This is a genomic window from Acetobacter sacchari (assembly GCF_017377715.1).
GTDB lineage: Bacteria > Pseudomonadota > Alphaproteobacteria > Acetobacterales > Acetobacteraceae > Acetobacter > Acetobacter sacchari.
Genome location: NZ_JAFVMF010000004.1, coordinates 114,498 through 229,840 on the forward strand (window position 1 = coordinate 114,498; position 115,343 = coordinate 229,840).

A 115,343-nucleotide genomic window follows, 5' to 3' on the forward strand; every position below is an offset into this window, starting at 1 on the left:
TGAGTCGTCCACTTTTGTGGGCGGAAATACAAAAAAGTAAACAAATACTCAAATGTAACGTTGATTTACAAACTCCGTGTTCGTTATCGTCATCAGACAACTTTTAGAGACGATAATGAACGAGCATTACCCGATCATCGCGATTGCAGAGAAACGCTGGGAGGCCCACAAATCTGATTGTAGCGGATTTGTTCGCGCCGTAGCTAAAGACCTCGGCGTTCCCATGACTGGACTGGCCAATCAACTGGTCGACGCCTGGCGGCAGGACGGCATGTGGACCAAACTCAATCATGACCATGCCAGGGCGTCGCTTCTTTCTGCACAAGGATATCTGGTGGTCGCCGGGTTACAGGAAAGCGGCCATGGCCATGTCGTCATCGTGATTCCGGGGAAGAGCAACCACGGCGACGCCATGGGGTATTGGGGAAGGCTTGGCGGCACAGGTTACAAGAACAAGGGGCTGAACTTCGCGTGGAAACGGGCGGACTTAAAAAATGTGGAATACTTCGCGCGCTTCGTTCCCGCTCTGGCAATGAAACCATGAAAAAAATACTGACCTTTTTTCTGTTTTACGCCCCTGTCGTGGCCCACGCCAACGGCGCGGCAACCGTCACCACACTGAGTCCAGTCGATTCTCAAATTTCCGCTGGCTCCTATACGATCGCGCTCGGCGAAACCGACGACCCGAAAGCGCCGCGCACCTGGGAAGGGCCTATTGAGATAACGACCCGTGGCGGCAGCCATTGCGTCGTCAACGACGAGGTCAGCCTGATTGAAAAACCGATGGCTCTTGTCGGCGGTCATTATCTCTACGTCCCGACATATTCTGGCAGCGAAGGCGCGCTTTATGTCGTTGACGCCGACACATGCGCAGTGGCGTGGAAAAGTAAAAGCTATGTTGGAAAAATCTATTTTTCTGGAGACCGGGTTGTCATTCCCGGACAGCCATGGATGAAGATCGGACTACGGGGAGTTCCGACGCCGGCGATCGGCAAGTAGGCGTGGCGCCCGCGTCGGGCAGCGATCTACGACGTAGCACGCTTCGGCAGCGTGGGCAGCGGGAACGTGGCATTGCCCTCATTTTTTCGATTACACCAACAGATGCATCATATTTTCTGAAACGCGTGCATATCAGGGGAGGAAAACCCCCTCCCCACACTTTATCAAAAATCTACGCTGGCTGTGGCAAGCGCAGCAAACGGAGCCGCGATTCCATAAGTCGGAGCAGAGCCTTTAAGCGTCGATCCAAATACGCCCTTCACGGACGTGGCGTTCGCCTGTACGCCGCTTGCATAGCCCAGGTAGTGGTTATTGGCGATATTTTGCAGGTTCAGGCGAATTGTCGGCGACTTGAAACGTCCCATGTCAGGGAAGTGATATCCGACGTCAATATTCATCAGAACGTAGCTGGGAATATGCTGATCGTTGTTGAACGTCGAATACTGGCGAGCGACATATTTCAAGCTGTAGTCGCCGAACAAATGGCCATCGTCGTAGCTGAGGTTAAACCCGAACTGATAGGCTGGCGTCTGGGGTGCGTATTTGCCTTTGGAGCGCACATAATCCGTGATGCTTCCAGACGCTGCGATATTGCTGTCCGTGATTGCGTGTACGTATTCCGCAGAGAAATATGGCCGTATATGATAGAAAATCGGACGTGTGCCGATTTCGAAATCAAGCCCGTCTGCGTGCATCCCGCCACCGTTGAAGGAACGGCTGTAATAGTTTCCACCGGAAGTTTGTACCGTCTGACTATAGAGTCGGTTCGTGAAGTTGTAATGAAAATAGGTCAGGGAGCTCATGACCAGAGGCCCCTGATAGCGCCAGCCGAGTTCTTCTGAGATGGAAACCTCGGGACGCATGTTAGGGTTTGCGTGCGTCGAATATCCGCTCGCTTTGTCATACGCGCCGGAATCGTACAGAGACACGTTCATCGGAATTCGGAAGTTCGTTGTTACAGACGCGAAAATCTGATTTTCTGCGTTGATTTTATAACGGATCGAAGCGGCGGGCAGCGGCTCTTGCCACGACTGATTGATATACGGGCCGGTCGAGGTATCGGGCAGGAAATTATGCCCCTGACGACTCACAAAGGTATATTTCAGGCCCGCTTCGATGTTCAGGCGGTTATTAAGCAACGACAGACTGTCGGCGATGAAAAGCGTGTGAATGCGGGTCTGCGTGAGCGTGTCACGGTACTGGGCCGTGTCGCCGTTGGACAGGACAAGGTTTTGGCCGCCGCCCAGCATATCGAGAGGCTTTCCTGTCGCGTAGTTTATCAGGCTGTACGGACCAGTCTGGAATTGCTTCGAATATTCAAACCAGTACCCTAGCATCAGGCGATTGACGCCCGTCGTGACGGTGACCTTCGTAACGGCGCCGGGGCGATAGGTCTGGGTGTTCGACGGGTTGTAGAGAAGGATATTGCCTTTGTTCTTGCCCGTATTGCCGAGCGCCTGATCCACGTTGGAAGCATTATATGAACCGACGCTTCCCGTATAACTCTGTGTTCCCCACTGAAATTTCTGAAGATTTTCGGAATAGGCGCCGCCGCCATTGCCGTCGCCGTACCAGAAATACGGAGTCTCCGTCAGCTTGATGTGGTCAGAGAGCGTGAAGGTGGACGGAGCCGACGCATAGATATTGGTGAACGGATTTCTGTGCAATTCGTAGTAGTTGCTGCTGGGGTTTTTCGGATCCCACGTTCCAGAATAGGCGTTGTGTATGCCCTTTTCGTTCCAGTCGGACATATGCGTCGAAGGAAACAGCGTACTGGTGGCGTGATTGCCCACCAGGGTAAAGGAAATGACGTTGCCTTTACCCCACTCGTCCACCCACTTCGTCTCCCCATGCATCTTGTTCTGACCACCTGGGCCACGCCACGAATCTTCAGCGGCATACGAGAACGACACGAAACCCTTGACGTTGGAGTTTCCGACCCGTCCCGTATCGACGCGACCGAAAATGCGTCGTGAGTTATAGCTGCCATACGACGCGTCCACCGTCCCGCCGAATTTCTCCTTCGGGTTCAGCAGATACATGTCGACGGCGCCGCCGGTTGCGCTGATGTGCGGACTGTCGAGATCAGCCGACCCCTGCTCCACGTTGATGGTGCGCAGGTTTTCGGCGTCCGTGATTTCCTGCGGATAAATGGCGTAATTGCCGATATCGTTGAGCGGGAACCCCTCAAGCGTATACCCGATCTGATCCTGTGTAAGGCCGCGCATCGACATGTAGCCGCTGCTGAGACCCAACGGATCGAGCGAGGTGGTGTTCACGCCGGGCAACAGGGAGATCAGCTGCATCGGATTGCTGGCTGGATTTTGGTGCGCGATGAAGGCTTGCGTGACGGTCGAGCGGGATTTCGGCGCGTCTTCCTTGATCATCAGGCCTGCGGCGACCTGGCTGTGACGAGATCCCTGCACGGTCACACGCTCCTCCTGAGCCGTGTCCGTCGGCGCCGTGGCGCCCATCATGGATGGTCGGTCCTCCGTGCTGCGCCGCCCCGCGTCGTGCCGCACGGTCGTTCCGCCGACCGTGGCTGTCGACGCCCCATAGGCGAGCGAAACAGGCGCGGCGACGACCACAAGCATGCTGGTTGCGAGAAGGCGGGACAAAACTGAAGCCATATCGATCCTGAGGGCTGGAAGGAGAAGTTGCGTCGCGCCGGAACGTTTCAATATCATTGTGAAATGAAACCTCATCGTGACACGCTGGCAGCATTGGCGGACCAACGGACGCCGCTTGCTGAAGGCGCGGTCCTGATAAACAGCCCATCCTCGCTTGTGTGTGACGTTTCCGTTGCAGTTGCCGCGGAGACACACCGTTACATAAACTTTTTTCTACGAAAGATTTCCGCCTTTCATTTTCGCGCCTCAGCGGCTCTTCTCGATTGATTGTTCGGTCATCTTACGTTTCCGCAACGGTATCGCCGTGGGTTGGACATCGGCCGCACGCACACCCTATAATCAGTCCCTTAACCGCCGGGAGCGATTGCGTGTTTCAGGGAAGCCTCGCGACGACGAGGGGCCGCCGTCAGGCATGGACCGACAGCCTGTTTGTGGACCACGCCGTATTTCGACTGGTCTGGACCAATTTCCACGCGGTCATTCCCGGAAAGGTCTATCGCTGCAACCACCCGACGCCACGCCGTTTGGCCGCCGCGACGCGCCGTTTTGATCTAAAAACGCTCGTGAACCTGCGTGGTCACCGTCGCTGCGGCTCAGACGCGCTGTCACGCGACGCGGCGAAGCAAATCGGTCTGGCCCATGTGGACATGGCTTTCGAGAGCCGCGGCGCCCCGCACCGGGATCGCATCCTGCGCTTCGCTTCGCTGTATCGCAGCATAGAATTCCCCATGCTGATGCACTGCAAATCCGGCGCTGACCGGGCGGGACTCGCCTCCGGGCTGGTAATCCTGTTCGAAGGCGGAGCCGCTGATCAGGCGCTGAAGCAGCTTTCCTGGCGTTACGGACACTTCAATCGATCTCGCACGGGCATTCTCGACGCATTCTTCATGCGATATCGCGCCGAGGCCGAGGGGCGAATTCCGTTTCTTGACTGGGTGGAGCACCATTATGACGAAGTGGCGCTCAAAAAGGATTTCACGGCGGGAAAGCTTTCCTCCTTCCTGAACGATCAGGTGCTTCGCAGGGAGTAACCTCCGTTTCTGGGCGTTTTGTTTCGGTTGAAACCATTTCCTGGGCCTCAGCGCCCTCTTTTTTATTGTTACCCGACCAATGAATGGCTCACCCTGACAGGACGTCACCACGTCCGCCAACAGTGAGTTCAAAGCGCATGGTCCGACCAGCCCCTCCCGCCCCAATGTCCATGTCGCAGCGCACATTCCGTTCCGCTCCGTCTGGTGCACCGCGATCAGGCGCCACCGGAACCGGAAGCCCAAACCCTTTGGCCGCGGCCGCAGCGAAAACGGCAATGGCCAATTCGTCCCAAAGCGGCGCGCAAGGGATGCAGAGTGGCGCCTCAAACGCATCAACTCGCACCCCAGCCGGTAGCGCCGAAATTCGCCACGCCAGAGCCCTCGACGCCGCTGGAAAGGTCGGAGCCGGAAAATTCGATACTCAGGCGAAGCTTATCGCCGCATCGGACATAGCCTGGGCAATTGTCGGTGGCGGAGCGCCCGTGCAAACGGGCGCAGGAATCACTGGCAACGGACTGGACGCGCTCTCCAGCGCATACAGCGCGACGCAAACGGCCAGCCTACCCGCCAACCCCCTGCTGGACGACAACCGCGCACTGTCTAGCGGGAACCGCGTCACTTTAGAATATCTTAACAACCGCAAGCGAAAGAGTTTGGGAGGCGATCTGCTCGGGCTAGGCGGGGCCATCGGCTCGCTGGGAACGCACGGCGTCAACGTAGGCAGTGGGACCCGCCATCTGAATTCCAGCCTCACGACCTTTATCCACCTGGTCAAACTCCATCAGATAGCAAGGGGCCTCCCTGCGGATTGCGAGCAAATGTTGGTCGAGTGGTGCGATGTGGTCGTTCGCATGAAAGCCGGGAAACTGGGCGTACGCGCATTAAAACTCGGCGGTTCGGTAGTTCCGACCGGCCTGATCGCAGGCCATGTCGGCTCCTATGCCGCAATGGCGTCCACCGTTACGGGAGCGAGCACCGCAACAGGGGTCAAGCTTTGCTTTGGACACGCATGCTTCGCAGCGGCCGCAGGTCTCCATTGGCTTGCATTCGAGGAACAACATGGCGCTCTGCGCCGAGGAACCCTGCGTGGAGTTTCCACCCCGGCCTCAGACGTAGTCAGGGAGTTGTTCAAACGTCGCGGTTTGACGCGTATTTTCGGCAGCTACAATGTCCAAGCCCTGATTCGTGAGCAGGCAGGCTGGCTGGCCATCGGCGACAAGATACTGTCCACCTGAACTGACCAGCTAAAAGTCCTTTGATACCGCGGCGGATCTTGCAAGACGGCTACCGCCTCAACCGCCGCCCTGGTCCGCCGAGTATGTGGCCAATCGGCGTCAGGGCGTCCACATGGTCGCAGACGATCTTCAGCACCGCCAGCATCGGGACAGACAGGAACGCACCCGCGATGCCCCACATCCAGTCCCAGAACATCAGCGACGCCATCACAAGAACAGGATTCAGCGTAAACCGTTTGGCCAGCAGCAATGGCGTTATGGTCTCGCCTTCCAGCAGGTGGATGCCGAGATAGACCGCCGGGGCGACAAGCGCGTGCAGCGCTGTAGGAAACGCGAAAAGCCCGACGAACAGATAGATCACCATACCGGATAGTGGCCCGATAATCGGAATATAGTTCAGTGCAAAAGCCACGACACCCCACAAGAACGGGTTGGGCATCCCGACCAGCCAGCACTGCGCGAAATTGGCCAGCCCCACGAGCGCGTTCATCATCGTGATGGTCGCGAGATAAAGCGAGATGTTTCGTTCGACGTGCGACGCGATCTGAATCGCGCGCCGTTTATCGGCGAACGTCGGCATGATCTCGACAAAGCGCCGCATCAGGCTGTCGCCCTGCGCCAGCAGGAAGAAGAGCATGACGAAAAAGGTGAACATCTGCCCCATGAAGGCTCGCGTGCCGAGCAGCAGAGACGACCCGAACTGGCTCAATCCCGGCGAAGCGGGCGCCGCGGCCGACTGGACGTGTCCGCCTCCAAGCAGAGTCTGCATCCGGAGGGCCGCATTCTCCGCAAGGCGTATGGGCATGCGCAGCACCGCAAGCTTTTGCTCGGCGGCGACCAGCCCTTCGGGTGCGCGCGCCAGCCAACCGGCAGCCGGCACGGAGACCGCCGCGCAGACTGCGACAATCAGGCAAAATGTCAGCAGGATCATGAAAAACGCGACGATCATACGCGGCAGACGCGTCCAGCGGGTGATGACGCGCATTGGCGTACCGAGCATCAGATTTGTGACCATGGCCAGCACCATGGGCAGCACGATCGATGCAGCGAAACGCAGCGTGTAAAGGACGGCGAGAATCGTGAGAATCAGCAGGCAGACCTGTGTCAGGCCAAGCTGCACCCGACGCACAGCCGCGTGCACACGTTGCTGCTGGGCGACTTCCGCCGCTCGCTCCACTTTATCGTCTTCAGGATAGACAGGCGGCGGCGGGACCACCGATTGCCCCGCCATCTCGACCACGTCGTCTTCGCCAGCGACCACTCCCCCGGCTTCGGCTGTATCGTGTCGCATTCCGTCCATTCCTGACGATCGATGAGGAGCAGCCATAAAACCGCGTGGGCGTGATCGTGCCTCCCACCGCGCCGCCAGACCAGAGCAACCGCCCTCTCACAATGACGCGTAGAAGACGCTGTCAAGTCACGGAGGCGCGAATAGGCCCGCAGAACGAACTCGCCGAAGGAACTCTCCGGCCGGGTTCAGACCAATCCGCGCGACCGTATCAGCGCGAACGCGGCGATCGAGACCATGCAGGTGATGACGTTGTCGCGCAACATCTCCTCGAACTGCACAAGGCTGATTGTGTGACGCGTAATGTCCTGCTCGGTCGCCTCCAGTTCAGCAGGCCCCTGTGTAAGACCTGTCGCGAGATACACGTGCCCGCGCTGCGTGGAATAACCCGCCCCCTGATACAGCATGCCGACATGCGTCATTCGCTCGGCGACCAGTCCGGTCTCTTCCCGCAGTTCGCCTGCCGCGACCTCGTCCGGGTTCGCGTCGGGCCGGGTTTCCCACATGCCCATCGGCAATTCCCACATCCGCCGCCCGACCGGGTAACGAAACTGGTTGATCAACGTCACCGTGGGTTCGCCATCAACCATACCCAGAGGCAGGATGACCACGAACTCCCCACGTTCGACTACGCCGTAAAGACCATCCTGGCCGTTCGGGCGCCGGATGATGTCCTCTCGAACCTTTGTCCACGGATTTTCATAGGCGACGCGCGACGATAGCGTGAGATAGCCCCCGTCGTCGGCTATGTCCGCCTGACGCAGCGTCACCGGATCGAGCCGCTCCACGGAACGCATGACTTCTGCACCGCGTCCGTCTTCTCTCGCCGTCATATATTCCGCTCCTGTTCGCATATCGGGCCGCTTCATGGCGACTACACGCAACCCTGAGGGTGGCGCCTTTCACCAGAGGCCCTAAGCTGAACGAAAGCACGCTGGATCGGGAGTCTCTTTAATGTTGAACCTTTCCGCGCGCGTCGCGGAGTTCACCACCTCCGCCACGGCGCGCATACTTCCGGTCGTACTGTTCACCCTCGCCTGTTATACGGTCATCGGGCTGGAAATGGCGGTGGTGCCGCTTTTCGTACATCGCACTCTTGGCTACGGCACCGTCCTCGCCGGCTTCGCGATCTCGGCGCAATATCTTGCAACGCTGGCCACGCGCACATGGGCGGGCAACAGAATCGACACAACCGGCGCGCGCGGCGTCGTCGTCACCGGCCTGATCGTCGGTGGGTTTTCGTGTCTGCTGCTCGCCGGGGCCGGGCTCATCCCATCGTCTCCGGAACTGGCCCTGACGCTGACTCTCGCCGCGCGCCTGCTGCTCGGCTTCAGTGAAAGCTGGGTGGCCGTGGGCGTGATCATCTGGAACATCCACCGTGCGGGCCCCGAGCGCACTGCGCTTGTGATCTCCTGGAACGGCGTCTGTTCGTACGGCGGCATTGCATTGGGCGCCCCGATCGCCACGATGATCTTCTCCCACCACGGCGGGTTCGGTGGACTGACCGGGGTGGGACTGCTCGCCGCGATCCTGATGTTCGCCTGCGTCCCTCTGGCCCGGCGTCACGCAACGACGAAGCCCGCGCCCCACGCCGAAGCGCCGTCTTTCCTGCACGTCATCCGCAACGTTCTGCCCTACGGCATGGCTTTGGCCGCAGGATCCATCGGCTTCGGCGCCATTGCGTCCTGTCTCACGCTGTATTTCGACGCACGGTCGTGGAGCGGCGCGGCCAGCGCGCTGGCGTTGTTCGGCGCACTGTTCGTGCTGACCCGCTTCTTCTTCGCGAGCATGATCGGCCGCATCGGCGGAGCCAACGTCGCCCTGATTTCGATGGGGGTTGAGACGCTGGGGCTGCTGACCCTCGCTGTCGGACACACCCCGGCTTTGGCCAATCTGGGTGCGGCGCTTACGGGCGCGGGTTTTTCTCTCCTGTTTCCAGCTCTGGGCGTCGAAGCGGTCGGACGGCTCGGAGCGGCGAATCGCGGGGCCGCTCTCGGCGGGTATTCAATCTTTCTTGACCTCGCCATCGGCGTGTCAGGGCCGGGACTGGGTATGATCATTCCTATATGGGGCTACGAAGCGCTGTTTTTTGTCGCAGCCGCGTTTTCGCTGGCTGGCGTGGCCCTGAGCGCCGCCCTGAGACCTTCCCGCCGCGCCGCATAATCTGCGCCAAGGTCAATTCCGCCTGACGGCTGGCTGTCGCGCTTGGCTGGCCGCGCCATCTCTGTATCTTGGGCGACGCGCCATCGTGTCTTGCACATCGCCTGCTGACACGTCGCCGACCCGCCGTCGCAATCATGCGCGCACGCCTTATCGCAGGAGTTTTCCCCACCATGTCTGCGCCCATCTCCTCCGTCGCCGTGTTCTGCGGCTCCCGCTTCGGCAACTTGCCCGCCTATCGCGCCGCCGCCGAAGATATGGGGCGCGGCATTGCTCGCGAGGGATGGCGTCTGATCTACGGCGGTGGTTACGTCGGGCTGATGGGCGCTGTGGCGGACGCGGCCATCGCGGCTGGCGGTTCGGTGACAGGGGTCATTCCCGACTTTCTCGAATCGCGCGAGGTCATGCACGAAGGCGTGACCGAACTGGTGGTGACCGATTCGATGCACAGCCGCAAGCAGCTCATGTTCGCGCAGGCCGATGCGTTTGCGATTTTACCCGGCGGGTTTGGTACTTTTGACGAGATGATGGAGATCATCACGTGGAAGCAGCTTCAACTGCACCGCAAGCCCATCCTGATCGTCGATGTCGAGAACTGGGCGGCCAAAGTCATCGCCATGCTGGACGCGGCGGTCGAGCAGGGCTTCGCAACTCCCGGGGCGCGTGGGTTGGTCGAAACCGTGCCTGACGTGGAAGCGGCGCTGGCGCTTCTGCGGGCCGCGACCATCACCCCGGGTTCGTCTGACGTCGAGACCGAGCGCCTGTAACGACGCCCCCTGCAGCCCGGGTTGCGGCGAGGGAGCCAAGGAATTTTTTGCCCCCTCTTGCGACGCGCGTGGATGAGGGGTATTAGCCCCGCACCACATCGGAGTGTAGCTCAGCCTGGTAGAGCACTGTGTTCGGGACGCAGGGGCCGGAGGTTCGAATCCTCTCACTCCGACCAGGTAAACGCCGGAAAAACCGGCCATTCATGACATTCCCGAGGCCTTGTCCCCAAGGCGCTGTCATACCAGCCTTCCAAAAATCAAATGCCTGAAAGCGACGCAGCCACCATGAGGCCGCGTTTCTGTCATAAACCAGTGACGTTTCGCGATTAGTCTTCATATCGCCGCGTCGGCTCTCCATATGGAACACGACGCGGTCGGGATCGTTTCGATCAGACCGCCCCTGCGTCGCGCGCTTGCTCGTCGACGCGAGCGGCCTCCAGCGATCCGCTGCGATACGATGATTTCGGGAGAAACAAGATGAGTCCGCGGCGTTTCTTACCTCTGTCGACCGTGTTGGCCTCGATGCTGATCTTCACAGCCCCTGCCTTGGCGCAACGTGGCGGCGGTGGGGGCGGTGGTGGTGGTGGTGGCGGCTTCCACGGTGGTGGTGGAGGCGGCGGTTTCCATGGCGGCGGCGGTGGCGGCGGATGGGGAGGACGCGGTGGCGGCTTCCGCGGCGGCGGCGGCGGTTGGGGCGGCGGTGGCGGTGGCGGTTTTCGTGGAGGCGGCTGGGGTGGCGGCGGCTTCCGAGGCGGTGGCTGGGGCGGCGGCGGATGGGGCTGGCGCGGTGGCGGCTGGGGTAACGGCTGGGGCTGGGGCGGCGGATGGGGAGGCTATCCCGGGTATTACGGTTGGGGTGGTTACCCAGGCTATTACGGTTGGGGCGGTTATCCCTACATGGGTGGATGGGGCGGCTGGGGCTGGGGCTGGGGCTGGGGCGCTCCTTTCGCCTTCGGTTCCCTGCTAGGCCTTGCTGCCGGAGCCGCCGCGACGTCCACATACGCCGACGGCGGTTATGGATATTCTCAGGGGTACGGCTACCCGGCCGCAGGATACGCCCAGCAATCCTACCCGGCTCCGGCGGCCGCAGCCCCGGCGTATTCCCAGCCGGGATACGGGGCCGCGACCTATGGCGGCGCGACCGCCTATCCGGCTCAGGCCTATGGCGCCAGTGCGCAGCCGAGCAATGTCGTGACGTGTTCGGCGGGCCTGTATTTCAACCGCCTGACTCAAAGCTGCGACCGGCGGTAAGCCTTAGGGTGGGGCGTCTCGCCCCGTCAGAGCCGCAGATGTCCGGCGGGCGTGGCGCATCCCGAACCACGCTTCGCCGGAACGAAGATCGTCACGCCGGATCCACGCAGGCACGAAACCCATCCACGGCGATGTGAGCGACTTGCCTGCGGGACGACAGCGATATCCTTCCCGTAATGCGCCCCATCGGCTCGACGCGGTTCGCCCTGCCCTTCGTACACCCGAAAAACATCCAGCGCGTAGCGCCCGCCCTCGCGGGACGCCGCGTGATAACGCGCGACCGCCTCTCGCCAGTCCCCGGTCAACGCATGCAGGCGCCGCAGAAACAGCCCGGCGGCGATTCCGTTGATGACGGGATCGAACCCGGCACGCACGTTTGCAAAAGCGTCCGGATGCCAGGCGAGATCAATCTGGAAACACCCGATATCGACCTTCGGTCTGGCGCCCAGCGCCGACGGGGCGCTCATCACCCGCGCAGCCTCGCTCGCCATCGCCTCGTTCGGGAAACGCAATGCACGACCGTTCACGTTTACTGCAAGTGGATCTCCGTCACTTTCAACCGTGGCGATCGCCCTGAGCAGGCCCTGCGGGATGTCGAGACTTCGCTCGACAATGTCCGCAGCTTCCCCGCACCCGAGCGGCGATGCGTGCGCGCCGGACGTCAGACAGAGCAGCAGCAGCAGCAGCAGCGTCGCCGCCAATCTCCGCCTCTTAAGGAAAGGAACCGGCATCCATACACGATAGCCGTAGAACATTAGCGCTCGGTAAAAACCGTCTTCGCGTGTTCAACCGCGATACTCAGCGATGCTCTCTGAACAGTCCCGGGTATAGCAAGAAACCCCCGGGTTCACCCCGAAATGGACGCCCTTGCGGCAAGCATCAGGGCCTTCATTTCCCGCACCACCGACTCCAGCCCATCGAACACCGCCTGCCCGATCAGGAAATGGCCGATATTCAATTCGGCGATTTCTGGAATGGCGGCGACAGGGGCCACATTGCCGAAGCTCAGTCCATGCCCGGCATGGACCTCCAGCCCCAGCGAAGCCGCCTGCCGGGCGGCCTCCCGCAGGCGCGCAATTTCTCCATCGGCTCCTTCCGCGTAAGCGCCGGTGTGAAGCTCCACCACAGCCGCGCCGATCGCCGCCGCAGCCGCCACCTGCCTGGGGTCGGGGTCGATGAACAGCGACACCCTGCATCCACGCGCGCGCAGCGTTGCGACGGACGGCGCCAGCAAAGCCGCCTGTCCTGACACGTCGAGACCGCCCTCGGTCGTCACCTCCTCCCGGCGTTCCGGAACGATGCAACAGGCGTGCGGCCTCAGATCGGACGCGATAGCCACCATTTCCTCGGTCGCCGCCATCTCCATGTTCAACGGAGCCCGGATTTCAGCACGCAATCTGGCCAGATCGGCATCGCGAATGTGGCGCCGGTCCTCACGCAGATGCGCGGTAATGCCGTCCGCCCCGGCCGCCACGGCAAGAGCCGCCGCAGCCACGGGATCGGGGCCGGAGCCCCCGCGCGCGTTCCGCAACGTGGCCACATGGTCGATATTAACGCCAAGGCGAATAATTCTGCTGCCCGGTTCGGTCATTCCGGCCTCTCCTGTAGGGACGAAGCCCGGTTGTGCGCCAGAGTTCCAGCAAGGCGCAACGCCGCGATCAGGCTGCCTGGCTGCGCGACGCCCTTTCCTGCGATATCGAACGCCGTCCCGTGGTCCGGCGACGTCCGCACGATCGGCAGGCCGAGCGTGACGTTGACCCCGTTCTCCATATCAAGCGTCTTCAGCGGAATGAGCGCCTGATCGTGATACATGCACAGGGCTGCGTCGTAGCGCGCGCGCGCCGCAAGCGTGAACATGGTGTCGGGGGGCACAGGCCCAAACACATCGACGCCTTCGGCTTTCAGCCGCGCGATCGCGGGGGCGATCAATTCGATCTCTTCTCGTCCCATCAGGCCGCTTTCGCCCGCATGCGGGTTAAGGCCCGCGACGGCGAGGCGCGGATTCGACAAACCGAAGTCGCGCCGTAACGCCGCCACAGTGACGCGCGCCGCCGCCTCGATCGCCTCCCCCGTCAATGTGTCCAGCGCCTCCCGCAACGAGACGTGCACGGTGACCGGCACGACCCGCAGCATGGGACTGGCCAGCATCATCACCTCCTGTCCCGGAACGCCGCAGAGTTCGCCAAGAAACTCCGTGTGGCCCGGATGCGGAAAGCCCGCCTTGCGCAACACCGCCTTGCTGATCGGGTTGGTGACCACGGCGCCCACCGAACCTGCCCGCGCGAGGCCCACCGCGCGAGAGATGCTGTCGATGACCGCCGGGGCGTTGGCCTCGTCCGGAGAGCCCGGCAGGACGGGCGTGAAGAGTGGAGATTGCAGCACCGGGATCGCTCGAGCGAAACAGGCTGCGGCGCTCGCAACGTCGTCGACGATTTCGACCGGCACATCTCGGGGCAGGCAGGAAGCATCGCCCAGAAATGCGAACGCGGGCCCCGTTGCCCGCAATGCCCGCCATGCGCCTACGGTAATCTCCGGACCGATGCCGGCAGGATCTCCCATTGTCAGGGCGAGTGGCTGCGTCACGCCGACAACGCCTGCAGCACACGTACCCACGAGCGGATTCCCTTGTGAAAGGACGTCAGGCTGTATTTTTCGTTTGGCGAGTGAACGCGATCGTCATCCAACGCGAACCCGATCAGCAGTGAGTCAATGCCAAGCGCCTGCTTCAGTTCCGAGACGACCGGAATAGATCCGCCGCAGCCGATCACTGCAGCCTGCGTCCCCCACTCGTCGGTCAGGGCTCGCAGCGCTGGCTTCAAGGCGGGCAGATCTTCAGGAACGACGCTTGCCCGAGAGCCGCCGTGCGCGATGAACTCCGCCGAACAATCCACAGGAAGGCGTGTTTGCACATGCGCGCGGAAAGCCGAGCGGACGGCGTCCGGGTCCTGCTGCCCGACCAGACGAAACGATATCTTGGCCGACGCGCGCGCGGGCAACACAGTCTTGAACCCATCCTCCTCATACCCGCCTGAGATGCCGTTGATCTCGCAGCTGGGGCGGCACCAGGTCTGTTCGAGGGCGGTGTACCCTACCTCTCCCGCCGCCTGGCTCAACCCGACCGCGCCAAGGCTTTCCTCATCCGTCGGGCCGAGGGTGCGCCACTGCTCCCGCACCGCTTCCGGCATCTCAGGCACGCTGTCGTAGAAACCTGCCAGCGTGACGCGCCCCGTCGCCGGATCGCGCAGGTCGGAAATAATGTCGCAAAGAACCTGGATCGGGTTACGCGCCGCATTGCCGAACATGCCCGAATGAAGATCGCGGTCGGCCGCCGTGATGATGACTTCTTCGCCCACCATGCCGCGCAGCATCGTCGTGATGGCGGGTGTTCGCGCGTCGAGCATTCCCGTGTCGCAGATCAATGCGAGATCGGCTTTCAATTCCTCGCGGTTGGCCAGCAGGAAGGGCAGCAGGTTGGCGCCGCCCGATTCCTCCTCCCCCTCGATCACGATCGTCACGCTCACCGGCAATCCGCCTTCCGCCTCACGCAACGCGCGGCAGGCTTCGACGAACGTCATGACCTGTCCCTTGTCGTCAGACGCGCCGCGAGCGACGATTTCTTTCGCGCCTTCGGCATTCTCCGAAAGACGAGGCTCAAACGGCGGCGTCGCCCAGAGATTGAGCGGGTCGACGGGCTGCACGTCGTAATGACCGTAGAACAGCACATGCGGCGCGCCCTCCGGGCCCTTCGCATGACCGACGACGATCGGGTGGCCGGGTGTGTCGCGCACGGAGGCGTCGAAGCCGATCGTCGTCAGTTCCTCACGAAGCCACTCGGCCGCCGTGCGACAATCCCCGGAGCGCGCAGCTTTAGTTGAGACGCTCGGAATGCACAGGAGGGTGAAGAGGCGCTCAAGGGCGGCGTCCAGGTTCCCATCCACGCGGGCGAGAACTGCAGAATGATGACTCACTTAGATATTCCCATTACCCCATGTTCTCATGAAGGATTACGGCATTCCCACGCATCTCACCAATGTCGAATTTATGGAAAATATTCACGCGTCAGAAAATTACCAATGCAATTTCATTGCATAGACGAAATTTTATGACGTAGACACGCAATTACGTGACTCTCGAAAGCCACACCGCGATCACTCGTATAGTCGGAGATTGTATTCCAGCCATAATCTTGCGGATATGGTAAATGCTTATAATAAACATTGTCATTGTGAGGAAATGACATTTTTTCTCTAGTGGTATTAAGTAAAAATACGTTAACATCGTCACCAAATCGATGCCTCAAAGAATCAATCAAATAATAAGGGTTACCCTCTCCACAGAAATTGACAAAATATAGAATTTCAGACGCTTTAATAACTTCTCTGAATCGAGCAATTCTACGACGAAATCTTCCCAAAGTATCAGACAAGGATTGTTCGTAACTTTCGTATGGAAGCGGGTTGTGAGCGAAATGCACTCCGGTTGGAGAATGGAAAGGCACGCGAATGCCTCCACCAAATGGTCGGGCCGAAAAATTGGAATCATCATCAAATATAGAGAAATCCGCTCTCAGAGCCTCAGAAGACGAGTCCTTCGGGAATGCAGATTGGTCGTAAGGAAGAAAATCTAGCGGATCATCAGAAAGCCCCCAACGAGCAGAGACCGTTGCAGGCAGGCAGTTCTGTCCCACGGACACGATTTTAACTGGCTTTGCTAACTTCGCCATCCACGCTTTGTTAGCAAGCGCGTTTAACGGCGCAATCAAAGCATTGTTTATATTGACGCCGCAGACCACCGACTCTTCGGAAATTTTTTTCTGAAATTGATTCAAAAATTCACAAATTTTTTCGTGAAGACCGCAAGCGCCCAGAGTAAAAACTATCGCTGGTACAATAACCCAGACATTAGAATCTAAAAAAAATTTCCAATTAGTGTCGATAAAAGAAACGAGCTCATCCCACTTTTCCAAATCTCTCATGAGGATGAATTGCTCAGTCAAAAACAGAATACCGTCCCCCTGATTTGGAGGGTACAAGACGGCGCATTCACGGAACCTTTCTAGCGCTCCTTCCAGATCGCCAATGAGCCTAGGATACTTCGCCCACTCCAAATTAATTGCATGATGTTCTGGAAAATAACGCCGACTTTCATTCAAAACATAAGATAAATCACCATAATTTCTAGCGATTTTCAGGGTTGACACTGCATGCCACGCGATATCTACCTCACCAGGAAACCTCCTAAACGAGTCGGCCATAAAACCAGCAGCCTCCTCAACATCGCCTTCACTCTGCATTTTATTTGATTTATAAATTACTTCCTCTACAGATTTTCTATCAAACATGAGATATTTTCTCTATATCTTTCTTTATTGCGTTGATTATTTTACCTTCAAAAACAATACCTCTATCCGAACTAAAATCCGACAAACCATTCCACGAGTAATCGCGCGGCATCGGGATATGAGTGTAAGAAACATTCGATCTTACGGGGCAAACCAGACTCTCTCTAGTCAAATTCAACATTACAATTCTATGGTTTTTATCTCTTATTATCGGATAAATTTCTTCAACAAATTTTTCGATTTCACATGGACCAACTATACCGAACACCAGAATACAACGCTCGTTATTCAAAGCAAATCGAAACGCCTCTATTTTCATTTTCATTAACGAATGAAAATTTGATTTGTCATCCCCAATAATCGTCCGACCGCGCTCATGCCCAAAATGGACACCGCTAGGACGATGATGCATTTGCGGAGCACCAAACGGCGTCATAGCCTCATAGTAAGTATTCACATCCAGAAATTCAGAAAAATCGCTAGATACAGCGCTGGCAGCTGTATTGCGTCCAAACGCGCCAAGATCAAACGGAGTGATTTTTGCATGATCGCCAGGGAAAAGCGTTAACCCCCACCGATTGGAAACCGTAAAAGGTAAACAACTCTGCCCTAGCGAAAGCACACGGATATCTCTTCCATCCCCCGATATACCTTTCAACCAACGCCTGTTCCAGACCGCCGCTTGCGCGACGCTGCGTAAATTTGAGACGTTAATATCACCGGAGACCCCGGAAGGATCATCCAGCAAATCTACTATACCATCTAAATAAAGAGACTCACGCTCATAATCTCCCAAAGCATCTAGCGCATAATATACCGCTGCAACACAATCTATCCGATTCTTTAATAAATTCCAGTTATAATCAAGAAGAAGCGTAAGGTCATCATATCGCCCCATCTCGATTAGTGGTAAAAACTGCTCGGTTACCAACGGAATAAAACGCTCGTCGCTGGCTGGATCATATAGCTTAAGCATTTGACTACGCCGCGCAATCGCGACATCCCAAGTAGCTCTCGCGTCAAATGAGCGTGTCCACTCAAGTACGAAACCAGGGTCGTTGGGAAACAAAGTCAAACATTTTTCGTTATAAGCATCGGCTTCGTCAAAACATCTGATCCGTCGCAAGGTGCTTAAAAACTGCCACCAGATGCCGCCATCATCCGGGTAATCCTCGACTAAACTGCGGAATCCCTCGCAAGCCTCGTCGTAATCACCATTTGTGAGCGCCTCATAAGCAACCGTGAATCTCTCTTCCTTAGATCGCACTTCAACAGACATCGATTTTTCCCAAAATCAAAGAATCTTCAACATTTCATGCTTCACTTCAGAAACAACCTTGCTTTCGAAGGCGAACCCTCGCTCTGAAGCAAAACCCAGCGGCTCATTCCACGCATAGTCAACTGGATACGGCACATCGACATAACGAACGTGCTGAGAATTCAACTTAACCGAGAATTTTTCTCTCGTAAGATTAAGCATCAACATTCTACTACGCCCGTCCTTTAAATACGGCACCATCGCATCGATAATTTTATTAGGAGAGCACGGACCCGCTATGGCATATACAAATAAACACGGCCCCTCGTTTACTGCACTATAAAATGCATCAATTTTACTTTGCATACCTTCAAAAAAAAGATCGTAATTCGAGCCTAATAACGAGCGTCCACGTTCGTGACCAAAATATATACCTAAATATCGGTTCCACAACTGTGGAGCTCCATATTGGTCAGGGCGCTCATAATAATTATCGCGATTCAGATAAGCTCCAAATTTGGTGCAAATAGCGTCTGCAAGCAAATCTTGATTTGTGATCCCCAGATCAAACGGTGTCATAGCGTTATGCATACCAACACATCGGTTTAGTCCCCACCTGCCCAAAATATTGTAGGGCAAGCATAGCTGACCGAGAGATAGCACCCGCATATGAGACGCATACTTCTTTACCCAAGCATGATTTAATACAGCCTCGTCAGCGATCAATCGCATATTGGCGATATTACGTTGATCAAAAACTGGATCATTTGGATCGACCCAACGAGAAAAATTTTCGCAAAATTTTGCTCTCAAAGAATATAAACCTGCAACCTCATACCCATAAAATATTTGAGCAGGGTCAACTTTTGCGGAAAGAAGCACATCTTCGTATTTATTCACAAGACTCAATAGTTCGTCGAATCTACCACAGTACTTCAACGGCAGAAATTGCTCATGTATCAAGGGCAGCAATTCGCTTTTTTTTGATACGTCGAACAAACCCAACATGCGCTCTCGCCTCCTCACAGATTCTGCCCAATCTGCTACGGCGTCCGGTATCCTAGACCAACCAAGAATGTACCAAGAATCATCGGGAAATAAACTTAGACATTTTTCAAAAACTTCATCTACTTTTTTATAATGACGCAACCTATTTAAAACAGATATGTACTGAATCCACGCCCCAGAATCATCTGGATTACGTTTCGTGAGCTCATGGAATACCTCACAGGCCTCCTCGTAATCACCATCCTTCAACATTTCTTCAGCAGAAGAAAAAAGATCGTTGTAATCTCCTGTTAATATCATCAGATAATTCCCCACAATAGAATCTAAACCAGTTAAAAAAAGAGAACAAAATACAAAGAGATGCCAATTTTATAATATTCACTTACTTCATAACAACCTCCATACCAATTTGACTTTCTGTATTTATACCATCATCTGGCAGATCTTTTTTACCCTCTGGTCCACTCGCTGAAACACCATGAATCACACAATCCCCAACACGCAAAGCAATCGGACTTACTGGAGCAAAATAGAACGGTAAATTTGGATGAGAATTTCTTAATCCATGAAGTGTCACAGAATGAAGACGCTCCGTATTTTTTTCGCGTATAAATTTATCAAGAGTTTGATTGTCAGTATACATTCCGTCGGTCGGAAATTGTGGGCATCCCCCCCTTTGAATGTAAACGGAATGTATTACATGCCACGCTCCCGATGGGATCCGATTTGCAGCCCCTTCCCCAGCAATCGCCACGACGTTTCCATACAATTCAGTTAATTCCATATCACGAATTACGTGAAAAACCTTATAAGCTGTTTCCAATCTTTGCGGAGACATCAAAAACTCATCTGATAAGACGCCCACAATATCAGCTCTAATTCTCTCATCCGCATTAACTGTCGTTAAGCGCAATTGAGCTGACATTCTATACGGATTGCCAACAAAATCAGACCCGTCCATAACTATATACAAACATTTGGACAGTGGAATCGGCGGATTCCACTTCATATGAACCTGCACCACTTGATTACCAATAGATGCCTGCTTTACAATTTCAGCCATCAAAGTATAGCTTGGGAATTGTTTATTTATTTGTGGATAGTCTCCCAAATCCTGACCAGATTTCGGGCAGGATGGCGTATTACTTACATGCAGTGAGATCAACGCCTCGCTAAACATCTTCGAATTTGCGCCTGTTTCGACGTATCCATCCAATGCAACAGCAGCTTGCCCGGAGGGAATAAGCACGGGAAACATCGGCTTACTCGTCAACGTTTTTGTCGCAGTCGAAACGTCCGCACTTATAAGAAATTCGTTGCCCTCAGACCACGCCGGGTGACAGCTCCACCAAGAAAAAAAAACCAGGAGAGAAGAGCAAAGATAACGCGACATTGCGATTTAGCCCTCTACTCTCCAACCACCTTCACAATTAACTCAGCTGCTCGCCAATGCGACAAACGTTTCCACCGCAGCTGGAGATTGAGTCAAGTCGAGTTCCCACAAATTTTCGTCTACCAGCACAAAACCAAGCTGAGCGTAAAGTTCTGAAACAACTGCATTTTTTGCAGTTGCTTGGTAAGAGCCAACAATTTTAGTTATTCCTCTAGCAACGCTCGCAGCAATAACTTCGTTAATAATAAACTGCTCGAAAGTTCGAGAAAACACCCGACAACTCATAACCCATTCGACGATACGAAGTTCTTTACCTTTAGCTTCGCCTATAAGCACGGAGACAAGCCCATGGTCGCCAAATTTGTCTTTGAGCGAGCATGCAAAAACAATATTTTCTTCGTTCGCGAGATAAGCGCGAATCGTCTCCTCGTCGTATCGCCTTGTTAATAAGTTAAACTGATTTGTCTTCTGGCCGAGCTGAACAACACGCTCTATCTGATTTTCCTCTGGGCGCAGAACCATCCCCACCATCTCAAGTCCCTTGAGATAAGTAGGTAAATCTGTAGCAGAACTTTGTTCCACCAGAGCCGCTGCGCGGGCACTATAAGCGCCCGTACGGGAAAAATCCTCTCGACTATATTTTTGAAATTGAAACCAATACCCATCTTCGATTTTCGTTACAAAATCAGCAGGATCCCCATCAAGATGCACTGTGGCAACCATGGGCAACTCTTGTTGAACCAACCCACATTCCACAGGGTTATCATCCACAAACACGAGCGAATCCAAGCCGATATTGAGGTTCTTAGCGATTTTTCGGAGACCCGATGCTTTATCGCCCCAAGAGCACTCGAATGCCGCAAAGTCTTCATATTTCAAAATACTAGCAATATGCGCAAACCCGAGCTTAGCGATCTCCGGATCGTTTTTACTACATACAGCCAAAATAACGCCGCGGGCAGCCAGACTTTTTACATACGCTTGGAACGCGCTAAACGCTTCCGAACGAGCGTCGGAGGTACCCAACTTAATACCATCAACTCCGTCGTCGCCTATAACACCACCCCAAAGAGTATTGTCCAAATCCAGAACGAGAGCTTTCTTCACCGTATTTAACGCGCCACGTAATGCGGAGCGCAATAAAGGCACGTAACCAGGCAGGCCACTATTTTCTATTGGTAATTTTGCCCCATACCAAACACGTGGAGCGAATGTTGATTTGCTCCCATTCTCCAAGGCAAATTGTTCCAAATCAAGCATTTGAACGCCATAGGTTTCAGCGTTCCACAATTTTTCAAACAATGACCGAAGTTGATTACTGTATGAGACTGGCAAGAATTTTTCCGCCAATCCTGTAAGTCTATAAGGCGGCGGCGGCGGGAATTGATGAACGATCTTAACGCCCAATGTCTCAGTGAGGCGCTTCCATATTGAGAGAATCTCGCTAACCTTTGCGTCAACAATTAACGCAACTTCATCATTTGAAGCCGAGGGAGGGATATCAGCAACGAGGCTATGCCAGTCTGAGACAATAAGAACTATATCGGGTTTAATAGAATAGAGTTCAGAGGCCGGATTTAGAACATCCTGCATAAACGCCCCGTAGAGCGACTGACTTACCTTGGGACGCAGACCTTCCTGAGCGCAAGCGACAGCAACACAGCGCAACAGCATATCAGTTGTCGCTGTTCCCATTACGTGAACTTTTATCTCTCGAGCGTCGGCCACCTCAGGAAATGGCCAAGAGCCAGAAACTATTCGCCCACCCAGCGACAAGATATCAGCAAGAGATGGCGTGACTTTTGAGCGGAAATCATTGTAAATCATATTACTTGCCTCACGCCATCTAACATAATTAAGAATTCAGAAAATTAACCAACTTTTTCAATTACCAAAGCTTCCAACTTGTGAAAACTTTTTGTCTCACCAATCAAATCCAATCCAAGTTTGATGCCGAACTCTTCATCAGTTAAGGTAAATAGAGAAAGTGTGGCGAGGGAATCCCAACCGTCTGTATTTTCCATAGTGGCTTCAGGGATTTCTTCTCCTGACTTCGCAGGGAACATAATCATGAAAACGCGAGCCAGGCGCTTACGAATACGGTCGGGTGCAACGCTCATATCAATCTCCAAACTGGAGATTTGTTATATCACGCACCTTCAAAAAGGCTAGAAGGAGCTTGGTGAGCGAATAAAAATATAATTTCAAATATTTTTAAATAGAATCCGCGGTCGGTAGCGGGGATTTATTTTGAGATATATACGTAAAAAGAGGCCACTCATAATGAGTGACCTCTTGTGATGCCTACTGCTTACCTCTTTGACTGCAGCTTAAGCGCCCAAAGCTGGGCGATGTCGCGCGCGCCGTTATCCCCCTCGACGGAGTTAAATGTCGCAATCGCGTCCGCAGTCTTGCCCGCAGCAACCTGGGCCAGTCCAAGATGCAGCTTCGCCACGTTAACGTCGAAAGGCCCCTTTGCGATGCCCTTCTTGATCAGAGCAAGCCCTTTGTCAGCCTGACCAAACGTCACGTAGTTGTAGCCTACGGTAATCAGCGCATTGCCACTCGGTGCTTTTTCTGCCGCAGCCTCATCGGCAGCAATCGAAGCCTTCTTGTCGTCAATCGTCTTGACCACAAGCGCCTTCAGCTTCGCTTCACGCGCAGCGCCAGCATCCTTGCCCAAAGCTCCGAGCGCATAGCCTTGGTTCATGATGTCCAGCGCGACCTGAGGAAGGCCAGCCTGCATCGCGATTTCCGTGGCGTCCATGAAGTCGGCCGTGGCAGTCAGGTTTCCGGCAGCTATACGAATTCGATAAAGATCCAGCTGCAAAGCTGGCGGAAGCTTGGAGTTGGTCTCCAGACCGTGCAGCAACTGCGCCCAATATTCCGGCTTTGGGTAGTACTTCGCCAGAAGAACATAGGTGTGGGTCATCCCACCCGTGTCCTTCAACTGAGTCTGGCAAGTCGCCAGAAGCTGCAGCTGGCTCTCGGGCGGAACCTTGTTCGCCTTGATATCCGCGTCGATCATGTCCTGCTGAACACGCGCCGCGTTCTTGAAATCCTGCTGGAGGTAATAAGACTGAACCAGCAACGTCTGCATCTGCGCGTTGGGTCCGACCTGCTTCAGGTACCGCTCGGTGGCTTTAACTGCCTGCGGGTAGTCCTTCGCAGTGTACGCCATCGTCGCTTCGGCCATCATCATCTGGGCCTTGGCGTCCTTCGGCGTGCGCGATGAAGCGATCAGCGTATCATAGGCCGAAGTCGCGGCCGGAGCGTCGCCAGATTGCGCAGCAACCGCGGCGCGCATCTGCGCTACGGTATACGTCTCGTAGTCAGATTTTCCCTTGATCGCGTCGGCTTCGTTCACAGCCGCCATCGCCTTGGGGTAGTTGTGCGCAGCCAGAGCAGACTGGGCGGCCTGAAGGGGCTTGCCTACCTTGGCGCTGAGAGCGTCTTCGGCGCTCGCCATTGGTGCAGTAGCCAAAGAAACAGGCAAACAGAAGACAGCGCCCGCAAGAAGCGTCAGGCGCGAAAAACGAAACGACATCAGGTCATTGCCCTTCCATGAACTGATCTTGCCCTACAATGCCAAGCTTCGTCACGCCAAGCCGCTGCGCGTCGGCGAGAACATGGGCCACGGTCTTGTAGTCGGCCAGACGGTTCGGGTGGATATGCATTTCCGGCTGATCCGGCATAGCTACGGCGCCAAGAAAATGATTCTGGAGATCTGCTTCGCTGGTGATCGGCGTGCCGTTCCAGGAAATGCTGTTGTCAAAATCGATAGCAACCGTCACCACCTGCGGATCAGGCGCGGAAGACGGCGGAGGATTGCCTTGCGGCAGATCCATCGACACGGAGTGCGTCTGCAAAGGGATGGTGATGATGAGCATGATCAGAAGCACCAGCATCACGTCGATCAACGGCGTGGTGTTGATGTCGACAATGCCCTCGTCTTCGGTCGCGCTTTCCGACCCGACATTCATGCCCATGATGACTCTACTTTCTCAAATTGACCGGGTCCCGTCACACGATGGGACCACATGGCCTTTCGTCACATTACATCTCAGATCCCCGCCGGAGCGGGGGCCTCGCAGCCTCACTCGGAGTGAGGCTGCTCGGTGATGAAGTCGATGTGATAGATCCCTGCTTCCTGACAGGTCGCGACAATTTTGCCGACGGCCTCGTAGCGGGACTGCGCATCGCCGCGAATCTGGATCTGCGGTTGGGGCTTCAGGACCGCCACCTGCTCAAGACGCGCCAGCAAGTCGGCGTGGCTCTTGATCGGGTGTTCGTTCCAGTAAGCCTGGCCGTTTTCCGTCACCGCGAGAGTAATGTTCCCGGGTTTGATCTTGCTCGGCTGGTTGGCGTCCTTGGGGAGCTGCACCTTCACCGTATGAGTCGCCACCGGAATGGTGATCAGGAAGATGATGAGCAGCACCAGCATGACGTCGACGAGAGGCGTCGTGTTGATCGCCGATACAACCTCGTCTTCGTCGCCACCGCCTCCGACGGACATTCCCATGATCAGGCCACCCGGTTCGAGATCGTTGTGGAGGTCGGGGAGTTGTCAGGACGGACCACGATGGTGTCGTGGGAAGCGCCATGACGCATGCCGCCGATCAGGATGGACTGGAGGTCAGCAGCGAAGTTGCGGATCTTGTCCATGCCGCCCTTGTTGCGACGAACCAGCAGGTTGTAGCCGAGCACGGCCGGGACCGCGGTGCCGAGACCAATGGCCGTCATGATCAGCGATTCACCGACCGGACCGGCGACCTTGTCGATCGAAGCTTGTCCGGCGATGCCGATGGCCGTCAGAGCGTGATAGATACCCCAAACCGTTCCGAAGAGACCAACGAACGGAGAGGTGGAGCCGACGGTTCCAAGGAACGCCAGACCGCCCTGAAGGTTGGACTGCACGGAGTCGACCGAACGCTGGATCTGCGAGGACGTCCAGTCGGACAAGTCGATGGATTCCTGCATCGTGCCTTCGTGGTGCTCGGCAGCCACAATGCCCGTGTCAGCGATATAGCGGAACGGCGAGCTGGACTTCAGGGCGGCGGCGCCTTCTTGCAGGGAGGGCTTCGTCCAGAAGTTCTTCGCAGCTTCCTTCGCGGCGGAGAACAGACGCGCCTGCTCAAAGAACTTCGTGATCATGATGTACCATGTGCCGACCGACATGATGACCATGATGACGAGAACGCCGCGTGCAATGATGTCGCCGTTCGCCCAGAGCGCGCCCAGACCATACGGGTTACCCGCCGGAGCCGGCGGCGGAGCAGGTGGAGCCTCGGCGGCAGGAGCCGGGGCCGGAGCGTCAGCCGGGGCCGCGGCAGGAGCCGATGCGTCAGCGGCAGGGGCGTCGGCCGGAGCAGAAGCCGCAGGCGCAGCAGCGTCAGGCGCTGCGGCAGGAGCCGGAGCCGCGTCAGGAGCAGGCGCCGCGTCGGGTGCAGGCGCTGCTGCGGCAGGCTGCTGGGCGTCCTGAGCCAGCGCAACGACTGGAGAGGCGACGCTCAGCGCCATCGCCATCGCGGGAGCGGCCAGAGCGGGAACCGAAAGGCGGCGGTGCAGTCTCTTCATTTATTCCTTGTCCTCGTCTGAACCTCTCGCCGGTCTCGGCCGACGAGAGGATTGGGGGGTGCGATCAGGCTTTAGTCGTTGTTCAGGCTGAAGGTGATCGTATAGGCGTGGTGGAACTCCTTGATCGGCACGCCATTCTGCGTGGCAGGGGCGTAACGGGCGCGCCGGACGTAATCGAGCGCCGCCTGAGCGAAGACCTGACCACCCTGGACGCTGGTGACGCTACAGTTGCTGGTTTCACCCGAGGGCTCGACGTCACACACAACTGTCACCTTGCCTTCACGACCTTCTTCCTCGGCCTGCTCCGGATAGGTGAGCTGGACGTGGTTGATCGGGCGTGAACCAGCCAAATGATCAGGAACCGGCGGACCGACAGGTCCTGGCGTCGGCGGAGCAGCCACTGCGGGCGGCATCGGCTTCGGCGGCGGCGTGTGGGTGACGTGTTGAATCACCTGCTGCGGCGGCGGCTGCACCTGAATCTTCGGCGGCGGAATGTAAGGCGGCGGCGGCGTGGTAAGTTGCGGCGGCGGCGGCGGTGGCGGCGGCGGCGGCGGCGGCTTCACCTCTTTGATCACCTCGGTCTTGATCGGAGCGTGGTTCTCCGACTTCGGCGCCTTGTCGACCCAAGTCATGTAGATGACGCCAAAAATCAGGGACAAGAAGGCAACACCACCGATTCCGATGGCGCGCTTCATCGGATTTCGCTGTTGTTGCGCGTAGTCCATCATGCTGAAAACCTCCTCGACTTCGTCACGTGACTGCGCCCCGGACATTCTATGCCCCGAGGCGCTCAGCCGGATTCTTCGAACGGCTGGCCATGCAGCCCTGTGACGCTCTCCCGTCCACCTTGCCGTCTGGACAAGGGCGACAGATCGACGGATGGAGCCTCTGGCCGTTGCGATTGGGCAATCGACCGCAAGGGATGTCAAGAAAGATATTTACCGAAATGAAAACGTTCATTTTCGGTGCATTCGGCTCAAAAGTTAACCAGTATTCATCTTGCGGCAAGAATGGCGGCTCACGGCGGGCAGCAGGCCGAGCGCAGAAAACTTGCTCACGAAAATGCTAGCAAATCGAGCGGCGACGAAAAAACGTCGCTGGAGTGATTCGCCGACAACGCGCCGCGGCGGCGTCCGGTTCAACACGCTGACAGCGGTTTGAGTGCGCTTCAGCAGGCGTCGTTACGCCCCTTCTTCTTCGCGGCGTGCGCCTGCGCATCGGCGCCTGAGGAACAGTTGCGGCGGACTGAAACATCGTCCAAAGCGGATTTAATCTGGCCTGCGTTGACATACCTGATGGGTATCGCGCGACAGGATGGGCGCGCTAAACGCCCCCGAAAAAACAACGGATGAATAATAACAAATTCATTCCTAAAGCTTACTCGGGAAACGGAAACTGTCGCGTATCTGTGCAAGCAGGCCTCCACCCGCCGCCAATGCCCATGAGAAGCTCACCTCCAACGCATCATGCATAATGAAAAGGCGCCACTCGCTAAATGCGAAGGCGCCTTTTGTGTTTGTACGCCGCAATCTCGGCGAGTAATGAGAAGCCTTACTGAGCCGAAGCGCTGGCCTCTGACCGGGTTGCCCCGACACGGGCCGCAAGCGACGCCGCCATGAAATCGTCGAGCGCTCCGTCGAGTACCGCGTCGGGATTGCCCTTTTCGACGCCAGTCCGCAGATCCTTGACCATCTGATACGGCGCCAGAACGTAGGATCGGATCTGATGTCCCCACCCGATATCGGTTTTCGCCGCCTCGGTCTGCGCCGCCGCAGCCTCCCGACGCTGCAACTCGGCTTCGTACATACGCGCCTTCAGCATCCCCATCGCGGTCGCCCGGTTCCGGTGCTGCGACCGATCCGTCTGACAGGCGACGATGATTCCCGTCGGAATATGCGTGATGCGAATGGCGGATTCCGTCTTGTTGACGTGCTGTCCGCCTGCGCCGGACGCGCGGAACGTGTCGACTTTAAGATCCGCTTCGTTGATCTCGATCTCGATCGTGTCGTCGACTACCGGATACACCCAGACGGACGCGAAGGACGTCTGCCTACGCGCAGCGGCGTCAAACGGGGAAATGCGCACCAGACGATGCACCCCCGCCTCCGTCTTGAGCCAGCCATAAGCGTTCGGGCCGCTCACCTGCATGGTCACGGATTTCAGGCCGGCCTGCTCGCCTTCGGAGCTTTCCATGATGGTGATCTTGTAGCCATGAGCCTCTGACCAGCGCGAGTACATCCGCAGGATCATCTCGGCCCAGTCCTGAGCCTCCGTGCCGCCTGCGCCTGCGTTGATTTCGAGGTAGCAGTCATTAGCGTCAGCTTCGCCGGACAGAAGGCTCTCGGTCTCACGACGCTTCGCCTCTTCCGCAAGACGACGCAACGTCGCCATCGCTTCCGCCACCAGATCGGCGTCGCCTTCCTCTTCGGCCATCGCCACCAGCTCGACCGTGTCGGCGACTTCGCCTTCCAGCTTCTGCACGCCCTCAACCTGATTGGCGAGCAACGTGCGCTCGCGCATCAGCTTCTGCGCGGCCTCGGCGTCATTCCACAGGTCAGGATCTTCGGCGCGGTTATTCAGTTCGGCCAGACGGCCCTGTGCGACATCCCAGTCAAAGATGCCTCCTCAGCAGCGCGACCGACTGCTTGATCTGTTCGTTGAGAGCTTCCGTCTCGGCGGACATGACGACCGAACTCCGTCTCGGGATTACAGGACCGGCCTCAATACAGGCCGCCCATGCCAATGTCACCCCCGGCTGGCTGAGAAGGCGCAGCAGGACGGGCCGCAGCTCCAGCAGCCGGGGCCGCACCCAATTGAGGCCGCGCCTGACCACCGCTTGTCTCGACCATGTCGGATTCGGAATCAGGCAGGTTCTCAGCGCCCGTGTCCGCAGCCGTAAGGGCGCCCGCATCGGCCGCGCTGGCGAAGCTGGCGCTCTGGCCCGGAATCTGATCGCTCTTGAAGGCGTCGATGGCGACCCCGCGTCCGGTGTCGTAGCGCACCAGCGTCACCCCTTCCGGCACCCGGAAGTCGAGCTTCGGTCGATCTGCGAGCGAAGCCTTCATGATCCGATTCCAGATCGGTCCGGCGATGGCCCCACCCGTCTCGTTCTTGCCTATGGATTGCGGCGTGTCGAAACCGATCCAGACGACTGTGACCAGATCCGCCGAATATCCGGCGAACCATGCATCGTTGAAATCCTGACTCGTGCCGGTCTTGCCCGCGATCGGGTGATCGATCCCCGCCCCGGCGGCGACGCCGGTACCGCGGCGGATCACATCCTGCATCATCGTGGTGATCTGGAACGCGCTGTCGGCGCTGGCGATCCGCTTACGACCGTCCACGAGCGCCGGAAGAGCGTCGCGTCCGGGCGAAACGATCGGCGGCGGCGCCTGCGATGCGTCCGGTTTGGCTGGTTGTGCTGCATCAGGAGCCGTCGTCGCTGGGCCTTCTGCCCCAGCCTGATCCTGCCCGGCCGAGGGAAAGACTGCGTCCGGCTGCGCGTCGACCGGAGCCGCATCGGGCGTCGCGGTCGAAAGCGCAAGACCCTCCGGCCGCCAGATCACGTGCCCGTCGCGGTCCTGCACATCGTCGATGAGCGTCGGCGTCACTTTTCGCCCGCCATTGGCGATGGTCGCATACGCGCCAGCCTCCCGCAGCACCGTCGTCTCAACGGCGCCCAACGCCGCCGGAAGGACATGCGGCATGGACTGAACAAGGCCGATATTGGTCGCGAGATCGGCGACCGTTTTAATGCCTATATGCGCGGCAAGCCGGATCGTCACCAGATTGCGGGATTCGCGAAGCGCATCATGCAGCGTCGTCGGTCCCCAGAAATCTTTTTCGTAATTGCTCGGGTGCCAGGAGCCATAAGAGACTGCCGAATCATCGAAAGTCTGCGAGGGCGATATCCCCTGCTCCATCGCGTCCAGATAGACGAATGGCTTGAACGAGGAGCCCGGCTGACGCAGCGCCTGCGTCGCGCGATTGAACTGCGATGCGGCGAACGACCAGCCGCCGACGATCGCCAGCACGCGCCCCGTCCGCGCGTCCATGGTCACCGCAGCGCCTTCGATCTGCGGGACCTGCCGCAGCGCGACATGCGCCGCGTCGTCAGCCTGCGGTTCGATCATCAACACGTCGCCCGCACGCAGGGCGCGGTAATTTCTTATCCAGCCGACATCCTTGGCCAGCAAGGTCGCGCGACGGGGCTCGCCAAGGGCGCCGCCCTCAACCCATCCGACCGCCCCGGTCGTCGGGTCAAGCACCACCGCCAGCCGCCACTGCTCCAGCATGCCCGCGGGCGCGGCCATCGTTCCCAGACGCGCCGACCACGTAGCCTCGTCGGTCGAACCGCCACGTCCCCCGACGCCGTCGAGATGGCCGACGGCACCGCGCCAGCCGCCGTGAGACCGGTCATAAGCCATCAGCCCTTCGCGTAGCGCTTCGGTCGCCTGATTCTGGGTCGTCGGATCAAGACTGGTGTGAACGTCCAGTCCCCCGCGCATCGTCTGCTCGACGCCATAGCGTTCGATCAGTTCACGCCGAACTTCCTCCCCATACCATTCCGATCCCGGGATCGGTCCGGGGCGGTGGTAGTCACGCGGAATCAATGGTTCCTGGATCGCCGCCTGGGTCGCGTCCGGGCTCAGCCAGCCCAGTTCGCGCATACGTTCGAGCACCCAGTTCCTGCGTCCACGCGCGGCGTCGGGAAAACGATGCGGATTATAATTCGTGGGCGATTTCGGCAAAGCCGCCAGAAACGCCGCTTCAGCGTCGTCAAGCTGATCCAGCGGTTTGGCGAAATAAGCCTGCGCGGCGGCGCCTATGCCGTAGGCGCCTTCGCCGAGATAGATCTCGTTGAGATAGATTTCGAGAATCTTTTCCTTCGGCAGCACCTGCTCGATACGGATCGCGAGCAGCGCCTCTTTCGCCTTCCGCTCCATCGACACTGCGTTCGACCCGAGCAGCATGACGCGCGCCACCTGCTGCGTAATGGTCGAAGCGCCGAGCGGCCGACGGCCCTTACCCCGGGTCATGTCGGTCAGACCAGCGCGCAGGATCGCCAGAGGGTCTACGCCGCCGTGAGTCCAGAACTTCTGATCTTCGGCCGCCAGAAAGGCGTTCTTCACCCTGTCCGGAATCGCCTCGTACGGCACGAAGATACGCCGCTCTGAGGCGAGTTCCGCGATAAGGCGGTCATCGCCGGAATAAAGTCGGCTCATCACCGGAGGCTGGTAGGATTTCAGCCCCTCCACCGTTGGCAGATCTGCGACCAGCCCGGCGTATTTGCTCCACGCGACGATCCCTGCGGCGCCGACGCCCAGAAGAATAATCGCGCTCGCCATGCCCAGCGCCCTGCGCCACTGCCGAAAACGCGGACGACGCGGCGGCCCACCGCCAAGCCAGCGCCCCCCGCCCGAACCGCCCCCGGAGCCGCCGGAACCACTACCCGCCGCACGCCGGAAAGAGTCGCTCGACGCCCCTAATCGGCCGGTGTCACGACCTCCCGCATTCAGACCCCCAACATCCTGCCCACCTTCGGAACACATGATGTCGGACCAGGCATGCGCCGTGTGTCCCGCGAACGCGGGAACGCGCACGCCTGCAGCAAGCCAGCGGGCGGCTCTGGGGACCACCCCGCCGCCCGACCAACCGTCGGGACGGAGGAATGCAGCAGAAAGTTGGGCGGCGAAAAACAGGCGAGGCGTCATGGCGGCTGTCTAGCATCCTCACGGTCAGCCGTCGCCCCCCGCGCCACCGTCAGCCTCGTTGGCAGGCGGCGTCGTCAGATAACGTCATGGGGCGGGGCAGCGGCCGTAATTCGTATCAGTTGTTTTCTGAGCCGATGGTAAGGCGCATTTGTGGCGGCGTCGCCAGTTGTGAAGATACGTCTTCAATTTAGACAACGCTGAACCGCTCTTCCTGCCTCAGCATTCCAAAAGATGGGCCTCCGGCGACGGGGGTCGGCACTCAGGGCTTTCTCGTGATCTCCAGGAAAGCACTGATCACGGCCAACCGCCGCTCGCGCGACCAGCGCACCCAGACGAAGTCCCTTGAAAAGCCCGCGGGGCGCCGTTCGCTTCACCCCCGACTCAAATCGCCGACTTCAATGATCGAGCACGAGCCGCGACGCGGCTTCCCGCACGCGGCGTGAGTCGGGCGATGAGATGCTGGAGAACCAGTTCGTCAACCGCCCCTGACGATCGATCAAGTATTTGAAGAAATTCCACCGCGGACGCGACAGAAACCCACCCTGCTCCGCCAGCCAGCGGAACAGGGGCGTCGCTTCCCGACCGCGCACGTGAGCTTTCTCTGTCATGGGAAAGCTGACCCCGTAATTGCGGGAGCAGAACGTCGCGATTTCCTTCCCGCCGCCCGGCTCCTGATCGCCGAAATCGTTGCTGGGCACGCCGACCACGATCAGTTCGCGATCCATTTCGGACCAGAGAGCCTGCAGCCCTTCATACTGGGGCGTGAAGCCGCACTTGGAGGCCGTGTTCACGATCAATAACGGCTTTCCACGCCACGCGCCAAAATCGACGGTGCCGCCTTCAAGTCCGGGCATGCTGAAATCATAGGCGCACTGCATGGTCGTTCCCTCGCAACTTCCAGCCCCTTCACGTCGGGCGTTGAATTTCAACGCAGCCGGGGCGTGAAACGTCGCGACGACGCTTCCTGCGTCGAAGGACGGCCGCCACGCCCGTCATACGCGCGAGTCGCTTGCGAAACCGCCGGGGTATCGGTCCCGAATCCGCGCGATCGCGCCCTGCCTTAGCCCTGCCCCGCCCGCCGCGATTTGTCGAGAGCCTGCAGATGCGGCACTGGACAGCCCGGCGCGAGCAGACAAGACTCGTCGCGACATCGACACGAACCGGGATGCAGGCATGATTTTGCGCGGCTTGGCGGGAGTAGCGCTTCTGCTTGCGATTGGACTGGCCTTCTCAACGAATCGCCGCGCGATCCGGTTGCGCCCTGTCATCGCCGCTCTGGCGACGCAGATCGGAATTGGCGCGATCGTCCTGTTCGTGCCGCCGGGACGCATCGCGCTTCACGCAGTCTCGACGGTCGTAGGGCAGGTTCTCTCCTGCGGCGCGCAAGGCTCCGCATTTCTGTTCGGGGCGCTGGTCAGCCCGAAAATGGGGGACGTCTTCCCCGGCGAAGGCTTTATCTTCGCCTTTCAGGTGCTGCCGGAAATCATCTATGTCAGCGCGCTTATCGCGGTGCTCTATCATTTCGGAATCATGCAGCGTCTGGCGGAAGTGATCGGGTTTGCGGTCAGCAGGGTCATCGGCGTCTCGATTGCGCAATCCTTCTCCGCCGTCATCACCATCTTCATCGGCCAGAGCGAAATGCCGGTCGCAATCGCTCCATATCTGTCGCGTCTCACACGGGCGGAAATGTTCGCTGTGATGTGCAGCGGCACCGCTTCGGTGACGGGCTCCGTCCTCGCCGGTTACGCAGCGCTTGGCGTGCCCATGGATTATCTGCTCGCGGCGTCGTTCATGGCCATTCCCGGCGGCCTTCTGTTCGCGCAGATTCTGATGCCGGAGACCGAAACGCCGCTCATCGTCGACATGCGCGACACCTCACCCGCTTCAACCGCAACCGGGAACGCCCTGGAGGATGCTCCGGGGGGCGCGACCGCCAATGTGTTCGAGGCGATAGCGAACGGCACCGCCGCAGGCACACGGGTCGCGGTGGCAGTGGGCGCAACGGTGATCGCCTTCGTCGGGCTGATCGCGCTTCTGGATCGGGGGCTGGGGGCCGCCGGGCATGCGTTGCATATCGGCGGGACACTTTCCCTGTCCGGATTGCTGGGGGAGGTTTTCGCGCCTCTCGCGTGGCTGATCGGAACGTCGTGGCAAGACTCAGGCGTCGTGGGCACGCTGATCGGTCAGAAAACCGCCTTCAACGAATTCGTCGCCTACGGCTCCCTCGCACCGCATCTCCACACGGGAGATCTTGAACCCCGCAGCATCGCCATCGCATCCTTCGCTCTTTGCGGTTTCTCGAACGTTTCCTCCATCGGCATCCTGATCGGCGCTTTCAGCAGCGTCATCCCCGAGCGCAAGGCTTTCGTCTGTCGCATGGGCGCGCGCGCGGTTCTGGCAGGGTGCCTCTCCAATCTGACGAGCGCGGTTATCGCAGGACTGTTCATCAGCACGCCGTAAAGCGTAAAAAGGTGCTCAAGCGCGCGCCACGCGCTAGACATCGTTTCGGACGACCCAAACCCTCGGGGGGAAATGATCGTCCGGAGCGTTGCGCCCAATCAATGCGTTGCGAAACGCTCAGGGCTATCGAAGATCACGCATGCAGGCCGTTGCACCCGCGCCTGAAAATGGCTTCATTGCAACCAACGCACGGGATTGAGTCGTGTCCACGATCGATCGTTGAGCAGGAGTTACGTCATGTCCCGACACTCGAAAATTGCAGCCGTGGCGGCGCTGTGCGGCTTCGCCCTCGCCTCAGGCGAAGCAGCTGCGGCAAGTGTCGATACGGCGACGCAACCGGGCACGGACTCCGACCGGCTCGTCTTTCAGGTCCACAGCGCAAACCTGGGCCCCGGATACGCCTGGGGTCAGGGCATCCTTCATTACAAGGGCGCTGACTACAGAATCTCCGTCAGCGGCGGCGGTGCGCCTGCTCTGGGTTATTCGAAATCATGCGCGGAGGGCAGCGTCGCCAACCTCGGGTCGGTCAATGATTTCGACAGCACGTTCTGGGCGGTGGACGCTGAAGCGACCGCAGGCGGCGGCTCGGGAGCGATGGCGCTGGAAAACGCCAAGGGCGTTGAGCTGCGTCTCACGACTCACACGCATGGAGTACGTCTATCCGCCGAAGCCTCGCGGCTGCGGTTTCGTGTGCTTGGCAAATCGACAGAGGGCGTCAGCAGCGTCGGTTGCTCCTGACCATGTCACCTGAACATTTAGGCGACGCGAAAACCACGGTCGCTCAGCTTTAACCAAAACTACTGGCGTCAACACTATCGCGATGACGTCTTTCGCTTTCTCGGCCTGCGTCGATCCAGTTCCTGAAGACGGAGGCGTATGGAGCGAACGCCCTACGTCAGGGATTCTTCGTGGCGCAGAAAATGCAGGCCACGGAGCAGCCTGCACCGGTGGATGAAATGACGTTTCAAACAGCGCGAGTTAACCGAACGACCGCAACGCCCTGCGACCGCATCGCGACGTGAGCTCTTATCACACCTTGAACCCTGTGGCGCGACGCCTGCTGGGCGCTCCTTCTGCGCCCTGTGGGTGCAGACGTCAGAACGTAACGCCCGCACGCATCCCGATCATGTTTCCGCCCGTCTCCCCGATATAGGAGCCGGTTTTGTTCGACACATGCGCATGAGTGTAGTTCAGCATCAGGCGCGCATAGTTCACCAGATACCAGTTTACGCCCAACGTGACGGTCCAGGCGCGCGCGCCCGTCGGCACGTCGCTGGCGTCCAGCCAGTCAGCGCGCGCCGCAACCTCCCAAGCTCCCAGCCCTCCGTCTGGCACAGGATTCAGCACCCGAGGCGTAGCCCATTGGCCGGTATGGGCGAAGTAATTCGGCGTTTCCCCGGTCAGGAAAATACCGGTCTGCGCACTCGCCGCCTTCTCCGTGCCCCTGCCGCCGCCCGAAAGGTCGCGGAACTTCATGCTTCGGACGCCGCCTTCCGCCAGAGCCCAAGCATTTTTCCAGATGCCGAAAAGCTCGAGCCCACCCGCGAGTGAATTGGCCAGCGGGACGGTAGGGCCGAGGTAAGCGGAAAACGCGTCGTCGGTACGCGCCATCAACCGGACATTCTGAGAGAACGACGCGGCGGGCTTTACGTCCTCGTAAAAGCCCCAGGCGCCCAGATGGATGAGCGCATCCTTAGACCGCCAGGGTATCCAATGCGACCTCAATTCATAAGTGAGGTCGTCGCGCACATTGTTGGTCGTGTTCGACGAATTAACGTCGTCGCCGGTGATCTGCGCGGCGACATGCCAGCTTTTTCCAAAAATTTTGTAGGCGCCGCCAAGCCCGTACCAACCTTTGACCGGCAAAATCGCATTGGCGACCAGATCGCGGTCAAGGAACACTGTCTGGTCCGAACCCGTCGAGCCATCGAAACCGCGCTCGTTGAATTTGTTGCCAAGCGTGTATTCGACAAGATGCCCTGCCATCTTGTCGCTCCAGGTCGCGAAGGCGCTGACGATCTGGACCTGATTACCGGAGAAATCCGTCTCGAAGACCCAGGAAAGCTGCCGCGCCCGCCCTTCGATGCCTATACGGGCTGCGCGCAACCCGGTGCGCGAAACATTCTGCCCGCCGAACCGGGAACCGAATGCAGCCCCGTAATCAGCCAACACACGTCCACGCACGCGAAAGGCATAGTGCCCGTCAGGCGTCGTAAATTCCGGCAGCCCCTTGCCCCAGTTCAACACCAGACCGCCGACGGTCGTTGTACGCGCCGCTGACGGAATGGAAGATTCGACTCCATAGACAGGCGAGGAGTTCGACGGCATCGCCGAGATCGCGCCATATGTGCCCGGAGGCGCCGCTATCAACGGATACACATGACGCGTCGTGAACATATTCGACGAATCGTTTGCGATGCGGAACGTCGGCCTCGCCTCATTGACCACTGGCTGGTTCGCCGTCGCCACCACGCTGCTCGAGGCCTGGGGCGGCGCGACAACCGGATGAAGCACCGCTGGCGCGACCATCGTCGTCGCTGCGTAGGCCGTTTTTGGTTTCCCGGCTAACGCGGACGAGGATTTGGCCGTGGCGGGCGCGGAGCGCTTCTCCACGAGATCAAGGCGGGCCTGCAGATCATGAATCTGTCGGGCCTGCGCCTTCACCAAATCCGCCAGCGCCTGAACGTCGACGTTTCCGGAAGATGCACCCCGGGCTTCTCCCTCCCCGCAAAACGACGCCGCGACGGCAATCAGGGCCACCCCACAAGCGTATCGGCCCCGCCTTACATTCTCGCCCTTCGGCGAGCACACAATCGATGTCAATCGCGCACGCCCTCGTCCTGATACGGCTTCGCCCGTATTGCAGCAATCAGACCACACACGGCGGCGACGGACAGCCAGGCTCCAGGCATGGCGCGATCGCCTGTCTGGTGGATGAGCAGCGTGCAGATTGTCGGCGTAAAGCCGCCAATGCAGGTCGCGGCGCTGTAGGCCAGCGAGAAGCCGGTCGTGCGGATTCTTGGCGGCACGATTTCCGTCAGGAATGCGACCGCCGCCCCGTTATAGGCGCTGTAGATCAACGCCAGCCACAATTCCACCGTAAGGAGGCGGCCGAAGGACGGTCCGGCGGTCAGCCATGTCATGGCGGGCCACGCCGTGAGAATAGCGGTCACCGTCGCCACGATCAGCAGCCGGCGCCGACCGATCCGGTCCGAAAGTGCGCCAAAGGCGGGCAGCATCGCAAAATTGGCGAGGCCCACGCACAAGGTCACGACCAGACTGTCACGAGAGGACAGATGCAGGACGCTCGCTCCAAAGGAGGGCGTGTAAGCGGTGATCACGTAAAAGGACGTCGTGGTCATCAGCACCATTAACACACCGACACCCACAACCCGCCATTCGCGGGCGATGGTGGCAAGCACCTCGCGTATCGCGGGCGGCGAATGCGTTGCTGCGAATGCTTCAGTCTCACGCAGGTTACGGCGCAGGAAGAACAGGACCGGCACGATCATGCATCCAAGCAGCAAAGGCACACGCCAGCCCCATGCCCCCATGCTTTCCGGCGGGATAACAGTCGACAGGAAAACGCCCAGAGCAGCCGCTGCGGCGACCGCGACCTGCTGCGACGCCGACTGAAACGAGACCACGAAACCCTTGGTGGCGGGCGTGGCGATTTCAGCCAGATAGACGGAAGTGGACCCAAGCTCCACACCTGCCGAAAAACCCTGCATCAACCTGCCGCACAGCACGATCAACGGAGCCAACAAGCCGATTTGCGCGTATGTCGGGGTGAGCGCGAGGCACATCGTGCCGATCGACATCAGCGAAAGCGTCAGGATCAGGCCTTTGCGTCGACCGATGCGATCTACATAGGCGCCAAGCACGACCGCGCCGAGCGGGCGCATGAGAAATCCCGCCCCGAACGTCGCGAACGACATCATCAGTTCGGCGTAGGCATCGCCGGACGGGAAGAACGCACGACCGATGGCGGCGGCGTAGTAGCCGAACACCATGAAATCATACATCTCGAGCATATTGCCGCTGGCGACCTGCATGGCCGCGCGTACGCGCTCTTTAGTGGTCATCGGGGGCGCGATATCTGCAACGCTGGAACTCTGCGCACTACCGCCCGCAGTATACCCTTCGGCGCTGCGCGCGACGTCGAGAGACGCCGTTTTGTTCGTCATCCGGCTGCCTGTCCTTACTTATTGTTGGTCGCCTTTCCCCTACGTGCGCCACGAACGACGCGCCGTCGACCAAAAAACCCGGTTGACGCGGGGTCCTATCGATTTTGTGTAATCGCTGACCTGTTCTCTCAAGACACTTGAGAGAACAGGTCCTGCCACCCGGCAATAACGCCCCCGCTTGCGCCGTCTACGCCCCGGCATTATCGGGAACACATGAGCGCCAGCGACGCCCGGGCTGACGCCCCTCTGATCTGGATACTGGCCGGTGAGGCGAGTGGCGACGTTTTGGGCGCGCGCCTGATGGCCGCTCTGCGCTTGCGCCGCCCCGACCTGCGCTTTGCGGGCGTCGGTGGTCAACGCATGCAGGAACAGGGGCTGCGCAGCCTGTTCCCTATGCATGAGCTTGCGGTCATGGGGCTGGTCGAGATTCTCCCTCGCATCCGCAGCCTGTCCCGTCGACTGGACGACGCCGTCCGCGACATCGAACGCACCCGGCCCGCCCTCGTAGTGACCATCGACAGTCCCGGGTTTGCGCTTCGGCTGCTCCGACGCATCGCGCCCCTCGCGATCCCCCGCGCACATTATGTCGCACCGCAGGTCTGGGCATGGCGCGAACATCGCGTCCGCGAGTTTCCGGGGCTATGGGAGCGGCTTCTCGTGCTGCTTCCTTTCGAAGAAGCCTTCTTCCGTCGCCACGGGCTGGACGCCCGCTTCGTTGGCCACCCGGTGCTGCAGTCCGGCGCGAACACTGGCGACGCGGCTGCGTTCCGGAAACGCCACGACCTGTCCCATGATGCGCCGATCGTGATCCTCATGCCCGGCAGCCGTCGTTCCGAGGCGCCGCGTCTGCTGCCGGTGTTCGGGCGCATGTTGTCGCTGCTGCGTCAGCGCATCCCGAACGTCGTTCCGGTTATTCCTGTCTCGCCCGTGGTCGCGAAGACAGTGCTGAACGCCACCGCACGCTGGCCGACGCAGCCAATTATCGTCACCGAGGTGAACGACAAGCACGATGCTTTCGCCGCAGCGAGCGCAGCGTTGACCAAATCCGGCACATCGACTCTCGAACTCGCGCTGGCGGGCGTGCCAATGGCCGTGACCTATCGGGTGAATCCGCTCACCGCGGCGATCGCAAGGCGGCTGATACGCGTGCCTTATGTGGCGATGGTCAACCTGCTTGCTGAAAGTGGACTTGTACCGGAGTTGCTGCAGGGCGATTGCCGCCCCGACGTGCTGGCTGACGCCGTCGAGCGCCTTATCACCGACCGGCAGACTGCTGAGGCCCAGCGCGCAGGATTCCAGACGCTTTTGGAAGGATTGCGTGGACCGGGGGGCGCAATCCCCGCCGACGCAGCGGCGGAAGAAATCCTGTCCATGTTGGACCAACCCGGCGCATAGGCTGATCCAGCGAGCTCTCGCGTGAGCGAGAGAACTCGCCGGTCGGTGGCGGCTGATCGAGCGACCTTGCCAGACCCGAAGTCGGGCAACTTCCGATCAGTAGCTTATTATCGGGCTTTCACTGGAAAATTCACCGTCTTGTGGACGCCGCCTAGGAACGTGAACGTGACCGACACGGTAGAGCCGTCCGCTACAGTCACGCCCGGCGCTTCATCGCACATCAAATGGTATCCTCCCGGAGGAAACACGAGCGTCTGATTCTCCGGCAGAGCCAGATGGGAGAACAGGTTGCGCGTGGCGGACGAGATTTCCTGATCAGAGTGGTAGCCGTAAAGCTGTGCGCAGGACGGCGAACTCACGCCCTGCACCAGATACGTCGCGTCCGCCCGGTTCTCTATCGTGAAATACGCCGAGAGCCGATCCGGAACGCGTTTTCCGCGAACCATCCACTGCCCGGTGATAGCGACGTCATGAGCCGCACCTTCCTGCCCGGGCACGAGGACCGCTTCCGCGCCACTCATATCGTCAGAACTGGCCGTCCCTGCGCCTGGTGAGGCGGCGCCCTCGTCCGTCGCGTTGCCGGGCGTCGCCACCAGAAACGCCGCACACGCGAGGCCGACCCGCCACAGCGAGATCGTCGGGAGCGCACCCTGTCGAATCTCTAAAAAACGGCGGAACACCGGGAACATAAGTCGCGAACGTTTCACACCGAGCACCTTATTTATTTTCGCCACGCCGCTCGCCTCGATATTCGCCTGTCTACTACGTTGCGGACACGAGAACGGTTCCACACACCCTATCACTCCAGTCGCGCAGGGTCAGCCGTCGAAACAGATTCGCAAGCGTCGCCGCCATAGTCAGACTGCGAACTGCGGAGTCGAACGCCGGGCCACCGCGCCGCTGTCCCCAGTTTACGACTCGCCGACACTCCTGATCTGTCAACTCGCCCCCCACTCCGGATTTGCGGCAATCCGTTCAACACCTGCAGCACGGCTGCGTTCGCCACTTTCACACCCAATTCGCCACGCAAGCGACGACATTTTTGCTCGCCGTGGCGTCCGGGACGCACTTCGCTCTATAATGGGGCAGTCGATATGTTCGCCGCCGTGCGAGATCGCCCGAGGAAAGACAGTTCGATGCGATGCCCATTCTGCAATCACGACGACACGCAGGTGAAGGACAGCCGCCCCAGCGAGGAGGGCGCGTCCATTCGACGTCGGCGTTCGTGCTCCCAGTGTGGTCAGCGCTTCAGCACTGTGGAACGAGTGCAACTGCGGGAACTGATCGTCGTAAAGGCCGATGGTCGGCGGGCGCCGTTTGATCGGGAGAAGCTGCTGCGCTCGGTGCGTATCGCGCTGCGCAAGCGGCCTGTGAGCGAAGACAGGGTCGAGCAGATTGTCAGCGGCATCGCCCGGCGTCTGGAGGCGTCCGGCGAAGGCGAAATCCCGACGCACCTGATCGGTGAGCTTGCCATGGAGGCGCTGCACACGGTGGACGCTGTCGGCTATGTCCGCTTCGCCAGCGTCTATCGCGACTTCAGAGAGACCAAGGATTTCTCCGCGATCGTCACCTCGATGACCGACAGAAAGACAGGATCTGACTGACCCGGGACAAAAAGTCCGCACGAGTTTCCTCTGTCCGGAGCCGAGGGGGTGGACCTGAGACGGTAAAGGCGCGATGAAGCGCGCCCCGGAACGGCGAATCCGTGCGATAAGATGTCGCGACCGGCGGCGCGACGCGTGCATACGACCACAGACGTACGCCGAGCGCATGAACAGAGAACAGGCAGGAGAGCGGCGGATGGCCGAGACACAGGAACGGCTGAGCCCGGCGAGACGGCCCCGAACGGCGGCACGCGTCGCGGCTGTGCAGGCTCTCTTTCAAATCGAGCAGGGCGCAGATGCGCCGGAGAACGTCATACGGCAGTTCGTGACGCATCGTTTTGGCACGCCGCTGTCCGGCGAGACCTTCGAAGAAGGTCACATCCCTGAAGCCGACATCCACCTGTTCACCGAGATCACCCGCCGCGCCAGCGCAACGTCGTCGCGCCGCGCAGCCCTGTTGTCTGAAACCCTCCCGGCCAGCTGGCCGGTCAACAGGCTCGACCCCGTGCTGCGCGCCATTCTGGTCGCCGCCATCGCGGAACTGGATGCGCCTGACGCGCCGCCCGCTGGCGTTGTGATCAACGAGTATCTGGACGTCGCCCACGGATTTTTCTCGGGCGACGAGACGAAGCTGGTCAATGGCGTTCTCGACGGTGTGGCGAAACGCCTGCGCCGCGAGGGCGAGGGCGAGGGCGAGGGCGAGGGCGAGGGCGAGGGCGTCGTTGGGGCCGAAGACGCCACCGCTGCAACAGCTGACGCCGTCTCGACGGACGAAACCGGCGCCCCGGACGACGCCAATGGCGAACAGGCGTGAAACGCCTGTGACGTCAGACGCGGACTCGCCGCTGCCTGACGAGTTCGCCTTTATCCGGCGTCATTTCAAGCAACTGGCTGGCGTGGAAGCGCTGGACCTGACCGACGACGCGGCGCTGTTCACCCCGAAATCGGGCTTCGACATGGTGGTCGCGACCGATACGATGGTCGAAGGCGTACACTTCCTGCCGGATGATCCGCCGGAAACGCTCGGTCGCAAGCTGCTTCGGGTCAATCTCTCCGACATCGCGGCGATGGGCGCCCAGCCGTTCGGCTGGCTGCTCGCACTCGCCTGCCCCCGTGGCCTTGGTCATGTAACGCGCGACGACGCCTGGTACGCCGCGTTCGCCGCTGGCGTTGCCGAAGATCAGGAGCGGTTCGGGGTGACATTGCTTGGCGGCGATACGACATCCACACGCGGCCCGCTGGTGATGTCCCTCACCATTCTTGGAAACGTCGCGCCCGGCGCGGCGCTCCGGCGGAACGGCGCATGTCACGGCGACAGCCTCTGGGTGACCGGGACGATCGGCGACGGCGCGCTGGGCCTGCTGGCCCTTCGTGGCGAAATCCCGGACCCGGATGGCTGGCTGGCTGACCGCTACCGGCTGCCGCAGCCACGCCTTGGCCTGATGCTGAGCGGAGTCGCCAATGCCGCCATGGATGTCTCGGACGGGCTGGTACAGGACGCCGGGCATCTTGCGCGCGAAAGCGGCGTCGGCGTCGTGATCGACGCGGACTCGATTCCGCTGTCGGCCGCTGCGCGCGCCTCCGGGGCGGCCTCAGACCGTTTTTCCGGGGAAAATCTCGCCACTTTCTGCGCAACAGGTGGAGACGATTACGAGCTTCTACTTGCTGTTCCCGATGCGGCGCGCGAAAAATTGCTGGAAAGCTGTCGCCTGACCGGAACCCCGATCACTCGGATCGGGCGTTTCGACTCAGGTGTGTCGGGCACGCGACTTGCGCGCGCCGACGGCTCTGACATCCCGCTTGAACGACGCGGCTGGAGCCATATGTAGGCCCCGCCCTGTCTCATCTCGACTCGCTTGCATAGCTCCGCACGCAAGATTGACGCCCCAGATTGACACTTTCATCTGACGGGCCAGAAATGGCCTCCCTTAAACGCCCGACCGCAAGGTCGCGCCCATCATGGATGGCACAGGAGTCGCGCCATGGGTCAGATCATCTCCATCACCGCCGCCGACGGACATACATTCTCCGCTTACGTCGCTGGCAGCCCCGATGCCCCGCACGCTCTGGTCGTCGTGCAGGAAATTTTCGGCGTCAATCACAACATGCGAGCTGTAGCTGACGCCTGGGCCACCGACGGATTTTCCGTGATCGTCCCTGCGTTGTTCGACCGCGTCGAGCCCGACGCGAAGCTCGGCTACACGCCAGAAGATGTACAGAAGGGGCTGGCGCTTCGGGCCGATATCCCTCTCGAAAGCACGCTGGCGGATCTTGAAGCCTGCGCGCGTCATCTGCGGGAGCAGGCGCCGGAAAGGAAAGTCGGAATCATCGGTTTCTGCTGGGGTGGACGGCTTGCCTGGGACGGCGCGACACGCACGACCGCCTTCTCCGCAGCAGTCGGCTGGTATGGCGGCGGGATCGCGGCGCACAAGGATGCGACGCCGCATTGCGCAGTGCAGTTGCATTTTGGTGGGCAGGACGGATCGATTCCGCCATCCGACGTATCCGACATTCGCAACACGCATCCCGAGATCGAAATCTACGTCTATGATGAGGCTGGGCACGGTTTCGGCAATCGTGATCGTCCCAGCTTCAACGCTGACGCTGAGCGTCTCGCCCGGGAACGCAGTCTGACGTTTCTTGAAGCCGGCCTTCGCTCCGTCGGGGACATTCCCGAGCGAGGATAGTTTCCAGTCTTTACCGACTTATGTGGGGGGCATGCGATGCCGAGATTAACCCCGGATTTTCAGGCGCGACAGAAGCCTGCGGCAGTCCTTATCGTAGGAGTCAGTGTCGCGGCTGCGAGTCTTTTGGTGACGGCGGTTCGTAAACTCGCCGAAGCCGGTGGCGTCCGGCGGCGCGCCGCAGAAGCGGAGCGGGCAGTTCAGCCTCCTTCGGCGGGCACGCAGCAACAACCATTCGGCGGGTAAATCGCAGCGTCATTGCGAGCGTTTTACCAACACGCCCCAAATCGCGAGACACATTCTGAACACTGGAACACGGCCAGACCTATCCCGGTCTGCCGCGCGGCAGCCGCGACGCCCTACCCACGACTAGAAGGGGCAAGATTGCAGAGCAATTTGAGAACGCATGCCCTACAGATCGTAGAGTCTGTATGGTCAGATGCCCCATCGGCTCTGCAAGAACACTCGTGATCAGTTTTTATCGAGCATGCTGAGGCAGTAAAACTACGTCCGCTTGGACGGAGAGACTCTCGCTAGATCCGATACAAACTTGACGCAACGAGCAGACATTGGAGCAAATTGTTACCCAAGTTCTGGCAATGGCGCGTTCTTTGTCTCTGGCGCGACAGTCAGCAATGGCAACACTGCAAGAGCCAGCGCGGCGCCGATGACTGAAAAAACAAGCTGTGAGCCCCCCCAACTGGACAGCAATCCGACTCCGAACGCCCCACCGATGGCGCCCAGACGACTGACGCCGGAAGCGAGGCCCATGGCCGTGGCGCGTATCTCCGTTGGAAAAAGTTCAGGAGTATAGGCGTAAAGTCCCGCAACGGAGCCGTTCAGGCCTGCCGAAAGTCCCATCGCCGCGATGATGACGCCCATGGTTGCCGGAGCAGTTGCAAGGAACGCAGCAGCAAGAGCCGCCACACAAAAAGCGGCGATCATCACGCGTCGCCGCCCGATGACTCCATTCATCCAGGCGGCAACAAAATATCCGGGAATTTGCGCCGCAAAGATCAAAAACGACACGCCGAAGCTTTGCGACAGATTCATCCCTCGTTGCATGAGAAGGGAGGGAACCCATGCGAAAATTCCATAAAAGGCAAAAAACAGAAAAGTCCATATCCATATGCATAAAGCGATACAAAAAATCCAATGCCGATCGCGTAAAATCACCTTCGTATCGATCGGCCCCGCAATAGGTCCGCCCCCTTGCGCTCGGACATTCGCGCCAAAACGGGCGACGACTTCCCGTGCTTTGCCCACCTGCCCCCGAGCTTCCAGCCAACGCGGAGATTCCGGAAGCGCACGACGCCACCAGAGCAGAAGCAGAACGGGAGCGCCCGTCATAAAGGACGCCAGACGCCAGCCGTCGGGAAATCTGGAAACTACGCCAACGCCAATCAACGCGGCGGCGACGTAACCGAAAGAATAAAATCCAACCACGGCCCCGCAGAGCCCCCCACGCAGGCGCGCCGGAAGAAACTCCGCAATATAGGGAATAATGACGACCGCTTCGGCGCCGGTTCCAACGCCGCATAAAACTCGCAAAGCGCAATAAACGCGCCAGTCATAGGCCAACGCACTAAGGCACGACGCGACGCAGTAAAACGCCAACGCCGTCATCATCACGCGCTTGCGACCGATACGATCGGCCAGAAAACCTGAAGCGAACGAGCCGAAAAGATAACCAACCGAGGTGCTGGACGCGATCATGCTCGCCTGCCACGCAGACAGACCCCACTGCATCTTCAGGACTGGCAGGAAAAACGCCAGCGCCGAGCCGTCCAGACCGTCAAACATGTAACCAAGTCCGGCGATCAGCAGGAGGCGCATGTGCAGACGCGACAGTTGCAGGTCGTCGAGAGCCGCCGAAATCATGCAGTCACCGTCAGAAACCTATCATTCAGAAAACAATTGGCAGGCTGAGCAGGCTTGCCCGACTTCGTATCTATTGCGTCGCTTCGATCACCGGGAGAGAGATATAGGACGCCGCTTCAGGCGTCGCGTAAATCTTCTGCGTCGCGGGCTGGAAATCACCCTCCTTCGCCTGATAGATGCTCGGAACCCATGTCTGCGGATTCCGGTCGATCAAGGGAAACCACGTCGACTGAACCTGCACCATCACACGGTGTCCTTTCAAAAAGACGTGGTCGTGATCGCGCAGGGGAATGGACCAATCCTCGACCTTGCCGGGAACAAGCGGATGGGCGTGCTGGTAGTCGTGCAGGTAACGGCCCCGACGCACGTCCATCGCGATCGGCAGTTCGTAACCGTCCAGTGAGTCCGCCCAGGTGGCGGCGTCCGGATGAGCCACAAACGCCTTCTGGCCCTCTTCAGGGAACACGTCTATCAGTTTGACCACGAAATCGGCGTCCTTTCCGCTGGTGGAGGCGAACAGATGGGCTGCCAGTGGGCCGGCGACGCGCAGGTCGTGATCCAGCGGCGCGCTGACGAACGTCAGAACGTCGGGACGATGGTCGACGAAACGCTGGTCGTTTGTTTCCCATGTGCGCCATTCGGGCGTCGGATAGGTCGGCGATATCGGACGCGGACGATAGGGAACGGGGTTCGCCGGGTCCGAAACGTACTGACGAACCCCGCTATCTTTCTTTGTCGGGGCCTGAAATGACAACGTTCCGTCTGCATGAAAGAACAGTTGCGTGGTCTTTGCGTCCTGCGGCGGCCAGACTTTATACTCGCGCCATTCATTCGACCCTGTTTCAAACATTTTCGCTTTCCACGACGGCTTTTCTCCGGTTTCGTGGAGGTAATAGCGGAAGAACGGCGCCTCTATCCCTTCGCGGAATTCCACCGCCGTTTGATGCCCGCCAAGCGGCAGCGGGCCGATGTTCCCGCCATCCGTCCGCTGCCAGCCTCCATGATACCACGGGCCGGCGACGATGAAGTTCGTATTATCCGGATCGTGCTGGCTGGCTCCGCGAAAAATACGCCATGGCCCCCATGGGTCTTCCTGATCCCAGAATCCGGCGACGTTAAGATTCGGAACTGTTGACGTCTTAACCTTGTCGACCCAGGCTTCCTCTTTCCAGAATGAATCATAATCGGGATGAGAAACCACCTGATTCCAGTAGTCGAGCTTACCGTGCAGATAGTCCTTGTTGATATGCGACAAAGGACCAAGTGCGAGATACCAGCTATACACGTCGCGGACGCCGAAATCGAAATTCGTGTTGGCCTCTTTCTCCGCTTGCACCAGAACTGTGTATTCGAATGTATAGCTTTCCCGAAGCGCCCCGTAATGATGGTCGTCGTCGTTCATCCACTGATCGGCAGGGGACGCCTGTTCGCTGATCGCCTTCAGCGCCGGATGGGGATGCAGGAGGGTGAGGCCTGCGGTGAGACCGGCGTAAGAAACGCCATAGATTCCGACGCGGCCGTTATTATTCGGAATATTTTTGACCAACCAGTCGATCGTGTCCCACGCGTCGTTGACTTCGTTCGCCTGTCTCCGGTCATGCGCGTTATATCGAGACGTCTTCAGAAACTGCCCTTCCGATTTGAATCGTCCGCGCAAATTCTGATACACCATGATGTAGCCGTCTTTCTGGAACGCGCGCCAACTCGGAAGCAGGGTCGACTTCGGATCTCCGTCCTGACGGTCGACCATCGCCTGATCAGGAACCCCATAGGGCGTGCGTGTGATCAGGATCGGCAATGGCCCTGTCTGCCCGACCGGCGTGACGACCACCGTTTGCAGGCGAACGCCATCCCGCATGGGAACCATCACTTCTTTGGCGACATAGGCTCTTCCAACGTCGTGCGCCGGAACCTCCGCGGGAGCGGTATCTGCAACTGCCGCGCGTGTCACAGCCACGCCCGCCAAGACTATCGCGCAGGCCGTTCCGCACACCAGCGCCCGCCGAATGAATAGGTTACGCGCGCCTGTCACTGCCATGAATTTTCTCACTACCGACGGCGTTTCGCCGACACGTCATCCTGCCTAGAGGTTCGTCACACATGAACACCACCAACCGATACGAACCTGTCACAACCAACGCCGAGCGGCAATGCAATGGCGCAATCGTACCGATTTCGTTACGATTTCGCGTCCACGGTGCGCTGTGCTAGTTAATGAGGCGCGTCGATTTGGAAATTCGAGCAGGCGAGGCCCCATTGCCGGCGAACGGTGTGCTGGCCAACGCAGGGTCGGCGCAAGGCGCGCTGCGAGGTAGAGGTTGTACCTATCGTCGGAACCCTGCGCGGTGCGCATTTCCAGAGGCGCGTGACGTCCAAATGAGTGAAGGAATGGCATCCCATGGCGCACATCTACCAGATCGACGAAAGCCGCCCCGGACGCAATGACCTCCCCAATCCGGACGCTGTTCGAGCGGCGAGAGAAGACCTCGCTGCGTGTTTTCGGCTGGCGGCCCTGCATGGGCTGGAAGAAGGCGTGTGTAACCACTTCTCCGCCATGATCCCCGGTTCGGACGACACCTTCCTCGTCAACCCGCTCGGCTACGCATTTTCGGAGATCACGGCCTCCTCTCTCCTGCTTTGCGATGTGCACGGTCGAGTCCTCGAAGGTTCCGGCACGCCGGAAGCCACCGCGTTTCATATTCATGCGCAGCTTCATATGCGTTTGCCACGAGCGAAAGTCGTCTTTCACACGCACATGCCCTATGCGACCGCGTTGGCCATGGTCGAAGGACCGCCATTACTCTGGGCCGGGCAGACCGCGTTGCGCTTTCACGGGCGCGTGGCCGTCGACGAGGACTACAACGGGCTGGCGCTGGACGCGACCGAGGGCGAGCGCATCGCCCTGACCGCGGGAGACGCGGATATCGTATTTCTCAAAAATCACGGCGTGGTGGTGCTTGCCGACACGATCGCGGAAGCCTGGGACGACCTCTACTATCTTGAGCGCGCGTCTCAGGCGCAGGTGCTCGCGGCCAGCACCGGTCGTCCGCTGAAAATTGTCCCGGACGAAATCGCTTGCCTTGTCGCGTCGCAAGAGGCGGCCGGACGCGCGGACAGCGCCCGGCTCCATCTGGCGAGCGCACGGCGTCGGCTGGAGCGCTCCGACTCATCGTTCCTCGACTGAGTGGGTCGTCGCCCGTCGAAGCAAATGAACCAACGCCCCGCTCAATGCGACTCATTCAGAGTCTATATGGAGAGTCATATTGTGGGGGAGAGATTACCAGGCTTTCGGCCGTAATTCGGCCGCAGGTTGCCCGCCTCTTGCATGCATCTCGAATTAGCTGCGAGCCTTTCAAACGACTTTGAAAGGCTCGCATACCGAATAAATGGGATCGGCTTTACGGAATTTCCCAGATGAAGCGTCTCTAGTCACGACCCCTCAATTTCAGCACATACTGATAAATTTCTCTTCATAATATTGAATTTTTTTAATTCCATTCACCGAACTTCATTCGTTTCCGGCGCAACCGGAAACGCCCCCCGGATCTGTTCATAAGCCACCCCCAGCGCCAGAAGCCGCGCATCCGACCACGCAGCCCCCACCAGAGATAACCCTACCGGCAGACCTTTCGCCGTACCGGGCTGCGGCGCCAGCCCCATGGGCACGGTCAGATGCGGATATCCTGAGACGGCGGCGAGATGCGTCGCCGAGCCGGTTCCATCTCCGGGAGGATCGGCCTCCTCCAGATCAATCGGCCAGGCGACGCGGGTCGTGGGCGCGAGCAACGCCTCGACATGGGCGGCGGACAGCATGGCGTCAATGCCTTCGGCGCCCGCAAGGCGACGGGCGTCCAGCAGGGAGACGCGATAGGCGTCGTCTTCATTCGCCGTCAGCGATTTTTCGAAAGAATCCTGCCCGAAATAGGGCATTTCTTCGCCAACGTGCGCCTTGTTGAAGCTTATCAGATCCGCAAGGGAACGACTGGAGACGGATGCTGGCGCATGCGCCAGATACGTATCTATCGCAGCGTGAAACTCCGAATGGAGGACGACACTTTCCTTCTTCCGCAAATCCGTCAGGTCTATCGCCTTGATCTCGACCAGAACCGCGCCCGCCGCGCGCAGGCGTTCGAGCGCCTGCTCGAACAACGCAGCGACGCGCGGGTCGCTGCCCACGGCGAAATGCAGCACTCCGAGCCGCACACCCTGCAACATTCGCCGATCCGCCGCCGCATTGACGGCGTCGACGTACCTCCCCCCCCGTGACTCAGCATCGTGCGTCACGCTGTCCGCCGGGTCGGAACCGGCGATTACATCGAGCAGCAGCGCGGCGTCCGCCACCGTGTGCGCGATCGGCCCAGGCGTGTCCTGACTCGGCGCCAGAGGCACGACGCCCCTGCGCGAGACCAGCCCAAGAGTCGGTTTCAGCCCGACCAGACCATTCAACGCCGCCGGACAGGTGACGGAACCATCCGTTTCCGTGCCGATCGCAGCAGGGACGATGCCCTCAGCCACGGCGACGGCGCTGCCGGAGCTTGATCCGCAGGCCGAACGATTGCGATCGAATGCGTTGCGCGTAAGGCCGCCGGCCCCGCTCCAGCCACTGATTGAATCTCCGGAGCGGAAATTCGCCCATTCGGACAGATTGGTCTTACCAAGGAGCACCGCTCCGGCTGCGCGCAGTTTCGCAGCCACCGTCGAATCCCGTTGCGACACATTCGCTGCAAGCGCCAGAGATCCCGCTGTCGTGGGCAACGCCCCCTGCGTTTCAATATTGTCTTTGAGCAGAACAGGAACGCCGTCCAGCGCCCCTTTCAGATGCCCGTCTCGCCTTCGTCGGTCCGAAGCCGCCGCCTGCTCCTGCGCCGTGGGGTCAAGCGCCAGAACAGCATGCAGCCCGTATCGGTCGCGCCGTAGAGGATCGTCACGCATCGCCACGCGTGTCCAGGCGCAGGCTGTCAGGGACGCAGAGGTCGCTGTCCCCGCCTCAAGCGCATGCACACTGGCGCCCACCGTAAGCGGCAGGGCGCAATCGCCGCCCGAGGCCGCCCCGTCCAGAACCGAACGCGACGCAGGGGCGGCGCAAGACGCCAGAACAAACACGCAGGCTACGTGGACGGCTTTCGTGGCGCAACCAGCGGGGCGAACTTTCCAAACCTGCCGCATCCACCAAGCGCGGGTCAGTCGAATGTCCACGTCGCTGTTCATCCACGTCCCCCGCTGTCGTCGCCGTGCAAAACAGTCTATCACGGACAAGCAACGATCAAAGAATACCGATCGCGCGAGAAAATATCGCGACACCTGTCGCCTACTGCCTGAGGCCCCCGCCCGCTATGCCGCACCTTCCCCGCCCCTCACACACACGCCGTTCATGGCTCCACGCCGCTCTCTGCGCCACGACCTTCGCCCTATCCAGCGCACCGGCCCTTGCTGGCGACTACGCCATTCATGCGGGCGCGCTTCTGGACGGGCACGGCGGCCTCCCCCGCCATACGGTGACGATCATCGTGCATGACGACCGGATCAAGTCCGTAACACCCGGCTTCTCCGCGCCCAAAGGCCTGCGCGTCATCGACCTGTCGGACGAAACGGTGATGCCGGGCTTCATCGACTGCCATATCCATGTCAGCGAAAAACTGCCCGGTCGCGCCAACGCGACGGAAGACGAAGTGACCCATACGCCGCTCGATCGAGGCTTCGAGGGCGCGCACTACATGCAGGCGATGCTGCAACAGGGCTTCACCGGCGGACGCGACCTCGGCGGCGGCCCGGAGACCGTCGCCCTGCGCGACGCCATCAACGCCGGATGGGTCCCCGGTCCACGCCTTCTGGTGGCGCTGGAGCCGTTGAGTCCGACCGGCGGCCACGGCGACGAACGCAACAGCCTCGACCCGCAGATCAATGATCCGGCGTGGGCTCTGGGCATCGTGGATTCCCCGGACGAAGGCCGCTTCCGCGTTCGCGAGCACAAGCGGCGTGGAGCGGACGTCATCAAGATCATGCCGTCAGGCGGCATCGGATCGTCGGGGGACGATCCCAACCTGCAATTGATGACGAACGAGGAAATGACGTCGATTATCGAGACGGCCCACAGCCTCGGCCTGAAAGTCGCCGCGCATATCTATGCCGACAAGGCGATCCGCGCCGCCGTCGAAGCAGGGGTGGATTCCGTGGAACACGGGTCTTTCGCCGCGCCGGATACGCTGCAACTGATGAAGAACAAGGGCGTATGGCTGTCGCCGACCCTGAGCGTGTATGAAATTTTCTACAATGCAGCGCTTCATCATCCCGAACTGCTGCCTCCGGGAAGCGCGGAAAAGGAACTCGCCAACGACGCCAGGCCGAAGAAGAACTTCGCTATTGCCGCAAAAATCGGCGTCAAGGTCGCCTACAGCACCGACCTCGGCGAAGGCGATCACGCCATGGAGTTCGGGCTTCTGGTCGCCAACGGGTTGACGCCTTCACAGGCTATCGTCTCGGCGACTGGCGGCGCAGCAGAGTTGCTGGGCGTGTCCGACAAGATGGGCTCAGTAGCCGAGGGACGGTATGCCGACATCGTCGCCGTCAAGGGCGACCCGTTGCGGGAGCCTCAGCTTCTCGACCATGTGGATTTCGTGATGAAGGGCGGGGATGTTTACCGGAACGATGGCCGTCCGACGTTGCCGGAGGCTTACTGAGTGGCACTGAGTAAGAACAGCGACGACTGGGGCGAGCTAAATGCAGCTTGTTTTGATCTTCGCTCCTGCCCTCCCGCCTCAAGACTTAGGCCCCTCTAAAGCCAACGTGGATTGTGGCCTGATCACTCGTCCCTTGCTCACGATCTAATAATCAAGACAATGAGCTTTCTGACGGAGTCTACATATCGTGCTTTACTGCATTCTAGACGACGATTCAGCCGATGTTTACGATGCAAAGATCGAATTGGACGACACTAGTATTTTATTACACAGCCGAGGCGGCGCAACAGGGGGACGGCCTCCTCGCAATACAGACTACGAAAAGGCGCTAAAAATCATAATCAAACGTTTGCGCATGGACGAAGCCCCCAATCGACCGATCATTGCTCGCATTTTACTTGATAGTCAGCCTGCGCGAAAAAAAACTGCTAAAGAACGAATTCTCGCTGAGACCAACGAGCTGACAGGGCTTACTGACGACCAAATCGTAACGTTGGTTAGGTCTAGAGCCAAAAACTGGGGACGAGTGCCGGAAGCATCAGGCGGCAACTCGACGAAAGCACTACGAATCGAAACGCATGACAGATCGCATGCGAGTATCTATTCACTGCTCCAACTCACGAACTGGAGAATTAGGTCAAATATTAATAGATTGACTGTTCACCAACAAGCCAAAGTCACCACATTACATATTGACCGTGCAATCAAGAAATTATGTTCTGGAACAGATGCTCACAATTTCAGAGACTCACAGGACTATGACATTCTTCTAGGCGACGGAACTCGGCTTGCCCCAACGAAAGTTTTCGGCTTGGCTTTAGAAGAGGCGCTCGGGATTGAGGCATTTCCAGAGCATTTCACTGCTGGGTGGAGCCAACCCAGCTTTCAGGCAATCAAAGATGCCGGATACTCTATCGTTCCAAAAAATGAGCCCAACCTTACCCCTGAGGAAATTACTCAAGCAGAGACACTTTTATCTTCTACAGGCGACCTCTCTGGGTCGCGAGAGGGGACCGTGAAGCTTGTCATGCACATGCGCAAGGAACGAGACCCGAGCCTTTCTTATAGAAAAAAAACTGCTTTCATTGCGAAACATGGCTTCCTATTCTGTGAACGATGCTCGTTGAATCCCACCGATTGCTACGGAAAAGAGGTCGCCTCTGCCTGCATAGAAGTGCACCATGCTAAAGTTCAGGTGAAAGACATGCAAGAAGATCACATGACGCTACTTGAGGATTTGCAGTGTCTATGCGCGAATTGCCATCGTGTGACGCACCGCGAGTTGATCGTCGCACCAAGCGAGATCAAGAAAGGCAATCGTTCCTGATAATGTCGACCATATCTCAATATTATTCATATATTAATATAAATTATCAAATATTTTAAACTTCGGGGGCGGACCGTCACCAGCCCGCCCTCAGTTAATCAAGCCGAAATCGCCTCACGTTCCGGGATCGGGAAACCGATGACCCGGGCGTAATCCTTCGGCACAATCTGCCAGAATTTCGGCAGAGTATGCCGCCACTTATGCAGAAGCATCTCGGCGTAGCTCGAATGCGTCTCCCGCGCGTGGGTCTCGACCAGATCGCGCAGCGTCTTTTCCCACTTCGGATCGGACACGCGCTGCCAGAACACATTGTCCGGGTTGATTTTCTGCTCGAAGCTATCGTCTGCGTCGTAGACGAACGCCATGCCGCCGGTGAAGCCCGCGCCGAAATTGTCGCCGGTTTCACCAAGGATGACGACCGTTCCGCCCGTCATGTATTCGCAGGCGTTCGACCCGCAGCCTTCCACCACCGCAACGGCGCCGGAGTTACGAACGGCGAACCGCTCGCCCGCCAGACCTGCCGCATACAGCGCACCCGCGGTCGCGCCATACAGGACGGTATTGCCGATGATGGCGTTGGTGTTGGACGCCAGCGCGGACGACGCAGGCGGACGAACAACGATCGTGGCGCCGGACAGGCCCTTGCCGACATAGTCATTGGCGTCGCCAAGAACTTCCAGCTTCAGGCCCTGCACCGCGAACGCGCCCAGCGACTGTCCGGCCGAACCGCGCAGACGCACGGTCAGATGACCCGGCGCCAGCGTGCTCATGCCGTACTGCCGCACGATCAGCGAGGAGATGCGCGTGCCGATAGCGCGCAACGTGTTCTGCACGTTGTAGTGCAGTTGCATCTTCTCCCCGTGCTCGAACAGCGGTTTCGCGTCCGCGATCATCTGCGCATCGAGCGTGTCTGGCACCTCGTTGCGGCCTTCGAGCGTGCAATAGCGCGCCTCCGGCCCCGGATCGGCCTGAACCAGAAGCGGGTTCAGGTCGAGGTCGTCGAGATAATCCGCGCCGCGCGACACCTGATGCAGAAGGTCGGTGCGCCCGACGATCTCGTTCAGCGTGCGGAAACCCAGCGACGCCAGAATGTTCCTGACGTCTTCTGCAATGAACGAGAACAGGTTGATGACCTTCTCGGGCGTGCCCTCGAATTTCGCGCGCATCGCCGGGTCCTGCGAACACACGCCCACCGGACAGGTGTTCGAGTGACACTGGCGCACCATGATGCAACCCATCGCGACAAGGCTCGCCGTGCCGATGCCGAACTCTTCCGCGCCCAGCATGGCGGCGATGACGACGTCACGGCCGGTCTTGATGCCGCCGTCCGTCCGCAGCGTCACGCGGTGGCGCAGGCGGTTCAGCATCAGCACCTGATGCGCTTCCGCGAGCCCCAGCTCCCAGGGAAGTCCGACATATTTGACCGAGCTTTGCGGACTCGCGCCCGTGCCGCCCGAATGGCCGGAGATCAGGATCGCGTCGGCTTTCGCCTTGGCGACGCCCGCCGCGATCGTGCCGATGCCCGAACGTGCGACCAGCTTCACCGTCACGCGCGCTTCGGGATTGATCTGCTTGAGATCGTAAATGAGCTGCGCCAGATCTTCGATCGAGTAGATATCATGATGCGGCGGCGGGGAGATCAGGGTCACGCCCGGCGTCGCGTGACGCAGCTTCGCGATCAGCTCCGTGACCTTGAAGCCCGGAAGCTGCCCGCCCTCGCCCGGCTTGGCGCCCTGTGCGACCTTGATCTCGATCTCGCGGCAGTCGTTCAGATACTGGGCCGTAACGCCGAAACGTCCTGACGCGACCTGCTTGATCGCCGAGGATGCGTTGTCGCCGTTCGGACGCGGCTTGGCGCGTGCAGGATCTTCGCCGCCCTCGCCAGAGTCCGACTTCGCGCCGATGCGGTTCATCGCGATCGACAACGTCTCGTGCGCTTCCGGGCTGAGCGCGCCCAGAGAAATCGCAGGCGCGATCAGGCGCTTGCGCAACTGCGTGATGCTCTCGACCTCCTCGACCGGGATGGCCTGACGACCCGGACGGAAATCCAGAAGATCGCGCAACGCAACCGGCTTCTGACGATGCACGGCGTCGGCGTAACGCTTGTAGATCGTAAAGCTGTCGCTAGCGACAGCGGTTTGCAGCATATGAATCAGACCGCCGTCAAAAGCGTGGACCTCTCCGCTGCGGCGCATTTTGTAGAGACCGCCGACCGACAGAACACTGTCGCCCATGCCCCACGCTTCCTCATGGAAGGTAAGCACGTTGCGCGCGATGCCCGGCAGGCCGATGCCGGAAATGCGCGAGGGCATGCCGGGGAAGAACTCGGCTGTCAGGGCGCGGGACAGCCCCACGGCCTCAAAGTTGCAACCGCCGCGATAGGCCGCCGTGATCGAAATGCCCATCTTGGACATGATCTTGAGCAGACCCTTGTCCACCGCCTTGCGATAACGCTCGACGGCTTCGCGCAACGACATGTCGCCGAACAGGCCGCGCCGCAGACGATCCGCGATGCTTTCCTGCGCCAGATACGGATTCACGGTCGTCGCGCCGACGCCGATGGTTACGGCGATGGCGTGCACGTCCAGCACATCGGCGGCACGCACGTTCAGCGACGTGAACGTGCGGAGCGAATGGCGGACGAGATGCGTATGCACCGCCGCCGTCGCGAGAATCGCCGGAATGGCCGCGCGTTCGGACGACTGCGCCTCATCCGTCAGGAAGACGTGGCTGCACCCTTCGCGGACGCGATCCTCGGCTTCGCTGCGGATGCGCGCGATGGCTTCGCGCAGGCCGTTCTCGCCGTCCGCGACAGGGAATGTCGTGTCGATCGAACCGCCGTCCGCGCCGCAGAAATTACGGAGCGCCTCGAACTCGCCATTGGTCAGAACCGGGCTGGGCAGTTGCAGCAGATCGCACTGCTCCTCGCTCTGCGCGAGAATGTTGCCGAGATTGCCCAGACGCGTGACGAGGCTCATCACCCGCGATTCACGCAGGGAGTCGATGGGCGGATTGGTGACCTGGCTGAAGCCCTGACGGAAATAATGCGACAGGCCGCGATACCGCTCCGACAGAACCGCAAGCGGCGTGTCGTCGCCCATCGAGCCCACGGCTTCCGCTGCGGTCTCGACCATCGGTTGCAGGATCACCTCCAGCTCTTCGAGCGTCGTGCCGACGGAAAGCTGGCGGCGGCGCAGTTCCTCGACGCCGAACATGACCGGTTCGGTCACGTCGTTACGAACGATGGAGCCGATCTTCTGGATCTTACCAACCCACTTGGAAAAATTCTGACGTGACGAAAGAAGATCAAGAAGCTCCTCGTTACCGTAGAGCTTCGCCTCGTCCAGATCGACGCCGATCGTCTCTCCCGGGCCAAGACGACCCCGACTGACGATCTCGGCGGCCGGAACCTTCACCATGCCGGTTTCGGAACCGACGATCAGCAGACCGGCTGCGGTCAGCGTGTAGCGCAGCGGGCGCAGGCCTGAGCGATCAAGCCCCGCGATAACCCAGCGTCCATCCGTGGCGCACAGCGCCGCCGGACCGTCCCACGGCTCCATGACGGCGTTGCAGTACGAAAACATGTCGCGATGCTCGGCCTTCATCGACGAATGCGCGCCGACGCTCGCGGGCACCAGCAGCGTCTTCGCCGCGGGCGCGTCGCGCCCGGCGTGGGTCAGCAGTTCGAACACGTTGTCCAGCGTGGCCGTGTCGGACCCGCCCACCTGCACGACCGGCTTGATGTCGGACATGAAGGGATCGAGTTCCGGATCGGCCAGCCGTGTTTCGTGGCTGCGCATCCAGTTGATGTTGCCGGAAATCGTGTTGATTTCGCCGTTATGGGCGATCCGGCGGAACGGCTGCGCGAGCTTCCAGGTCGGGAACGTGTTGGTCGAATACCGCTGGTGATAGATCACGAAGCGGCTGACGAAACGTTCGTCCAGCAGATCCGGGTAGAAGTCCGTGATGTGCTCGGCAAGGAACATGCCCTTGTAGATCAGAGAACGGCACGACAGCGAACACATGTAGAGATCGACCTGGTTCGCAATCGCCGCCTTCTCGATCCGGCGCCGGATTACATACAGATCGCGTTCGAAACGCGCCTCATCATGGCCCGGCAGATTGCGGATCATGATCTGCTCGATCTCGGGACGCGTGGCGTTGGCTTTTTCGCCAATGCACGCGGTGTCGATCGGCACCTGCCGCCAGCCATAGATGGCGTAGCCGAAATCAAGAATCTCGGTTTCGATGATCTGGCGGCAGCGCTCCTGCGCCGTCAGGTCGGTCTTGGGCAGGAACACCTGACCAACCGCGATGCGCGTGCCGGGAGCCAGCGTCTCGCCATTCGCCTTGATGGCCGCAGCAAAGAAATCCTGTGGGATTTCCACATGGATTCCGGCGCCGTCACCGGTTTTTCCGTCAGCGTCGACGGCGCCGCGATGCCAGATGGCCTTCAGCGCCTCGATACCAGCCTGAACGACGTCGCGACGCGCCTTGCCGTCCAGCGCCGCAACCAGACCGACGCCGCAGGAATCGCGCTCGTCCGTCGGGTCATACAGGCCGCTCTGGAGCGTCTCCGCATTCCGCCGCCACGCTTCTACAAAGGTATCCCCGCTCTCAAGGGCGGAACCGAAACCGGAATTCTGGTCCATGTCGTCTTACTCCGCCGCCAGAGGGGCCGACGCCCGCTCTTTGATCCATTTGTGAATTTGGGTCGCCGCGTCGCGACCATCGCGAATGGCCCAGACCACAAGGCTGGCGCCGCGCACGATGTCACCCGCTGCGAACACGCCCGGCAGACTGGTCTCGAAGCGTTCCCGGTCGACCTTGAGCGTGCCCCAGCGCGAAACTTCGAGGTCCTCTGCGTCCCATTGCTCAGGCAGAGGTTCCGGGTCGAAGCCCAACGCCTTGATGACCATGTCGGCCTTGACCGTGAACAGGCCGTCCGGCTCCGCTTCGATCGACTGGCGCCCGGTTCCGTCCGGCAGGCCTAAGCGCATGCGCTGCGCGCGCACGCCGGTCACCGTATGGTCGCCAAGGAAGGCCTCCGGCGCCGCGAGCCACACGAACTCGACGCCCTCTTCCTCCGCGTTCTTCACCTCGCGGACCGAACCGGGCATGTTCGCCCGGTCGCGGCGATAGAGGCATTTGACCGAACGCGCGCCCTGACGAACAGCCGTGCGGACGCAATCCATGGCTGTATCGCCACCGCCGATGACGACGACGTCCTTACCGGCCGCATCCAGCTCGCCTTCCGGCAGCGCGTCGCCCAGAGAACGACGGTTGGAGGCCGTAAGGTAATCGAGCGCCGGCACGATGCCCGCGAGGCCCGAACCCGGCCCGCCGATGTCGCGAGACTTGTAGACGCCGGTCGCGATCAGGACCGCGTCATGACGCTCCCGCAACTGGCCGAGCGACACCTCGCCCGAACCGGCGCCAATCGCCTGATTGAGATGGAAGACCACGCCCTGCTCTTCAAGGAGCTTCTGTCGACGCGCGACGATATGTTTTTCCAGCTTGAAGCCGGGAATGCCGTAAATCAGCAGACCACCGACGCGGTCATGGCGATCATACACATGCACCGTATGCCCTGCTGCACGCAGCCGCTCGGCGGCGGCGAGGCCCGCAGGGCCTGCGCCGACGACGCCTACGGACGTGCCGAGTTCGCGCACCGGAAGCGCCGGTTTCACCCATCCCTGCTCGAACGCCGTGTCGGTGACGAAGCGTTCGACCGCGCCGATCGTGACACTTTCGAAGCCTTTCTCGATTACGCAGTTGCCTTCGCACAACCTGTCCTGCGGGCAGATGCGGCCGCAAATCTCGGGAAAGGTGTTGGTCGCCGACGACACCGCGTAGGCTTCCTCAAGGCGTCCCTCGGCGGTCAGCATCAACCAGTCGGGAATATTGTTCCCCAGCGGGCAATGGACCGAACAGAACGGCACGCCGCATTGCGAGCAACGGCTCGCCTGCCGCTCCGCTTCGGAACGGGCGAAATCGACGTAAATCTCGTCAAAATCCTTGAGCCGCGCGTCCGCCGTACGCTTGTCCGGCTGCGCCTGTGGTACCGAGACGAACGAAAGCATTGGAGCGGACATGGTGCTCAATTCCTTTATCGCCGGATTGAATCCGGCGCATGACATGTCTGAAGCGGGACGCTGGACTTAACTCAAGTTCCAGACAGACAAAAGGCAGCAACGCTGACCTTTTAAGCAAAAACAACAGCAGCGCCATCGGCGACCGCATGCCGCGCGGGGAACAAAAGGCCTCAAATCGGACCAAATTAATTACAAGCGATTGTTTTGTATATTTTTTATGAAGCATCTCTAAAACGCGCCATGTATTGCGGCGCCACAAGACCAAGCGGCGTCGGAGTAATTCCAAACGCCTCCAGTCCGGGCTCAACGCCCGTTACGACATTATCGACTGACAACATCCTGAGTTGATCACGCGTCAGCATCTGTCCGGGCAACCGCTCCAGCACGGCCGCCTGAAGCTCAGCGATTCCGTCAGACACTGCGAAGACTACCTTCCTCCGACCGGTCATTTCGAGCACTTTTCGCCCGATTTCGATCATCGAAAGGACCTCCGGGCCGCCCAACTCATAAACACGCGCCGCTCCGGAGCGGCTGAGCGGCCTCGGCACCCCCGCCCCTACGTCGCCCAAAGCAGCGATAGCGCGCCTGATCGCTTCAGCGACGTCAGCCACGTAGACGGGCTGCAACCGTGTCCGCGCGCTATAAACGGGCAACGCCAGCGGCACATACCGAGCAAGCGCTCCCATAAGGTTGAAGAACCCGTCTTCCGGCCCGAACAGCACGGAGGCGCGCAAAATCGTCGCATCGGGAAAATGCTGCTGGACCTCCGCCTCGCCCGCCCCGCGACTACGCCCGTAGGCGGACGGGCTGGAGACCGACGCGCCGAGCGCCGACATATGAATGAAGGACGCCACCCCTTCTGCGAAGGCCAGCCGGGCCACACGCCCCGCGCCGACGACATTGACGGCTTCCAGCGCCCTGCCCCCAAGCACTGCCGCCAGATTAATGACAGTCGACGCGCCACGCAGCGCCGTCGCGACGGCGCTCTCGTCCTGTACCGGCGCATAGAACGGAGCGATCTGCCCAACGTCGCCAAGTGACCGCAGTCGCTCGGCCAGATCCGTGCGACGGCAAGCGATGCGCACGACAAACCCGTCCTGTGCGAGTTTCCGGACCACATAGGCGCCAAGAAATCCGGAACCGCCGAATACGGTTGCGATACGCTGACCAAGCTCCATCATTCATCCCCCGACAAAGCACTTGCGACACGAACGCGCAGCGCCCTGCGGCGACTGAAAAGAGGCTATGAAAATCAGGGGCGAACAAGAAATTTCCGCCAGAAGGCGTTACGGCAGGCGACTTTCAGACCGTCAGCCATCTTCGAACCTGCCGCGCAATGACACGGGACGACGAGGCGCCCCCACGTCACGATGAGGGGAAACGTTCCATATGGGACAACGCCCGCACAGACGTAACGACGCAAACAGACCTGTAACCGACGGATCGACCGTCACTCCATACCACCTCCACGCGGCAACGTGATGACCGCGGCAAGACCGCCAAGCCCGGAGCGCCGAAGCTCCAGTGAGCCTCCATGAAGCTCACACAGCTCTCGACTGATCGACAGACCAAAGCCATATCCGGCCTCAGTCTCGTCCAGACGCCTGCCTTCCTGCATTGCTTGCAGCATCTCCGCCTCACCCAGTCCGTCGCCGTCGTCTTCGATCAGGATCTGCGCCAGACGCCCACCGCGAGGAGCGGAAATCCGGACTCTTGAGCGTGCATGTCGCCAGGCGTTGTCGAGCAGGTTGCCGAGCATCTCATCGAGATCCTGCCCGTCGCAACGCACCAACAGGTCATCAGGAATACTCTGTTCGATATCAAGGCTACGCTCGGCATGAAGACGCCTCAGAGCCGAGACGAGATCCTCGATATGAGGCACCACGATCTCCACCGGGTGCGCGGCGGTCCCGGCCGACGTCGCTCGCGCGCGGCCGAGATGTCGCCGGATCTGGCTTTCCATCCGCTCAACAAGTGCGGCCAGCCGCCCGTCGGCGTCGCACGCGGACTCCGCGAGATCGAGTTTCAGCGCGGCGAGCGGCGTCTTCAGGCCATGCGCCAGATTGGCGACATGCGTGCGGGCACGCGCCACAGCCTGCTCATTCGCCTGAATCAGCTCATTCAGTTCATCGACGAGCGGCAACAGCTCCGTCGGCTCGGACACGTGTATCTGCCTCAGCTTGCCCGCACGCACCTCCGCAACCATCGCCTGCAGACGCACCAGCGGGCCGAGCCCGACGCGCAATTGCGCAAACAGGGCGACGAGAAGACAAAACGCCATCCCCCCAAGACATACGAGCAACGGCGTCATCGCCCTGCGTAACGGCCGTTCGACGATCTCTCGTGGTCCGGCCACGATAATAACGGAACGACCGAGCGACGTTGGGACCGACGCCACACGGTAATGAAGTAGTCGACCGTCCCGCCCCCGCACATCCATCGGGCGGGGGAAAACGAGTTCGCCGCGCACCATTACTCCGTCTCGTCGGAAATGAGGCATACGCGGCGGGTGCTGGTTCGGTGGAGGCGGCGGAGGCGGGGGCATCGGCAGGTCCGCCCCATTCAGTGACGCCGAACGCGCGGCTCCCGCGTCGCCGATCACCTCCCACGCCCACCCCGATCCGGGGCGATTGAAGGGCGGCGCGTCCACGCGAAAGCCCGGATCGAGCGTTCCGTTTGCATCGACGGCCGACGCCAGAATCTCGATCTGCGCGTCCAGACGCTCGTCCATGTCGTGCAGAACGAGCCAGCCCAGCTCATGGCCTATGATGATCGAGGACAGACCGAAACCGACAAGCAGCGTCACACAGGTCGTGACCAGCAGACGACCGGTCAGCGAACGCGGCAGAACCTGCATCACGCGGGTCCGCCCGCAGTCAGTCGGTATCCGCGTCCGCGCAGGGTTTCGATCATCTCCGCGCCGATTTTACGTCGCAACCTGCCAATAATCACCTCGAGCGAATTGGAGTCGACCTCAGCGTCCCCTTCGTAAACCCGCTCCAGAAGATCGAGACGCTCCACGACCGCCTCCATACGCAGCATAAGGCAGGACAGCACGCGCCATTCCAGCGCGGTCAGACGCACGGGCATGCCATCTTTTTCGAAATGTCCGGTCTGCGCATCGAAACTCAGAGAGCCGCATGAGAGAACGCTGGTCGAATGCCCGGCTGCGCGACGCACCAGCGCGCGCAAACGCATAACCAGCTCCTCGATCCGAAAAGGCTTCACGAGATAGTCGTCGGCGCCCGCCTTGAACCCGCGCACCTTGTCAGACCATCCGTCCCGCGCCGTCAAAATCAGCACCGGCATGCGGCGCTGCGCAGCGCGCCACTGCTGCAGCACACTGACTCCGTCGAGCGTCGGCAACCCGATGTCGAGAACCGCAACGTCATACGTTTCGGTCTCGCCCAGATGCGCGCCGTCTTCCCCGTCCGCCGCCACGTCGACGGCAAAATTTTCTGCGCGAAGCGCCCGGGCGATGCGGTCAGACAGAGCTTCGTCATCTTCCAGCAACAGAACACGCATTACGACCTCCGAACGCCAGCGCCCTCATAGCAGCGCCACTGCGCTCCTACGCCGCGCAATCTGAACCAGACCTGAACGGCACGGTTCAGCGTGCGTCAGGAGCGCGCTGATAAACCTCCGTTCAACGACAACCTTGGAGTTTGACCATGTCGGTCGAAAAATCACGACGCTACCGGACCGCGGCCTCCGCCATTGGCCTGCTTCTGGTCGGAGGGATCATCGGAAACGGCGTGGCGTCATTTCGTCGCCCCGTGATCGAGACGGCGCCCATCGCCCCGGTCGCAATAAACAGGCTGCCGCAATCGCGCGGCCCCGTCACAGTCAAGGCTCGCGTGGCGGAAGTTTTCGGCCATGACGCCATTCTTGACGACGGCACGGGGCGCATTCTGGTTGAACTCGGCCATGGCCCGGACAGGGACGGTTTGCTGACGGTCGGTCGCACCCTCACGGCCCAAGGGCGATTCGGCCATGGCGTTCTGCACGCCAGGTTCGTGGTCGCCGAAAACGGCGATGTGGTCGAGGTCGAGCCGCCGCCACCGCCGCATCATCACCGCCACGGGCCGCCGGACGGCCGGGACGGATCGCCGCCGCCCGATGGGCCGAAGCCCCCGCCGCCTCCACCCGGCGCGGATCATGCGCAGCCGATTGCGCCGTCCACGCAGGACGTGGGGCAGACGCCGCACCAGTGAAGAGGCGCGCGAGGGCGTGTCGTCAGTTAACGTGACGGCGTCCGTTGTTCCGCGTCTTCCTTCATTAGCGGAAGATGCGGAATAACCAGCGATCACCCCTCCTCACTTACATCAGCAAAGACACGATTTTATTTAAATATTTATTATACTTATACTGCAAAAATCATAATAAAAAAGCACCGCAACACCCTCTAGGTACTTTCCCTCACATGTAGCGTGAACCCCAGATCGAGCCGGGCGGCCTCGGGTGTCCGGCCGCACATCAGGTCCAGCAGCATCTCGGCTGATTTCCTTCCGATCTCGTAGCGTGGCGTGGCGACGGTGCTCAGAGCTGGCACCGTCCAGGCTGAAGCCGGAAGATCGTTGAACCCCGCGATCGCAAGCTGCTGCGGCACCGCGATGCCCCGCCTCTGACAATGAAACAGCGCGCCTTGCGCCAGGTCGTCATTGCAGAAGAACACCGCTTCAATATCCGGGCGCTCCGCCAGAACGCGGTCCAGAAGCGCGGCGCCAAGGGCTACCGAAGACCGATCCGGCACCAGCAGTTCGTAGGGGGCGTCCAACCCGACTTCCTTAAGCGCGCGCCGGAATCCGGCCCCGCGCGCCAGGGTCCGCGGGTCCAGTTGCGCCGCCACAAAACCGGTTCGCCCATAGCCGCGTCCCGCAAAGTGCCGCGCGATGGCGGCGCCACCTTCGTCCTGCGAAAAGCCCACGGAATAGCTGCCCGCCTCACCACTCAGCTCCATCATTTGCACGACCGGCAACGCAGGGGTCTTCAGCAGATTCAACGTTCCCGGCAGATGGTCGATGCCGGTCAGCAGCACGCCATCCGGCCGGAACGCCAGCAATCCACGCAATTGCCGTTCCTCTTCCGCTGGAGCGTAGTTGGTCGTCGCCATGATGATTTGATAGCGCTCCTCCGACAGCACCGCGTCGATGCCGGCCAACATTTCCACAAACACCATATTGGTAATGGATGGGACCAGCACCGCGACATTCATGGACCGTGCGGAGGCCAGCGCGCTGGCCGCGCGGTCCGGCACGTAGCCCAGAGCCGCCGCTGCCTTCTCGATCCGCGCCCGCAGATCAGGACTCAACCGGGCGGACCCTCGAAACGCGCGGGAGACACTGATCATGCTGGTGCCGGCCGCCGCCGCCACGTCTTCGATCGTCACGCGGCCCTTGACGGGCATGCGTGGTTTCCGGCCGGCCATCGATCAGGTGTCCCTTCAGTTTCCGCTTTACAGACAAAATATGTTAGCGTTAACAATAAGCTCAAAATCAATAATCAAGGTACGAACAGCAGCTTCATAAGCAACAATCAAGAGAAGCTCCATAAACAACGTATCGGGGGAAGTATGGCCAGCCTTTCCGCGCAGGTCCCACGGCGCCGCTGGATTATCGGCGGGCTGCTCGGTGGGGGCGTGCTTGTCAATTATATCGATCGCATCAATCTCTCGGTCGCGGCGCCGCAGCTCATGGCGGAGTTCCACCTCACGCCCACTGATATCGGACTGCTTTTCAGCGCTTTCTTCTGGTCCTACGCGCTGCTGACGATCCCGGCCGGCATGATCCTCGACCGGTTCGGGGTCACATCGGTCGGGCGCTGGGGCGCGTTCCTGTGGTCCATTGCCTCTGCGGCGGTGGCGTTCGCCAGCGGGTTCGGCGGCATCTTCATGGCCCGCCTGCTGTTAGGCGCGGCCGAAGCGCCCTGCTTCCCCGCCAACGCGAAGGCCACGGGCTACTGGTTCCCACGTCAGGAGCGCTCTGTCGCGACCTCGCTCTTCGACGCAGCGGCGAAATTCGCCAATGTCATCGGCGTGCCCCTTGGCGCATTCGTAGTGGTGAATTTCGGTTGGCGTTGGGGTTTCGGCGTCACCGCCGCGCTGAGCTTCTCTTATTTCGTAGCATATTACTGCATCTATCGAGATCCGTCAGCGGACAAGAACCTCTCGCGCGAAGAGCACGCGTATATCCTCGACGGTGGCGCCACCCCGGAGGGCGAATCTGCGAGCAGCGCGGGCTCCATGCTGGTTTACCTGCTCCGCCAGCGGAAAGTCTGGGGCCTGAGCCTCGGCTTCGCAGCCTATGGCTACACCTTCTACCTCTTCCTCACGTGGCTGCCGGGTTATCTGGTGCAGGCGATGCACATGAGCATCCTTGAATCCGCCGGTTACGCCGCAATTCCGTGGGCCTGCGCCACAGTGTCGGACATCGTGTTCGGCGGCCTGCTGGTCGACCGCCTGATCGCGGCCGGGCATGACGAGACCAAAGTCCGCAAGACCGTGCTGGTTGTCGGGATGCTGTTCGGCCTCTCCGTGTTCAACGCCACACAAACCACCGATCCCCGCTGGGCGATCTTTTGGATATCGATCGCCCTGTCCGGTCTCGCGGCTTCGGCCCCCATCGGCTGGTCCATCCCCTCGCTCATCGCGCCAAAGGGCGGCACCGCCACCATTGGAGGAATCATGAACTTCCTCAACAATATGATGGGCGTCATCGCGCCGATCGTCACTGGGCTGATCGTCGGCGCCACCCATCATTTCGAGGCTGCGTTCCTCGTCGCTGGCGTGATGCTCCTGTTCGGTATCTTCTCCTATGTGGTCGTCCTGGGGCGGATCGAACCGATCCCGTCGCCCGCATGAGCGCGGTGCGCTTCATCGTCGTCATGGGAGTCTCAGGCTGTGGAAAATCCACGGTCGCGGCACTTCTGGCCGGACGATTGGGCTGGGAATTCATCGAGGGCGACGCCCTCCACCCTGCCGCAAATGTCGAGAAGATGCGTCTTGGCGTCCCGCTGGACGATACGGATCGCGCGCCCTGGCTCCAGAAAGTGGCCCGCACGATCCAGGATTGGCGGGCTGCGGACAAGACCGGCATCATCGCCTGCTCAGCTCTGCGCCGACGCTACCGCGAGACCATCGTCAGCGGGGCGGACGATGTGCGCTTCATCTACCTGCGCGGCAAGTCCCCGCTGATCGCGGAGCGTCTCGCCGCCAGACAGGGTCACTACATGCCCGTGAGCCTGCTGGAAAGCCAATTCGCCACGCTCGAAGAGCCCGACCCGGACGAGCCCGTCATCACGATCGACACGGGAGCGCCGGCTGGCGAGCTGGTGACCGAAGTGCTCGGCACATTGCATCTGGCGGCCTGACGGGCCGGCCAGGGGAGTCCATGAGATGATACATACCGTCCTGAACGAGGTCACCGCCCGGATCATCGAGCGAAGCCGCCCTTCGCGCGAGGCTTATCTGAGGCGCGTCTCCGACGCCGCGAGCAGCGGGCCCGTGCGTCAGGCCCTGGGTTGCGCCAATCAGGCGCACGCCTTCGCGGGGTGCGGCACGTCGGACAAGGAAAGACTCCGCGACGGGCCGGGGGCGAGCCTCGCCATCGTTACGGCCTACAACGACATGCTCTCCGCCCATCGCCCTTACGAGAGCTATCCGGAACTGATCCGCGAAACCGCGCGCGCGGCGGGTGGAGTGGCGATGGTGGCGGGCGGCGTGCCGGCGATGTGCGACGGGGTCACGCAGGGCGGGCCCGGAATGGAGCTGTCCCTGTTTTCCCGTGACGTGATTGCGTTGGCCACCGGCGTCGCCCTCTCCCACAATACGTTCGACGCCGCCTGCTTCCTCGGCATCTGCGACAAGATCGTACCGGGGCTGGTCATCGGGATGCTCGCCTTCGGACATCTGCCGTCGGTGTTGATCCCCGCCGGTCCCATGCCGTCCGGCCTGTCAAACCCAGAGAAAGCACGCATCCGCCAGCTCTACGCCGAAGGCAAGGCCACCCGCGCCGACCTGCTGAAGGCCGAAGGCGAAGCCTATCACGCCCCAGGCACCTGCACGTTCTACGGCACCGCCAACACCAACCAGATGCTGGTGGAAGTCATGGGCCTGCACGTGCCAGGCGCGGCCTTCGTCCAACCCGACACGCCCCTGCGCGAGGCGCTCACCCGTTTTGCCACACAGCGCGTCCTTTCCCTGACGGCGCTTGGCGATGAATATGCGCCTGTCGGGCGGATGCTCGACGAGCGCAGTTTCGTCAACGCCATCGTGGCGCTGCATGCCACCGGAGGCTCGACCAACCACACCATCCATCTGCTGCCCATGGCGGCGGCGGCTGGAATCATCCTGACCTGGCAGGATCTGGCGGATCTCGCCGCGATCACACCGCTGCTCTGTCGCATCTATCCCAACGGGCAGGCGGACGTGAACCATTTTCAGGCTGCTGGCGGCACGCCCTTCCTCATCCGCGAGCTACGCGACGCCGGGCTGCTGCATGCGGACGTGGAGACCGTGATGGGCCGAGGTCTGGACGCCTACGTGAAAGAACCCTTTCTCGATGACGGTGCGCTCGCCTGGCGCGACGCGCCGGCGGCGAGCGGCGAGGAGACGGTGCTGCGCCCGGCCTCCAGGCCCTTTCAGCCGACCGGCGGTCTGGCGCTGCTGAAGGGTAACCTCGGTCACGGCGTGGTGAAGACCTCCGCCGTCGCACCGGAGCGTCACGTCATCGAGGCTCCGTGCCGTGTGTTTGCTTCCCAAGAGGCCGTGCAGGCGGCCTTCAAGGCGGGCGAGTTGCACGGAGACATGGTGTTGGTCGTCCGCTTCCAGGGGCCGAAAGCCAATGGCATGCCGGAATTGCATAAGCTGATGCCGCCGCTGGGTGTCTTGCAGGACATGGGATTCAAGGTAGCGCTGGTCACGGACGGCCGCCTGTCCGGCGCGTCGGGCAAGGTGCTCTCCGCTATCCATGTTACGCCCGAGGCGCTCGAAGGAGGACCGCTGGCGAAGCTGAGGGACGGTGATATCGTCCGCGTCGACGCCGTCGAGGGCAGCCTCGACGTCCTGACGCCGCAAGCCGAATGGGACGCCCGGACCGAAAGCGTCGCGGATCTCACCTCTGGTCATTACGGTACCGGGCGGGAACTGTTCTCCCCGTTCCGTCATCTGGTCGGCCGCGCCGATCACGGCGCCAGCATCTTTGCATTTCATGAAGAACCGGCATGAGCCGGGGAGGAGTTAACATGAGTCAGGGTCATATTCAGGACGGTCTGGAGCACATCCTGCGCCTCGCCCCGGTGGTCCCCGTGGTGATCGTAGAGAGCGTAGCGGAGGCCGTGCCGCTGGCTCGCGCCCTGGTGAAGGGCGGGCTGAAGGCCATCGAGATCACCTTGCGCACCCCCGCGGGGCTGGACGCGATCCGCGCCGTGGCGGCGGAGGTGGAAGGGGCTGTGCCCGGCGTGGGCACCGTGCTGACGCCCGGTCAATACAGGCAGGCCGCCCAGGCGGGGGCCAGATTCGCCGTCTCGCCCGGCGCCACGCCCAGACTGCTGGACGCGGCGGAGGACTCCGGCCTCGCCCCGCTGCCGGGCGTTGCGACAGCCTCCGAGGCGATGGCGCTGATCGAGCGCGACTATCGCTTCGCGAAGTTCTTCCCTGCCGAGGCGGCGGGCGGGGCGCCATTCCTTGCTTCCATCGCCTCCCCTTTGCCGCAACTGACCTTCTGCCCTACCGGCGGCATCACGCCGGACATCGCGCCGAGTTACCTGAAACTGCCCAACGTCATCTGCGTCGGGGGCTCCTGGATGGTGAAGCGTAGCGTGATCGCGGCGCAGGACTGGGACGCCGTTACCCGCGCCGCCGAACAGGCCGCAGCAATAACTGGCTGAGTGACGAGTTTCGTTTCATGCAAGCCGCGCTACCGATATTCGGTGAGCGCGGCTTTGTTTTTTGAGCCAATATTTACAACAACCATTTCATATAAAATGATTTTAACGAGTCCACTTCAAAATCACTTATTCGTGTCCGATCCGCCGATCACCTTTGCAGGATCTCTTGTTAGCGTTAACATGATGCTCATAATGAACATTAGTAAGGTTGTGAATGACGAGTTGTGCATTCAGGCAGTGGCGTAACACGAAGAGAACAAGCGCGGCGGCGCTGATCGGATATTGCGTTGCAGTCAGCGCGTCGGCTCACGCGCAGGGCTCAGGACCATCCCCCACCCAGCACGATGACAGCGGGCCTCATGAGGCCGTGACAGAGGACGCGACACCCAACCAGTCATCGTCCGCGTTGGCCATTTCAGCGGACGATCCACCCACCCTTTTCGGCAATCCCTATAACCGCGCCCCGTCTTCCCTGGGTACGACCCGCCATGCCGTGACGCCGGTCCCCGACAAACCTTTCTTTCCGGCGTCGTTCCAGGACTGGCTGAAGCAAACGACCATGACCGGCGACTGGGGTGGCGAGCGCGTGCGGCTCCAGAACGAAGGTATCAACATCTTCGGTCATTATCTCGAGGACAGCGCCGGAAACCCGGTCGGCGGCCGCGGGCGCACCGTACGGTACGCGCATGAAGTAGCCGTTGGGGCTGATGTGAATTTCGCCCAGCTCACGGGCCATAATATCGGAATCTTCCATATCCTCATGACTGAGCGCGCCGGGCAAGGCATCGGGCAGCAACTGCCGGCTCTGAACAGTCCGCAGGAGATTTTCGGATCGGGAGAGACGATCCGTTTCACGCGGCTCTCGTTCGAAAGACAGTTCGGACGATATGTCGACGCCGAGATCGGGTGGATCAATACGGAAAACGACTTCGCTCAGTCCACGACCCATTGGGGCATGAATCTGTATTGCCAGTTCCAGACAAATGCGATCTGCGGCATGCCGCAGGCGATCGCCAGCAATTCCGGTTATGGCTATTACCCGACCGCGCACCCCGGCGCGTATATCAAGGTCTTTCCTTTTGGAGATCAGCGCATGCTGGTCTCCGCCGGCATCTACAACGTCGATCCGACGATCTCGAATACAGGCTATGCCTGGAAGATGGGGCTCCACGGATCGACGGGCGCCTTTCTGCCGTTCCAGATCGGCTGGCATTTCGGCGGCACAGACACGCACGGCGCGTTGCCGACGAATATCAAGGTCGGCGGCTATTGGGACACCTCTGAAGTCAATAACGTCTACGGCCAGTTCAGAGGATTCCAGATCGCCGGGGTAAACGTAGGCAACCTGCCGATCGAGAAGGTCCGCGGCCGGTTCGGCGGATGGTTCGAGGGCGACCAGATGCTGCAGCGTGACCGCGCAGATCCGAACCGCTCGACGATCGCGTTTCTGTCCTTTACGTGGGGCGATCCCAGAACGGCGATCGCGCCCTATTACATCACCTGGGGCATTGTCCGGAAAGGCACGTTCTGGAACCGCCCGAACGACACCATCAGCATTGGCGGAAAATTCAATTTCGTAAATCCCAAGCTTGGGATTTACGCCGCCGATCTTCAGCGGCAGGGTTACACTGACATTCTCAAGCCCAGCGGCGAGCATGCCGGTGAGATCAACTACGGCTATCGCCCGGCGCCCTGGCTCACCCTGCGTCCGGGCGTCCAATATATCTGGCATCCGGGTGGCACGAACCGCTACCGCAACGCCCTGCTGCTCGACATGGAAATGGGGACGACGTTCTGAGCCTCGCTATCCATTCTGTTGTATTCAAACTGCAAGGATTCATCCCGATGTCGGTTCATCTTTCCGCTCGTCGCCACATCAGACGCCTCGCCGTGATGGGGACAATTTTCTCGTCCGCATACGGCGTCGCGACCGCAGCGCCTACGGTGTCCGTGGCGCCCTGGGGGCAACTGTCCGATGGGAGTCAGGTCCAGATCGTGACCTTGAAGAACGACAAGGATGTGACGGTACGGGTCATCACCTATGGCGGCGTCATCCAGTCGGTCGTGACCCCGGACCACGAAGGGCATCTCGGCGACATCGTGCTCGGCTTCGGCAAGCTTGAGGGATATACGGTCGACTCCGCAAAGGGAGGGCTGTTCTTCGGCGCCATGATCGGCCGTTACGCCAACCGCCTCGCGGGCGGCGACTTCACGCTCGATGGCAAGAGCTACCATATCGCCGTGACGGCGCCGCCCAATGCGCTGCATGGAGGCAAACAGGGCTTCGACAAGAAACTCTGGACGCTCGCCGGGCGCCGGGTGGACGGCAAGACGGCGTCCGTCACGCTGGAGCTCGTCTCGCCGGACGGCGATCAGGGCTTTCCTGGAAAGCTGACGACGAAGGTCACATACAGCCTTGATGACACCAACGCCCTGACGCTCCATTACACGGCGACGACCGACGCTCCGACGGTCCTCAACCTGACGAACCACAGCTACTGGAACCTCAATGGCGAGGGCTCCGGGTCGATTGCTCCGGAAATATTAAAGATCGACGCCAACCGCTATACGCCCACCGATCCGACGTCGATCCCGACGGGCGAGATCGCGCCCGTCGCCGGTACGCCGCTCGACTTCACGAAGCCCCGCGTGATCGGCGACCGCCTGCGCGATTCTTTCGCCCAGATGATGTATGCGCGCGGATACGACCACAACTGGGTGATCGACGGCCCGGCCGGCGAGGCCCCTCGGCAGGCAGCCCATCTTTACGACCCTCGCTCCGGGCGGTCGATGGACGTCCTGACGAGCCAGCCGGGTCTGCAGGTCTATACGTCGAACTCGCTGGACGGCGGCTACGCCGGTCTGTCCGGCAAGGCCTATCGCCAGACCGACGCCATCGCCTTCGAGGCTGAGCATTTTCCCGACAGCCCGAACCATCCGTCATTCCCGACGACGGTGCTCCGTCCGGGGCAGACGTTCGATTACACGACGATCTACCGGTTTTCGAATCAGTGAGATGATTGATCGAAGCCGTGCCGGGCTTGACGTAACAGCGCGTCGGCGCCGCGCCCATTCTTCCAATCCGACAGTCCTGGAGACGACATGAACACGCTCCCTCGCGTACCGAAGCCGGTTGTGCTGACGGCGCTCCTTGTCGCGTTGATCGGCGTCGCTCTCACCATTGGTGGGGCATGGCTGTCGACGTACGGCGACACGCCCTATTATCTCATCTGCGGCATTGCGATGCTGGCGACCGCTTTTCTCCTCTATCGCGGCAAGGCGGCGGCTCTCTGGGTCTATGCGGCGATCACGCTCGGCAGCCTGATCTGGGCCGTCACCGAAGCTGGCTTCGATTTCTGGTCTCTCGTCCCGCGCAGCGACGTGATCGGCATTATAGGCATATGGCTGCTCCTGCCGTTCATCAGGCGTCCGCTGGGAGCCACCCGCGCAACGGTCGCCCCGCTTGGCGCCAGTCTCGTGCTGACGGTCCTGGTGATCGCATTCTCGCTGACTCAGGACCCCTACTCCCTTGACGGCAAGCTGCCGACTCAGGTCGCCAACGCCGCACCGGGCGACGCCGCTGCGATGCCTGATTCTGAGTGGCACGATTGGGGCCGCACACAGTATGGCAACCGCTTCTCGCCCTTGAAGCAGATTGACGCCTCAAACGTGGGCAAGCTGAAAGTCGCCTGGATCCTGCGGACCGGCGACCTCAAGACGGCGAATGATCCCGGCGAGACGACGAACGAGGGCACGCCTGTCATGGCGAACGGAACCCTCTATCTGTGCTCCACCCATCAGAAGCTGTTCGCGGTCGACGCGACGACCGGCAAGACGAAATGGGTGTTCGACCCCCATCTCTCCGTCAATCCCGGTTTCCAGCATCTGACCTGTCGCGGCGTGACCTATCACGCTACGCCAGCGAGCGCGCTGACGATTGACGGGCAACCCGCGCCGAACGAGTGCGCGCACCGCATCTTCCTGCCGACCAATGACGGCCGCCTGTTCGCCATCAATGCCGATGACGGCTCGCGCTGCCCCAGTTTCGGCGACAACGGCGAACTCAACCTGCGCGATGAGGGTATGCCCTTCACGCAGGCTGGCGGATGGGAGGGCACGTCCCCACCCGTCGTCACCGACAGGCTCGTTATCCAATCGGGCGCTGTGACGGACAACGGCTCGGTGCATGAACCTTCGGGCGTTACCCGAGCGTACGACCTCTACACCGGCAAACTCGTCTGGGTCTTCGACACCGGCAATCCCGATCCGAACCAGATGCCGGGTCCGGACCACAAGTTCGTGGCGAATTCACCGAACTCCTGGATCACCTCGTCCTACGACGCCGCGCTCAACCTGATCTACATCCCGACCGGCGTGCAGACCCCCGACGAATGGGGAGGTAACCGTGACCAGAATTCCGAACGCTACGCCTCCGGCATCCTCGCGCTCAACGCCGATACCGGCAAACTCGCGTGGTTCTACCAGACCGTTCATCACGATCTTTGGGACATGGACGTCCCCTCGCAGCCGAGTCTGGTCGATATCAAGCAGAAGGACGGGACCGTCATTCCCGCGATCTACGCACCGGGCAAGACGGGCAATGTCTTCGTTCTTGACCGCCGCACAGGAAAGCTGATCGTCCCCGCTGATGAACTGCCGGTCCCGCAAGGCGCCGCCCCCGGCGATCATGTCTCTCCGACGCAGCCTTTCTCTGACCTCTCGCTCCGCCCGAAAGCGCTCCTGACAGGCGCTGACATGTGGGGCGGCACCATGTTCGACCAATTGGTCTGCCGGATCGCCTTCCACCAGTTGCGCTACGAGGGCACCTTCACGCCTCCCTCGACCCAGGGCACGCTGGTCTTTCCTGGCAATCTCGGGATCTTCGAATGGGGCGGTCTCGCCGTCGATCCGCAACGCCAGATCGCCGTCGCCGACACACTCTCTCTGCCGTTCGTTTCGCGCCTCGTGCCGCGTGGGCCGAACAATCCGCTCTGGCCGTCTCAAAACAACGCGGGCGGAACCGGAGGAGAGAGTGGCATCCAGCATAATTACGGCGCGCCATACGCCGTGGAACTCAACCCGTTCGTCAATCCGTTGCTGGCGAAGGTCGGCCTCAATATGCCCTGCCGTAATCCGCCGTGGGGCTATATGGTCGGCATCGACCTGACCACCAACAGGGTGGTCTGGAAACACCGCAACGGCACCATACAGAACAGCCTGTATGGAAGCTCGCTGCCGATCACGCTCCCGCCGGTGGAGATTGGCGTGCCGGCGCTTGGCGGGCCGCTGGTCACCGCGGGCAACGTGGCGTTTCTCACGGGTTCGATGGACTACTACATCCGCGCCTACGACGTGACGACGGGCAAGGTGCTGTGGCAGCAATCGCTTCCCGCTGGCGGGCAGTCCACGCCCATGACGTATGCCGTGAACGGCAAGCAGTATGTCGTTTCCTATGTGGGCGGTCATGGTTCGTTTCCGACCAAGCTGGGCGATTACCTGATCGCGTGGTCTCTTCCCGAAGGGAAATAACAAGTTCATTCGAGGATATTTAAGGCGGAGCAAACATGCTTCGCCGCTCTCGGGCCTTGTGTCCGGTCCGGTGCTGTCCTTACTCATTGAGGACATTACCGGGCACATAAATCTCGACGCCAATCCGTCGGAACGGGCCATTCGACCTGTGACACTCGGTCGCAAGAACGCCCTTTTTCCGGCGGCAAGGGCGGCGCCAGCCGGTGGGCAATCGTTGCGCCACTGACCGCAACAGCCAAGCTTAATGGTATCGAGCCGTTTGTATGGCTGCGCGACTTACTGACACGCATGATCGACGGAAACCCTGCAGCCCGGATCGGCGAGTTGCTCCCATTGGCCCAAATCGCCAGCAGCTGATTTAGGGGGGTAGAAGGAAGGTCTGCTCCTGGACGGGAAGACATAAAGGCGGTCATTCAGCGTGCCCGCGATAGCTTATAACTCCATCGATTCTACTCTGAGCAGCGATAATCTTGGTCTGAAATGGCATCCACTATCGAGTTAGTAGAAAAGTCGAGAACTGGTCTTTCCAATCGTCGTGCCATCGCGATAGTGCCGGTCTGTTTTTGATAATATCATCGAGAGCCCACCGCATGCGACGCTGGTCGATCTCTGGCGTCACCGCCCCATCCGGGCATATGATGTAAAAATCGCCTTTTCGCAGGCGAGCGACAAAGTAAGCGATAAGTTCTTCGGCCGTCCATGCCTCATGGGGCTTCGCAGTGCCCTTCGATTTTAGGGCTTCATTCATTGGCGTCCATGTGTAACCAGGAACAAAGAGGTGGGCGGTCACCCTGCCGCCTGCAATCTGGCGCAACTCATGCGAGAGTTGCTCCGTCAATACTTTCACACCAGCTTTGGCAACCGAATACGCCGCATTCCCGGGTGGTGTTGTGATGCCTTCCTTTGATCCTAAATTAATGACCGCCGCAGGATTGTTTTGTGTGATCATGCGCGGAACAAAAATTGTCTGAGCCGAAAGGATCGAGAAGAAATTGACCTCTAGCTGATGCCGCCATGCAGGGACATCGTCCCAAGGGCCAGCGCCTGCAATGATGCCGGCATTGTTCATCAAAATGGCTATTTCCCCAAAGACGCTGTAGGCCGTGTCGCTGAGCCTGCGAAGGTCCCCATCCGAGGTAACATCGCCAACAACCATCTCAGTCGGACCGGCCACACTCAGTTCGGTTGATAATGCACTTAGCGCTTCTCGATCGCGGTCGAACAGGCAAAGTCGCATACCGAGTCTGGAAAAATGGCGCGCCGCCGCTGCGCCGATCCCTGCGGCCGCGCCAGTGATTACGGCTACGCGGCCAGGAATGAGAAGTGGGGAAAAGTCCGTCACCGTTGATAACCTTCATTAATATTTCAAATAATATTGAATTTTCGAGCAATACCGGTCGACAGTCCCATTATCGCGAGGCCACCAATCGCAAGCGCCCCCGCAACCAGACCTGTCGAAGGCCAACCCAGGCCAGCGCTGATGGCCAAACCACCTGTCCAGGCGCCAATCGCATTCGACAGGTTAAAAGCCGAATGGTTCATCGCAGCTGCGAGAGCCTGAGCATCCTGAGCTACGTCCATGAGTCGAGCTTGCAAGGCGGGTACAAGCGCGAAACCAATGCCGATCAGGAAAAGCCCGAGGGCTGCTGTGACGGAGCCTGTTGCAAAGAAATAGAATGCGCTGAGAAACACGATATTCCAAACAAGGATGCCGAAAATTGACGGTATCAATGCCCGATCCGCGAGCCATCCTCCGATAATGTTGCCGACGATCATTCCCAGGCCCCAGAGGGCCAGGTAAATTGGGACCTGCCCGTTCGAAACATGCGCGGCTTCGGTAAGCGTCGGCGTTATATAGCTGTAGACAGCAAACATGCCACCGAAACCGACCGTCGCCACACCAAGAGTCAGCCAGATTTGCTTACGGCTGAAGGCTGATAACTCATGCATCGGGGACGCCTTGGCATCCGCGTCGATCGTGGGAATGAAGCAGAATAGTAGACAGGACAGCAGTAAGCCGCCAACGCCCACGACAAAGAACGCCGAACGCCATCCAAAGGCCTGTCCCAGCCAGGTTGCTGCCGGCACGCCAATGAGATTAGCCGCTGCCAGCCCGAGCATGACATGCCCAATGGCTTGAGCACGTTGTGATGGAGGCACCATGGCGGCGGCAACGATTGATGCTGTGCCATAATAGGCGCCGTGCGGTAGCCCCGCCAGAAAGCGCGCAACCGCCAGCCCCCAAAAGCCGGGTAAAGTCGCCGAAGCAACGTTGCCGATCAGAACGATCGCGGCCAGCATCATGAGGATGCGACGCCGTTCCATACGCGCTGTCATTATCGCAAGAAGCGGAGAACCCAGCACAACCCCGAGCGCATAAGCACTGATGAGATTGCCAGCTTTTGGCAGAGAGACATGCGTTGAGGCAGCCATGTCGGGCAACAGCCCCATCGATGCGAACTCACCGGTGCCAATGAACAGGCCGCCGAGGCCAAGGACAAATTGTGCAAACCCCGACCCGCGTGGCGCTTGCGCCACGTTGCGGCTTTTTCCAGCCATATTCATTCCCACTCATGCGGTGAACGCGTTATCGCGACACGTTCAATTTAATGGGTTTGGCGCGGTATCGCTGCATCATGGTTCTTCAATGACGTGTTCATCTGGACTCAACACCAGCGTTCATTTTAGATAAAGATATGGCCAACCTTACCCGCACGGATCTCGGCGATCTCAATCTGGTCCGGGTTATCGCGCGCGCCGGTGGCTTCAGGCGCGCCGCGCTCGAACTGGATATCTCCCCTTCTGCCTTAAGCCATGCCGTACGGAATCTGGAGGCGCGGCTCGGGGTCAGGTTGTTTAATCGTACAAATCGAAGCGTGACACCGACTGACGCTGGCCGGGCGCTAATTGCCTCACTCGTTTCCGGTTTTGGCGCAATTGAGGACGGTCTGGAGGGCATTAACCGCTATCGGGATCGTCCAATCGGACGTCTACGTCTTAATGTACTTACAGATGCGGCGCGCCTGATCCTTGCACCGACCCTTGCAAGTTTCATCGTTAAATATCCAGACATAAAGATCGATATTACCGTACAAGACGATTTCATTGATATTGTCACCGAAGGTTACGACGCAGGCATTCGCTTTGGTGGCCGGGTGCCTGAAGAGATGATCGCGCAATCGATTGGTCAGGATCTGCGTTGGATCATGGTTGCGTCCCCCGCCTATCTCGAGAACTCGCCGTCGATCTCGCATCCGGCCGAACTTGCTGTGCATCGCTGTATCGGCTTGCGTACAGGAACCGGCGCGCTTGACCGCTGGGAACTGGAACGCGACGCAGAGATGACGACTGTAAATGTCGACTGGGCGGTGATCGTCAGCGAAACCGCACTAGCGATCGAGTTGGCGGAACGCGGCGTGGGGATCACGTATTGTCAGGAGCGTCGCGTTGTCCGTCAGATTGAATCTGGCGAGTTATGCGAAGTTTTGCCGGAGTGGTCATCGTTCGGCCCAGCATTCCATATCTATTACCCCAGTCGGCGCCAAGTGCCCGGGGCCTTACGCGCACTGATTAACCACCTGCGATCCAGTGTTTGATAGGGTGCAACACTTTAGATCGATGGTTTGACAGAAGAAATTTATCCATGCCGCCGAGGACGATCCCTTCAGCCTATTTTTTAAGAAGACGGGATTGGGGAAAGAATATCCAAGGTCTAGACAACGCATCAAATGGATTGGTTACTGATGTCGGCGATGCTAGCGGCTGTGTTTAAGCGGCTGGAATAATGGTCGGCCGCATCTTCCGCCACGTCCGCTATGCGAAACACTTCTTCCTGAATCGTACGACCGAGATCAAGGGCGAATCCTGCTATTAATCGTGCGACCTTCAGACGCTCACTTGCTTGCTGGCGTTCACCAGGATCGCTCGGAAGCACACAAAAAAAGGCGCAGACCAGGCCGTAGGGCGGTCCCGTGGCGGACAGACCACGAAGATCCACGTCACGCTGAGGCCGCCGAAAGGCTGTGGCTCTTTCGCTGACGTTCGGACAAAGACTCAGCGCCACCGAAGCAGAGCCTTTGCTCGATGAAGCCGATCCCAGGACCTTGACCGCCGACAAGGCTCACGGCGCCGATCTATTCATTACAAATTTGGAGCCCGACAGGTCGCGCCGGTTGTTCCGTCAAGAACAAACCGGCGCAATCAACGGAAAAAGCAACTTCCCGCTTTATAAAAGCAGAAACACCACCGAACGCTTCTTCCCAGGTTGAGGCCGCGCACAGACACTGCGACAAACTGCAATCGACCTTTCTTGCCTTCGCTCAAGTCGCTGTCGCTAGCATCAAGCTTAACGACCGACACCCCTTAGCCTCTACCTTGCTGAGGCTAACGCACTCTGATTGCGGCGAGGGCAACGATCGGTCTCGCAAGAGAGGTCCGCCGATATCCGCGCGCCAGGCCCGCGCGCTCTTAGTCGAGACGGGCGGACGGGCGGGCCACTGCGTCGACCAGATCCGCCAGCAGCGACATCATCCCGCGCCAGAAACCGTAAAGCTCGATCTGATGCTGGCGATACAGCATGACGTGACCCAGCCGCGCGGCCAGCCCCCTCATCCAGCCGCCGCCAAATACACCGCCACCCGGCAGCGTGCCCCAGCCGTTATAATCGCCCAGCGCCACGATCGCGCCCTTGTTCCGGAACACGCACGACGGAACAGGTTTGCCTGAGCGAAGCAGCGCCGGAATATGCCGCGCCAGATGATGCGCCTGCTGCCGTGCGACCTGCGCCGTCGGCGGCAGAGGCTCGTCCGCGATATAGGAACAGTCGCCCATCGCAAAAATCCGCTCGTCGTCTATCGATTGCAGGTTTGGATGAACGACGATCTGCCCTGAACGACCGAGCGACAATCCGCCATAAGCCTTGGTCACGTCGGGCGCCTTCACGCCTGCAGCCCACACCCGCAGCGTAGCGGGAACGTGGGTTCCGTCCTTGAGGCTAAATCCCTCCGCGTCGGCGCCAGACACCATGGCGGAGGTGCGAACGGTCACGCCAATGCGTTCCAACTCCTTTTCAGCCGCAGCCGACACACTTTCGGGGAAAGCCGGGACGATCCGTGGTCCGGCCTCCAGCAGCGTGATCCGCATTTTCGGCGGCGACGCGCCGAACGCGTGCAATTCGACAATTTCAATCGCCTTGTGCAGCTCCGCGGCAAGCTGCGTGCCTGTCGCGCCGCCGCCGACGATGGCGATATTCAGCTCGCTCCCCGTCGCATAGGCGCGAAGAAGCTCCATACGAAATTTTTCGTTGAACCCGTTCGCTTCGACAAGATTGTCGATGAACAGACAGTGCTCCGCCACACCGGGCGTGCGGAAATCATTTGCGCAGCTGCCGATGGCGAAGATCAGCACGTCATACCCGATCGTGCGGCTCTCGAGCACCACCTGACCATCCGACGCCTGTAGCGGACCGAGCGTGATCTCACGCTTTTCCCTGTCGAGACCGACCACGTCGCCCGGCCAGAATTCAAAGTTATGGGCGCTCGCCTGCCCCATAAAACTGATACGGTCGTTCTCGTTCGACGCCGTGCCCGCTGCAAAGCAATGCAGCATCGGCTTCCAAACGTGCGAAAAGCCGCGATCGATCAGCGTAATACGCGCTTCACCCTGTTTCCCGACCGTCGCGCCGAGCCGCGTCGCCAGAGCAAGCCCGGCGACTCCGCCGCCGACAATGACGATTCCGGTTTTCGACGACATCAGTTCCGATACCTCTTCGCTGTAGAAAACGCCCCCTTGCCGGGGGCTGGACCGGGGCGGGAAACGCCCCGGCCGACCCAATCAGAAGAAACCGAGCTTCTTCTCGCTGTAGCTGACCAGCAGGTTCTTGGTCTGCTGGTAGTGTTCAAGCACCATCTTGTGCGTTTCGCGACCGATCCCGGACTTCTTGTATCCGCCGAACGCCGCATGCGCGGGATAGACATGATAGCAGTTAACCCAGACGCGGCCAGCCTGAAGGCCCCGCCCCATGCGGTAACAAGTGTTGGCGTCGCGCGACCAGACGCCGGAGCCAAGGCCGAACTCTGTGTCGTTGGCGATGGCCAGCGCCTCCTCTTCCGTCCTGAACGTCGTCACCGCAAGAACGGGTCCGAAAATTTCTTCCTGGAAGATACGCATTTTATTGTTACCCCGGAACACGGTCGGCTGCACGTAGCATCCATCGTTGAAATCGGGGCCAAGATCCGGCGTCGCGCCTCCGGTAAGAAGCTCTGCGCCCTCTCCTTTGCCGATGCCGATATATTCGAGGATTTTCTGCTGCTGCATGGTGGAGTTCTGCGCCCCCATCATGGTCTCGGGATCGAGCGGGTTGCCCTGTCGGATCGCCTTCACACGCGGAAGGGCGCGCTCGATGAAGCGCTCGTAGATATCCTCATGCACCAAAGCGCGGCTCGGGCAGGAGCAGATCTGCCCCTGATTCAGCGTGAACATGGTGAAGCCCTCGATCGCCTTGTCGAGATAGTCGTCGTCGTGGTCCATGATATCGGCGAAGAAGATGTTCGGCGACTTGCCGCCCAGCTCCAGCGTGGCCGGGATCAGGTTTTCCGCAGCGGCGTGCGCGATCATCTTGCCCGTCGGCGTCGATCCGGTGAACGCGATCTTGGCGATGCGCTTGCTGTTGGACAGCGCGGCGCCGACGTCGCGGCCAAGGCCGTTGACGATGTTCAGCGTTCCCGACGGGAAAAGATCGCCAATCAGCTCCATAAGGACGAGAATGCTGGCGGGCGTGGTCTCGGCAGGCTTCATCACGACGCAGTTGCCCGCGGCGAGAGCCGGCGCCAGCTTCCACGAGCCCATCAGGATCGGGAAATTCCACGGAATGATCTGGCCAACAACGCCGAGAGGCTCATGGAAATGATAGGCCACCGTGTCTTCGGTGATCTCGCTCAGGGCGCCTTCCTGTGCGCGGATACAGCCTGCGAAATACCGGAAATGATCGATGGCGAGCGGAATGTCGGCCGCCAGCGTTTCGCGGATCGGCTTGCCGTTGTCCCAGCTTTCCGCACGGGCGAGCAGGTCGAGATTGGCTTCCATCCGGTCTGCCGCCTTCAGCAGCGCGAGCGAACGTTCGGTGGCCGACATGCGCGACCAGACCGGGAACGCCTTGTGCGCCGCGTCAAGCGCGAGTTCGATGTCCTCAGCCGTGGACTGGGGGACTTCGCAGATGACCTTTCCGTTCACCGGCGAGGAGCTTTTCATATACTCGCCCTTCACGGGCGCCTTCCACTCTCCGCCGATGAAATTCTCATACCGGGACTTGAAGGGTGGTTCCTGATTCACGGCCATATTGGCGCTCCGTGGTTCTGATCGATGCCATTCCGGCAGGACGCCGGATCGAACAAACAGGACCATTTTGGTCTTGTTATCTATATACGTCGCTATATAGATAATTGACCCATCGCAAGGGGGAGCTTCGTCACGCTGACGTGAAAAATGGCACCGAGTGCCATTTTTTGCGGGAATTCATTCACTTGCAATAAACGCAACCCTGATACGCAAATAACCCGACATAAAATCGTCCAGCGTCGGCCGACGCCATGCAGGCCCATGTGCATGGCTGCCGCAGACGACACGTGCGCAAACCTTCCGGCTGAGAACAGTCTCCGTCACGGCGACCTGAATCGCGGATTTTGCGCCAGTTCGTCAGCAAACCGGATCATCGCCGCAAGCGCCAGTTCCACGTCGTCATCGAGAACAGACTCCGCCGGGTTGTGGCTGATCCCGCCTGCGCAGCGAATGAACAGCATGGAGACCGGCGCAATCGCCGCGATGTTCATCGCGTCGTGCCCCGCCTGACTGACAATCAACGGCGGTTCATACCCAGCGACATCCCGCACAGCGCCTGAAAGCGCCTCGTTCAGCATCTGGTCGCAGACAGCGCCTGCGAGCTGATGGCGCTCCTCCACCGCGTGACCGACGCGCCGCTCGGCGCAAATCGCGGCGGCGGCCGCGAAAATCTCCGACGCGGCCCGATCTCGGGTCTCTCGCAGCGCCGCACGCAGATCGAGGCTGAACGTGACCGCACCGCTCACGATATTCGTCGCAGAGTTCTCGCCCGTCGAGAGCCACCCCACGGTCGCCACCAGATCGACCGGCCCGCGTGCGGCGATCTCTTCGATGGCCAGCACTATGGCCGCCGATGCCGTCAATGCGTCCCGCCGCTTGTGCATCGCCGTGCCAGCGTGGGCCGCCATCCCTTCGACCGTAAAGTAGTAGCGCGCCTGCGCGGCGATGCTGCTGACCACGCCGAGCGGCAATCCCGCCTCTTCGAGAGACGGCGCCTGCTCGATATGCGCTTCCAGATACGCCGCAACCTCGCCCGGCGCGCGGTAAGCGTCCGCGAAGCGATCCGGGTCAACGCCCCAGCCCGAAAGCGCATTGACCAGAGACACGCCGCCACGGTCCGAAACCGCCAGAGCGTCGGGCGGCAGCACGCCCGCAACTGACCTCGAACCGAGCATGTAGGACGGAAAACGCGATCCTTCCTCGTCCCCGAAACCGATCACTTCCAGCGCGAACGGAAGCCTGCGTCCCGCACGGTGGAAGGCGTCGACCAGCTCGACGCCAAGCATGACGCCCAGCATTCCGTCATAGCTACCAGCGTCCTTGACGCTGTCGACATGCGAACCGACCAGCAGTGCGGGCGCCCCCGGCGTCAGCCCTTCATATCGTCCCAGAATATTTCCGGCGGGGTCGAGGGAGACGGTCATTCCCGCCTCCTGCATCCAGCTGGTCGTAATCTCGCATGTCGCCTCATGCCCCGGACCGAGAAACGGCCGGAAGAGATGATCGCGCGTATCACTGAACGGCCAGCGGCTGAGCAGGTCGCACCGCGCGACCGCGCGCGCTCCCCCCGGTTCCATCGCCGCCGCGGCGGCGAGCGCGACCTCTGCGTGCCGCGTCACAGCCCGACACCCGGTTGCGGGAACAGCCACGCCTGAGCAACAGCCAGGCTCGTTCGATCGGGCAGGGAATAGGACATGACTGCGAAGATGACGCGCCGCTTCAGGAAAAGCAATCGAGCGGCCTGCAGCAGGGGCTGTGCGGTTTTCTCCGTCAGCCGCAGCGGGCTCAGTTCTCGCGCGCGGTCAGCCAGGTCGCGTGTGTGACGCCGTTTTCCGTTTCCAGAAATTCGACCACCCGGTCCAGTTCCGCCGTCTCGACGACGCTGCTGCTCAGGACAGCGGAAATTTCTATGCTTCCCTCCCCGCGATCAGACAGCGTCACGTCGGCGACCGGAAAACGCGCCGCCTCCAGCCGGTCGACTAACAGGTCGCGCAGCAATCCGGCGTGAGCCTGATCGGTCAGCAGGCTCACGGAATAAGTGGCCTCGGCGGATCGCCCTACGACCGGCACACGGTCGATCGCCTTGACCAATGGCCTCAGCAACGTGTTTCCCGCGATGATGAACAGGGTAAGCAGCCCGGCCTCGGCCACCAGATCGGCGCCAGCGCAGGCCCCTACGGCGGCGGAGCACCACAGCGTCGCCGCGGTGTTCAGACCGCGTATATTGGCCCCGTCCTTCATGATGACGCCTGCGCCCAGAAAGCCCACCCCGGACACGACATAGGCTATCACGCGCACCGCGCCGTCATTGCCCGTCAGGCGCACGGCGAGATCGACGAACGCGGCTGCGCCGAGCGCGACGAGAGCGTTGGTGCGTAGTCCTGCCGTCCGCTGTCTGTATTGCCGCTCCGCGCCGATCAGCGTTCCAAAAATGAACGCAGACAGATAGCTCGCGCATGTATCGAGAAAAGACCGGGGATCGAACGTGGCGATGAAATGCATCGGGCGCCTCTGCCGCCTTGGCGAACGCCAGAGGGGCGGTGCGCCGTCGCGTAAACGAGGCGAACCGTGACCAGAGGCGACGACGGCGTCAAGCGACAAACATGTGTCGCACGACGCCGCGATGGCCGCCCGCTGAGATGCCCGCCGTTATTCGTTCCGCAAAGCGGACGCCTCCTCCTCCCGCGTGCCGAACGGAGTTTCGCGCAGTTCATCGCGCTCATTCATGCTGCCGCCAGGATCGCCAAGATTATCCTGCAACCGAGCATCCTCGATAGGCTGCCCGTCCGGGCCAAGCGGAACAGCCGGATCGACAGGCTCCTGCCCCGCTTCCGGGTTTATCTCCATTCCAACGAGGTCGCCCGCCGCCTCCAGATAGCCCTCCGGCCCGCAGGTCGGCTTTCCATCAGCTTCCCACAACGCCTTCGCTCGCGCCTTGATCCGCGCCTGCAATGATGGCGACTCTTCCAGAGGATTTTGCATGTCGTTTCTCCCTTGCGACGCCGCCCTTCGGACGAGTACGACCGAACGAACAAGCACGTTCAGAAAGTATAACGCATCGGGAGCCGATCCGTGCGCTCCTTTTCTCATGAACTTCCGCCTGATGAATTGCCGTTCAAAAGCGCTTCTGCGGGGAGCAGGCCAGCCATGGTCCATTTGCCGATTTCGGACTCGGCTCACCAGGTAATGACCCTGCCTGCACGGCCACTGACTACAGAGAACGTTCCAGGCGCCAGTCATGTTACCGAGAGATATTCCGTGCTCTTTCGTTGAGAACGGCCAAAACGAATTTCATCAGACGCTTTGGCGCCACAACATCAACGCCTGAGCGGCCGTCTGCAACTGCAATCACCTCGTGAGGCCACGACGACCACCATCTGTCTTTCTTGCCTCTCCAGACATTATTTTTCATTTCCGAAAAAAATTTTGACCGGCGCAGGGTCATTTCGATAGCGCTGGCGTCCGTGCGCGCAACTGTAATCCGGAGCGGACGCGCTCGGTAGCACTGCACCCAAACCCCAACAAACGCCCCGACCAACTCGGGCAGGACATACTCAAGACCACTGAGCATATATAGGAAAACACAAATAGCGAGCAACAGACCGGCTACGGAAAGTGCTTCTGCAATCCCATAGACGGGAAATATCAGGTCGCGAAGAACTCCGTAGCGAGATGTTATTTTATATTCCCCTGCTTCAAGCAAACTTTTTCTCCACGCCACCCCCCTCTGACTATCACGGCGCAGGAAGCGTCCATCCCATAAGAGCGTGTTCGATCAATGCCCCATTTTTATCCATCCAGGCCGACGCTTCGTGATTGACGCCAGGGCTGACGCCGTAAAATCTGCGCGAATAAATTACGCCCATACCGCCACTTTCGACCAGCTGAAGACGAGCGAAGGCAATTTCAAGCACGCCGGCGTCAGACAACGCTGCTTCTGCGAAGTAAATGGCTGGTTTCTCGGCAGTAGCCTGAACAGCGTCAACTTTCAGGATTTTTCCGTTCTTCTGGTATAGCGCAACCGTGTTGTTGGCTATTTCCGCCATGCGATCCGCTGAATGTGCGTCCGGATACCGGACGATCGTCATCATCTCCAGCCACTTCTGCAGATCCTCCTGCCCTTCGGGCGTGAATTCCTGCTGATTTCCGCTTTGCCACCGGAACAGGTAATCGGATCCCCTGAAGGTAAGATGGTCAGTCACCGTCCCGGCTCCTTCCGCTTCGACGCACACTACTGGAAGCGTGGCGCAGACCAGAAACGATCCGCAACACGTTTTAAGGAACTCCCGTCGGGAGATACGCGGCATCGGCTTGGTCATCGAGTGATCGTCTTTCGAGGTCCTGCCTGCACGATTGCTTCCAGGCAAAGGGTGGCGGTCGCGCTCAGCAAGCCGACAAGCAACATACGTACAATCATGACTGGCGCCTGACTGAGGTCAAGCATTTGTCCGCATGAATGAATTCCGCCCATTCGACATAACGTCCCCAGCATGGCTGAATACATGCATGGAGAGGCTATCATGACTGAAAATATCAAGCCCGGCTCAATCGAAGACCGCGCCATCGGCGCATTCGTGGGCCTCGCCATAGGCGACGCTCTCGGAACGGCGGTCGAGTTCCAGCCCCGCGGGACCTTCGCACCAGTCACCGGGATGCGCGGCGGCGGCGTGTTTGGCCTCAACCCGGGCGAATGGACCGACGACACATCCATGGCGCTCGCACTGGCTGACGCTTTGCTGGAGAACCCTGATCTGACCGATCCGGCCGGCGTCATGAACCGCTGGCTGAGATGGTACATATACGGCGACTACAGCCATAACGGGCGGTGTTTCGATATCGGGATTCAGACATCGGGCGTGCTGAGGGATTGGGAGACAGAAGGCCTCCTGCCCACCCATGACACTGACAGCGCCGGCAACGGCGGAATCATGCGCCTCGCCCCTGCAGTTCTGGCGCATCTGGACGACAGGAGCGCCGCCATCGACACGGCGCGCCGACAGAGCGATATGACGCACCGCAACGCCTCATGCCGGGCGATCGCGGGCAACATGGCGGGCATTTTATTCGACCTGATTCACGGGAGAACGGAGCCGGTCGCGCCGCCAGATATCGCCGCCCGTGCAGAACGCGATGTGCAGTCGACCGGCTATGTCGTGCACACGTTCGAGGCGGCCCTATGGGCCTGCGCGCCCCAAGACGGATTTGCGGAGATCATGTTGCGTGCAGTGAATCTTGGCGACGACGCCGACAGCGTCGGAGCCGTGGCGGGACAGATCGCCGGAGCACGTTACGGCCTTGGCGCCATCCCCGCCGATTGGCTCGCCGACCTCGCATGGCGAGACGATATCATCGACAAGGCGCGATCGCTGATTTGAACGCACCAAGGAGGCGCCGGCATGTCACGAACGCGGACTAACTGACGAAACGCTGGCCGCTTCCGAGAGAGCGAAATCTCTGCATCCCCCGCTCGCACTTTAGGGTCGATCAGCATTCAGGGTTCTCCAAAAGCCTAATCGTTAATTCAACAGGTCTCCGCGTTGAGGTGGACGATGGGGATCAAGCGTTACGAATTGAACAAGGCGCAATGGGAGCACACCAGGATTCTGCTGCCCAGGAAAGCGAGTGACCTAGGGCGGATGGGGCCGGACAACCGTCTGTTCGTCAAAGAATGTTTGTGGGTATTATGATCTGGCGCCATGATGATGAGTGGGAGCGGGTATTCACCGCGCTGACTGAGCAGGCTGGCCGTTCAAGACGCCTGATGCTTGATGCAACCCATCTCAAGGCGCACAGAACGTCAGCGCCGCTGCTGGAAAAGGAACTTTTCTCCGCCATGCCGGACGAAAAAAAGGCGGCCTGAACTCAAAGTTCTGCGGCGTGTCGTCAGATAAGCCATGAGATTAGTGCGTGAGGGTTGTACTTTCTGTCTGGCTGTGATGTGTGTTTCCCGGTTTTGGAGGAGGCAGACGGATGCGGCGCTATGGTTTACGCGATGACCAGTGGGAGCGGCTAAAGGATCTTCTCCCCGGTCGTGAAGGCTATGTCGGCGGCACTGCGCCGGACAACCGCCTGTTCGTGGAGGCGGTGCTGTATCGCTATCGCGCGGGCATTCCATGGCGCGACCTTCCGAGCCGTTTCGGGGACTGGAAAAACGTGCATCGGCGTCTGCGCCTCTGGAGTGAAAAGTGGCGTCATAGAAAGGATCTTTCGTTATCTACCCGCTGATCACGATAACGAATACATGATGATCGACAGCACCATTGTCCGGGCACATCAGCACAGCGCCGGAGCCCTCAAAAAGGGGGTAAGGATCAGGCCATCGGACGATCCCGGGGCGGACTGACGACAAAAATCCATGCCATCTGCGACGCTCTGGGCAATCCCGTGGGGATCGATATCACACCGGGTCACGATGCGGATATCAACCGGGCGGAGCCGATGCTCGAAAACATCGATCCGAACGCCTTCCTGGCCGACAGGGCCTATGACGCGGACAGGTTGATCAATCGGCTGACAGAGCGCGGGATTACCGTAGTCATCCCGCCAAAACGCAGCAGAACAACACAACGGGAAACAGACTTCGTCCTTTACAGGGAGCAGAACCTTGTCGAGCGGTTCTTTAATACACTCAAACAGTTCCGCGCTATCGCAACGCGCTACGACAAGATGAAATCAACTTTCCTCGCAGCCGTCCAGTTCGCTTCAATCATCATCCTACTTAACTGACGACACGCCGTAGAACCTTTCGGGCCTTGAGCCTAATCAAATCTACTGACGGTTCATCATTGGTAATCGCAACTCAGAAGTTGCTGAGCGCTACCCGCTTCCAATGGTTGGCGGCCACACAAACGTAGTGGTAATCCGCGTCATCCGTGAACTGTCCCCTCGTGCACGCAGCCGAAGATGAGGACGGCGTCGTCAGCGTCTCGATATAGCCACGCGCCGTGATGGTGGCGCTTGCTTTGACATCTCCCTGTATTGAGGCTCCTTGCTGCATTTGCACGGAGTTGACGAAGCTCGTTCTTACGTTGTCATAGAGCGTCCCGTTTCCTGGACTCCAGCCCCACCCGAGAATCGGTTGCCCAGAAGCGCTTAGAAAATTGAGCTGCCCGCCCACGCCGAGAAACGCGTTCCCCTTATTATCCACGATCAGCCCGTAATTCGGAGCCTCCGCACTTCCACCAGCTGCGATGCCAATGCCGTGAAAAAAAGGCTTGAACTTATCAGAAACCTTTATGCTCGGATTCCAGATGATCTGGCCACCGAGATTACCGATATTCGGATCCCATGGGAAACGGGTCGTCGGCGTACCGCTATTACCTCCATCCGCATCCGTATACATCAAGCGTACCGATTGCGACCGGGTATTCTGATCCGGATCCGGATTGTCCGACATCATCGTGTCACGGTACTGTACGAACCGCACCGACCCGGCGTAGTTCGCTCCAGGGCGCGGCGCGAAGCCGAGATGCAACAATCCGATGAACGAACCCGGTTGTTGACCAAGATCGCCGTAGGCGAACAAAGACGACATCCAGCCATTCGGGCCGGGCGCGTAGAATGTTGGTGCGTTCGGCGCCATGTTCGTCGCCACGTACCCCATCGGAGCAGCGCCCCCCCCTTGAAGCAGGAAACCAAAACTGTCATTGGCCAGTGGCGCGTCTCCGTTGAGATTGACTGTCAGCCCTTGTAACGTCGCGGCATAGGGCGTTTTATTGTGCGATACAAAATCCCATTCGTTCGCACACTGGTGGACCTGATTGTACAGTTGCCCATTCGGTGCGTTGATATCGCCGTGCGTCTGCGCAGGGTCATCTATCTCGCAAAGCTGGTAGTTCGGGAACGCCTTGGTATAGACACCGAACAAAATCGCCGGGGCGCTGATGTTTGAAAAAATGGTATCAAGCCCGACTGGGCTTCCATCCGCTGTGGCTTGTCCGGGAACGAGCCGGGTCGGGTGGTCGCTGCCAAGGAACTGCTTCTGAAAATAAACTGCCCACCCAGTATCAAGTTGGATACTACTCACAGTTCCGTCCGGATTTGTAGTCCAGCTGCTGATCGTGCCCATCCACGTGTTGGGCGGTTGCATAAACGTGCCTAGGCCCGCAGTGTTGGGCAGCCATGACATGAGCCAATTGTTCTGCCACAACTTCGTCAGCGCGACTGCGCGCTCGTTTGTCACGATGTTCATACCAGGAACGATGAACTTGGCCCAGTATGCGGGCAACGCAGGCGAAAACGACGCGCCCGTTGCGGTGAACGTAACCGTATGCGTGTTGCCGCTCGGATCCTTGATCGCCGAAGAAGCAACGAATTTCGGGGGAGCCGAACCGGTGCGCTCCTCACGTGCCACAGCGTCAAGTTCGCCGTAATTTACGAGCCCCCACCACTGACCCGCTGTGACGCCAGAGCCCTGCCCAGCCGCCATGCCGTTCATATAGACGGCATCGACGACCGCCTGAAGCCCCCCGGCAACTGGCTGGCCAAAATGCCATAAAAATGCGTCGTTATCAGCTCGCTGGCCACCGAGCATGATCACCTTGGACCATGGAATGTTATTACCATCCAGATCGCGCGGCACGTCCCAGTCATTTCCCGCGGCATCTTTTCCTTGAAAGATGCTGAGAACCGGCGCCGACCGCTCGGTTCCCCCGTAATTCGGCATAGCTGTGAACTGACCACTCGAGCCTCCCACCGACAGGCTAGCTGTGGTCGTCCTAAGTGGAACCGTCACGTTACCCGTACCATCAAGGCCAGCGATACCGTTCGGCTGATTGATTACGGAAGAGGCATTCTGGACGAGCGACGCGAATTGGTCGTTCGCATTTTGGTATATGAGGGGCGTTTTAGTGGATGTGTCGCCCGCAGCACACCACGCCACCCCTAACGCGATCGGCACGCTAACCAAGAGGCCTTTGGCAAGATTTGATACCGTCATGCAAATCTCTCCTTTCGGAATAGCAGGCACTTAACGTTCTGGCGTGCAATCATAAAGGCCATGCACAACAAAAATCACTCTAAAGCGAAAGATCGAGCGGGTGAGGATCGCTCCGTCGATATACGTAGCTCCGATCCGCAGGCCGCTTTTCCATACTTCCATTACTATCAGGTAACTGCATTTCAGCCGAGATCGACTCATGGCATCGAACTTGCAGCCGCCAGTTTCCAACACGCCAATGCATCAGCGTTGCTCATTTCATACAACTGCTCTAACCTCACGCTCCACGTGAACGAAGCACAAAGGCTACACGGTCGTGAGTAAGGTTGGATTAGTACTTTTTGTAAAAAATGAAATAAGAGACATATATTTTTGGATTTCATGGCATTTGTCTTGCGGCTTCGACGAACTCATCATCTTTGATGACTACTCCGATGACGGTACCTACGAACTTCTATCAATGATCAGTGAAGAATTCCCAGTTAAGCTATTTCGCGCCGAACCTGGACACGCGTTCAACATTCGACAAAGAAATACTTACGTAAAAGCAATAGAAATTAGCAAAAAAGAATTTGACTGGGTTCTTGTTCTCGATTCAGACGAGTATCTAAATTTAAAAAACCACACAAATGTCAAAGATTTTCTTAATGATTACGATGATTTTTCTGGTATCGCAATAAATTGGTGCTGCTACGGAAGTTCAAATCACCTCGTATACCCAACAAGCCCGAACGTATTTACAAATTATATTTCACATTCCGAAATCGATTTCGAGTATTCATGCGTGCCAAAAAGTTTTTTTAGGCCAAAAAATACGAATGCAAATTATATAAATCCCCATAGATTCGATGTCGACGGAAATTACGTTAATGTTGAAAAAAAGGATGTCGTCTGGAGCGAGGAAAAAGACGCCGAACTACTGTTGCCACCCGTATGGGAGATCGCAACCATCAACCATTACATAACCAGGAGCTGTGAACATTTTTTAGAAAAATACAGGCGCCGCGTTGATATTCGGAATTCGGGAATGGGAATTTCCCTGTTCAATTACCTTGATCAGAACCATATTCGAGAAGAAAAAGATATTGAGGTCTACGCCAAGGCGTATAGATTTATATTCGAAATACAAAATTTGATTCATAGAAAATTGTCGAATCAGCTCCTGAAAAACGATATTTTCAAGTCTCTGATCGGTTTTGCATTTTCTCATGCGCCCATGCTAGAGGACAAATTTTATGATCTGCGCTCTCATCATGGGAGCCATCTCTGCATCGATCGGGCTACACGATTTCTAACCCACGCCGACGTCATAACTAGCGAGCATGAGCGAATAGTATGTTTTGAATCGAAATATTTACCCGGAACACTGTTCATATTTCCCTCTGAAACGTTGAATTATATCGCTGCGAAGTTCGAAGAACGCGTATCTATTATCCAATCTTACGCGATTACTGATATCTGGAACAAAGATTTGTCGCTCGTGAACCAGTTGACGCAACGTGTGATGTGCTGCGTATCCGGAAATTTTTCCGGAAACGTCGAAGTCGACCGAAATTTTGTTTCTAATTGGGAACGGTTCACCTGCGACGAGATCGAACGACCTCAGTCGGACCATGTCGCATTTATTATCCACATCATTGACGATGTTCTTCGGCGACTTCGATCCGGCGAACCTTTGCCGGAACAGATCGATCCGGACATTTTCGCTTTCATCTGGTCGTTACTACCTTTTGAGACGCTTCAGACCTTATTCACCCTCAGCGGGTTCTGCCATGTTTCTTGGATGCGGCCACAACGTCGATTCGCAATTTGAAAAAGATCTTCCTACATTGGCCTGCAGTTTATTGAGACGGCATGGACGATGGATAGAAAGGACAATTCCGGGCGATAGCCGGATCGACGCTGGTTGCAAAGGCAACAATCACGTCAATCACGCGCCCCGGGCCTCAAGAAATTTCGGAGCAACTGTCCCGCCGTTTCCATCATCTTTGAAACGCGCCAGCAACTCTGCGATCACGTCATACAACGCGTCCGCATCTCCTTCGCGCAGGAACTGAACGTTCTTCGGCAGATCGGTCACGCCCCACCAATCGACGACGGTCATGCCCATGGTTAGCTCGCTTGCCGTCTCCACCCGCACATTGACCAGCCGCCCGCGATACAGATCCGGGCGCAGCAACCACAGAACGGTGTTCGGGTCATGCAGCGGGCCGCCGTCCGTGCCGTATTTCGTCGCTTCGAACCGCTTCTCGAAGCGCAGCCACCCCGCAACCACCGACCCCACGCGATTCCCGATCGCCTCGAACCGCGCCAGACGCGCGGCGGAGGTGTGCAGGCTGTGCGTCAGGTCGAGCGGCGCCATCACGAGTTCGACGCCGGAACGCAGGACCATGTCGGCCGCATGCGGATCGACATACACGTTGAACTCGGCGGACGGCGTGATGTTGCCGACCTCGGCGAAGGCGCCCGACATGGTCACGATACGCCGCAGCCGTGTCCTGAGCGCTGGCTCGCGCGCGAGCGCCAGAGCGACGTTCGTCAGCGGACCTATGGCGCAGATGGTCACCTCGCCCGGCTCGTTCTCCATCACCGTACGAATAATGAAATCGACCGCATGGCCGGGCGACGACGCGCGACTGGGTGGCGGCAGGTCCGCGCCTTCGAATCCGGTGCGCCCATGGACATGGGTTGCGTCCACTCTCTCGCGCAGCAGCGCTCGCTCCGCGCCCGCGTGGACGGGCACGTCCGGCCGTCCGGCGAGGTCGAGAGCCTTGATCGCGTTCTCCGTCGCCTGCGCCACGCCGACGTTGCCCGCGACCGTGGTGACGCCCAACAGTTCGATCTCAGGGCTGGCCAGCGCCAGCAGAATCGTCAGCGCGTCGTCCTGACCGGGATCGGTGTCGATGATGATCTTCGTGGCCATGGTCGCCTCCGTTGTGCCGTTGGGCGTTGAGGTGTCGCGAATGACCGGGGGCGTCAAGCGCCAACGAAGTTCATCTCATGGAGGATTTTGCAGCGAGACGTCCGCCGCACCGAAAACCGGGCATGCTTATAGCAATATCTGCCGAGCGGATTGAACACGGCGCTGCTTAACTGCCTTCGCCACGGAGGACCCCATGACCGAAGCCGCTCGCGGACATTACCAGATAAGGATGCAGCGCGTGCTCGACCACATCGACCGTCATCTGGACGACGATCTGAGCCTTGATGCGCTGAGCGCCGTCGCCGCTTTCTCGAAACACCACTTCCACCGCCAGTTCGCGGCGACCTTCGGCCTCTCCATCCATCGTTACGTCCAACTCGCCCGAATGCGGCGGGCTTCACACCATCTGGCGTTTCATACTGCGGCCAGCGTCACAGAAATCGCGCTGGACGCCGGATATCAGGCGCCGGATGCTTTCGCACGCGCTTTCCGACAGCGTTTCGGCCAGTCGCCCACCGATTTTCGGAAAACGCCGGACTGGAAAACGTGGCTTACGGCCTTTGGGCCATTCATCGACGCACGGAGCAGGCATATGGCGAATTACACATTGAACGACGTCGTCATCCGCGATTTTCCCGCCACTCCTGTCGCCGTCATGACCCATCTAGGCGATCCTCAAGGCATTCCCGGCACGATCCGACGGTTCGTCACGTGGCGTCGATCTGTCGGATTGGGAAAGACGGTGAGCGACACTTTCACGATATTCTATTGTGATCCCCGAAGAACGTCACCGACCCAGTTTCGCCTCGGCTTATGCGCAGCAACAACCAGAACGATCCCTCCCAACGATGATCGTGTGACGCAAGACCTAATCCCTAGAGGGCGTTGCGCCGTTTTGCGCGTCATCGGGAGGAGCGACGACCTCGAGCATCCGGCGACTTTTCTTTATCGGAACTGGCTGCCCGGCAGCGGAGAGGAATTGCGCGATTTTCCTTTGTTTTGCCAGCGCGTCACGTTTTATCCCGATGTGCCGGAGAATGAGACTGTGACGGACCTGTTCCTCCCTCTCGTTTGAAGTTTGGCGACGGAATGACGGAGTAAGCTGATCGTCGGTCTCACGCGCCAGCTGCATGGCCTCTTCTGAAGACTGCTCGGGTTACAATGGTGAGCTGGGCGCCTCGCCCGTACGGGGGGCAGTCAGAAATATTGAAACGATTTCGAAAAGAACTCCAGCTGCATCTTGCCGTTTCAGAAGCACGACACCTCGCCGACATCGCGGCCCTGCGCCGCTTTCGTGCATTGGTTCGATCGGATTTTGAAAGGCTTTCTTATGCTGAAGACTCAGTACATCGCCCTTGGCGCGGCCTGCGGACTCGCGTTTTCCGCCATCGGCGCTGCACACGCGCAGAGCGCAGCTGCGCAGCTTCCCGCGGGCACGGTCCTCTCCACCCAGCCTGCCGGCAGCGTGCCCGTGACGGCCCCTGCCGATCCGGCTTCCAATCTGGCGACCAAGGGAACGCAGATCGTGAAGGGGGTCACCGGCAGCGCGACCAGCGCAACGCCGGGGGCTCTGGATGAAAACGGCCTTCCGTCCCTGTCGTCCGCCAGCACTGGCAACGTCACCGGTCTGCTCTCCTATTGCATCAGTAAAAAACTGGTGAACAGCACGACCGCACGCAGCACGGCGCGCAACCTTGCGAAGCGTGACGACGTAAAGAGCGATCAGGGCTATTCGATCGGCGGCCAAGGCCTGCTGCAGAATGGTTCCAGCACGCCGTTCGACATCTCCACGCTCAACAAGTCGAAGCGCGTGGAGCTGTGCAGCGATCTGGTGAAGAAGGGCCAATCGCTCTCTGACTGACGCCTCCCGCCGGGGTAAAAGTCGCGCTTGCTGGCGCCAGACCGCGCAAGAACGTGATGAAGCCGAATTCGGCGCCCCGGCGTTCAGTGTAGAAAAAGGTGACAACAGGGGGCGGTCTCGCAGAATCACCGCTCCCTGTTGTAACGCTATCAGGACATTTTATCAGCCAATGCCGTTCGGGTGAGCGTAACAAAAAAACGATATCGTTCGTTTTGGGGGCGCAAATTGCGTTGAAACTCAAAACGATTTTTCCGAACCAGATGTGGTTATACAGCCTCCGTCATGATGTTTTTGTGAAGCAGGTTGACTGCGATGCGGCGAGCCGGATGCCCCCAGACGTTTTTTCCGAAAACTTTATCCGCGTACAATGACTTGGGAACAGGCTTCATCTCGCTGTGATAGCAAACTGTTCAATCTGAAAAATTGATCCACCCGTCACGATGCAGTTCTACGCAATTCGCGTCGCCACGCCGAAATCCCGCTGACGAGCGCCCCATCCCTGCAGACCGAACCCCATGTCGCTGCTGTAAAAATTCCGCTCGCACTTCTCAAACAACGCAAAGCCGCCATACGCCTTCATCGTCACTACGCTACCAGACGTAATCGCTCGCGAATTTGCCACCCTGCGTTCCCATCCCGCAGCAAGCCCAAACCCGCTATTCCTCCTCCGCCATCGGCAAATTCGGCGTCCCGTGCCCTCCGGGGCGCATCGTCCATAACCGCCGCCCGGTCCACGCAGAATCCGAAAGAACGCGCATATGCGCTCCCTCCAGCCACACGGCCTGCGCCCCCTCCCGCCAAACCGTGAAACGGTCGATGGCGCGCACGCCGGGACAGGATGCGCGCGCAGGGCTGACCGTGACGAACAGATCCATGCCGGCGCACAGCGATGCAGGCAACGTGACGTCGCCATCGCTGCTGTCCTCAACGCGTAGCAGGACCGAGCGCCCGCCCCGTGTGAAAACGCAGACGCCCGACGCGCCGTCCTCGCCGCATGTCGCCGCTCCATCCTGCGTTTGCCCTCCTGCCTGCGGCAGGTCGCCCAGAGGCAGCGCGAAAGCCTGTTTCCAGGCTTCGCGCTCGACCCACGCGTCTCGCGAACGGCCTGCGACATAAAGTCTGCCGCCGTCACGCACGCCAATCACACCGCCATCCGCCGCCACAACGATGTCGGGCGGCGCGACCAGAAAAGGCGACAGACACCCGACCAGCATCGGCGCCAGCCCCAACAGGCGCCAGCGGCGCGACCAAAGACACAGCCAGCACAACCCCAGCAGAAATGTGGCGAGCCCCCAAGCAGGCGTCATCGGCGCCGCGATACGTGCGGCGGGCCACGCTGCGACCATACGAGCGAACCAGAGAATGACCGAGAGTCCTTCTCCCATAAAATGCAACGGCGCCGCCTCCAGATGCAGCGGCATGATTGCGACCGCGATCAATCCAGCAGGCATTACCCACAGCGCTGTCAGCGGCACGGCGATCAGGTTCGCCAAAACGAAAAATGGCTGAATTTCACCGAAATGCGCCACCGACACCGGTAAAGTCGCCAATCCGGCCAGCAAACTGGTCAGGCCGAGCATCACAACGTGGACGAGCAGACGCCGTCCCAATCCACCATCGCCGTGCAACCGCAGAAGCGGTTTACGGAGTGCTTCATATCCCGCGATCAGAGCCATGACCGCCGCAATCGACATCTGAAACGGCGCGTTCAACAGTTCGGCAGGACCGGTAAGCAAAAGCACCGCCGCCGCCGTGGCCAAGCCGCGCATCGATACGGCGCGCCTGCCGGTCAGAAGCGCCAGTACAACCAGCCCCGCCATCACGAGACTGCGCAGCGCAGGCAAATGCATTCCTGTGAGAGCAACGTAAATCGCGCCGCCAAGCAACCCCACTACTGCGGCGATCTCCTTGCATGGCAGACGGAGCGCGGCCCACTCCCACAAAGCCAGACTGGTTCGGACCGCCGCCATGATCAGACCGATAACGATTCCAAGATGAAGCCCCGCCACCGCCAAAAGATGCGCAAGCCCCGACGCAGCGAACGCCTCCCGATCAGCGGCGGGTATGGCGCTGGAAAGACCCACAAGCACCGTCGCCGCGATTGCGCCTCGCGCGTCTGGCAGCACGGCACGTATCCGAGCCGCGATGATCTCTCGCGCGGTTTCCAGGGACGACGCCGCCGAAACGCCCTCAGCAGAGAGAGACAGCCGCCCGATGGCTGCGTCCGTCGTTTTGCGGTCCATCACGCCGCCGCCTGCGGTCACCTTACGCGCTGCGTGGCTCCCTACGGGCAGGTCATCCGAAAACCCTGTGGCCGCCGCGACGCCTTTCTCCACCGGACCTAGGGCTCGCCCTCCCCCCGCAAGACCGGAGAACCAGGCCTCCCTCTGCTGATCGCGCATACCAGGAAGCGCCGGAAACGGCGGGGGACGAAGAAGCGCCCGCACCCTTATCTGATCTCCGGGAGCGAGGACCGCCACGTCGTCGCCCCGCAATCGTACCCGTAACGAGCGCCGCAAGGGGAGCATCCCTTCATCTTGCGGAGTCTCGAACAGAGCACGTCCAAGCGTGACTCGACGTAGAGACGAGTCGGCTGGATCTCCGGAACGCGGGACCAGCGTGTCCACAGCGTCCACTCGCCCGGTCACATAAACCGCCCGGCGAGGCAATTCCGGCATAGGCGGCTGGCGATGCGCACTGGACCATGCCGCGAGAAAACCGATCGAAATCGACAGCGCCGCCGCCCCCGGCAACCGCGCCTCCAGCCGCCTCCAACCCACCGCAAGCAGCACACCGCCCATTGCCGCCGCCACTAGAGCCGCCCAGGGCGCAGGGTCGTCGCGCGCTACAAAATAGAGCGACGTCCCGATGGCCATCCCAACGGGAAGCCAGAGCGGCAACCTGTGTCGTTCCGAGAGGAGAAAAAGAAAAAGGCGGCTCAACGACGCCGCCTCACTTGCCGTAGAGCGGCGCCCTGAGCGCCACACGACACATTTTTTTAGAACAGCACAGCGGCAGACTTCGAGGATTCAGGAGAGTGGCCGCCCCTCCGCCGCTCCGAAAAACACGTAGTGCATGAAGGGATCGTTTTCATACCCAGCGAGGTCCGGGTTGGCGGCGATGTACGCCTTGCCGTTGAAAGCCGCGTTCGGCTGACGCCCTTCCCGAAATCCACTCTCTCTGTAGTGGGACGCTGGGTCGACCCCTGCCTGATTTACGTCGGGATAAGCATCCAGGTACCACTGCGCGTCGAAATACAGGGCCTCACGCACTGCAGGGACGCGAGCGGCGACTTCGACGGCCACCACTTCTTCAACTGCCTTCGCCCTGGCTGGCGAGGATTTCCGTTTCGAAATCGCACTAATCTTCTTCGCAGGCGCTGCAACGACACGAGCTTTCGGCGTCGAGCGCGTGGGAGTTGCTTTGACTGCAGCGGCCTTGCCGGAAGACGTGCTCACTTTAACTCGGATCACGCCTCAATCTCCCTGATAGTTTCCTGAACATCCGCGCCCGAATATCCTAGAGACTGATCGGAAATACAATGCCACAAACCCGCATCGCGCCGTAAAAATTTGCCTCGCGCCAATGATCGACTAACAAAAGGGACAGCCGCCGCTTTTGGCCCAGAGGATGCATCTTTTTGTCCAAACGACCCACCCAACGTTTCGTCTGCCAGTCATGCGGCGCCGTCACTCCGAAGTGGTCAGGCAAGTGCGACGCCTGTGGCGAGTGGAACACCATCGTCGAGGAGGCGGTGGAGCCCACCGCCGCTGCATCCAGAAGACGCGCCACGAAAACCGGGATCAGCCTTGAGGGGCTGACGGGCTCCGCATCGCCGCCTCCAAGACGGGCGACGGGCATCGACGAACTGGACCGGGTTCTGGGCGGCGGTCTCGTCGCCGCGTCCGTCGTGCTCGTCGGAGGCGATCCCGGCATCGGCAAATCGACTCTGCTGTTACAAACGGCGTGCCGCCTCGCGCTCGGCGGACAACGCGTCGTCTACATCTCGGGCGAAGAAGCAATCGACCAGATCCGCATGCGCGCGCAACGGCTGGAGCTTGAGGCGCCCGCCCTGCAACTTGCCGCCTCCATCAACGTGTCGGACATCGTCTCTACACTCGAAAATGAATCGGACGTCGCGCTTGTCGTCATAGATTCGATCCAGACGATGTGGCTGGACACCGTCGACAGCGCGCCCGGTTCGGTCGCTCAGGTCCGCGCCTGTTCGTTCGAACTGATACGCCTCGCCAAAAAGCGCGGCTTCAGCCTTGTGCTCGTCGGCCACGTCACGAAGGACGGCGCGCTGGCGGGACCGCGCGTTATGGAGCACATGGTCGACGCCGTCATGTATTTCGAGGGCGATCGTGGGCATCAGTTTCGCATCCTGCGCGCCGCCAAGAACCGCTTCGGCGCCACGGACGAAATCGGCGTGTTCGCGATGACGGATCGCGGGTTGGTCGAGGTTCCCAACCCCTCCGCCCTGTTTCTCGCCGAGCGACGCGGCAATATTGCGGGTTCCGCAGTTTTCGCCGGACTGGAGGGCACACGACCAGTATTGCTGGAGGTTCAGGCCCTGCTATCGCCAAAGGCTGGCGACAACGCCCCGCGCCGTGCGGTGATCGGCTGGGATACGGGGCGCCTCGCCATGCTGCTCGCGGTGCTTGAGACCCGATGCGGGCTTAAACTGTCGACGATGGACGTTTATCTCAACTTTGCGGGCGGTCTGCGCGTCACGGAACCCGCAGCCGACCTTGCAGTCGCAGCCGCGCTGATATCGGCGGCGACCGGACAACCGACGAGCGCCGGGTCGGTTTATTTCGGCGAGGTCGGCCTGTCGGGTGAAATCCGGCAGGTGCCGCAGGCTGACGCAAGACTGAAGGAAGCCCAGAAACTCGGGTTTGAACTGGCGGTGTTGCCTCGTCGCGTCGCGCGCGCCACGAGCGCGCGCGTCCGGCCGCCTGCAGGTCTTACGTTAAACGAACTGGGGCATTTGTCGGATTTAGTAGCTGAAATGGGGGCGAATGGGGCGGGGGCGGAGTGAGTCACCGACGGACATTTCGAAAATACTGCAACGCGTGCGGATATTCAGTGAATCCACTTTTCATAGCGGAATTGAAAAAAGGTTTTTAAATTAATAAAAGCACGCGCCTGATCAAAATTTCTGCACTACAACTGGCGCATATCCTGAATTTTTCTTTTTGGCATTAAACACGATTACCAAAGCGGCTACGTAAAATCTGCTGCGTACATATTCGTCTGCGCTACGTGACGCCTCACAAGCTGGCGCGGGTATTTTTGTCTTTGTGAAATATTTTTTGCAAACCCCATCCTGCGACATTGACTATCGTGCAATTCATAGATCGTTACCGATAACAAAACGTCGCCTTTTCTATTATCTTTGAATTTTATCAAGTTTTTAAAATTTTTATCGGAAACACATAATTTAATATACAAATTTTGCCATCGCAAGCCGAACGACAAAGAGCCTACTCAACTATGCTTTACGCCATTTTCGTAATACACTTTTGCACCGCTCAAAATAGAAAAACCGAAATTTTATTCCAAGCAATATAGGTGTCGGGATGGCGGAAATCCACAAAACGGTCGTCGGCTGGGAGGCGTTCCAGAGAGAGTTTGCAGAAAGAATTGCATTGCCAACAACAAAAATCGGAAGCGTACATACAATTCGGATTAAATTCCTCTTCTCTCGAGTTGGACCGGCTCCACCAAAATCACAAAGATGAATCGCCGCCACAGCACAGACGATTATCGACACATGGTAAACGAGAAAATCGGCCACCAGCATTGATATATAAATGATATTCCAGCTCACGAGCCTGACCTCCACTTGTGGAAACAAACGCGGGCGATTTCGGGTGCCCGATTAAGACTTAGGGACTCACAATTCCGGTTGGTTTAACCTCTCCCTCAATTCACTCGTTGCGCCGAAGAGTTTTCCTCCGCCTGGTCACGGAGTGTTTTGGAAAGCGAGATCGAAGACTGAACAATAAACAGGCCCGACAAGCCCAGATAAGCGCGAAGCCAGCTTTCCATCGGCATGTAGATCACCGCCGCCCCAAGGGAGAGGATAGAAACGAAAAAGCATATCCAGGTGAACAGGATCCAGCTGGAAGAGTTCGTAGGGTTTCGAATGGCCATTGTGGCTCGTCCTTTTATTAATGAACGATGTTCATAAAACACAGCAGCAACTGCTGCGCAAGAAAAAATGAACGTCGTTCAAAAAAATTGCGCCCCGAAACGTTCTCTGGCAACACAGAAGCGAAGACCATTGAGCGAGCAATAGATATGGGGCGCAAAGGGCGAGACCCTGAGGAACTCAAAACCCTCATCACGAACGCAGCCGAAAGCATCATCGTCGACCATGGCATGGGCGCATGTACGGCGCGAGCAATCACGGTCCGCGCCGGTTGTGCGTTAGGATCACTGGGTTACCTGTTTGGCGGCCTTGACGGTGTTATCCTTGCAGTCAATTCACGCACACTGCAGGATATGGGCGCGAGTGTGTTCGCGCAGGCGCAGGAGATTGCAATCGACGTCAGTCGCGATCGCCTGAAGGCCCTGGCTCTGGCATATTTTCACTATGCACGCGACAATCTGAACCGTTGGGAAGCCCTTTTCGCTCTCCGCTTGAGGCCTAACGAAGAACTGCCGCCGAGTTTTCTCGCGCTGAGGGACGGGCTCATCGAACGTATCGTTACGCTCTTCCCAGCTGACATCGACATTCCAGAAAATGAACGCCCAATACTCGCGCGCACGATGTACGAGGCCGTGCATGGGATCGTCGTTCTCGGGCTGGACCGTCGTCTGGGGGGCGGCCCGGAGGATGTCGAGGCCAGAATTAAACTACTGGTTGGAAGGTTGGCTTAAAGTCACATCCGCTCACATTTACTTATAAACAGGCCCCATTTCATCGGTTCCATCAGGTCTCATGATGCAACGAGTGAAAGTATGGTGGAAAACCGCGCGCAGGTGGAATGAACATTTCAACACCCAGCACGATCACTCCCGCGACCTCGGCGGCCGCCCCGACCAGAACGAAGCCAGCAAAGACCCTGAAATATTGTGCCAGATTGAAAACACTGCGCCCGGCAACGCCGCAAGCGGCGAAAAATACAAGCGCCCCAGCGTCGCCGCCAGCCCGGAATTCTGCATCCCGACTTCCAGCGCCAGTGTTCGACAGACTGATTCGTCGAAGCCCAACAACCGCCCGCCCCAATAGCCGCCCAGAAGGCCAATGGCGTTGTGCGCGATCACGCCGACCAAAACGATCGGCCCTACGGACGCAAGTGCGGGCCGCGTCAACGCAACGATGCACGCGATGATGATCAGGATTGACGCCATCGCCACCAGCGGCAACCCAGGCTCGACGACACGCACGAGTTTCGGAGCGGCACGGTTCAGCACCAGCCCAAGCATGATCGGCGCAGCGACTATCGTCACGATGCTGCGAAACAAGCCCCAGCTATCCACGGCCACGTCGGCGGAGACAAACAGCCGCGTCAATAGAGGCGTGGCGACAATTCCGACGAGCGTGGAAGCTGTGCTGATGCTGACAGAAAGCGCGACATCGCCCTTCGACAGATAGATCATCACATTCGACGCAGTGCCGCTGGCGACGCAACCGACAAGCACCATTCCCGCAGCTAGTGCAGGCGGCATCGAGAGAACGTGCGCGATCCCCCACGCCGCCAAAGGCATGACGAGGTAATGCAGCCCCACGCCTGCCAGAACCGGCCACGGACGGCGGGCGACGCGTGCAAAATCGGCAGGCGTCAGCGTCACCCCCATGGCGAACATGATGAACGCAAGCAGCGGCGTCACCGCCGGCGCCATCGCCGCGAAGGGGCCAGACCACATGACGGCGGCAAACAAAACCAGACAGGCCCAGACCGGAAAAAGACGCGTCAGCATCGACCGACGCCCATGGCGTTCATTGACTGCAACAGGCGCACGCCCAATCCCTCAGACAGGCGGCCAGGCGCGGAACGCCGGCGTTTGTTCGGCGCGGGCGGCAAGGCGCGCAACCGCTGGAAAAGACGCCGCCCGCACATACTCCGCTGCGACGTCCTGCGTGAAGCGCCAGGCGACGCCAACCGTGACGTCCGCCTGGGTGAAGCGTTCGCCCAGCGCCCAGCCCTCTCCCGCAGACGTCAGAGCTTCATTGAGGCCCGCATACGCCGCGAGCAACTGTCGCGTCACCCGATCGAGCCATGGCCTTGAACGCTCGGTTTCCGCGCGCAGATGCAATTCGTAGACGATCTGCACCGTCTTCTCGCAGGCCGCGAGGGCCAGACCCATCAGATGAAGGCAACGGAGCCGTTCCGGCACCGCGACTGGCAGAAGGCGGCGCTCTTCCGTTACAAGCGCCTCTCCATAATCAAGGATCAGCGACGATTCCATCAGCGTCGTTCCATCGTCTACGATGAGCGTCGGCGCCTTCACGACCGGATTGATCTGACTGAATGCGTCGAAAGTTCGAATAACGGACACGGCTTCATGGTCAAACGACAGCCCCATCAGTTCGAACGAAATCGCCACCCGGCGCACGAACGGCGAGTCCAGCATACCGACAAGACGCATAAAAAGGCTCCGCTCCTGAAACGCCGCGATCCTTCCATTTTTGGGCGCCGCTGCAAAGTCCGGCGCCGGGATCACAGACACGTCTGCGGCGACTGAGAGTGGAGCGCATCGCACGCCTTCACTAAAGCGGAAGCGCTTCGGTTCGCGTCCATAGGAGCTGCTCTCAACGAAGCAAATCATCGTACCAGCACGATCGACGCGGCGCGCGCCAGAGCCGAGATGTGTAGCACGTAGTATTTAAAGAAATTTTCTTAATATGCCGGCGTACATCTAGAATTCCTGACGTAACGCCACACAAGCGCCAGCTGGCGTATCAATGATGACAATATTTGTTTATTTCGAAATAATTCTAAATAATTTCACATGCCCTCGACGCCGCAATAACAAGAAAATTTTGCAATGTTGACCTCATCGAAATCTCTATTCAAACAAACAATCATTCAATAATATACAAAGAAAACCAATCCCACGCCACGTCGCAAAAGAAGTCCTGCGTCTAACGAATTTTAAGTTTCGAAATCAAATCGAATCGTACGAATTTCCGATATCCTTTGAACCAATGTGCGTTATAAACGCGACCGCCATTATGGCCGCCCGGAGACATCATTCCTTGGCCTGGAAACCCTGCCGACCAGCCGAAGCCAGACGCGGAGCTCGTGCAGGCGTCCTGCTGGTCATCATGTTCGCGGCCAGCGCCATCGTCACACGCTTTCTGTGCACTGACGACTCCGGCTATTCATCGTTCTGGCCCGCCAACGCCGCGATGCTGGCCGCGATGCTGACGCTGCCCGCGCGACAAGCGGCCGCCGTCACCGTCGCGTGCGCCGCGATCAACTATTTCATCAACACTTACAGCGCTTACACTCCAGGCGAAGCTCTCCTGACCTGCCTGCTCAACATCGCCCAACCCATCGCAGCCGCGCCATTGACCCGCCGCTTTTGCGGGGCGCGGACCGATCTGACGCACCCCCGACGCTTCGCGGCGTTCGCCGGGATCGCCCTGTTTACCTCCGGGCTTGAGGCCGGTATCGGCGTCACGATCGAAAACCTGTTCCTGGATGACCCGGCAACGCCTTTCGCCGAGTGGGCGCAGTGGACCTTCTGCGATGCTCTGGGGCTCACTCTCGCCACGTCGCCGCTGCTGCAACTGGCGCGTTCGTGCTCATCGAGGAGCGCTGCCTACCGGATGACGACCAACGCCTTGACGGGGCTGCTGCCATGTCTGGCGCTGACTGTCCTCAGTTTTGTCTGGGCGCACTCACCCCTGTTCCTGTTTCTTTATCCGGCGCTCGCATGGCTGGCGTTTCGCGCCAGTCCCGCCGCAGTGCTGACCTCGATTTTTTTCGTCGCAATTCTGGCCTCTGCGTTCACCGCCCATGGCTTCGGTCCAATCGCCCGGCTGTCCCCGGATGGGCGCCTCATGCGGGAAGACATGCTTCAGCCATTCCTGTTCTCGCTCTTGCTGGCTGCAGTCCCTGTCAATAACGCCGTAAAGAGAATTCGTGAAAATACTCGTCGACTTTTGAGAATGAAGGAGCACCTTGAATACATCGCGTCGCACGACGCCCTAACATCCACGATGAACCGAAAAACGTTCGAAACCGCCCTCAGACTCATGGTGACGAGCCGTATCCATGGGGTCCTGCTGTTCATCGACGTCGATAATTTCAAAGCCGTGAACGACAACCTTGGCCATCACGCAGGCGACGAGTTCCTCAGAGCGTTTTGCGCCAGAATTTCCAGCCTCACGCAAGACCGGCAAGGACGCGCCGGGCGCTTCGGAGGCGACGAATTCGCCCTGATCGTGCCCGGAGAATTCTCCACTCCGCAACTCGACGCATTTTGCGAAACCATCTGCCAGGCGCTTCGGGAACCTTACAACATCGCTGGGGCCCTGCACGTCGTGACGGCGAGCATCGGCGCAGTGACGATGAGCCCCGGAGGGCATTCGGCCGAGGTGTTGATGCGCAAGGCCGACACCGCCCTTTACACGACCAAGGCGTCCGGCCGGGACGGCTATACGCTGTTCGAGAAAATGATCGTGGCCGGGGAGGCGCCGCCAGCCCTACAATACAGACGCGCGAGTGACCGGAACATCACCGCCTGAACGATCGCGGTCGTTTCCAGCCAGACGCGCAAAAATCCTCAAATCGTAAAATACTTCGCTTTTGGATTGAGGATCACCAACGCTGATGTCGATTGCTCAGGATGGAGTTGATACCCGTCCGACAGAGAGACCCCGATGCGATCGGCGTTCAACAACTTGAGAATCGGCTCCTGATCCTCAAGTCTTGGGCAGGCCGGATATCCGAAAGAGTACCGCGACCCGCGATACCCCTGCCCCAGCAAAGCATCCATCTCGCGCGCATCTTCGCCTGAGAACCCAAGTTCTGCGCGAATGCGTTTGTGCGTGTACTCCGCCATCGCCTCGGCGATCTCGACTGAAAGACCGTGCAGATACAGATAGTCCTGATAACGGTTTTGCTCGAACCAGTCACGCGCTATGTCGGACGCCTTCTGACCAACGGTCACGACCTGAAGGCCGATCACGTCGCGCTCAGCATCGTCCACGTCGCGCACGAAATCGGCGATGCATTCACCGTCCGCGCGAGGCTGCCGCGGCATAAGGAATCGCGCGACTTCGGTCGTCCCATCCTCCTCGAACAGGATCAGATCGTTGCCCTGCCCCGCAGCTTTCCAGTACCCGTAGGACGCACGCGGACGAAGAATGTCGTCAGCCTCCGCCAAAGCCAGCATCCGGCGAAGCACCGGGCGCAGCTCCTGCCGCGCCCACCCCAGAAACTCCTCTAAAGATCGGCCCTGTTTTCGGAACCCCCACTGGAACTGATACAGTGACCGTTCATTCAGGAACGGCAGAACCGCGTTCGTCTCGGCCTCGATAACCCGCGCGCCCCAGAACGGAGGCGTCACAACCGGTTCGCCCCGCGTTACGCCATGCCTGCGCTCCCGTGCCGCAGCGACATCGACCGGACCGAACCCGCGGGTCTCGGCGCTTGCCGGCTTACGTTCGGTCCGGCGCGTGGACTTGCCCTCCCGTCGCCGCGCAATCGCGGCGAGATAGTCGTCGAATTTGTCCTGCGCGATGTGATCCATCAGCGCCAGCCCGTCGAATGCGTCCCGCGCATAGGCCACGCGTCCGCTCGTCCCGTAGGCGGCGACGCAATCTTCCTCGACATAGTTGCGCGTCAGCGCCGCGCCGCCGAGAATTACCGGAAGGTCCAGGCCCTGACGGGATATCTCTTCGAGATTTTCCCGCATGATGACAGTCGATTTCACCAGAAGTCCGGACATGCCTATGGCGTTCGCACGCTCGGCGCGCGCTGATTCGATCATGTCGGCCACAGGCACCTTGATGCCCAGATTGATCACCCGGTACCCGTTGTTCGTCAGGATAATATCGACAAGGTTCTTGCCGATGTCATGCACGTCGCCCTTCACCGTCGCCAGCACGATGGTCCCGCGCGCCTGTCCCTCAAGCCGCTCCATATACGGCTCCAGATAAGCGACAGCAGCCTTCATCGTTTCAGCCGACTGCAGCACGAACGGAAGCTGCATCTTGCCGGAGCCGAACAGCTCTCCGACCACCTTCATGCCGTCGAGCAGGACGGTGTTGATGATATCCAGAGGCGGCATCTCACGCATCGCCTCGGCCAGATCGTCCTCCAGGCCCTTGCGGTCGCCATCAACGATCCGGTCACGCAAGCGTTCTGGCGCGGTCTCCGCACGCTGCTTCTTGACGGCGTCCGCCGCTTTGCGTCCCGCGAACAGCTCCAGCAGGCGCTGAAGCGGGTCGTACCCCTCGGAGCGACGATCAAATATCAGGTCTTCGGCGACCCGCACTTCTTCTTCCGCGATCATATGCAGCGGTCGGATTTTGGACACGTGCACGATCGCGCCAGTCATCCCCGCACGAACCGCGTGATCGAGGAACACGGAGTTCAGGACTGCGCGCGCCGCCGGATTCAGACCAAACGAAATGTTCGACAATCCGAGCACGATCTGGATGTCCGGAAACCGTTCACGGATCAGACGGATGCCTTCGAGCGTCCACTGACCCAGTTTGCGATCGTCCTCCACACCCGTGGCGATGGTGAAGGTCAACGGATCTATCAACAGATCTGACTGTGGCAGGCCGTATCTGTCGCACGCAAATTCGACGAGCCGCGTCGCAATGCGCAGCTTGTCTTCCGGCGTCTTCGCCATACCCACTTCGTCGATGGTCAGCGCGACCACGGCGGCGCCGAACTTCTTGGCAAGCTTCATGCGCTCATGCGCGATGTGCTCGCCGTCCTCGAAGTTGATCGAGTTGATGATGGGCTTGCCGCCATGCAGCTTCAGCGCCGCCTCGATGACCGGCGTTTCGGTGGAATCGATCACAAGCGGCGCGTTCACCGACGACGTGAAACGCCGGATGACCTCGTTCATCTCCGCCTGCTCGTCACGCCCTACGAAGGCGGTGCAAACGTCGAGAGAGTTGGAGCCCTCCGCGACCTGCTCGCGGCCGATCGCGACGCAGCCGTCCCAGTCGTGCGCTTCCTGAAGCTCGCGCCACTTCTTCGACCCGTTGGCGTTGCAGCGCTCGCCAATCGAAAAATACGCATTCTCCTGACGCAACGGCGTCTGGCTGTAGAGACTGGCGACGGATGGCGTCCAGACCGGCTTGCGCGGCGTTGGCGCCGGCCGATGGCGCCCGGTTCCCTCCGCCCGACGCCGGAGCATGGCGTCCAGTCCCGCGATATGCGGCGTCGATGTGCCGCAGCATCCGCCAACGATGTTGAGTCCGTCTTCAACGATGAACCGTTCAACCCAGCTCGCCATCTCGTCTGGGCCAAGCGGATAATGCGTCTTCCCGTCGACCAGTTCCGGCAGACCGGCGTTCGGCTGCACCGACAGCATGCCCGGCCAGTTCTGCGACAGCCATTTGACATGTTCCGCCATCTCCTGCGGGCCGGTGGCGCAGTTAAGGCCGACCAGATCAACATCGAGGCTGTGAATGACAGTCGCCGCGGCGGCGATGTCGGGACCGACGAGCAGGGTCCCTGTCGTCTCGACCGTCACCTGCACGAAGATTGGCGTATCCGCGCCAAGCTCCGCTCGTGCGATCTTCATGCCGTTGACCGCCGCCTTGATCTGCAACGTGTCCTGACAGGTCTCGATCAGTACGGCGTCCACGCCGCCCTCGATCAGCCCGCGCCCTTGCTCGGCAAGGCCGGCTTCCAGCGTGTCGTAATCGATATTGCCCAGCGACGGCAGCTTGGTGCCCGGCCCGACGGAGCCGATCACGTAACGATGGCGGTCGTCGTCGAAGCTGTCCGCAGCCTCGCGCGCGAGCGTCGCGGCGATACGATTGATTTCTCGCGCGCGGTCCTGCAGTCCGAATTCGGCCAGCGTTATGGGCGAGCCGCCGAAACTGTTGGTCTCGACCATGTCGGCGCCAGCTTCGTAATATCCGCGATGAATCTCGCGAATCAGCTCCGGGCGCGACAGGTTCAGGATCTCGGTGCAGTTCTCCTGCCCCCAGTAGTCGCGCTCGGTGTCAAGATCGAGGACCTGCACGCGCGACCCCATGCCGCCATCACAAAGCAGCACCTGCTCGCGAAGGGCGTCCATCAGGCGGGGGCGTTGGGGTTTTGCCGCTGTCATTGGTCTCTATATAATACAGCCACGACGGTGTCGTCGCCTGGACGAAAGCGCGAGCGACCCCGAACGGGCGGCCCGACGCCGGGGAGGCGGTTATCACAGAGGCCATCGACGCTGTCCAGAAAGAACGGCTCGGCGGGACGGAAGCACCGAAGGCGGCGCACCATGACTGAGTCTGATCGCAGATTGCCGCTGGATGTGATCGACGCCAACGACGTGGCGCAGATAGCGACCGACCTACGCCATAGCATTGCTCTGCTCAACGCAACTACCCAGACGCTGGCAGACGCAGGATCGGACTGGGCGGCGGTGCGCCCATTGGGTGGTGTCGGGAGCTCCCTTCGTTTCGCGGCGACCGACGCGCGCGCTGGCGTCTTCGCTAACGAGCATGGCCCTGTATGCGTCTGCTGCGGCCCACAGCGCGAGGCTACCAAGGCGCTACTCGCGCTCATTCAGGATCGCGCACGAGGGCGGTGTGGCTTTTTTCGGCGCGTCGTTGTTGCGGCGCCGACTGGCGCAGTCGACGCCATCGCGGACGCTCTTCACGCCGAGTCCGCCTTATCGACCTTATTCGCGATTCGAGCAGCCTCCCGAGCGTAAATGCGATGCTTGCAGGTCTCTGCCGCGCTCCGGCCGCGAATATGGGTCGCTTTTCGCGGTCTCTAAATATCGAAACGTTATTGTTTATAACCCGCGTGCTTCGAAGCGGCGACCGCAAATATAAAGCGAGGCGATCCGGCGTTTTGTGTGGTAGAGGCAGTTGGCCCTCCGTTAGGACGCGAAGGGCGAAGAGCAGTTTATGAGGACACTCCGTGGATCCAGTCGATCATGACTCCGGCGCATCAGGCCGTGACCCCGCAGGTTCTGACGCTCACGGTCACGCGGAGAACAGCCGTGATGAACGACATGCCCCCGCATTCATCCGCCTCCGCGCCGTAATCGCCGCAGCCCATTTCCATGGGCTGGAACTGGACGTCCGCGATTTTGCTGCTGAGCCAGGGGAGGCCAGCCCGTCGCCCGCTACGTTGTGCCGTTGGCTCAACGAGCAGGGAGCCGTCGCCAAAGGCATGCGGCTGAAGTGGCGTTATCTGATAAAGATGACCAACTCTCCGCCCATCGTGCTGCTATTCCGAGACGGATCCGCAGCGCTCATGATCAACGCGAGCGCCGATCAGGGCATCGTCTGGCTGCGCGACCCGCTGCGTGGCGAAGGCGACCTGCCGGTCCCCGTCGACGAATTACGGCTGTCGCAAATCTGGACCGGCGACGCCTTGCTGATCAAACGGCGTCGCGACCAAAGCGAAGCCGATGCGCCGATTAACGCCTCGTGGCTGGCAAAGATGGTCCTGCGCGAGAAGAAATCGCTCCGCGACATCGCCATTGCGTCGATGACCCTCAGCATTCTCCAGATTTTCCCGCCGCTGATTGTCATGCAGGTCATCGACCGCGTGGTGAACAACCGCTCCATGGCGACGCTGGTGTCGATCACAGCGATTGTTCTGGTCCTGTCGTTCTACGAAGTGCTCCTGTCCTACGGACGGCGCGAACTTACGCTGGTTCTCACGACGCGCATCGATACAAGATTGTCCCTGCACCTGTTCAGCCGCCTGCTCGCTCTTCCGCTTGAATATTTCGAGAGACAACAAGCTGGCAACGTGATCGGGCGCGTTATGGCCATCTATAAAGTCCGCGACTTTATGACCGGCAAGCTGATGAGCACATTCCTCGACATGTTTACGCTTGTCGTCATCCTGCCGTTTCTTTTCTACCTCAGTTCGACGCTAGCTTGGATGACCGTCGCCGCAGCCGGACTGATCGGCCTTCTGGTGGTGGTGTTCATGGGTCCCATCGCGCGGATCTACCAACATGTTGTGCGCTCGGAGATGGAGCGGTCGTCCGTAATGTATGAGACAGTGGCCGGCATCCGCACGATCAAGACTCTGGCGCTGGAGCCATCGCGCAAGCAGGAGTGGGACGAGAAAACAGCCGATGTAGTGCGCTGGAAGCTTGCCGCCGGGCGGATGTCGAACTGGCCTTCCACCCTATCTATGCCATTGGAAATGTTCATTAACCGCGGCATAATTCTCGTGGGAGCCTACCTCATCCTCACCAACGCCAGCAACGTCGGCGTCGGCGCGCTTGTCGCGTTCATGATGCTGGGTGGACGTGTCGCGTCGCCGCTGGTTGGCCTTGCAAAGCTTCTCGATGACATGAACGAAGTCCGCACGTCGCTTGGCGAGGCCGGGTCGGTGCTGAACCAACCGACCGAGACCAAGGCTCTCACCACTGGCATGCGGCCTCGGATAAAGGGCGCATTGTCATTCGTGGACGTGAATTTCACTTACCCCGGCTCTACCGGAAAAGCGCTCGACGACGTAAATTTCGAAGTTCCCGCTGGCACCATGCTTGGTTTGGTGGGACGCTCGGGCTCCGGAAAATCCACCATCACCCGCCTCCTGCAAGGCGTGAGCCGTTCGTATAGCGGCTACCTCAAGCTCGACGGCGTTGATCTGCGCGAGATCAATCTGACCCATCTTCGCCGCTCCTTCGGCGTTGTGCTGCAGGACAATTTTCTGTTCCGCGGCACCATTCGCGAGAATATAACAGCCGGGCGGCCTGGCCTGACCATTGACGACGTCGTCCGCGCAGCTCGTCTGGCCGGCGCGGAAGAATTCATCGAGCGTATGCCTGCAGGCTACGAGACGTGGATCGAGGAAGGGTCGACCAATATCTCGGGCGGCCAGCGTCAGCGACTAGCCATCGCGCGTGCGGTTATCTGCGACCCCAAGCTGCTCATCCTTGACGAAGCCACTTCAGCTCTCGATCCGGAAAGCGAGGCGCTGGTGAACGCCAACCTCGAACGCATCGGCGAGGGGCGCACTATGGTGATCGTCTCTCACCGTCTGTCCTCGCTTGTGAACTGCGACCAAATTCTGGTCATGGATCGCGGGCGAGTGATGGATATAGGGCCGCACGAGGTGCTTCTTGAGCGGTGCGCCATCTATCGCACACTGTGGATGCAACAGAATCGCCACACGGCCGGAAAACAGGGAGCGGATCGGACAGGGCCGGCCCCGCTCATCGCCGAGGGAGACTGAAACATGTCCTCGCACGACATCGCCAAGACAGATCAGGACGGGACCCAGTCGCGCGACTTCCTGCCGCAGGTCAATGACCCCTACGCTCCCGGCGATTTGCCTCCGGCGCTGCTCGAATTTCACTCGCCCAGCGCTGCGCTGGTCAATCTGCCGCCGACCGCTTCAGCTCAGTATCTGACCTGGATCATCGGCGCCCTCACCCTTTCTACCGTGCTGGTCATGGTCATCTTCCCGCTCGACCGGGTGGTGTCGTCACCGGGTCGTATTGCCTCAACGCAGCGCACGCTCGTGGTGCAGCCTTTGGAAACCTCCATCATTCGCAGTATCGAGGTACATGAAGGAGATTTTGTTCACAAAGGACAGGTTCTCGCCCGCCTTGACCCGACCATCAGCGACGCCGATATCCAGAATCTACTCCTCCAGACACAAAGTTACAGCGCAGAAGTCGACCGGTTGACTGCCGAGTCACAAGGACGAACCTACGCGGTCGATCCGTCCAACCCATCCTCGACGCAGCAGGAAGCGACCTTCCTGCGCCGTAAGGCTGAGTTCGACGCCAAAACCCATGACTATGACGAACAGATCGCATCCGAAACCAGCGAATTGCAGGGATATATCGCCAGTTCGGCGATGTACGCCGCTCGCGCGAAGGTTGCGGCCGACGTTCACAACATGCGAGCTCGGCTGCAGGCCGATCAGGTTGGCAGCCGCCTGTCTACCCTCGGGGCGCAGAATGACCTGATGGAGATCGAGCGCTCCCAGATTTCCGCCCAGCAGCAGGCGGCGAGCACGCGAGGCAAGCTGAGCGCCCTCTCCTCCGAACGGGACGCCTATATCGAAAACTGGAAGGCTTCCGTCTATCACGACCTGAGCGACGCGCAGCGTCATTTCGCGACCACCCAAAGCGACTACGAAAAAGCGAAACTTCGTAAAAACCTGACCACGTTGAAAAGCGGCGAAGACGCGATCGTCCTCACCATCGCCAAACTCTCCATCGGCTCAATCATGACCACCGGAACAGAGTTGATGACTCTGGTTCCGGTCGGCAGCGGACTGGAGGTCGAAGCGACGCTGCGCGGTTCCGACGCTGGATTTGTCAGGCTGGGCGATAAGGCCCTATTGAAATTCTCGACCTTCCCCTACGCCCAATATGGCGGCGCCGAAGCGACTGTGCGCGAAATCAGCGCGGATTCATTCTCCGCGCAGGACAAACCGTCGTCGAACGCTGGCGCCTCCGCCGCAGCGCCGCCGGACCCAACCGGCTCCAGCCAGTCGTTTTACCGCGTAAGGCTGCGGATCGATCGATATACGCTGCACGGCGTGCCGACATTCTTCCACCCGCAACCGGGCATGCCCGTCACAGCCGACATTCAGGTCGGCAAACGAACGATCATGCAGTTCCTGCTCAACAGCATCATGCCGCTGGTCTCCGACGGCATGCGCGAGCCCTGATCTTGTCGCGCCCCTCACCGGCTAACGCCCGGCGGGAGCGGCTGCGGCGCAATCCGCTGCGGGCTGCCTGCAACGCAGGACTCAAGGATCGCACCGTT

At 59.7% G+C, this 115,343-nt stretch carries 94 protein-coding genes, 1 tRNA gene and 1 pseudogene; 43 read left to right on the forward strand and 53 right to left on the reverse strand.

The window, feature by feature from the left end:
* Positions 1 to 115 precede the first annotated feature (115 nt).
* Positions 116 to 544 carry a hypothetical protein gene (locus J2D73_RS04705; RefSeq protein WP_051292272.1) on the forward strand — a complete coding sequence of 143 codons (429 nt, stop codon included), beginning with the start codon at positions 116 to 118 and terminating at the stop codon, positions 542 to 544.
* The gene (locus J2D73_RS04710; protein WP_207879878.1) at positions 541 to 999 is read left to right on the forward strand and encodes a hypothetical protein; all 459 of its coding nucleotides are present in this window, start codon (positions 541 to 543) and stop codon (positions 997 to 999) included. Before J2D73_RS04705 ends, J2D73_RS04710 begins: the two co-directional genes overlap by 4 nt.
* Before the next feature lie 164 nt (positions 1,000 to 1,163).
* Here the strand turns inward: J2D73_RS04710 and J2D73_RS04715 are convergent, their stop codons facing one another.
* Entirely contained in the window at positions 1,164 to 3,629 is a 2,466-nt protein-coding gene (locus J2D73_RS04715; RefSeq protein WP_408736821.1) for a TonB-dependent receptor, read from the reverse strand.
* Positions 3,630 to 3,997: 368 nt separating this feature from the next.
* Between J2D73_RS04715 and J2D73_RS04720 the strand changes: the two genes are divergently transcribed.
* Complete coding sequence (locus J2D73_RS04720) at positions 3,998 to 4,660, forward strand: protein-tyrosine phosphatase family protein (protein WP_207879880.1); 663 nt, start codon at positions 3,998 to 4,000, stop codon at positions 4,658 to 4,660.
* A 275-nt stretch (positions 4,661 to 4,935) separates the two neighbouring features.
* Positions 4,936 to 5,895 carry a hypothetical protein gene (locus J2D73_RS04725; RefSeq protein WP_207879881.1) on the forward strand — a complete coding sequence of 320 codons (960 nt, stop codon included), beginning with the start codon at positions 4,936 to 4,938 and terminating at the stop codon, positions 5,893 to 5,895.
* A 49-nt stretch (positions 5,896 to 5,944) separates the two neighbouring features.
* Here the strand turns inward: J2D73_RS04725 and J2D73_RS04730 are convergent, their stop codons facing one another.
* On the reverse strand, positions 5,945 to 7,186 hold the full coding sequence (locus J2D73_RS04730) for an AI-2E family transporter (protein ID WP_243429645.1): 1,242 nt from the start codon (positions 7,184 to 7,186) through the stop codon (positions 5,945 to 5,947).
* 185 nt (positions 7,187 to 7,371) lie between these two features.
* A complete protein-coding gene (locus J2D73_RS04735; protein WP_207880064.1) occupies positions 7,372 to 7,980 on the reverse strand; it encodes an NUDIX domain-containing protein in 609 nt (202 codons plus the stop codon).
* Between the two features lie 157 nt (positions 7,981 to 8,137).
* Here J2D73_RS04735 and J2D73_RS04740 point away from each other — a divergent pair, with 157 nt between their 5' ends.
* The 4 genes from J2D73_RS04740 (at position 8,138) to J2D73_RS04755 (ending at position 11,361) form a co-directional block, all read left to right on the forward strand.
* On the forward strand, positions 8,138 to 9,346 hold the full coding sequence (locus J2D73_RS04740) for an MFS transporter (RefSeq protein ID WP_207879882.1): 1,209 nt from the start codon (positions 8,138 to 8,140) through the stop codon (positions 9,344 to 9,346).
* A gap of 170 nt (positions 9,347 to 9,516) precedes the next feature.
* On the forward strand, positions 9,517 to 10,110 hold the full coding sequence (locus J2D73_RS04745; protein ID WP_207879884.1) for an LOG family protein: 594 nt from the start codon (positions 9,517 to 9,519) through the stop codon (positions 10,108 to 10,110).
* A gap of 99 nt (positions 10,111 to 10,209) precedes the next feature.
* A tRNA-Pro gene (locus J2D73_RS04750) sits at positions 10,210 to 10,286 on the forward strand.
* Between the two features lie 301 nt (positions 10,287 to 10,587).
* A complete protein-coding gene (locus tag J2D73_RS04755; protein ID WP_207879886.1) occupies positions 10,588 to 11,361 on the forward strand; it encodes a hypothetical protein in 774 nt (257 codons plus the stop codon).
* Between the two features lie 26 nt (positions 11,362 to 11,387).
* Here J2D73_RS04755 and J2D73_RS04760 read toward each other — a convergent pair whose 3' ends face one another.
* From J2D73_RS04760 to J2D73_RS04845, 18 genes are all read right to left on the reverse strand, one after another.
* On the reverse strand, positions 11,388 to 12,062 hold the full coding sequence (locus tag J2D73_RS04760; protein ID WP_243429646.1) for a transglycosylase SLT domain-containing protein: 675 nt from the start codon (positions 12,060 to 12,062) through the stop codon (positions 11,388 to 11,390).
* Positions 12,063 to 12,208: 146 nt separating this feature from the next.
* Positions 12,209 to 12,952 (reverse strand): pyridoxine 5'-phosphate synthase, encoded by a 744-nt coding sequence (locus tag J2D73_RS04765; RefSeq protein WP_207879890.1) that lies wholly within the window; start codon positions 12,950 to 12,952, stop codon positions 12,209 to 12,211.
* Complete coding sequence (gene pdxA, locus J2D73_RS04770; protein WP_341535020.1) at positions 12,949 to 13,974, reverse strand: 4-hydroxythreonine-4-phosphate dehydrogenase PdxA; 1,026 nt, start codon at positions 13,972 to 13,974, stop codon at positions 12,949 to 12,951. Before pdxA ends, J2D73_RS04765 begins: the two co-directional genes overlap by 4 nt.
* Positions 13,941 to 15,329 (reverse strand): dipeptidase, encoded by a 1,389-nt coding sequence (locus J2D73_RS04775; RefSeq protein WP_207879892.1) that lies wholly within the window; start codon positions 15,327 to 15,329, stop codon positions 13,941 to 13,943. The genes pdxA and J2D73_RS04775 overlap by 34 nt, the downstream gene beginning before the upstream one ends.
* Positions 15,330 to 15,442: 113 nt before the next feature.
* Positions 15,443 to 16,702, reverse strand: coding sequence for a hypothetical protein (locus J2D73_RS04780; RefSeq protein ID WP_207879894.1), 1,260 nt, complete (start codon positions 16,700 to 16,702; stop codon positions 15,443 to 15,445).
* Entirely contained in the window at positions 16,695 to 17,981 is a 1,287-nt protein-coding gene (locus J2D73_RS04785; protein ID WP_207879896.1) for a tetratricopeptide repeat protein, read from the reverse strand. The genes J2D73_RS04780 and J2D73_RS04785 overlap by 8 nt, the downstream gene beginning before the upstream one ends.
* 15 nt (positions 17,982 to 17,996) lie before the next feature.
* Entirely contained in the window at positions 17,997 to 19,268 is a 1,272-nt protein-coding gene (locus J2D73_RS04790; protein ID WP_207879898.1) for a tetratricopeptide repeat protein, read from the reverse strand.
* A gap of 82 nt (positions 19,269 to 19,350) precedes the next feature.
* The gene (locus J2D73_RS04795; RefSeq protein ID WP_207879900.1) at positions 19,351 to 20,226 is read right to left on the reverse strand and encodes a hypothetical protein; all 876 of its coding nucleotides are present in this window, start codon (positions 20,224 to 20,226) and stop codon (positions 19,351 to 19,353) included.
* A gap of 177 nt (positions 20,227 to 20,403) precedes the next feature.
* Positions 20,404 to 22,188: an HAD-IIIC family phosphatase gene (locus J2D73_RS04800; RefSeq protein WP_207879902.1), complete on the reverse strand. Its 1,785-nt coding sequence runs from the start codon at positions 22,186 to 22,188 to the stop codon at positions 20,404 to 20,406.
* 44 nt (positions 22,189 to 22,232) lie between these two features.
* Entirely contained in the window at positions 22,233 to 22,481 is a 249-nt protein-coding gene (locus J2D73_RS04805; RefSeq protein ID WP_207879904.1) for an acyl carrier protein, read from the reverse strand.
* Positions 22,482 to 22,672: 191 nt separating this feature from the next.
* Entirely contained in the window at positions 22,673 to 23,908 is a 1,236-nt protein-coding gene (locus J2D73_RS04810) for a tol-pal system YbgF family protein (protein WP_243429647.1), read from the reverse strand.
* Between the two features lie 4 nt (positions 23,909 to 23,912).
* Positions 23,913 to 24,350, reverse strand: a complete 438-nt coding sequence (locus J2D73_RS04815) for an ExbD/TolR family protein (protein WP_026398269.1) — start codon at positions 24,348 to 24,350, stop codon at positions 23,913 to 23,915.
* 107 nt (positions 24,351 to 24,457) lie between these two features.
* Positions 24,458 to 24,883, reverse strand: a complete 426-nt coding sequence (locus J2D73_RS04820) for an ExbD/TolR family protein (protein ID WP_026398270.1) — start codon at positions 24,881 to 24,883, stop codon at positions 24,458 to 24,460.
* Positions 24,884 to 24,885: 2 nt separating this feature from the next.
* A complete protein-coding gene (locus tag J2D73_RS04825) occupies positions 24,886 to 25,938 on the reverse strand; it encodes a MotA/TolQ/ExbB proton channel family protein (RefSeq protein WP_207879906.1) in 1,053 nt (350 codons plus the stop codon).
* A gap of 71 nt (positions 25,939 to 26,009) precedes the next feature.
* Complete coding sequence (locus tag J2D73_RS04830) at positions 26,010 to 26,666, reverse strand: energy transducer TonB (RefSeq protein WP_371863415.1); 657 nt, start codon at positions 26,664 to 26,666, stop codon at positions 26,010 to 26,012.
* Between the two features lie 823 nt (positions 26,667 to 27,489).
* Positions 27,490 to 28,621 (reverse strand): peptide chain release factor 2 gene (gene prfB, locus J2D73_RS04835; protein WP_146882455.1). Its coding sequence is split into 2 segments (ribosomal slippage): positions 27,490 to 28,551 and positions 28,553 to 28,621, totalling 1,131 coding nucleotides; the frame shifts between segments, so codons are not numbered across the junction.
* 37 nt (positions 28,622 to 28,658) lie between these two features.
* On the reverse strand, positions 28,659 to 31,286 hold the full coding sequence (locus J2D73_RS04840; protein WP_243429668.1) for a penicillin-binding protein 1A: 2,628 nt from the start codon (positions 31,284 to 31,286) through the stop codon (positions 28,659 to 28,661).
* Positions 31,287 to 32,047: 761 nt separating this feature from the next.
* Positions 32,048 to 32,530: a glutathione peroxidase gene (locus J2D73_RS04845; protein WP_207879908.1), complete on the reverse strand. Its 483-nt coding sequence runs from the start codon at positions 32,528 to 32,530 to the stop codon at positions 32,048 to 32,050.
* 295 nt (positions 32,531 to 32,825) lie between these two features.
* On the opposite strand from J2D73_RS04845, the gene J2D73_RS04850 reads away from it, so the two are divergent.
* Together J2D73_RS04850 and J2D73_RS04855 are read left to right on the forward strand one after the other, a co-directional pair.
* The gene (locus tag J2D73_RS04850; RefSeq protein ID WP_207879910.1) at positions 32,826 to 34,112 is read left to right on the forward strand and encodes a NupC/NupG family nucleoside CNT transporter; all 1,287 of its coding nucleotides are present in this window, start codon (positions 32,826 to 32,828) and stop codon (positions 34,110 to 34,112) included.
* A gap of 237 nt (positions 34,113 to 34,349) precedes the next feature.
* A complete protein-coding gene (locus J2D73_RS04855) occupies positions 34,350 to 34,850 on the forward strand; it encodes a hypothetical protein (RefSeq protein ID WP_207879912.1) in 501 nt (166 codons plus the stop codon).
* 357 nt (positions 34,851 to 35,207) lie between these two features.
* Here the strand turns inward: J2D73_RS04855 and J2D73_RS04860 are convergent, their stop codons facing one another.
* The gene (locus tag J2D73_RS04860) at positions 35,208 to 36,935 is read right to left on the reverse strand and encodes an OprO/OprP family phosphate-selective porin (RefSeq protein ID WP_207879914.1); all 1,728 of its coding nucleotides are present in this window, start codon (positions 36,933 to 36,935) and stop codon (positions 35,208 to 35,210) included.
* On the reverse strand, positions 36,932 to 38,299 hold the full coding sequence (gene tcuC, locus J2D73_RS04865; RefSeq protein WP_279380890.1) for an MFS transporter: 1,368 nt from the start codon (positions 38,297 to 38,299) through the stop codon (positions 36,932 to 36,934). Before tcuC ends, J2D73_RS04860 begins: the two co-directional genes overlap by 4 nt.
* A 213-nt stretch (positions 38,300 to 38,512) precedes the next feature.
* Between tcuC and lpxB the strand changes: the two genes are divergently transcribed.
* Positions 38,513 to 39,694, forward strand: coding sequence for a lipid-A-disaccharide synthase (lpxB, locus tag J2D73_RS04870; protein ID WP_207879916.1), 1,182 nt, complete (start codon positions 38,513 to 38,515; stop codon positions 39,692 to 39,694).
* A gap of 107 nt (positions 39,695 to 39,801) precedes the next feature.
* On the opposite strand, the gene J2D73_RS21150 is transcribed toward lpxB, so the two are convergent.
* Positions 39,802 to 40,401: a copper chaperone PCu(A)C gene (locus J2D73_RS21150; protein ID WP_207879918.1), complete on the reverse strand. Its 600-nt coding sequence runs from the start codon at positions 40,399 to 40,401 to the stop codon at positions 39,802 to 39,804.
* A 429-nt stretch (positions 40,402 to 40,830) separates the two neighbouring features.
* Here J2D73_RS21150 and nrdR point away from each other — a divergent pair, with 429 nt between their 5' ends.
* From nrdR to J2D73_RS04900, 5 genes are all read left to right on the forward strand, one after another.
* Positions 40,831 to 41,298, forward strand: coding sequence for a transcriptional regulator NrdR (nrdR, locus tag J2D73_RS04880; RefSeq protein ID WP_026398281.1), 468 nt, complete (start codon positions 40,831 to 40,833; stop codon positions 41,296 to 41,298).
* Between the two features lie 196 nt (positions 41,299 to 41,494).
* Positions 41,495 to 42,112, forward strand: coding sequence for a transcription antitermination factor NusB (gene nusB, locus J2D73_RS04885; RefSeq protein ID WP_207879920.1), 618 nt, complete (start codon positions 41,495 to 41,497; stop codon positions 42,110 to 42,112).
* Entirely contained in the window at positions 42,096 to 43,127 is a 1,032-nt protein-coding gene (gene thiL, locus J2D73_RS04890) for a thiamine-phosphate kinase (RefSeq protein ID WP_207879922.1), read from the forward strand. The genes nusB and thiL overlap by 17 nt, the downstream gene beginning before the upstream one ends.
* A 153-nt stretch (positions 43,128 to 43,280) precedes the next feature.
* Positions 43,281 to 43,985: a dienelactone hydrolase family protein gene (locus J2D73_RS04895; RefSeq protein ID WP_207879923.1), complete on the forward strand. Its 705-nt coding sequence runs from the start codon at positions 43,281 to 43,283 to the stop codon at positions 43,983 to 43,985.
* A 36-nt stretch (positions 43,986 to 44,021) separates the two neighbouring features.
* Positions 44,022 to 44,228: a hypothetical protein gene (locus tag J2D73_RS04900; protein WP_207879925.1), complete on the forward strand. Its 207-nt coding sequence runs from the start codon at positions 44,022 to 44,024 to the stop codon at positions 44,226 to 44,228.
* A gap of 336 nt (positions 44,229 to 44,564) precedes the next feature.
* Here J2D73_RS04900 and J2D73_RS04905 read toward each other — a convergent pair whose 3' ends face one another.
* Together J2D73_RS04905 and J2D73_RS04910 are read right to left on the reverse strand one after the other, a co-directional pair.
* A complete protein-coding gene (locus J2D73_RS04905; RefSeq protein WP_207879932.1) occupies positions 44,565 to 45,863 on the reverse strand; it encodes an MFS transporter in 1,299 nt (432 codons plus the stop codon).
* A gap of 70 nt (positions 45,864 to 45,933) precedes the next feature.
* Positions 45,934 to 47,901 (reverse strand): CocE/NonD family hydrolase, encoded by a 1,968-nt coding sequence (locus tag J2D73_RS04910; RefSeq protein WP_207879934.1) that lies wholly within the window; start codon positions 47,899 to 47,901, stop codon positions 45,934 to 45,936.
* A 360-nt stretch (positions 47,902 to 48,261) separates the two neighbouring features.
* Here J2D73_RS04910 and J2D73_RS04915 point away from each other — a divergent pair, with 360 nt between their 5' ends.
* Positions 48,262 to 49,047, forward strand: coding sequence for an aldolase (locus J2D73_RS04915; RefSeq protein WP_207879936.1), 786 nt, complete (start codon positions 48,262 to 48,264; stop codon positions 49,045 to 49,047).
* A 314-nt stretch (positions 49,048 to 49,361) separates the two neighbouring features.
* On the opposite strand, the gene J2D73_RS04920 is transcribed toward J2D73_RS04915, so the two are convergent.
* Entirely contained in the window at positions 49,362 to 51,071 is a 1,710-nt protein-coding gene (locus J2D73_RS04920) for an amidase (RefSeq protein ID WP_243429648.1), read from the reverse strand.
* A gap of 125 nt (positions 51,072 to 51,196) precedes the next feature.
* Here J2D73_RS04920 and J2D73_RS04925 point away from each other — a divergent pair, with 125 nt between their 5' ends.
* Positions 51,197 to 52,540: a metal-dependent hydrolase family protein gene (locus J2D73_RS04925; RefSeq protein WP_207879938.1), complete on the forward strand. Its 1,344-nt coding sequence runs from the start codon at positions 51,197 to 51,199 to the stop codon at positions 52,538 to 52,540.
* A gap of 187 nt (positions 52,541 to 52,727) precedes the next feature.
* Positions 52,728 to 53,867, forward strand: coding sequence for an HNH endonuclease (locus J2D73_RS04930; protein ID WP_207879940.1), 1,140 nt, complete (start codon positions 52,728 to 52,730; stop codon positions 53,865 to 53,867).
* A 98-nt stretch (positions 53,868 to 53,965) separates the two neighbouring features.
* Here the strand turns inward: J2D73_RS04930 and gltB are convergent, their stop codons facing one another.
* The 5 genes from gltB to J2D73_RS04955 form a co-directional block, all read right to left on the reverse strand.
* Positions 53,966 to 58,519 carry a glutamate synthase large subunit gene (gltB, locus tag J2D73_RS04935; RefSeq protein ID WP_207879942.1) on the reverse strand — a complete coding sequence of 1,518 codons (4,554 nt, stop codon included), beginning with the start codon at positions 58,517 to 58,519 and terminating at the stop codon, positions 53,966 to 53,968.
* Between the two features lie 6 nt (positions 58,520 to 58,525).
* Positions 58,526 to 59,962, reverse strand: coding sequence for an NAD(P)-dependent oxidoreductase (locus tag J2D73_RS04940; protein WP_207879944.1), 1,437 nt, complete (start codon positions 59,960 to 59,962; stop codon positions 58,526 to 58,528).
* A 215-nt stretch (positions 59,963 to 60,177) separates the two neighbouring features.
* Positions 60,178 to 61,143 carry a complex I NDUFA9 subunit family protein gene (locus J2D73_RS04945; protein ID WP_243429649.1) on the reverse strand — a complete coding sequence of 322 codons (966 nt, stop codon included), beginning with the start codon at positions 61,141 to 61,143 and terminating at the stop codon, positions 60,178 to 60,180.
* A 269-nt stretch (positions 61,144 to 61,412) separates the two neighbouring features.
* Positions 61,413 to 62,819, reverse strand: coding sequence for a sensor histidine kinase (locus tag J2D73_RS04950; RefSeq protein WP_243429670.1), 1,407 nt, complete (start codon positions 62,817 to 62,819; stop codon positions 61,413 to 61,415).
* Complete coding sequence (locus J2D73_RS04955) at positions 62,819 to 63,487, reverse strand: response regulator (RefSeq protein WP_207879948.1); 669 nt, start codon at positions 63,485 to 63,487, stop codon at positions 62,819 to 62,821. Before J2D73_RS04955 ends, J2D73_RS04950 begins: the two co-directional genes overlap by 1 nt.
* A gap of 146 nt (positions 63,488 to 63,633) precedes the next feature.
* On the opposite strand from J2D73_RS04955, the gene J2D73_RS04960 reads away from it, so the two are divergent.
* Positions 63,634 to 64,176 carry a hypothetical protein gene (locus tag J2D73_RS04960; protein WP_207879950.1) on the forward strand — a complete coding sequence of 181 codons (543 nt, stop codon included), beginning with the start codon at positions 63,634 to 63,636 and terminating at the stop codon, positions 64,174 to 64,176.
* A gap of 191 nt (positions 64,177 to 64,367) precedes the next feature.
* On the opposite strand, the gene gntR is transcribed toward J2D73_RS04960, so the two are convergent.
* Positions 64,368 to 65,369: an HTH-type transcriptional regulator GntR gene (gene gntR, locus J2D73_RS04965; RefSeq protein WP_243429650.1), complete on the reverse strand. Its 1,002-nt coding sequence runs from the start codon at positions 65,367 to 65,369 to the stop codon at positions 64,368 to 64,370.
* A 165-nt stretch (positions 65,370 to 65,534) separates the two neighbouring features.
* Here gntR and J2D73_RS04970 point away from each other — a divergent pair, with 165 nt between their 5' ends.
* The 9 genes from J2D73_RS04970 to J2D73_RS20680 all read left to right on the forward strand — a co-directional run bounded on the left by J2D73_RS04970 (position 65,535) and on the right by J2D73_RS20680 (position 75,733).
* On the forward strand, positions 65,535 to 66,821 hold the full coding sequence (locus tag J2D73_RS04970) for an MFS transporter (protein ID WP_207879954.1): 1,287 nt from the start codon (positions 65,535 to 65,537) through the stop codon (positions 66,819 to 66,821).
* Positions 66,818 to 67,330, forward strand: a complete 513-nt coding sequence (locus J2D73_RS04975) for a gluconokinase (RefSeq protein ID WP_243429651.1) — start codon at positions 66,818 to 66,820, stop codon at positions 67,328 to 67,330. The genes J2D73_RS04970 and J2D73_RS04975 overlap by 4 nt, the downstream gene beginning before the upstream one ends.
* Positions 67,331 to 67,355: 25 nt before the next feature.
* Positions 67,356 to 69,185 (forward strand): phosphogluconate dehydratase, encoded by a 1,830-nt coding sequence (gene edd, locus J2D73_RS04980; protein WP_243429652.1) that lies wholly within the window; start codon positions 67,356 to 67,358, stop codon positions 69,183 to 69,185.
* A gap of 17 nt (positions 69,186 to 69,202) precedes the next feature.
* Positions 69,203 to 69,847, forward strand: a complete 645-nt coding sequence (gene eda / locus J2D73_RS04985; RefSeq protein ID WP_207879956.1) for a bifunctional 4-hydroxy-2-oxoglutarate aldolase/2-dehydro-3-deoxy-phosphogluconate aldolase — start codon at positions 69,203 to 69,205, stop codon at positions 69,845 to 69,847.
* A gap of 214 nt (positions 69,848 to 70,061) precedes the next feature.
* Positions 70,062 to 71,645, forward strand: a complete 1,584-nt coding sequence (locus J2D73_RS04990; RefSeq protein WP_243429653.1) for a carbohydrate porin — start codon at positions 70,062 to 70,064, stop codon at positions 71,643 to 71,645.
* Positions 71,646 to 71,740: 95 nt separating this feature from the next.
* Positions 71,741 to 72,862 (forward strand): aldose epimerase family protein, encoded by a 1,122-nt coding sequence (locus J2D73_RS04995; RefSeq protein ID WP_243429671.1) that lies wholly within the window; start codon positions 71,741 to 71,743, stop codon positions 72,860 to 72,862.
* Positions 72,863 to 72,949: 87 nt separating this feature from the next.
* Positions 72,950 to 75,376 carry a glucose/quinate/shikimate family membrane-bound PQQ-dependent dehydrogenase gene (locus J2D73_RS05000; protein ID WP_207879960.1) on the forward strand — a complete coding sequence of 809 codons (2,427 nt, stop codon included), beginning with the start codon at positions 72,950 to 72,952 and terminating at the stop codon, positions 75,374 to 75,376.
* Positions 75,377 to 75,446: 70 nt separating this feature from the next.
* A complete protein-coding gene (locus tag J2D73_RS20675) occupies positions 75,447 to 75,602 on the forward strand; it encodes an IS66 family transposase (RefSeq protein WP_341535021.1) in 156 nt (51 codons plus the stop codon).
* 41 nt (positions 75,603 to 75,643) lie between these two features.
* Entirely contained in the window at positions 75,644 to 75,733 is a 90-nt protein-coding gene (locus J2D73_RS20680) for a transposase domain-containing protein (RefSeq protein WP_243429673.1), read from the forward strand.
* 133 nt (positions 75,734 to 75,866) lie between these two features.
* Here the strand turns inward: J2D73_RS20680 and J2D73_RS05010 are convergent, their stop codons facing one another.
* Both J2D73_RS05010 and J2D73_RS05015 read right to left on the reverse strand, forming a co-directional pair.
* Positions 75,867 to 76,718, reverse strand: coding sequence for an SDR family NAD(P)-dependent oxidoreductase (locus J2D73_RS05010; protein ID WP_207879962.1), 852 nt, complete (start codon positions 76,716 to 76,718; stop codon positions 75,867 to 75,869).
* 23 nt (positions 76,719 to 76,741) lie between these two features.
* The gene (locus J2D73_RS05015) at positions 76,742 to 77,941 is read right to left on the reverse strand and encodes an MFS transporter (protein WP_243429654.1); all 1,200 of its coding nucleotides are present in this window, start codon (positions 77,939 to 77,941) and stop codon (positions 76,742 to 76,744) included.
* A gap of 131 nt (positions 77,942 to 78,072) precedes the next feature.
* Here J2D73_RS05015 and J2D73_RS05020 point away from each other — a divergent pair, with 131 nt between their 5' ends.
* Positions 78,073 to 78,972 carry a LysR family transcriptional regulator gene (locus J2D73_RS05020; protein WP_207879964.1) on the forward strand — a complete coding sequence of 300 codons (900 nt, stop codon included), beginning with the start codon at positions 78,073 to 78,075 and terminating at the stop codon, positions 78,970 to 78,972.
* A gap of 128 nt (positions 78,973 to 79,100) precedes the next feature.
* Here the strand turns inward: J2D73_RS05020 and J2D73_RS05025 are convergent, their stop codons facing one another.
* On the reverse strand, positions 79,101 to 79,373 hold the full coding sequence (locus J2D73_RS05025; protein WP_207879966.1) for a hypothetical protein: 273 nt from the start codon (positions 79,371 to 79,373) through the stop codon (positions 79,101 to 79,103).
* A gap of 25 nt (positions 79,374 to 79,398) precedes the next feature.
* Between J2D73_RS05025 and J2D73_RS05030 the strand changes: the two genes are divergently transcribed.
* Positions 79,399 to 79,644: a hypothetical protein gene (locus tag J2D73_RS05030; RefSeq protein ID WP_207879968.1), complete on the forward strand. Its 246-nt coding sequence runs from the start codon at positions 79,399 to 79,401 to the stop codon at positions 79,642 to 79,644.
* A gap of 199 nt (positions 79,645 to 79,843) precedes the next feature.
* Here the strand turns inward: J2D73_RS05030 and J2D73_RS05035 are convergent, their stop codons facing one another.
* The 7 genes from J2D73_RS05035 to J2D73_RS05065 all read right to left on the reverse strand — a co-directional run bounded on the left by J2D73_RS05035 (position 79,844) and on the right by J2D73_RS05065 (position 87,030).
* The gene (locus J2D73_RS05035; RefSeq protein ID WP_207879970.1) at positions 79,844 to 81,127 is read right to left on the reverse strand and encodes an NAD(P)/FAD-dependent oxidoreductase; all 1,284 of its coding nucleotides are present in this window, start codon (positions 81,125 to 81,127) and stop codon (positions 79,844 to 79,846) included.
* Positions 81,128 to 81,208: 81 nt separating this feature from the next.
* Positions 81,209 to 82,711: an aldehyde dehydrogenase family protein gene (locus J2D73_RS05040; protein ID WP_207879972.1), complete on the reverse strand. Its 1,503-nt coding sequence runs from the start codon at positions 82,709 to 82,711 to the stop codon at positions 81,209 to 81,211.
* Positions 82,712 to 83,031: 320 nt separating this feature from the next.
* Positions 83,032 to 84,330, reverse strand: coding sequence for an allantoate amidohydrolase (locus tag J2D73_RS05045; RefSeq protein WP_341535022.1), 1,299 nt, complete (start codon positions 84,328 to 84,330; stop codon positions 83,032 to 83,034).
* 166 nt (positions 84,331 to 84,496) lie between these two features.
* Positions 84,497 to 85,213 (reverse strand): MgtC/SapB family protein, encoded by a 717-nt coding sequence (locus J2D73_RS05050; protein ID WP_026398676.1) that lies wholly within the window; start codon positions 85,211 to 85,213, stop codon positions 84,497 to 84,499.
* 147 nt (positions 85,214 to 85,360) lie between these two features.
* Complete coding sequence (locus tag J2D73_RS05055) at positions 85,361 to 85,801, reverse strand: hypothetical protein (protein WP_341535023.1); 441 nt, start codon at positions 85,799 to 85,801, stop codon at positions 85,361 to 85,363.
* 151 nt (positions 85,802 to 85,952) lie between these two features.
* Complete coding sequence (locus J2D73_RS05060; RefSeq protein WP_207879974.1) at positions 85,953 to 86,414, reverse strand: hypothetical protein; 462 nt, start codon at positions 86,412 to 86,414, stop codon at positions 85,953 to 85,955.
* Between the two features lie 31 nt (positions 86,415 to 86,445).
* Complete coding sequence (locus J2D73_RS05065) at positions 86,446 to 87,030, reverse strand: hypothetical protein (protein ID WP_084440641.1); 585 nt, start codon at positions 87,028 to 87,030, stop codon at positions 86,446 to 86,448.
* 201 nt (positions 87,031 to 87,231) lie between these two features.
* Between J2D73_RS05065 and J2D73_RS05070 the strand changes: the two genes are divergently transcribed.
* From J2D73_RS05070 to J2D73_RS05080, 3 genes and pseudogenes are all read left to right on the forward strand, one after another.
* Positions 87,232 to 88,086, forward strand: coding sequence for an ADP-ribosylglycohydrolase family protein (locus tag J2D73_RS05070; protein ID WP_207879976.1), 855 nt, complete (start codon positions 87,232 to 87,234; stop codon positions 88,084 to 88,086).
* A gap of 299 nt (positions 88,087 to 88,385) precedes the next feature.
* Positions 88,386 to 88,571: a hypothetical protein gene (locus J2D73_RS05075; RefSeq protein WP_207879978.1), complete on the forward strand. Its 186-nt coding sequence runs from the start codon at positions 88,386 to 88,388 to the stop codon at positions 88,569 to 88,571.
* A gap of 110 nt (positions 88,572 to 88,681) precedes the next feature.
* Positions 88,682 to 89,437: pseudogene (locus J2D73_RS05080) on the forward strand (IS5 family transposase).
* A 73-nt stretch (positions 89,438 to 89,510) separates the two neighbouring features.
* Here J2D73_RS05080 and J2D73_RS05085 read toward each other — a convergent pair.
* On the reverse strand, positions 89,511 to 91,649 hold the full coding sequence (locus J2D73_RS05085; RefSeq protein ID WP_207879980.1) for a hypothetical protein: 2,139 nt from the start codon (positions 91,647 to 91,649) through the stop codon (positions 89,511 to 89,513).
* A 316-nt stretch (positions 91,650 to 91,965) separates the two neighbouring features.
* On the opposite strand from J2D73_RS05085, the gene J2D73_RS05090 reads away from it, so the two are divergent.
* On the forward strand, positions 91,966 to 93,462 hold the full coding sequence (locus J2D73_RS05090; protein ID WP_207879982.1) for a glycosyltransferase family 2 protein: 1,497 nt from the start codon (positions 91,966 to 91,968) through the stop codon (positions 93,460 to 93,462).
* A 117-nt stretch (positions 93,463 to 93,579) separates the two neighbouring features.
* On the opposite strand, the gene J2D73_RS05095 is transcribed toward J2D73_RS05090, so the two are convergent.
* Positions 93,580 to 94,572, reverse strand: coding sequence for a nucleoside hydrolase (locus J2D73_RS05095; protein ID WP_207879983.1), 993 nt, complete (start codon positions 94,570 to 94,572; stop codon positions 93,580 to 93,582).
* Between the two features lie 193 nt (positions 94,573 to 94,765).
* Between J2D73_RS05095 and J2D73_RS05100 the strand changes: the two genes are divergently transcribed.
* The gene (locus J2D73_RS05100) at positions 94,766 to 95,647 is read left to right on the forward strand and encodes an AraC family transcriptional regulator (protein ID WP_243429655.1); all 882 of its coding nucleotides are present in this window, start codon (positions 94,766 to 94,768) and stop codon (positions 95,645 to 95,647) included.
* A gap of 255 nt (positions 95,648 to 95,902) precedes the next feature.
* The gene (locus J2D73_RS05105) at positions 95,903 to 96,433 is read left to right on the forward strand and encodes a DUF2501 domain-containing protein (protein ID WP_207879985.1); all 531 of its coding nucleotides are present in this window, start codon (positions 95,903 to 95,905) and stop codon (positions 96,431 to 96,433) included.
* Positions 96,434 to 96,881: 448 nt separating this feature from the next.
* Here J2D73_RS05105 and J2D73_RS05110 read toward each other — a convergent pair whose 3' ends face one another.
* The 3 genes from J2D73_RS05110 to J2D73_RS20685 form a co-directional block, all read right to left on the reverse strand.
* On the reverse strand, positions 96,882 to 97,055 hold the full coding sequence (locus J2D73_RS05110; RefSeq protein ID WP_207879987.1) for a hypothetical protein: 174 nt from the start codon (positions 97,053 to 97,055) through the stop codon (positions 96,882 to 96,884).
* A 34-nt stretch (positions 97,056 to 97,089) separates the two neighbouring features.
* Positions 97,090 to 99,375: a ComEC/Rec2 family competence protein gene (locus J2D73_RS05115; protein WP_243429656.1), complete on the reverse strand. Its 2,286-nt coding sequence runs from the start codon at positions 99,373 to 99,375 to the stop codon at positions 97,090 to 97,092.
* A gap of 87 nt (positions 99,376 to 99,462) precedes the next feature.
* On the reverse strand, positions 99,463 to 99,906 hold the full coding sequence (locus J2D73_RS20685) for a hypothetical protein (protein WP_243429657.1): 444 nt from the start codon (positions 99,904 to 99,906) through the stop codon (positions 99,463 to 99,465).
* A 167-nt stretch (positions 99,907 to 100,073) separates the two neighbouring features.
* Here J2D73_RS20685 and radA point away from each other — a divergent pair, with 167 nt between their 5' ends.
* Positions 100,074 to 101,474, forward strand: a complete 1,401-nt coding sequence (gene radA, locus J2D73_RS05125; RefSeq protein WP_207879989.1) for a DNA repair protein RadA — start codon at positions 100,074 to 100,076, stop codon at positions 101,472 to 101,474.
* Between the two features lie 453 nt (positions 101,475 to 101,927).
* Here radA and J2D73_RS05130 read toward each other — a convergent pair whose 3' ends face one another.
* Positions 101,928 to 102,266, reverse strand: a complete 339-nt coding sequence (locus J2D73_RS05130) for a hypothetical protein (RefSeq protein ID WP_207879991.1) — start codon at positions 102,264 to 102,266, stop codon at positions 101,928 to 101,930.
* Between the two features lie 95 nt (positions 102,267 to 102,361).
* Positions 102,362 to 102,592, reverse strand: a complete 231-nt coding sequence (locus J2D73_RS05135; RefSeq protein WP_207879993.1) for a YiaA/YiaB family inner membrane protein — start codon at positions 102,590 to 102,592, stop codon at positions 102,362 to 102,364.
* Between the two features lie 147 nt (positions 102,593 to 102,739).
* Between J2D73_RS05135 and J2D73_RS05140 the strand changes: the two genes are divergently transcribed.
* Positions 102,740 to 103,321: a TetR/AcrR family transcriptional regulator gene (locus J2D73_RS05140; RefSeq protein WP_207879995.1), complete on the forward strand. Its 582-nt coding sequence runs from the start codon at positions 102,740 to 102,742 to the stop codon at positions 103,319 to 103,321.
* A gap of 132 nt (positions 103,322 to 103,453) precedes the next feature.
* On the opposite strand, the gene panS is transcribed toward J2D73_RS05140, so the two are convergent.
* Both panS and J2D73_RS05150 read right to left on the reverse strand, forming a co-directional pair.
* Positions 103,454 to 104,365, reverse strand: coding sequence for a ketopantoate/pantoate/pantothenate transporter PanS (gene panS, locus J2D73_RS05145; RefSeq protein WP_207879997.1), 912 nt, complete (start codon positions 104,363 to 104,365; stop codon positions 103,454 to 103,456).
* A gap of 51 nt (positions 104,366 to 104,416) precedes the next feature.
* The gene (locus J2D73_RS05150) at positions 104,417 to 105,034 is read right to left on the reverse strand and encodes a glutathione S-transferase family protein (protein WP_207879999.1); all 618 of its coding nucleotides are present in this window, start codon (positions 105,032 to 105,034) and stop codon (positions 104,417 to 104,419) included.
* Positions 105,035 to 105,644: 610 nt separating this feature from the next.
* Between J2D73_RS05150 and J2D73_RS05155 the strand changes: the two genes are divergently transcribed.
* Complete coding sequence (locus J2D73_RS05155; protein WP_207880001.1) at positions 105,645 to 107,141, forward strand: diguanylate cyclase domain-containing protein; 1,497 nt, start codon at positions 105,645 to 105,647, stop codon at positions 107,139 to 107,141.
* A 38-nt stretch (positions 107,142 to 107,179) separates the two neighbouring features.
* Here J2D73_RS05155 and metH read toward each other — a convergent pair whose 3' ends face one another.
* Positions 107,180 to 110,698 carry a methionine synthase gene (gene metH, locus J2D73_RS05160; RefSeq protein ID WP_207880003.1) on the reverse strand — a complete coding sequence of 1,173 codons (3,519 nt, stop codon included), beginning with the start codon at positions 110,696 to 110,698 and terminating at the stop codon, positions 107,180 to 107,182.
* A 162-nt stretch (positions 110,699 to 110,860) separates the two neighbouring features.
* Between metH and J2D73_RS05165 the strand changes: the two genes are divergently transcribed.
* The 3 genes from J2D73_RS05165 to J2D73_RS05175 all read left to right on the forward strand — a co-directional run bounded on the left by J2D73_RS05165 (position 110,861) and on the right by J2D73_RS05175 (position 115,245).
* Positions 110,861 to 111,295: a hypothetical protein gene (locus J2D73_RS05165; RefSeq protein ID WP_207880005.1), complete on the forward strand. Its 435-nt coding sequence runs from the start codon at positions 110,861 to 110,863 to the stop codon at positions 111,293 to 111,295.
* A 212-nt stretch (positions 111,296 to 111,507) separates the two neighbouring features.
* Positions 111,508 to 113,793, forward strand: a complete 2,286-nt coding sequence (locus tag J2D73_RS05170) for a peptidase domain-containing ABC transporter (RefSeq protein WP_408736822.1) — start codon at positions 111,508 to 111,510, stop codon at positions 113,791 to 113,793.
* A gap of 3 nt (positions 113,794 to 113,796) precedes the next feature.
* Positions 113,797 to 115,245, forward strand: coding sequence for an HlyD family type I secretion periplasmic adaptor subunit (locus J2D73_RS05175; RefSeq protein ID WP_207880007.1), 1,449 nt, complete (start codon positions 113,797 to 113,799; stop codon positions 115,243 to 115,245).
* Positions 115,246 to 115,343 lie beyond the last annotated feature (98 nt).

What these genes read in the sequence shown, in the direction of transcription:
- J2D73_RS04705 (WP_051292272.1), top strand. Translation starts at nt 116, where the DNA reads ATGAACGAGCATTACCCGATCATCGCGATTGCAGAGAAACGCTGGGAG.
- J2D73_RS04710 (WP_207879878.1), top strand. Translation starts at nt 541, where the DNA reads ATGAAAAAAATACTGACCTTTTTTCTGTTTTACGCCCCTGTCGTGGCC.
- J2D73_RS04715 (WP_408736821.1), bottom strand. Translation starts at nt 3,629, where the DNA reads ATGGCTTCAGTTTTGTCCCGCCTTCTCGCAACCAGCATGCTTGTGGTC.
- J2D73_RS04725 (WP_207879881.1), top strand. Translation starts at nt 4,936, where the DNA reads ATGGCCAATTCGTCCCAAAGCGGCGCGCAAGGGATGCAGAGTGGCGCC.
- J2D73_RS04730 (WP_243429645.1), bottom strand. Translation starts at nt 7,186, where the DNA reads ATGCGACACGATACAGCCGAAGCCGGGGGAGTGGTCGCTGGCGAAGAC.
- J2D73_RS04735 (WP_207880064.1), bottom strand. Translation starts at nt 7,980, where the DNA reads ATGCGTTCCGTGGAGCGGCTCGATCCGGTGACGCTGCGTCAGGCGGAC.
- J2D73_RS04740 (WP_207879882.1), top strand. Translation starts at nt 8,138, where the DNA reads ATGTTGAACCTTTCCGCGCGCGTCGCGGAGTTCACCACCTCCGCCACG.
- J2D73_RS04745 (WP_207879884.1), top strand. Translation starts at nt 9,517, where the DNA reads ATGTCTGCGCCCATCTCCTCCGTCGCCGTGTTCTGCGGCTCCCGCTTC.
- J2D73_RS04755 (WP_207879886.1), top strand. Translation starts at nt 10,588, where the DNA reads ATGAGTCCGCGGCGTTTCTTACCTCTGTCGACCGTGTTGGCCTCGATG.
- J2D73_RS04765 (WP_207879890.1), bottom strand. Translation starts at nt 12,952, where the DNA reads ATGACCGAACCGGGCAGCAGAATTATTCGCCTTGGCGTTAATATCGAC.
- J2D73_RS04780 (WP_207879894.1), bottom strand. Translation starts at nt 16,702, where the DNA reads ATGTTTGATAGAAAATCTGTAGAGGAAGTAATTTATAAATCAAATAAA.
- J2D73_RS04785 (WP_207879896.1), bottom strand. Translation starts at nt 17,981, where the DNA reads ATGTCTGTTGAAGTGCGATCTAAGGAAGAGAGATTCACGGTTGCTTAT.
- J2D73_RS04790 (WP_207879898.1), bottom strand. Translation starts at nt 19,268, where the DNA reads ATGATATTAACAGGAGATTACAACGATCTTTTTTCTTCTGCTGAAGAA.
- J2D73_RS04795 (WP_207879900.1), bottom strand. Translation starts at nt 20,226, where the DNA reads ATGTTTCCCGTGCTTATTCCCTCCGGGCAAGCTGCTGTTGCATTGGAT.
- J2D73_RS04800 (WP_207879902.1), bottom strand. Translation starts at nt 22,188, where the DNA reads ATGATTTACAATGATTTCCGCTCAAAAGTCACGCCATCTCTTGCTGAT.
- J2D73_RS04805 (WP_207879904.1), bottom strand. Translation starts at nt 22,481, where the DNA reads ATGAGCGTTGCACCCGACCGTATTCGTAAGCGCCTGGCTCGCGTTTTC.
- J2D73_RS04810 (WP_243429647.1), bottom strand. Translation starts at nt 23,908, where the DNA reads ATGTCGTTTCGTTTTTCGCGCCTGACGCTTCTTGCGGGCGCTGTCTTC.
- J2D73_RS04815 (WP_026398269.1), bottom strand. Translation starts at nt 24,350, where the DNA reads ATGGGCATGAATGTCGGGTCGGAAAGCGCGACCGAAGACGAGGGCATT.
- J2D73_RS04820 (WP_026398270.1), bottom strand. Translation starts at nt 24,883, where the DNA reads ATGGGAATGTCCGTCGGAGGCGGTGGCGACGAAGACGAGGTTGTATCG.
- J2D73_RS04825 (WP_207879906.1), bottom strand. Translation starts at nt 25,938, where the DNA reads ATGAAGAGACTGCACCGCCGCCTTTCGGTTCCCGCTCTGGCCGCTCCC.
- J2D73_RS04830 (WP_371863415.1), bottom strand. Translation starts at nt 26,666, where the DNA reads ATGATGGACTACGCGCAACAACAGCGAAATCCGATGAAGCGCGCCATC.
- J2D73_RS04840 (WP_243429668.1), bottom strand. Translation starts at nt 31,286, where the DNA reads ATGGCGAGCGCGATTATTCTTCTGGGCGTCGGCGCCGCAGGGATCGTC.
- J2D73_RS04845 (WP_207879908.1), bottom strand. Translation starts at nt 32,530, where the DNA reads ATGCAGTGCGCCTATGATTTCAGCATGCCCGGACTTGAAGGCGGCACC.
- J2D73_RS04850 (WP_207879910.1), top strand. Translation starts at nt 32,826, where the DNA reads ATGATTTTGCGCGGCTTGGCGGGAGTAGCGCTTCTGCTTGCGATTGGA.
- J2D73_RS04855 (WP_207879912.1), top strand. Translation starts at nt 34,350, where the DNA reads ATGTCCCGACACTCGAAAATTGCAGCCGTGGCGGCGCTGTGCGGCTTC.
- tcuC (WP_279380890.1), bottom strand. Translation starts at nt 38,299, where the DNA reads ATGACGAACAAAACGGCGTCTCTCGACGTCGCGCGCAGCGCCGAAGGG.
- lpxB (WP_207879916.1), top strand. Translation starts at nt 38,513, where the DNA reads ATGAGCGCCAGCGACGCCCGGGCTGACGCCCCTCTGATCTGGATACTG.
- nrdR (WP_026398281.1), top strand. Translation starts at nt 40,831, where the DNA reads ATGCGATGCCCATTCTGCAATCACGACGACACGCAGGTGAAGGACAGC.
- nusB (WP_207879920.1), top strand. Translation starts at nt 41,495, where the DNA reads ATGGCCGAGACACAGGAACGGCTGAGCCCGGCGAGACGGCCCCGAACG.
- thiL (WP_207879922.1), top strand. Translation starts at nt 42,096, where the DNA reads ATGGCGAACAGGCGTGAAACGCCTGTGACGTCAGACGCGGACTCGCCG.
- J2D73_RS04895 (WP_207879923.1), top strand. Translation starts at nt 43,281, where the DNA reads ATGGGTCAGATCATCTCCATCACCGCCGCCGACGGACATACATTCTCC.
- J2D73_RS04900 (WP_207879925.1), top strand. Translation starts at nt 44,022, where the DNA reads ATGCCGAGATTAACCCCGGATTTTCAGGCGCGACAGAAGCCTGCGGCA.
- J2D73_RS04905 (WP_207879932.1), bottom strand. Translation starts at nt 45,863, where the DNA reads ATGATTTCGGCGGCTCTCGACGACCTGCAACTGTCGCGTCTGCACATG.
- J2D73_RS04910 (WP_207879934.1), bottom strand. Translation starts at nt 47,901, where the DNA reads ATGGCAGTGACAGGCGCGCGTAACCTATTCATTCGGCGGGCGCTGGTG.
- J2D73_RS04915 (WP_207879936.1), top strand. Translation starts at nt 48,262, where the DNA reads ATGGCGCACATCTACCAGATCGACGAAAGCCGCCCCGGACGCAATGAC.
- J2D73_RS04920 (WP_243429648.1), bottom strand. Translation starts at nt 51,071, where the DNA reads ATGAACAGCGACGTGGACATTCGACTGACCCGCGCTTGGTGGATGCGG.
- J2D73_RS04925 (WP_207879938.1), top strand. Translation starts at nt 51,197, where the DNA reads ATGCCGCACCTTCCCCGCCCCTCACACACACGCCGTTCATGGCTCCAC.
- gltB (WP_207879942.1), bottom strand. Translation starts at nt 58,519, where the DNA reads ATGGACCAGAATTCCGGTTTCGGTTCCGCCCTTGAGAGCGGGGATACC.
- J2D73_RS04940 (WP_207879944.1), bottom strand. Translation starts at nt 59,962, where the DNA reads ATGTCCGCTCCAATGCTTTCGTTCGTCTCGGTACCACAGGCGCAGCCG.
- J2D73_RS04945 (WP_243429649.1), bottom strand. Translation starts at nt 61,143, where the DNA reads ATGATGGAGCTTGGTCAGCGTATCGCAACCGTATTCGGCGGTTCCGGA.
- J2D73_RS04950 (WP_243429670.1), bottom strand. Translation starts at nt 62,819, where the DNA reads ATGCAGGTTCTGCCGCGTTCGCTGACCGGTCGTCTGCTGGTCACGACC.
- J2D73_RS04955 (WP_207879948.1), bottom strand. Translation starts at nt 63,487, where the DNA reads ATGCGTGTTCTGTTGCTGGAAGATGACGAAGCTCTGTCTGACCGCATC.
- J2D73_RS04960 (WP_207879950.1), top strand. Translation starts at nt 63,634, where the DNA reads ATGTCGGTCGAAAAATCACGACGCTACCGGACCGCGGCCTCCGCCATT.
- gntR (WP_243429650.1), bottom strand. Translation starts at nt 65,369, where the DNA reads ATGCCCGTCAAGGGCCGCGTGACGATCGAAGACGTGGCGGCGGCGGCC.
- J2D73_RS04970 (WP_207879954.1), top strand. Translation starts at nt 65,535, where the DNA reads ATGGCCAGCCTTTCCGCGCAGGTCCCACGGCGCCGCTGGATTATCGGC.
- J2D73_RS04975 (WP_243429651.1), top strand. Translation starts at nt 66,818, where the DNA reads ATGAGCGCGGTGCGCTTCATCGTCGTCATGGGAGTCTCAGGCTGTGGA.
- edd (WP_243429652.1), top strand. Translation starts at nt 67,356, where the DNA reads ATGATACATACCGTCCTGAACGAGGTCACCGCCCGGATCATCGAGCGA.
- eda (WP_207879956.1), top strand. Translation starts at nt 69,203, where the DNA reads ATGAGTCAGGGTCATATTCAGGACGGTCTGGAGCACATCCTGCGCCTC.
- J2D73_RS04990 (WP_243429653.1), top strand. Translation starts at nt 70,062, where the DNA reads ATGACGAGTTGTGCATTCAGGCAGTGGCGTAACACGAAGAGAACAAGC.
- J2D73_RS04995 (WP_243429671.1), top strand. Translation starts at nt 71,741, where the DNA reads ATGGGGACAATTTTCTCGTCCGCATACGGCGTCGCGACCGCAGCGCCT.
- J2D73_RS05000 (WP_207879960.1), top strand. Translation starts at nt 72,950, where the DNA reads ATGAACACGCTCCCTCGCGTACCGAAGCCGGTTGTGCTGACGGCGCTC.
- J2D73_RS05015 (WP_243429654.1), bottom strand. Translation starts at nt 77,941, where the DNA reads ATGAATATGGCTGGAAAAAGCCGCAACGTGGCGCAAGCGCCACGCGGG.
- J2D73_RS05020 (WP_207879964.1), top strand. Translation starts at nt 78,073, where the DNA reads ATGGCCAACCTTACCCGCACGGATCTCGGCGATCTCAATCTGGTCCGG.
- J2D73_RS05035 (WP_207879970.1), bottom strand. Translation starts at nt 81,127, where the DNA reads ATGTCGTCGAAAACCGGAATCGTCATTGTCGGCGGCGGAGTCGCCGGG.
- J2D73_RS05040 (WP_207879972.1), bottom strand. Translation starts at nt 82,711, where the DNA reads ATGGCCGTGAATCAGGAACCACCCTTCAAGTCCCGGTATGAGAATTTC.
- J2D73_RS05050 (WP_026398676.1), bottom strand. Translation starts at nt 85,213, where the DNA reads ATGCATTTCATCGCCACGTTCGATCCCCGGTCTTTTCTCGATACATGC.
- J2D73_RS05055 (WP_341535023.1), bottom strand. Translation starts at nt 85,801, where the DNA reads ATGAGAAAAGGAGCGCACGGATCGGCTCCCGATGCGTTATACTTTCTG.
- J2D73_RS05065 (WP_084440641.1), bottom strand. Translation starts at nt 87,030, where the DNA reads ATGACCAAGCCGATGCCGCGTATCTCCCGACGGGAGTTCCTTAAAACG.
- J2D73_RS05070 (WP_207879976.1), top strand. Translation starts at nt 87,232, where the DNA reads ATGACTGAAAATATCAAGCCCGGCTCAATCGAAGACCGCGCCATCGGC.
- J2D73_RS05085 (WP_207879980.1), bottom strand. Translation starts at nt 91,649, where the DNA reads ATGACGGTATCAAATCTTGCCAAAGGCCTCTTGGTTAGCGTGCCGATC.
- J2D73_RS05095 (WP_207879983.1), bottom strand. Translation starts at nt 94,572, where the DNA reads ATGGCCACGAAGATCATCATCGACACCGATCCCGGTCAGGACGACGCG.
- J2D73_RS05100 (WP_243429655.1), top strand. Translation starts at nt 94,766, where the DNA reads ATGACCGAAGCCGCTCGCGGACATTACCAGATAAGGATGCAGCGCGTG.
- J2D73_RS05105 (WP_207879985.1), top strand. Translation starts at nt 95,903, where the DNA reads ATGCTGAAGACTCAGTACATCGCCCTTGGCGCGGCCTGCGGACTCGCG.
- J2D73_RS05135 (WP_207879993.1), bottom strand. Translation starts at nt 102,592, where the DNA reads ATGGCCATTCGAAACCCTACGAACTCTTCCAGCTGGATCCTGTTCACC.
- J2D73_RS05140 (WP_207879995.1), top strand. Translation starts at nt 102,740, where the DNA reads ATGGGGCGCAAAGGGCGAGACCCTGAGGAACTCAAAACCCTCATCACG.
- panS (WP_207879997.1), bottom strand. Translation starts at nt 104,365, where the DNA reads ATGCTGACGCGTCTTTTTCCGGTCTGGGCCTGTCTGGTTTTGTTTGCC.
- J2D73_RS05150 (WP_207879999.1), bottom strand. Translation starts at nt 105,034, where the DNA reads ATGCGTCTTGTCGGTATGCTGGACTCGCCGTTCGTGCGCCGGGTGGCG.
- metH (WP_207880003.1), bottom strand. Translation starts at nt 110,698, where the DNA reads ATGACAGCGGCAAAACCCCAACGCCCCCGCCTGATGGACGCCCTTCGC.
- J2D73_RS05165 (WP_207880005.1), top strand. Translation starts at nt 110,861, where the DNA reads ATGACTGAGTCTGATCGCAGATTGCCGCTGGATGTGATCGACGCCAAC.
- J2D73_RS05175 (WP_207880007.1), top strand. Translation starts at nt 113,797, where the DNA reads ATGTCCTCGCACGACATCGCCAAGACAGATCAGGACGGGACCCAGTCG.